At 64.1% G+C, this 113,982-nt stretch carries 104 protein-coding genes, 3 tRNA genes and 1 pseudogene (2 of these 108 only partly in view); 66 read left to right on the forward strand and 42 right to left on the reverse strand.

Annotation, left to right across the window (positions count from 1 at the left end):
• The 6 genes from BRA1417_RS0123525 to BRA1417_RS0123550 all read left to right on the forward strand — a co-directional run.
• Window positions 1-554, forward strand: the 3' portion of a protein-coding gene (locus tag BRA1417_RS0123525; RefSeq protein WP_027517914.1) for an amino acid ABC transporter substrate-binding protein. Its footprint begins 463 nt before the window's first position; 554 of the gene's 1,017 nt are visible here — the last part of the coding sequence; the start codon falls outside the window, past its left edge; its stop codon occupies window positions 552-554.
• 25 nt (window positions 555-579) lie between these two features.
• A complete protein-coding gene (locus tag BRA1417_RS0123530; protein ID WP_027517915.1) occupies window positions 580-1,785 on the forward strand; it encodes an amino acid ABC transporter permease in 1,206 nt (401 codons plus the stop codon).
• Window positions 1,782-3,302, forward strand: coding sequence for an amino acid ABC transporter permease (locus BRA1417_RS0123535; RefSeq protein ID WP_027517916.1), 1,521 nt, complete (start codon window positions 1,782-1,784; stop codon window positions 3,300-3,302). The genes BRA1417_RS0123530 and BRA1417_RS0123535 overlap by 4 nt, the downstream gene beginning before the upstream one ends.
• Window positions 3,303-3,313: 11 nt before the next feature.
• The gene (locus BRA1417_RS0123540; RefSeq protein ID WP_007591212.1) at window positions 3,314-4,051 is read left to right on the forward strand and encodes an amino acid ABC transporter ATP-binding protein; all 738 of its coding nucleotides are present in this window, start codon (window positions 3,314-3,316) and stop codon (window positions 4,049-4,051) included.
• A gap of 232 nt (window positions 4,052-4,283) precedes the next feature.
• Window positions 4,284-6,524, forward strand: a complete 2,241-nt coding sequence (locus BRA1417_RS0123545) for a glycosyltransferase family 41 protein (RefSeq protein ID WP_027517917.1) — start codon at window positions 4,284-4,286, stop codon at window positions 6,522-6,524.
• Between the two features lie 135 nt (window positions 6,525-6,659).
• Window positions 6,660-7,193: a DUF805 domain-containing protein gene (locus tag BRA1417_RS0123550; protein WP_027517918.1), complete on the forward strand. Its 534-nt coding sequence runs from the start codon at window positions 6,660-6,662 to the stop codon at window positions 7,191-7,193.
• Between the two features lie 21 nt (window positions 7,194-7,214).
• Here BRA1417_RS0123550 and BRA1417_RS0123555 read toward each other — a convergent pair whose 3' ends face one another.
• Window positions 7,215-8,249 carry a cysteine synthase A gene (locus BRA1417_RS0123555; RefSeq protein WP_027517919.1) on the reverse strand — a complete coding sequence of 345 codons (1,035 nt, stop codon included), beginning with the start codon at window positions 8,247-8,249 and terminating at the stop codon, window positions 7,215-7,217.
• 722 nt (window positions 8,250-8,971) lie between these two features.
• Between BRA1417_RS0123555 and BRA1417_RS0123560 the strand changes: the two genes are divergently transcribed.
• From BRA1417_RS0123560 to BRA1417_RS44935, 9 genes are all read left to right on the forward strand, one after another.
• Window positions 8,972-10,456, forward strand: coding sequence for an efflux transporter outer membrane subunit (locus tag BRA1417_RS0123560; protein WP_027517920.1), 1,485 nt, complete (start codon window positions 8,972-8,974; stop codon window positions 10,454-10,456).
• Entirely contained in the window at window positions 10,446-11,843 is a 1,398-nt protein-coding gene (locus BRA1417_RS0123565) for an efflux RND transporter periplasmic adaptor subunit (RefSeq protein WP_027517921.1), read from the forward strand. Before BRA1417_RS0123560 ends, BRA1417_RS0123565 begins: the two co-directional genes overlap by 11 nt.
• 36 nt (window positions 11,844-11,879) lie before the next feature.
• The gene (locus BRA1417_RS0123570; RefSeq protein WP_027517922.1) at window positions 11,880-15,029 is read left to right on the forward strand and encodes an efflux RND transporter permease subunit; all 3,150 of its coding nucleotides are present in this window, start codon (window positions 11,880-11,882) and stop codon (window positions 15,027-15,029) included.
• On the forward strand, window positions 15,029-18,133 hold the full coding sequence (locus BRA1417_RS0123575) for an efflux RND transporter permease subunit (RefSeq protein WP_027517923.1): 3,105 nt from the start codon (window positions 15,029-15,031) through the stop codon (window positions 18,131-18,133). Before BRA1417_RS0123570 ends, BRA1417_RS0123575 begins: the two co-directional genes overlap by 1 nt.
• Before the next feature lie 41 nt (window positions 18,134-18,174).
• Window positions 18,175-18,909, forward strand: a complete 735-nt coding sequence (locus BRA1417_RS0123580) for a tRNA-uridine aminocarboxypropyltransferase (protein ID WP_027517924.1) — start codon at window positions 18,175-18,177, stop codon at window positions 18,907-18,909.
• A 197-nt stretch (window positions 18,910-19,106) separates the two neighbouring features.
• Window positions 19,107-19,823: an ABC transporter permease gene (locus BRA1417_RS0123585; protein WP_027517925.1), complete on the forward strand. Its 717-nt coding sequence runs from the start codon at window positions 19,107-19,109 to the stop codon at window positions 19,821-19,823.
• A 10-nt stretch (window positions 19,824-19,833) separates the two neighbouring features.
• Entirely contained in the window at window positions 19,834-20,586 is a 753-nt protein-coding gene (locus BRA1417_RS0123590) for an ABC transporter ATP-binding protein (RefSeq protein ID WP_027517926.1), read from the forward strand.
• A 57-nt stretch (window positions 20,587-20,643) separates the two neighbouring features.
• A tRNA-Cys gene (locus tag BRA1417_RS0123595) sits at window positions 20,644-20,717 on the forward strand.
• Between the two features lie 188 nt (window positions 20,718-20,905).
• Window positions 20,906-21,052, forward strand: a complete 147-nt coding sequence (locus BRA1417_RS44935) for a hypothetical protein (RefSeq protein ID WP_198034854.1) — start codon at window positions 20,906-20,908, stop codon at window positions 21,050-21,052.
• Between the two features lie 86 nt (window positions 21,053-21,138).
• On the opposite strand, the gene BRA1417_RS0123605 is transcribed toward BRA1417_RS44935, so the two are convergent.
• Window positions 21,139-21,351 (reverse strand): hypothetical protein, encoded by a 213-nt coding sequence (locus tag BRA1417_RS0123605; RefSeq protein WP_007610233.1) that lies wholly within the window; start codon window positions 21,349-21,351, stop codon window positions 21,139-21,141.
• 253 nt (window positions 21,352-21,604) lie between these two features.
• Here BRA1417_RS0123605 and BRA1417_RS0123610 point away from each other — a divergent pair, with 253 nt between their 5' ends.
• The 8 genes from BRA1417_RS0123610 (at window position 21,605) to BRA1417_RS0123645 (ending at window position 30,556) form a co-directional block, all read left to right on the forward strand.
• Window positions 21,605-21,868, forward strand: a complete 264-nt coding sequence (locus tag BRA1417_RS0123610; protein WP_027517927.1) for a hypothetical protein — start codon at window positions 21,605-21,607, stop codon at window positions 21,866-21,868.
• 1,239 nt (window positions 21,869-23,107) lie between these two features.
• Window positions 23,108-23,476, forward strand: coding sequence for a hypothetical protein (locus BRA1417_RS0123615; RefSeq protein ID WP_027517928.1), 369 nt, complete (start codon window positions 23,108-23,110; stop codon window positions 23,474-23,476).
• A gap of 134 nt (window positions 23,477-23,610) precedes the next feature.
• A tRNA-Asn gene (locus BRA1417_RS0123620) sits at window positions 23,611-23,685 on the forward strand.
• Window positions 23,686-23,861: 176 nt separating this feature from the next.
• A complete protein-coding gene (locus tag BRA1417_RS0123625; protein ID WP_007591158.1) occupies window positions 23,862-24,041 on the forward strand; it encodes a hypothetical protein in 180 nt (59 codons plus the stop codon).
• 137 nt (window positions 24,042-24,178) lie between these two features.
• Entirely contained in the window at window positions 24,179-24,841 is a 663-nt protein-coding gene (locus BRA1417_RS0123630) for a protein-L-isoaspartate O-methyltransferase (RefSeq protein WP_027517929.1), read from the forward strand.
• A 213-nt stretch (window positions 24,842-25,054) separates the two neighbouring features.
• A complete protein-coding gene (locus tag BRA1417_RS0123635) occupies window positions 25,055-26,446 on the forward strand; it encodes a TolC family outer membrane protein (RefSeq protein WP_027517930.1) in 1,392 nt (463 codons plus the stop codon).
• Between the two features lie 306 nt (window positions 26,447-26,752).
• A complete protein-coding gene (locus tag BRA1417_RS0123640) occupies window positions 26,753-27,526 on the forward strand; it encodes a PopZ family protein (RefSeq protein ID WP_027517931.1) in 774 nt (257 codons plus the stop codon).
• Window positions 27,527-27,679: 153 nt separating this feature from the next.
• Entirely contained in the window at window positions 27,680-30,556 is a 2,877-nt protein-coding gene (locus tag BRA1417_RS0123645) for a valine--tRNA ligase (protein WP_027517932.1), read from the forward strand.
• A gap of 2 nt (window positions 30,557-30,558) precedes the next feature.
• Here BRA1417_RS0123645 and BRA1417_RS0123650 read toward each other — a convergent pair whose 3' ends face one another.
• Window positions 30,559-31,161, reverse strand: a complete 603-nt coding sequence (locus BRA1417_RS0123650; RefSeq protein WP_027517933.1) for a DNA-3-methyladenine glycosylase — start codon at window positions 31,159-31,161, stop codon at window positions 30,559-30,561.
• Between the two features lie 130 nt (window positions 31,162-31,291).
• On the opposite strand from BRA1417_RS0123650, the gene lipA reads away from it, so the two are divergent.
• Together lipA and BRA1417_RS0123660 are read left to right on the forward strand one after the other, a co-directional pair.
• Window positions 31,292-32,248, forward strand: coding sequence for a lipoyl synthase (gene lipA, locus BRA1417_RS0123655; protein ID WP_027517934.1), 957 nt, complete (start codon window positions 31,292-31,294; stop codon window positions 32,246-32,248).
• Between the two features lie 6 nt (window positions 32,249-32,254).
• Entirely contained in the window at window positions 32,255-32,725 is a 471-nt protein-coding gene (locus BRA1417_RS0123660) for a type II toxin-antitoxin system RatA family toxin (protein WP_027517935.1), read from the forward strand.
• Between the two features lie 847 nt (window positions 32,726-33,572).
• On the opposite strand, the gene BRA1417_RS0123665 is transcribed toward BRA1417_RS0123660, so the two are convergent.
• Both BRA1417_RS0123665 and BRA1417_RS0123670 read right to left on the reverse strand, forming a co-directional pair.
• Window positions 33,573-34,181 (reverse strand): CinA family protein, encoded by a 609-nt coding sequence (locus BRA1417_RS0123665; protein WP_027517936.1) that lies wholly within the window; start codon window positions 34,179-34,181, stop codon window positions 33,573-33,575.
• A 3-nt stretch (window positions 34,182-34,184) separates the two neighbouring features.
• The gene (locus BRA1417_RS0123670; RefSeq protein WP_027517937.1) at window positions 34,185-35,366 is read right to left on the reverse strand and encodes a bifunctional 2-C-methyl-D-erythritol 4-phosphate cytidylyltransferase/2-C-methyl-D-erythritol 2,4-cyclodiphosphate synthase; all 1,182 of its coding nucleotides are present in this window, start codon (window positions 35,364-35,366) and stop codon (window positions 34,185-34,187) included.
• A gap of 282 nt (window positions 35,367-35,648) precedes the next feature.
• Here BRA1417_RS0123670 and dusB point away from each other — a divergent pair, with 282 nt between their 5' ends.
• From dusB to ntrC, 3 genes are read left to right on the forward strand one after another with little or no spacing between them, the layout of a single operon-like run.
• Window positions 35,649-36,650 (forward strand): tRNA dihydrouridine synthase DusB, encoded by a 1,002-nt coding sequence (gene dusB / locus BRA1417_RS0123675; RefSeq protein WP_027517938.1) that lies wholly within the window; start codon window positions 35,649-35,651, stop codon window positions 36,648-36,650.
• Window positions 36,647-37,822 carry a nitrogen regulation protein NR(II) gene (locus BRA1417_RS0123680; RefSeq protein ID WP_027517939.1) on the forward strand — a complete coding sequence of 392 codons (1,176 nt, stop codon included), beginning with the start codon at window positions 36,647-36,649 and terminating at the stop codon, window positions 37,820-37,822. Before dusB ends, BRA1417_RS0123680 begins: the two co-directional genes overlap by 4 nt.
• Window positions 37,823-37,831: 9 nt before the next feature.
• Window positions 37,832-39,274 (forward strand): nitrogen regulation protein NR(I), encoded by a 1,443-nt coding sequence (gene ntrC / locus BRA1417_RS0123685; RefSeq protein WP_007610301.1) that lies wholly within the window; start codon window positions 37,832-37,834, stop codon window positions 39,272-39,274.
• A gap of 166 nt (window positions 39,275-39,440) precedes the next feature.
• Here ntrC and BRA1417_RS40795 read toward each other — a convergent pair whose 3' ends face one another.
• Window positions 39,441-39,713: a hypothetical protein gene (locus BRA1417_RS40795; RefSeq protein WP_035969497.1), complete on the reverse strand. Its 273-nt coding sequence runs from the start codon at window positions 39,711-39,713 to the stop codon at window positions 39,441-39,443.
• A gap of 47 nt (window positions 39,714-39,760) precedes the next feature.
• On the opposite strand from BRA1417_RS40795, the gene BRA1417_RS0123695 reads away from it, so the two are divergent.
• From BRA1417_RS0123695 to hflX, 4 genes are all read left to right on the forward strand, one after another.
• Window positions 39,761-42,154 carry a PAS domain-containing sensor histidine kinase gene (locus BRA1417_RS0123695; RefSeq protein WP_027517940.1) on the forward strand — a complete coding sequence of 798 codons (2,394 nt, stop codon included), beginning with the start codon at window positions 39,761-39,763 and terminating at the stop codon, window positions 42,152-42,154.
• 15 nt (window positions 42,155-42,169) lie between these two features.
• Window positions 42,170-43,540, forward strand: a complete 1,371-nt coding sequence (locus BRA1417_RS0123700) for a sigma-54 dependent transcriptional regulator (protein ID WP_007591127.1) — start codon at window positions 42,170-42,172, stop codon at window positions 43,538-43,540.
• A gap of 237 nt (window positions 43,541-43,777) precedes the next feature.
• Entirely contained in the window at window positions 43,778-44,026 is a 249-nt protein-coding gene (gene hfq, locus BRA1417_RS0123705) for an RNA chaperone Hfq (RefSeq protein WP_007591126.1), read from the forward strand.
• 11 nt (window positions 44,027-44,037) lie between these two features.
• A complete protein-coding gene (gene hflX / locus BRA1417_RS0123710) occupies window positions 44,038-45,420 on the forward strand; it encodes a GTPase HflX (RefSeq protein WP_027517941.1) in 1,383 nt (460 codons plus the stop codon).
• A gap of 150 nt (window positions 45,421-45,570) precedes the next feature.
• On the opposite strand, the gene mazG is transcribed toward hflX, so the two are convergent.
• Entirely contained in the window at window positions 45,571-46,431 is an 861-nt protein-coding gene (gene mazG, locus BRA1417_RS0123715; RefSeq protein ID WP_027517942.1) for a nucleoside triphosphate pyrophosphohydrolase, read from the reverse strand.
• A gap of 139 nt (window positions 46,432-46,570) precedes the next feature.
• On the opposite strand from mazG, the gene queC reads away from it, so the two are divergent.
• Window positions 46,571-47,284 (forward strand): 7-cyano-7-deazaguanine synthase QueC, encoded by a 714-nt coding sequence (queC, locus tag BRA1417_RS0123720; RefSeq protein ID WP_027517943.1) that lies wholly within the window; start codon window positions 46,571-46,573, stop codon window positions 47,282-47,284.
• Between the two features lie 119 nt (window positions 47,285-47,403).
• Here queC and BRA1417_RS0123725 read toward each other — a convergent pair whose 3' ends face one another.
• The 3 genes from BRA1417_RS0123725 to nthA are packed head-to-tail and all read right to left on the reverse strand — an operon-like array spanning window position 47,404 to window position 49,063.
• Complete coding sequence (locus BRA1417_RS0123725; protein WP_027517944.1) at window positions 47,404-47,781, reverse strand: nitrile hydratase accessory protein; 378 nt, start codon at window positions 47,779-47,781, stop codon at window positions 47,404-47,406.
• Window positions 47,778-48,440: a nitrile hydratase subunit beta gene (nthB, locus tag BRA1417_RS0123730; RefSeq protein ID WP_027517945.1), complete on the reverse strand. Its 663-nt coding sequence runs from the start codon at window positions 48,438-48,440 to the stop codon at window positions 47,778-47,780. Before nthB ends, BRA1417_RS0123725 begins: the two co-directional genes overlap by 4 nt.
• Window positions 48,437-49,063: a nitrile hydratase subunit alpha gene (nthA, locus tag BRA1417_RS0123735; RefSeq protein WP_027517946.1), complete on the reverse strand. Its 627-nt coding sequence runs from the start codon at window positions 49,061-49,063 to the stop codon at window positions 48,437-48,439. Before nthA ends, nthB begins: the two co-directional genes overlap by 4 nt.
• Before the next feature lie 62 nt (window positions 49,064-49,125).
• On the opposite strand from nthA, the gene BRA1417_RS0123740 reads away from it, so the two are divergent.
• From BRA1417_RS0123740 to BRA1417_RS0123780, 9 genes are all read left to right on the forward strand, one after another.
• A complete protein-coding gene (locus BRA1417_RS0123740; protein WP_027517947.1) occupies window positions 49,126-49,884 on the forward strand; it encodes a hypothetical protein in 759 nt (252 codons plus the stop codon).
• A gap of 33 nt (window positions 49,885-49,917) precedes the next feature.
• Window positions 49,918-50,724 carry an enoyl-CoA hydratase/isomerase family protein gene (locus BRA1417_RS0123745; protein ID WP_027517948.1) on the forward strand — a complete coding sequence of 269 codons (807 nt, stop codon included), beginning with the start codon at window positions 49,918-49,920 and terminating at the stop codon, window positions 50,722-50,724.
• A gap of 113 nt (window positions 50,725-50,837) precedes the next feature.
• Window positions 50,838-52,310, forward strand: coding sequence for a DASS family sodium-coupled anion symporter (locus BRA1417_RS0123750; RefSeq protein WP_027517949.1), 1,473 nt, complete (start codon window positions 50,838-50,840; stop codon window positions 52,308-52,310).
• A 231-nt stretch (window positions 52,311-52,541) separates the two neighbouring features.
• Entirely contained in the window at window positions 52,542-53,723 is a 1,182-nt protein-coding gene (locus tag BRA1417_RS0123755) for a methionine ABC transporter ATP-binding protein (protein ID WP_027517950.1), read from the forward strand.
• The gene (locus BRA1417_RS0123760; protein WP_027517951.1) at window positions 53,713-54,378 is read left to right on the forward strand and encodes a methionine ABC transporter permease; all 666 of its coding nucleotides are present in this window, start codon (window positions 53,713-53,715) and stop codon (window positions 54,376-54,378) included. The genes BRA1417_RS0123755 and BRA1417_RS0123760 overlap by 11 nt, the downstream gene beginning before the upstream one ends.
• A gap of 514 nt (window positions 54,379-54,892) precedes the next feature.
• Window positions 54,893-56,881 carry a TonB-dependent siderophore receptor gene (locus BRA1417_RS0123765; RefSeq protein ID WP_027517952.1) on the forward strand — a complete coding sequence of 663 codons (1,989 nt, stop codon included), beginning with the start codon at window positions 54,893-54,895 and terminating at the stop codon, window positions 56,879-56,881.
• Between the two features lie 19 nt (window positions 56,882-56,900).
• Window positions 56,901-58,190, forward strand: coding sequence for a siderophore utilization protein FsrB (fsrB, locus tag BRA1417_RS0123770; RefSeq protein ID WP_027517953.1), 1,290 nt, complete (start codon window positions 56,901-56,903; stop codon window positions 58,188-58,190).
• Between the two features lie 261 nt (window positions 58,191-58,451).
• Window positions 58,452-58,670: a hypothetical protein gene (locus BRA1417_RS42960; protein WP_084462505.1), complete on the forward strand. Its 219-nt coding sequence runs from the start codon at window positions 58,452-58,454 to the stop codon at window positions 58,668-58,670.
• Window positions 58,671-58,794: 124 nt separating this feature from the next.
• Complete coding sequence (locus BRA1417_RS0123780; RefSeq protein ID WP_027517954.1) at window positions 58,795-59,622, forward strand: hypothetical protein; 828 nt, start codon at window positions 58,795-58,797, stop codon at window positions 59,620-59,622.
• 5 nt (window positions 59,623-59,627) lie between these two features.
• Here the strand turns inward: BRA1417_RS0123780 and BRA1417_RS44220 are convergent, their stop codons facing one another.
• Window positions 59,628-59,801, reverse strand: a complete 174-nt coding sequence (locus BRA1417_RS44220; protein WP_156948888.1) for a hypothetical protein — start codon at window positions 59,799-59,801, stop codon at window positions 59,628-59,630.
• Between the two features lie 99 nt (window positions 59,802-59,900).
• On the opposite strand from BRA1417_RS44220, the gene BRA1417_RS0123790 reads away from it, so the two are divergent.
• Both BRA1417_RS0123790 and mdoH read left to right on the forward strand, forming a co-directional pair.
• Complete coding sequence (locus BRA1417_RS0123790; RefSeq protein ID WP_371260024.1) at window positions 59,901-61,367, forward strand: glucan biosynthesis protein G; 1,467 nt, start codon at window positions 59,901-59,903, stop codon at window positions 61,365-61,367.
• Window positions 61,355-63,499 (forward strand): glucans biosynthesis glucosyltransferase MdoH, encoded by a 2,145-nt coding sequence (gene mdoH, locus BRA1417_RS0123795; protein WP_027517956.1) that lies wholly within the window; start codon window positions 61,355-61,357, stop codon window positions 63,497-63,499. The genes BRA1417_RS0123790 and mdoH overlap by 13 nt, the downstream gene beginning before the upstream one ends.
• 82 nt (window positions 63,500-63,581) lie before the next feature.
• Here the strand turns inward: mdoH and BRA1417_RS0123800 are convergent, their stop codons facing one another.
• Entirely contained in the window at window positions 63,582-64,778 is a 1,197-nt protein-coding gene (locus BRA1417_RS0123800; RefSeq protein WP_027517957.1) for a Xaa-Pro peptidase family protein, read from the reverse strand.
• Window positions 64,779-65,232: 454 nt separating this feature from the next.
• On the opposite strand from BRA1417_RS0123800, the gene BRA1417_RS0123805 reads away from it, so the two are divergent.
• From BRA1417_RS0123805 to BRA1417_RS0123815, 3 genes are read left to right on the forward strand one after another with little or no spacing between them, the layout of a single operon-like run.
• Window positions 65,233-66,252 (forward strand): TRAP transporter substrate-binding protein, encoded by a 1,020-nt coding sequence (locus tag BRA1417_RS0123805; RefSeq protein WP_027517958.1) that lies wholly within the window; start codon window positions 65,233-65,235, stop codon window positions 66,250-66,252.
• A 15-nt stretch (window positions 66,253-66,267) separates the two neighbouring features.
• Entirely contained in the window at window positions 66,268-68,157 is a 1,890-nt protein-coding gene (locus tag BRA1417_RS0123810) for a TRAP transporter large permease subunit (RefSeq protein WP_027517959.1), read from the forward strand.
• Between the two features lie 23 nt (window positions 68,158-68,180).
• Window positions 68,181-69,830, forward strand: coding sequence for an acyl-CoA synthetase (locus BRA1417_RS0123815; RefSeq protein WP_027517960.1), 1,650 nt, complete (start codon window positions 68,181-68,183; stop codon window positions 69,828-69,830).
• An 84-nt stretch (window positions 69,831-69,914) separates the two neighbouring features.
• Here the strand turns inward: BRA1417_RS0123815 and BRA1417_RS0123820 are convergent, their stop codons facing one another.
• The 9 genes from BRA1417_RS0123820 to BRA1417_RS0123860 form a co-directional block, all read right to left on the reverse strand.
• On the reverse strand, window positions 69,915-70,892 hold the full coding sequence (locus BRA1417_RS0123820; RefSeq protein WP_027517961.1) for a TRAP transporter substrate-binding protein: 978 nt from the start codon (window positions 70,890-70,892) through the stop codon (window positions 69,915-69,917).
• 36 nt (window positions 70,893-70,928) lie between these two features.
• Window positions 70,929-72,242, reverse strand: a complete 1,314-nt coding sequence (locus tag BRA1417_RS0123825) for a TRAP transporter large permease (RefSeq protein WP_027517962.1) — start codon at window positions 72,240-72,242, stop codon at window positions 70,929-70,931.
• 2 nt (window positions 72,243-72,244) lie between these two features.
• Window positions 72,245-72,838: a TRAP transporter small permease gene (locus tag BRA1417_RS0123830; RefSeq protein ID WP_027517963.1), complete on the reverse strand. Its 594-nt coding sequence runs from the start codon at window positions 72,836-72,838 to the stop codon at window positions 72,245-72,247.
• Window positions 72,839-73,003: 165 nt separating this feature from the next.
• A complete protein-coding gene (locus tag BRA1417_RS0123835; RefSeq protein ID WP_027517964.1) occupies window positions 73,004-73,801 on the reverse strand; it encodes an MBL fold metallo-hydrolase in 798 nt (265 codons plus the stop codon).
• 13 nt (window positions 73,802-73,814) lie between these two features.
• A complete protein-coding gene (locus BRA1417_RS0123840; protein WP_027517965.1) occupies window positions 73,815-74,591 on the reverse strand; it encodes a TatD family hydrolase in 777 nt (258 codons plus the stop codon).
• Between the two features lie 13 nt (window positions 74,592-74,604).
• Window positions 74,605-76,629, reverse strand: a complete 2,025-nt coding sequence (metG, locus tag BRA1417_RS0123845) for a methionine--tRNA ligase (protein WP_084462284.1) — start codon at window positions 76,627-76,629, stop codon at window positions 74,605-74,607.
• Between the two features lie 109 nt (window positions 76,630-76,738).
• Window positions 76,739-77,785, reverse strand: coding sequence for a DNA polymerase III subunit delta' (locus BRA1417_RS0123850; protein ID WP_027517967.1), 1,047 nt, complete (start codon window positions 77,783-77,785; stop codon window positions 76,739-76,741).
• On the reverse strand, window positions 77,782-78,468 hold the full coding sequence (gene tmk / locus BRA1417_RS0123855) for a dTMP kinase (protein ID WP_027517968.1): 687 nt from the start codon (window positions 78,466-78,468) through the stop codon (window positions 77,782-77,784). The genes BRA1417_RS0123850 and tmk overlap by 4 nt, the downstream gene beginning before the upstream one ends.
• Window positions 78,469-78,470: 2 nt before the next feature.
• The gene (locus BRA1417_RS0123860) at window positions 78,471-79,733 is read right to left on the reverse strand and encodes a D-alanyl-D-alanine carboxypeptidase family protein (RefSeq protein ID WP_027517969.1); all 1,263 of its coding nucleotides are present in this window, start codon (window positions 79,731-79,733) and stop codon (window positions 78,471-78,473) included.
• Window positions 79,734-79,884: 151 nt separating this feature from the next.
• Between BRA1417_RS0123860 and BRA1417_RS0123865 the strand changes: the two genes are divergently transcribed.
• The gene (locus BRA1417_RS0123865; protein ID WP_027517970.1) at window positions 79,885-80,838 is read left to right on the forward strand and encodes an alpha/beta fold hydrolase; all 954 of its coding nucleotides are present in this window, start codon (window positions 79,885-79,887) and stop codon (window positions 80,836-80,838) included.
• Here the strand turns inward: BRA1417_RS0123865 and BRA1417_RS0123870 are convergent.
• The 3 genes from BRA1417_RS0123870 to BRA1417_RS0123890 all read right to left on the reverse strand — a co-directional run bounded on the left by BRA1417_RS0123870 (window position 80,835) and on the right by BRA1417_RS0123890 (window position 83,099).
• Window positions 80,835-81,770: a septal ring lytic transglycosylase RlpA family protein gene (locus tag BRA1417_RS0123870; RefSeq protein ID WP_051448375.1), complete on the reverse strand. Its 936-nt coding sequence runs from the start codon at window positions 81,768-81,770 to the stop codon at window positions 80,835-80,837. The genes BRA1417_RS0123865 and BRA1417_RS0123870 overlap by 4 nt on opposite strands.
• A 673-nt stretch (window positions 81,771-82,443) precedes the next feature.
• Window positions 82,444-82,692 carry a hypothetical protein gene (locus BRA1417_RS0123885; protein WP_156948889.1) on the reverse strand — a complete coding sequence of 83 codons (249 nt, stop codon included), beginning with the start codon at window positions 82,690-82,692 and terminating at the stop codon, window positions 82,444-82,446.
• A gap of 89 nt (window positions 82,693-82,781) precedes the next feature.
• The gene (locus BRA1417_RS0123890; protein WP_027517973.1) at window positions 82,782-83,099 is read right to left on the reverse strand and encodes a DUF1476 domain-containing protein; all 318 of its coding nucleotides are present in this window, start codon (window positions 83,097-83,099) and stop codon (window positions 82,782-82,784) included.
• Window positions 83,100-83,331: 232 nt separating this feature from the next.
• On the opposite strand from BRA1417_RS0123890, the gene BRA1417_RS0123895 reads away from it, so the two are divergent.
• Window positions 83,332-83,556 carry a hypothetical protein gene (locus BRA1417_RS0123895; protein ID WP_027517974.1) on the forward strand — a complete coding sequence of 75 codons (225 nt, stop codon included), beginning with the start codon at window positions 83,332-83,334 and terminating at the stop codon, window positions 83,554-83,556.
• A gap of 49 nt (window positions 83,557-83,605) precedes the next feature.
• Here the strand turns inward: BRA1417_RS0123895 and BRA1417_RS0123900 are convergent, their stop codons facing one another.
• The 4 genes from BRA1417_RS0123900 to BRA1417_RS0123915 form a co-directional block, all read right to left on the reverse strand.
• The gene (locus BRA1417_RS0123900; RefSeq protein WP_007591059.1) at window positions 83,606-83,797 is read right to left on the reverse strand and encodes a hypothetical protein; all 192 of its coding nucleotides are present in this window, start codon (window positions 83,795-83,797) and stop codon (window positions 83,606-83,608) included.
• Window positions 83,798-83,927: 130 nt separating this feature from the next.
• Window positions 83,928-84,623: an endonuclease/exonuclease/phosphatase family protein gene (locus BRA1417_RS0123905; protein WP_035969504.1), complete on the reverse strand. Its 696-nt coding sequence runs from the start codon at window positions 84,621-84,623 to the stop codon at window positions 83,928-83,930.
• Window positions 84,623-86,758, reverse strand: coding sequence for a VTT domain-containing protein (locus BRA1417_RS0123910; protein WP_245286265.1), 2,136 nt, complete (start codon window positions 86,756-86,758; stop codon window positions 84,623-84,625). Before BRA1417_RS0123910 ends, BRA1417_RS0123905 begins: the two co-directional genes overlap by 1 nt.
• Before the next feature lie 86 nt (window positions 86,759-86,844).
• Entirely contained in the window at window positions 86,845-87,141 is a 297-nt protein-coding gene (locus tag BRA1417_RS0123915; protein ID WP_027517977.1) for a hypothetical protein, read from the reverse strand.
• 307 nt (window positions 87,142-87,448) lie between these two features.
• Here BRA1417_RS0123915 and BRA1417_RS0123925 point away from each other — a divergent pair, with 307 nt between their 5' ends.
• A complete protein-coding gene (locus BRA1417_RS0123925) occupies window positions 87,449-87,655 on the forward strand; it encodes a hypothetical protein (protein ID WP_007591053.1) in 207 nt (68 codons plus the stop codon).
• 41 nt (window positions 87,656-87,696) lie between these two features.
• Here the strand turns inward: BRA1417_RS0123925 and BRA1417_RS0123930 are convergent, their stop codons facing one another.
• Window positions 87,697-88,452, reverse strand: coding sequence for a DUF2786 domain-containing protein (locus tag BRA1417_RS0123930; protein ID WP_027517978.1), 756 nt, complete (start codon window positions 88,450-88,452; stop codon window positions 87,697-87,699).
• A 383-nt stretch (window positions 88,453-88,835) separates the two neighbouring features.
• Between BRA1417_RS0123930 and BRA1417_RS0123935 the strand changes: the two genes are divergently transcribed.
• The 3 genes from BRA1417_RS0123935 to BRA1417_RS0123945 all read left to right on the forward strand — a co-directional run bounded on the left by BRA1417_RS0123935 (window position 88,836) and on the right by BRA1417_RS0123945 (window position 90,837).
• Entirely contained in the window at window positions 88,836-89,357 is a 522-nt protein-coding gene (locus BRA1417_RS0123935) for a DUF4145 domain-containing protein (protein WP_084462507.1), read from the forward strand.
• Window positions 89,358-89,510: 153 nt separating this feature from the next.
• Window positions 89,511-89,954: a hypothetical protein gene (locus BRA1417_RS0123940; RefSeq protein ID WP_027517980.1), complete on the forward strand. Its 444-nt coding sequence runs from the start codon at window positions 89,511-89,513 to the stop codon at window positions 89,952-89,954.
• A gap of 139 nt (window positions 89,955-90,093) precedes the next feature.
• Complete coding sequence (locus BRA1417_RS0123945) at window positions 90,094-90,837, forward strand: DUF4145 domain-containing protein (RefSeq protein ID WP_027517981.1); 744 nt, start codon at window positions 90,094-90,096, stop codon at window positions 90,835-90,837.
• A 212-nt stretch (window positions 90,838-91,049) separates the two neighbouring features.
• Here the strand turns inward: BRA1417_RS0123945 and BRA1417_RS0123950 are convergent.
• The 8 genes and pseudogenes from BRA1417_RS0123950 to BRA1417_RS0123990 all read right to left on the reverse strand — a co-directional run.
• Window positions 91,050-91,139 (reverse strand) — tRNA-Ser (locus BRA1417_RS0123950).
• A gap of 286 nt (window positions 91,140-91,425) precedes the next feature.
• Window positions 91,426-91,752, reverse strand: coding sequence for a hypothetical protein (locus BRA1417_RS0123955; protein ID WP_035969507.1), 327 nt, complete (start codon window positions 91,750-91,752; stop codon window positions 91,426-91,428).
• Between the two features lie 239 nt (window positions 91,753-91,991).
• Window positions 91,992-93,842, reverse strand: a complete 1,851-nt coding sequence (gene ilvD / locus BRA1417_RS0123960; protein WP_027517983.1) for a dihydroxy-acid dehydratase — start codon at window positions 93,840-93,842, stop codon at window positions 91,992-91,994.
• A 532-nt stretch (window positions 93,843-94,374) separates the two neighbouring features.
• Window positions 94,375-95,643: a DUF1236 domain-containing protein gene (locus BRA1417_RS0123970; protein ID WP_027517984.1), complete on the reverse strand. Its 1,269-nt coding sequence runs from the start codon at window positions 95,641-95,643 to the stop codon at window positions 94,375-94,377.
• Between the two features lie 110 nt (window positions 95,644-95,753).
• Complete coding sequence (locus BRA1417_RS0123975; protein WP_027517985.1) at window positions 95,754-96,140, reverse strand: GrlR family regulatory protein; 387 nt, start codon at window positions 96,138-96,140, stop codon at window positions 95,754-95,756.
• Window positions 96,141-96,154: 14 nt separating this feature from the next.
• Window positions 96,155-98,188 carry an NAD(+) synthase gene (locus BRA1417_RS0123980; protein ID WP_027517986.1) on the reverse strand — a complete coding sequence of 678 codons (2,034 nt, stop codon included), beginning with the start codon at window positions 98,186-98,188 and terminating at the stop codon, window positions 96,155-96,157.
• A gap of 154 nt (window positions 98,189-98,342) precedes the next feature.
• Window positions 98,343-99,455, reverse strand: coding sequence for an alpha/beta fold hydrolase (locus BRA1417_RS0123985; protein ID WP_027517987.1), 1,113 nt, complete (start codon window positions 99,453-99,455; stop codon window positions 98,343-98,345).
• An 11-nt stretch (window positions 99,456-99,466) separates the two neighbouring features.
• Window positions 99,467-99,661, reverse strand: a pseudogene (locus tag BRA1417_RS0123990) (nicotinamidase); the annotation flags it as partial.
• A gap of 252 nt (window positions 99,662-99,913) precedes the next feature.
• Between BRA1417_RS0123990 and glk the strand changes: the two are divergent.
• From glk to BRA1417_RS44940, 3 genes are all read left to right on the forward strand, one after another.
• Window positions 99,914-100,885 (forward strand): glucokinase, encoded by a 972-nt coding sequence (glk, locus tag BRA1417_RS0123995; protein ID WP_027517989.1) that lies wholly within the window; start codon window positions 99,914-99,916, stop codon window positions 100,883-100,885.
• Between the two features lie 142 nt (window positions 100,886-101,027).
• Window positions 101,028-101,231, forward strand: coding sequence for a hypothetical protein (locus BRA1417_RS0124000; protein ID WP_007590943.1), 204 nt, complete (start codon window positions 101,028-101,030; stop codon window positions 101,229-101,231).
• Window positions 101,232-101,374: 143 nt separating this feature from the next.
• Window positions 101,375-101,539, forward strand: coding sequence for a hypothetical protein (locus tag BRA1417_RS44940; RefSeq protein WP_198034855.1), 165 nt, complete (start codon window positions 101,375-101,377; stop codon window positions 101,537-101,539).
• Window positions 101,540-101,600: 61 nt separating this feature from the next.
• On the opposite strand, the gene BRA1417_RS0124010 is transcribed toward BRA1417_RS44940, so the two are convergent.
• Entirely contained in the window at window positions 101,601-101,978 is a 378-nt protein-coding gene (locus BRA1417_RS0124010) for a response regulator (protein WP_027517990.1), read from the reverse strand.
• Between the two features lie 111 nt (window positions 101,979-102,089).
• Window positions 102,090-102,881 (reverse strand): Spy/CpxP family protein refolding chaperone, encoded by a 792-nt coding sequence (locus BRA1417_RS0124015; RefSeq protein WP_027517991.1) that lies wholly within the window; start codon window positions 102,879-102,881, stop codon window positions 102,090-102,092.
• A gap of 483 nt (window positions 102,882-103,364) precedes the next feature.
• On the opposite strand from BRA1417_RS0124015, the gene BRA1417_RS0124020 reads away from it, so the two are divergent.
• From BRA1417_RS0124020 to BRA1417_RS44945, 6 genes are all read left to right on the forward strand, one after another.
• A complete protein-coding gene (locus BRA1417_RS0124020; protein WP_027517992.1) occupies window positions 103,365-104,705 on the forward strand; it encodes an ABC transporter substrate-binding protein in 1,341 nt (446 codons plus the stop codon).
• Between the two features lie 136 nt (window positions 104,706-104,841).
• Complete coding sequence (locus BRA1417_RS0124025) at window positions 104,842-105,780, forward strand: carbohydrate ABC transporter permease (protein WP_027517993.1); 939 nt, start codon at window positions 104,842-104,844, stop codon at window positions 105,778-105,780.
• The gene (locus BRA1417_RS0124030) at window positions 105,780-106,691 is read left to right on the forward strand and encodes a carbohydrate ABC transporter permease (protein WP_027517994.1); all 912 of its coding nucleotides are present in this window, start codon (window positions 105,780-105,782) and stop codon (window positions 106,689-106,691) included. The genes BRA1417_RS0124025 and BRA1417_RS0124030 overlap by 1 nt, the downstream gene beginning before the upstream one ends.
• A 6-nt stretch (window positions 106,692-106,697) precedes the next feature.
• Window positions 106,698-107,798, forward strand: a complete 1,101-nt coding sequence (locus BRA1417_RS0124035; RefSeq protein ID WP_027517995.1) for an ABC transporter ATP-binding protein — start codon at window positions 106,698-106,700, stop codon at window positions 107,796-107,798.
• A gap of 33 nt (window positions 107,799-107,831) precedes the next feature.
• Entirely contained in the window at window positions 107,832-108,821 is a 990-nt protein-coding gene (locus tag BRA1417_RS0124040) for a hydroxyacid dehydrogenase (RefSeq protein ID WP_027517996.1), read from the forward strand.
• A 166-nt stretch (window positions 108,822-108,987) separates the two neighbouring features.
• Window positions 108,988-109,485, forward strand: coding sequence for a hypothetical protein (locus BRA1417_RS44945; RefSeq protein ID WP_027517997.1), 498 nt, complete (start codon window positions 108,988-108,990; stop codon window positions 109,483-109,485).
• 33 nt (window positions 109,486-109,518) lie between these two features.
• Here the strand turns inward: BRA1417_RS44945 and BRA1417_RS0124050 are convergent, their stop codons facing one another.
• A complete protein-coding gene (locus BRA1417_RS0124050) occupies window positions 109,519-110,016 on the reverse strand; it encodes a DUF1993 family protein (protein WP_027517998.1) in 498 nt (165 codons plus the stop codon).
• Between the two features lie 126 nt (window positions 110,017-110,142).
• Between BRA1417_RS0124050 and BRA1417_RS0124055 the strand changes: the two genes are divergently transcribed.
• The 3 genes from BRA1417_RS0124055 to BRA1417_RS0124065 all read left to right on the forward strand — a co-directional run bounded on the left by BRA1417_RS0124055 (window position 110,143) and on the right by BRA1417_RS0124065 (window position 112,530).
• Complete coding sequence (locus BRA1417_RS0124055; protein WP_027517999.1) at window positions 110,143-110,925, forward strand: transporter substrate-binding domain-containing protein; 783 nt, start codon at window positions 110,143-110,145, stop codon at window positions 110,923-110,925.
• A 172-nt stretch (window positions 110,926-111,097) separates the two neighbouring features.
• A complete protein-coding gene (locus BRA1417_RS0124060; RefSeq protein ID WP_027518000.1) occupies window positions 111,098-112,000 on the forward strand; it encodes a DUF2147 domain-containing protein in 903 nt (300 codons plus the stop codon).
• Between the two features lie 179 nt (window positions 112,001-112,179).
• Window positions 112,180-112,530: a hypothetical protein gene (locus BRA1417_RS0124065; RefSeq protein ID WP_007590916.1), complete on the forward strand. Its 351-nt coding sequence runs from the start codon at window positions 112,180-112,182 to the stop codon at window positions 112,528-112,530.
• Window positions 112,531-112,592: 62 nt separating this feature from the next.
• Here the strand turns inward: BRA1417_RS0124065 and BRA1417_RS0124070 are convergent, their stop codons facing one another.
• Window positions 112,593-112,997 (reverse strand): cupin domain-containing protein, encoded by a 405-nt coding sequence (locus BRA1417_RS0124070; protein WP_027518001.1) that lies wholly within the window; start codon window positions 112,995-112,997, stop codon window positions 112,593-112,595.
• A gap of 25 nt (window positions 112,998-113,022) precedes the next feature.
• The gene (locus tag BRA1417_RS0124075; RefSeq protein WP_007590912.1) at window positions 113,023-113,721 is read right to left on the reverse strand and encodes a ribonuclease activity regulator RraA; all 699 of its coding nucleotides are present in this window, start codon (window positions 113,719-113,721) and stop codon (window positions 113,023-113,025) included.
• Between the two features lie 247 nt (window positions 113,722-113,968).
• Here BRA1417_RS0124075 and pxpB point away from each other — a divergent pair, with 247 nt between their 5' ends.
• On the forward strand, window positions 113,969-113,982 hold the 5' portion of the coding sequence (pxpB, locus tag BRA1417_RS0124080) for a 5-oxoprolinase subunit PxpB (protein WP_027518002.1). Its footprint extends 718 nt past the window's final position; only the first 14 of its 732 coding nucleotides appear in the window; the start codon lies at window positions 113,969-113,971; its stop codon lies off the right edge, out of view.

Below are 113,982 nucleotides of genomic sequence, written 5' to 3' on the forward strand. Positions count from 1 at the left end.
CCGAGCAGAATCTCGCCGACTACTTCAAGGCCAACAACATGAAGTACGAGGTGATCGCGTTCGGCACCAACGACGAAACGGTCAAGGCCTACGAGGCCGGGCGCTGCGACGTCTTCACCACCGACCAGTCGGGGCTGTACGCCAACCGCCTGAAGCTTGCCAATCCCGGTGATCACATGGTGCTGCCGGAAATCATCTCGAAGGAGCCGCTCGGACCAATGGTCCGCCACGGCGACGACCAATGGTTCGACATCGTGAAATGGACGCTGTTTGCCATGATCACCGCCGAAGAGCTCGGCGTGACCGCGAAGAACGTCGACGAGAAGACGAAACAGGAAAATCCGGAGTTGAAGCGCGTCCTCGGTACCGACGGCAATTTCGGTGAACAGCTCGGCCTGAGCAAGGACTGGGTGGTGCGCATCGTGAAGGCCGTCGGCAATTACGGCGAGGTGTTCGACCGCAACGTCGGCGCAGGCTCGCCGCTCGGTATCAATCGGGGGCTCAACAATCTCTGGAACAAGGGTGGTCTCCAGTACGCGCCGCCGATCCGCTGACCCCGCCTGACCCGCGCTCGCGGCGATGAGCATCGAGGCCCGCAAACCCCCGCCCCAGATCGCGCTGAAGATCAGGCGCGTGCTGGGGGGCAAGACAGGCTGGAACGGCATCGCCGTCCAGTTTGCCTTCGCTGCGATTCTGGGCTGGATCGCCTATGAAATCGTGTCCAACGCCCGCGCCAACCTCGAGAACCAGCACATTGCCGCCGGCTTCGGCTTCCTCGCGAACAATGCCGGTTTCGACGTCAATCAGACGCTGATCTCATATACCGGCTCGGACACGTTCCTGCGCGTGTTCCTGGTCGGACTCCTCAACACGCTCGTGGTCTCGGTGGTGGGCATCGTCTTTGCCACCGTGATCGGCTTCATCGTTGCGCTGTGCCGGCTGTCGCCCAACTGGCTGCTCGCACGCATTGGCGAAATCTACGTCGAGGTCATCCGCAACTTGCCGGTGCTGTTCCAGATCCTGTTCTGGTACCTGGCGGTGCTCGCGGCGTTGCCCAATCCACGACAGAGCATTTCGCTGCTCGGAATCGCCTTCGTCAGCAATCGCGGTCTCGTCATTCCCCGTCCAATCGGCGAGAGCGGCTTCGAGGCGTTTCTTGCGGTGCTGGCGCTCGGCATCGTGGCTTCGGTGGCGCTGCGCATCCATGCGCGCCGGGCGCTGTTCCAGCGGGGGCAGATGATCCGGATCTGGCCCTATGTGCTAGGCCTGCTGTTCGGACTGCCGCTCGTCACCATACTGGTAGCGGGTCTGCCCTTCAGCTTCGAGCTGCCGCAGCTCAAGGGCTTCAATTTCGCCGGCGGCTCGCGGATCATCCCGGAGTTCGTGGCGCTGACGTTGGCCTTGTCGACCTATACGGCTGCCTTCATCGCCGAGATCGTGCGCGCGGGCATCCTCTCCGTCCATAGCGGGCAGATGGAGGCGGGATCGTCGCTAGGCCTGAGCCGCGGCACCACGCTGCGCCTGGTGGTCGTGCCGCAGGCGATGCGCGTCATCGTTCCGCCGCTGACCAACCAATATCTCAACCTCACCAAGAATTCGTCGCTGGCCGTCGCGATCGGCTATCCTGACCTCGTCTCGGTGTTCGCCGGCACGTCGCTGAGCCAGACCGGGCAGGCCATCGAGATCATCGCCATGACGATGGGCGTCTATCTCCTGATCTCGCTGATCACCAGCGCCGTCATGAGCGTCTACGGCTGGCGCATCAGCCGGAGTCTCGGCGCATGAGCGATATCACCTCGTCCAGCTTCGTCCGCCAGGATCTTCTCGATGAGCGTCCCGCGCCGGTGAAGACCACGGGCTTCGTCGGCTTGGTGCGGACGCGCCTGTTCAACTCGCCGACCAATATCCTGCTCACGATCGTCGGCGCCTTGCTGCTGTGGTTCACCATCATTCCTTCCGTCAGATTCCTGATGGTCGATGCAGTCTGGACGGGCAAGGATCGCACGGCCTGCCTCGCCGAGAACGCCGGATTTGCGGTCGGCGCCTGCTGGCCCTACATCCAGGCCAAGCTGCCGCAACTGATCTACGGCTTCTACCCCGAGGCCGAACGCTGGCGGGTCAACCTCACGCTGGTCCTGTCAGTGGTCCTGTTGGTGCCGTTGCTCATTCCGCGGCTGCCGTCGAAAGGATTGAACGCAGGCCTGTTCTTCTTTGCGTTTCCAGTGGTCGCATTCTTTCTACTGCATGGCGGCGGCATCAAGGGATTTGGCCTGAGCTGGACCGCTGACCTGCTGCAATTGTTCGACGACAGCATCCTCGGCGCCGGGCAGGCTCTGCTCGGTCTCGGCAAGACGTCCACTGCCGCACCGCTGCTGTGGGTCGTCGGCAATGTCATCGTGCTCGTGGGGACCGTGATCTACTGGCTGATCTTTCCGCTGACCTGGCTGCGTGACCAGCTGCAGGGGACGGGCCAGTCGGTCTGGACCGATTTCGCCGTCACCGCCGCGGTCGTCTCGCTGATCGCCTTCGTTCTCGGCGGCGGGCTCCGCACCGGGGGGCGGGCCCTGACATCCAGCATCGCCACCTTCGTCGCCATCGCAATCGTGATCAAGCTGATGGGGCTCGATCACGGCGGACTGCCGATCGTGCAGACGAACCTGTGGGGCGGACTTCTGGTGACGCTGGTGGTCTCCGTCACGGGCATCGTCACCTCCCTGCCGATCGGCATTGCGCTGGCGCTTGGCCGCCGCTCCAGCATTCCGCTGATCCGGATCTTCGCGATCGCCTTCATCGAGTTCTGGCGCGGCGTGCCGCTGATCACCGTCCTGTTCTTCGCCACCTACATGCTGCCGCTGTTTCTGCCGGGCAATTTCACGGTCGACGGGTTGGTGCGTGCGCTGATTGGCATTTCGCTGTTCACGGGCGCCTATCAGGCCGAGAACGTCCGCGGCGGGCTGGCTGCGATCCCGCGCGGGCAGGGCGAGGCGGCCGCGGCTTTGGGGCTGTCCTGGTGGAAGACGACCTCGCTGATCGTGCTGCCGCAGGCGCTGCGCCACGTCATTCCGAACCTCGTCAACAGCTTCATCTCGCTGTTCAAGGACACGTCGCTGGTCTCGATCGTGGCGCTGTTCGATCTGCTGGGCTCGCTTCGGGCGTCGTTCTCGGACCCAAAATGGTCGTCGCCGTCGACCGCTTTCACCGGGTTCGCCTTCGCCGGGATCATCTACTTCATCTTCTGCTTTGGAATGTCGCGCTACTCGCTCTTCGTCGAGCACCGCCTCAACGCTCACCGCCGCAACTGATCGAGGTCACCATGTCCGACCCCATCGTCAAGATTTCCGGCCTGAACAAATGGTACGGCGAGTTTCACGTGCTGCGCGACATCGACCTTGCGGTCGAGAAGGGCGAGCGCATCGTGATCTGCGGCCCCTCCGGCTCGGGCAAGTCGACGCTGATCCGCTGTATCAACGCGCTCGAGGAATTTCAGGAAGGCGAGATCGTCGTTGACGGCATCGAGCTCGGGCCGAACCTGAAGCACGTCGATGCGGTGCGGCGCGAAGTCGGCATGGTGTTCCAGAGCTTCAACCTGTTTCCGCACCTGTCCGTGCTGGACAATTGCACGCTGGCGCCGATCTGGGTGCGCAACATCCCCAAGAAGGACGCCGAAGCGGCGGCGATGAAGTTTCTGGAGCGGGTCAAGATTCCGCACCAGGCCAACAAGTTTCCGGGACAGATGTCCGGCGGTCAGCAGCAGCGCGTCGCGATTGCCCGCGCACTGACGATGAACCCGAAGGTGATGCTGTTCGACGAGCCGACCTCGGCGCTCGACCCCGAGATGGTCAAGGAGGTGCTGGACACCATGGTTGACCTCGCCGAGGAGGGCATGACCATGCTGGTCGTCACCCATGAAATGGGCTTTGCCCGCGAGGTCGCCAACCGCGTGGTGTTCATGGACGCGGGCCAGATCATCGAAGCCAACACGCCCAACGAGTTCTTCGCGGCCCCGCAGCACGCCCGCACAAAACTGTTCCTGAGCCAGATCCTGCGCTGAGTACCTGCAATCCGCTGGCGTCGCCGGTCTAACCGACCCGCCAGCTTGGCACGAGGCCGGTTACCGAAAGTTCTGGCGCGACTATTGTGCCGCCGCCTCGAATGACGCCGACGCCGCGTAGGCGAGGCCTAGTTGGGCACCAGCATCTTCCGGAAATCGCGGGGCCGCCTAAACCGGCGGCCCTGGCCGCGAATCAGCTAGAATCGTCCCGGGTATCCTCCGGAGAGAATCCTTGCAGAGCAGCGGCGCCGGGGCGCGCGCGTTCCAGAACGCGCGATTGCAGAAGAAATTGAAGAAGCAGGCGGACGCGATCATTTCGAGCGCGAATGCGGCCTATGGCCAGGGGCGGTATGCGGAGACCGAGGCGCTCTGCCGCCAGATCCTGAATGAACTTCCGGAGCATTTCGGCGCCTTGCACCTGCTTGGCTTGGGCGCATTCGCAAGCCGACATTTCGAGGCAGCGAAACAGGCACTCAAATATGCCGTGACGGTCGACCCACGCTCCGCACAAGCTTTTTCCGATTTGGGAGCCACGCATTTCGCACTTGGGGAATATGAGGACGCGCGTACGTCCCTGGAGCGGGCCATCGCGTTGAAGCCCAGCTTCCCGCTGGCCTTGGCCAACCTCGGCAATACCTTGTTGCACCTAAACCGCGTCGAGCAGGCTATCGAAATGTACGATCGCGCAATCGGGCTGAAGCCCGATCATGCCGATGCGCTCTGCAATCGCGGACTGGCAGAGCTCGCGCTGCGCCAGCTTGATCGCGCCAAACGGAGCTTCGAGCGCGCACTGTTGTTTCAGCCGCGAAACGTGGAAGCGCTCGTCGGCAAAGGTCTGGTCAATATCGAACTCAGAAACTTCGAAGAGGCCAAAGGTGCGCTGGAGGCGGCGCTCGCGATCAGGCCGGGTTCGGCGAAGATCCTGGCGAACCGTGGACGGCTCAATCTTGAGACGTCGAGGTTGGATCAGGCGGCGGCAGATTTTGACGCGGCCCTTGCGCTTGCGCCCAAGCTCGAGGTGGCCTTGCAGGGGAAGGCACAAGTCGCGCTCGCCATGGGAAATACGGCGCAAGCTATTCTGGCCTGCACCACGCTGCTGGAGGAATATCCGCGCTCCGCGGTCGCTATGGCGCTCTTGAGCGCTTGCTTTGCAAACCAGGGAGAGATCGCATCAGCGATCGAGCTACTCGATGCGGCGCTGGCCATTGTACCGGATGCCTCCTTGATCGGGCGGAAGATCTTCTTTCTCGACTATCTCTCCGACGCCGATTTCACGGTCCAGCAGGCCGCACGAAAGCAGTGGTGGGACGCGATCGGCTCGAAGTTGCCGCGAAGGACTCTTGCCCCCCGGCAGCTCGATCCCGACAGGCGGATCGTGGTTGGCTATGTTGCTGCCGAGTTTTGGCACCATTCGGCGGCGTTCACCCTGTTGCCGGTGCTCAGTCGTCACGATCACGCCAAATTCGAGATCATCTGCTATTCGTGCTCGCCGGTAAGAGATGAGATGACCGCCGCATTCAGGTCCTCGGCGGATCTCTGGGTCGACGCCTGGCAGCTTTCGGACGACGAACTGGCCGATCGCATTCAGACCGACAAGGTCGATATCCTGATCGACGTGTCCGGGCACACGACCGGCAACAGGCTCCACGTCTTCGCCCGCAAGCCAGCTCCCATCCAAGTCTCGGGGTTTGGTCACGCCACGGGCACGGGCCTTCAGACCATGGACTACGTGCTCGCGGATCCCGTCTTCATTCCGGAATCGGCGCGCCATCTGCTGGCTGAAAAGGTCTACGACCTGCCGTGCCTGATCACGATCGATCCCATTTTGGATGTACCTGCATCGGAGCCTCCCATGCTCCGCAACGGCCATGTCACCTTCGGCGTGTTCAACCGCATCTACAAGATCTCGGACGAGGCCATCCGCGTGTGGTCGAACGTGATGCGCGAGGTGACCGGATCGAAGATCGTCATCAAGCATACCCTGCTCGACGATCCCATGCTGCGCGATAGTCTGATGGCGCGGTTCGTGGCACAGGGCGTTGCCGAGGAGAATGTCATCTGCCTGGGCTCGTCACTACGCCACGAGCACCTGCGGGCGTTTGCGAACGTCGACATATCGCTCGACACGTTCCCGCAAAACGGCGGCGTCAGCACCTGGGAATCGCTCTATGCAGGCGTTCCGGTCGTGGCCAAGCTCGGCAACGGCGCCTCATCGCGTGCCGGCGGTTCGATCGTGGCTGCGGTCGGTCTCGACGACTGGGTCGTCGAGCATGACGAGGGCTATGCGGCGATCGCCTGCAAATATGCGGCGCAGCCGGCGCATCTGGCGAAGTTGCGCAGCGAGTTGCCGGCTCGGATCGCAGCGTCCCCCGCCGGCAACGTCGAGACCTACACGCGCAGCGTCGAGGCGGGTTACCGCCAGTTCTGGCGCGACTATTGTGCCGCGGCTGCCGATGCCAACGAGGGCGCCTGACGCTGCCGGGTGGGGCGAAGCCTCGAATTTCGCCGGCCAGCTTAGTCGTCCGGAAACCATGCGCCGGTGCGCGACCGTGCCGGTTCATGGCTCCGAAAGCTATTTCTGGGCATATGGCGCCAAAAGGGTGCGCCAATGCTCGGTTTCCTCTTCGGCTTGAACGCACGGCTCGGGCGATTGCATTTCTTCCTCGCCACGGTCGCGCTTGCGATCGTGATGACGGCGATCTGCTTTGCAATCGCAATGGCCGTGCTGCGCAACACCTCGCCCGGCGCGATCCGGCCTGAGGACCTCACCAGCAGCTGCGCGATGATCGCTTCGATCGTCTTCTTCGGAGTTGCGACCTTCACGCTGCAATCGATGCGCATCCGCGACATAGGCTGGGATCCGGTCTGCGTGGTGCCTGCCTGGTTTGCGCTCATGATCGTCGACCATGTGGTCGCGGGCCGGTTTCCGGCCTGGGCGATCGGGCAGGAACACCAGGCAACGACGGTCGGCGCGCTCGTCAACCTCGCGCTGATGCTTGCGCTCGTGTTCTGGCCGAGCGGCGACGGCGAAGGCTCCTACGGCGCTCCCCTCCCGCCGCGCACACGCGCGAACAAGCCCTCGCTATCGAACGAGCGCCTCGCGCGGGTGTCGCAGGGATCGTCGCGGCCGACCTGGAGTTAGACGGCCGGCTTCCGGAACGTCCTAGACGAAGGGCAGCTTGATGTTGCTGCGCTTCTCCAGCCATTCCGGCACAGGAAGGCTCTTGGCGCGCATGAAGTCGGCGTTGAACAGCTTCGACTGGTAACGGCTGCCGGAATCGCAGAGCACGGTGACGATCGTCTTGCCGGGCCCGAGCTGTTTCGCGAGACGCATCGCGCCGGCAACGTTGATGCCGGTCGAGCCGCCGAGGCACAGGCCCTCGTGCTGAAGCAATTCGTAGATCACCGTCACCGCTTCGGCATCGGGAATGAGATAGGCGTCATCGACCTTCGCGCTCTCGACGATTGCGGTAGCCCGATTGAGGCCGATCCCCTCGGTGATCGAGCCGCCCGGCGTTGCCTTGGCATCGCCCGTTCTGAAATATTCGTACATGCCCGCGCCGTGCGGGTCGGCGCAGGCGATCCTGACGTCCTTGCTCTTCTCTTTCAGGAAGCGGCTAGTGCCGGCGAGCGTGCCGCCGCTGCCGACCGAGCAGACGAAACCGTCGATCTTGCCGCCGGTCTGCTCCCAGATCTCGGGACCTGTGGACTCGTAATGCGCCTTCGCATTGTCGAGGTTGTTCCACTGGTCGGCGAACAGCACGCCGTTCGGCTCCGTCTTGCGCAACTCGTCGGCGAGGCGGCGGCCGACATGCTGGTAGTTGTTCGGATTGGAATAGGGCAGGGCCGGCGATTCCAGCAGCTCGGCGCCGCACAGCTTCAGAAAATCCTTCTTCTCCTGGCTCTGCGTCTCCGGGATCACGATCAGGGTGCGGTAGCCGCGCGCGCTGGCCACGACCGCAAGGCCGATGCCGGTATTGCCGGCGGTCGATTCCACCACGAGACCGCCGGGCTTGAGCTCGCCGCGCTTCTCGGCCTCGAGGATCATCCATTTGCCGGCGCGATCCTTCACTGACTGGCCGGGATTCATGAACTCGGCCTTGCCCAGGATGGTGCAGCCGGTCAGTTCGGAAGCGCGCTTGAGCTGGATCAGCGGAGTGTTGCCGATGGCTTCGACAACGTCGTTTTTGATGGTCATGTCAGGGGAAATCACTGGCAAAGGGGTTGATCAGGTTGGCCAGAACCTAGTGCTTGGGCGGTCAAAGGGGAAGGCTTTTGCGCTGCGGCGAAACCGGCGAAATTGCCCGTAGGCAGAGAAAATTTGGAAGGAGAGAACGCCCATGCTGCTGCTGTGCTACGCCGCGGGATTTCAGTAGGAGGATGTGGCCGGCCTCTGCCAAAACATGGAAGATAAGGATCGTCACCAGCGCATTTTCGCCGTGAGGCGTCGCCGTCGAAGAGTGCGGATGGTGCGCGGGAGGCGGTCGCCATATCGGCATGACGAACGCCTGTTCGTTTCGGACAATGGACGACCTCGCGAGAGTGGCCGGGCCCGGTTTCGAGACCGGACTGAAGCCGCAGCGCGGGCGTGCAGGCGGATTGAAGGGGATTGGCGTCGGTGTGGCGGCAATATCACATGAAATCTTGGTAAGCTCGAACACACTCGGGGACGGCCCTGAAATTCAAAAACCGCCTGCAGGACAGCATCCTTTTGTATTTTCCTAGTTCTAAGATCGTCGTGCTTTGGCGGGCATCTCGCAACTGCGGGACTGTCGCGCAGTTGCGCGCCCGGCTAGTATGGGCGACAGGTTCCGCAGAAAGCATCACCTCCGTGAAAGAGTTGTCCAAAGCCCCCCGACTGTGCCGCCGCGAATCGGTTACTGCGGCGGCGCCGTGGCGGCTCGATCTGCCCGGCGGGGGGTGTGTGTGACACAGGATGTTCCTGCGACCGCCGTGCGGCGGTCTTCAGGCGCCACGTCCCGGACGCGACGTGCGGCGCGCTGGCTTGCGGTCGCTTGCCTCGCCGCCGGCTCGGGCGCGTGCGTGCTGACACAGGATCTTCCTGATCCCGCGCTCGACGTTCCCACGCAGTACAAATACGCCGGCAAGGCGGATGCGCCGCCATCGCTGGATTGGTGGCGCAGCTTCCGCTCCGCGGAGCTGACACAGCTGATGGAAGAGGCGCAGACCGTCAATCTCGACATCGCCGCCGCCGTCTCGCGCATCGTCGAGGCCGACGCGCAGGCGCGGCAGGCGGGTGCGGCGCTGCTGCCGAGCCTTTCCGGCACCGGGCAGGAGGCCTATTCACGCACCTCCGGCTCCTCCGCCTCCGGGCTCACCAATGGCGGCCGTGAGGTCGTCAACTACCAGGCTTCGCTGAGCGCAAGCTACCAGCTCGATTTCTGGGGTCAAAATCGGGACGCCCTGCAAACGGCGGAAGAGACGGCAAACGCCAACCGCTTCGATCGCGACGTGGTTGCGCTGACGACGCTTGCAGGCGTCGCCAACGCCTATTTCCAGGTGCTGGCCTCGCAGGATCGCATCCGGACCTCACAGCGCAACATCGCGAGCGCACAGCGCATCCTCGATGCCGTCAGGGAACGGCGTAAGGCCGGCACCGGCACCGACCTCGACGTCGCCCAGCAGGAGAGCGTGCTCGCAAACCAGAAAGCACTGGTGCCGCCGCTGCGTCAGACGCTCGACCAGAACGTCAATGCGCTTGCAGTCCTGGTGTCGCGGCCGCCGGAGAGCGTGCGCGTGCTCGGCGGCTCGCTGAACCGGATCGCAATTCCCCGCGTGACGCCCGGCCTGCCGTCGGAGCTCCTGACGCAGCGGCCCGACATTCGCCGGCAGGAGGCCCAGCTCGCCTCCGCGACAGCGAACGTCGGCAATGCCCGCGCGCAATTCTTTCCGACCATCCAGCTCACCGGCAATGGCGGCTATCAGAGCTCGGCCCTGGTCTCGCTGTTCCAGCCGCATGCGGCGTTCTTCCAGCTGGTTGGCAGCGCGACGCAGCCGATCTTCGACGGCGGCAAGATCCTCGGCAATTTCGAGTTTGCCAAGGCGCGGCAGGACGAATTGCTGCAGACCTACCGCAAGACCATCATCCAGTCCTTTGCCGATGTCGACAATGCGCTGTTCTCGATCAAGCAAACCACGATCAGGCTGCAATTGCAGCGTGACGTCCTCAACGCCTCCCGCCGCGCCTTCGATCTCTCCGAGCAGCAGTTGCGCGCGGGCACCGCCGACATCGTCACCGTGCTCAATACGCAACTGACTCTGTTCCAGGCGGAGGACGCGCTGTCGCAGGCGCAACTTGCCCGCCTTCTTGCTATCGTCAGCCTGTATCAGGCGCTCGGCGGCGGCTGGGAGCCGAGGATGGAGAAACCGGTCAATGCTCTTTAAGCCGGATACGAAGCAGGGCGCGAAGGAGGGAACGGCGAAGACGTCGCGCGGGCGCGGCTTCGTCATGACCCTGATCACGCTGGCGATCCTCGGCGGGCTCGGCTACTACGGCTGGACCACCTGGCACCAGCAGCCGCAGCAGGCGAACGGCCGCAATCAACGGCCGGATCTGCCGGTACCGGTGCTGGCGGCGACGCCCCGCATCCAGGACGTTCCCGTCTATCTCGACGGCGTCGGCGCGATCCGCGCACTCAACACCGTGACCGTCCGCTCGCAGGTCGACGGCAAGCTGATCGCGGTCAATTTCACCGAGGGACAGGACGTCAAGAAGGGCGACGTGGTCGGCGAGATCGACCCGGCGCTCTACCAGGCGACGTACGATCAGGCTGTCGCCAAGAAGGCGCAGGACCAGGCCCAGCTCGCCAACCAGCGTATCGACCTCACGCGCTACGAGCAGCTCGCCGCATCCAATGCCGGATCCAAGCAGCAGGCCGACACCCAGCGCGCGCTGGTCGCTCAGACCGAGGCCCTTGTGAAGGCCGATCAGGCCGCGATCGACAATGCGGCGGCGACGCTAAGCTACACCAAGATCGTGGCGCCGATCTCGGGCCGCGCCGGCCTGCGCCAGGTCGACCAGGGCAACATCATCCACGCCTCCGACACCACCGGTCTCGTCGTGATCACGCAATTGCAGCCGATCGCGGTGTGGTTTAGCCTGCCGCAGCAGCAGATCATGCGGATCAACGCCGCGGCGGCGAAGGGCACGCTCGCGGTCGACGTGTTCGGCAATGACGGCCTCACCGTGATCGACACCGGCAAGCTCACCGGCATCGACAACCAGGTCGACCAGACCACGGGAACGCTCAGGCTCAAGGCCGAATTCCCCAACGCCAATTACCAGCTCTGGCCTGGCCAGTTCGTCAATGTCCGCCTCAAGGTCGAGACCTTGACACAGGCGCTGGTGGTGCCGACCTCGGCCGTGCAGCGCGGACCGATCGGCACGTTCAGCTATGTCATCGGCGAGGACAACGTGGTTGCGGCCAAGCCGGTGACGGTGACGCAGCAGAACGAGCATGACGCCGTGATCGCCAGCGGCCTCTCGGCGACGGACAAGGTCGTGACGACGGGCTTTGCCAATCTGTCCGATGGCTCCAAGGTGGTCATCGGCCGCGACGACCAGACGCCGTCGGCCGATCTCGCGCCACGCAAGCGCTCGCGCGGCCCGGATGGTCAGAAGAAGGATGGCGCCAAAGACGGCCAGAAGGACGGGCAAGATAAGGACGGCGAGTTCCGCGCGAAGCGCAAGAGCAGCGAAGGCGACCAGAAGGGCCAGACCGGACCGGCACCAGGGCCGGGTGCATCGGGAAGTGGAGCCAAGCAGCCATGATCCCGACAACAGCCGCCTGAGCGGCAGGCGCATCCCATGGGCGTCTCCGAACCCTTCATCCGCCGTCCCATCGCGACCTCGTTGCTCGGCATCGCGCTTCTGATCGGCGGGCTGCTCGGCTATTTCGCGCTGCCGGTGTCCGCGCTGCCGCAGGTCGATTTCCCGACCGTGCAGGTGACGACGCAATTGCCGGGCGCGAGCCCCGACGTGATCGCCTCGCTGATCACCGCGCCGTTGGAGCGGCAGCTCGGCCAGATCCCGTCGCTGTCGGCGATGAACTCGACGAGCTCGTTCGGCGTCAGCCAGATTTCGCTCCAATTCGATCTCAACCGCGACATCGACGGCGCGACCCAGGACGTCCAGGCCGCGATCAATGCCGCGGCCGGCGTGCTGCCCAAGACGCTGCCTTATCCGCCGACCTACGCCAAGGTGAACCCGGCCGATGCGCCGGTGATGACGTTGGCGCTGCGCTCCGACACGATCTCGTTGCGGGCGATGAGCGACATCGCCGACACGCTTCTGGCGCAGCGGCTGAGCCAGGTTTCCGGCGTCGGACGCGTCTCTGTGCTCGGCGGACTGAAGCCGGCCGTCCGCATCCAGGCGGATCTCGCGCGGCTGGCCGCCTATGGCATCGCCATGGAAGACCTGCGCACCGCGATCGCCAGTGCCAACGTCTCCGGGCCGAAAGGCTCGCTCGACGGCGCGCAGCAATCCTACATCATCGCCGCCAACGACCAGATCGCCGCCGCCGACGCCTACAAGCCTGTCATCATCGCCTACCGCAACGGTTCCCCCGTCACCATCGCCGACGTCGCGCAGATCGTCGATGGCCTCGAGAACGACCGCACCGGCGGCTGGTACCAGGGCTCGCCGGCCGTCATCATCGACATCCAGCGTCAGCCCGGCGCCAATGTGATCGACGTTGTCAGCCAGATCCGCGCGGAAATCCCAAAGGTCCAGCGCGCTATTCCGGCCGGCGTGAACCTCACCATCGTCTCCGACCGCACCGTCACCATCCGCGCCTCGGTCCGCGACGTGCAGTTCACGCTGATCCTGAGCGTCGTGCTCGTGACGCTTGTGGTGCTGCTGTTCCTGCGTTCGCTGCGCGCCACGCTGATTGCCGGCGTGGCGCTGCCGCTGTCGCTGATCACGAGCTTCGGCATCATGTATTTCGCCGGCTTCAGCCTCGACAATCTGTCGCTGATGGCGCTCACCATCGGCACCGGCTTCGTCGTCGACGATGCCATCGTGATGATCGAGAACATCGTCCGCCACATGGAGAACGGCGACAGCGCGATGGAGGCGTCGCTCAAGGGCGCCAGCGAGATCGGCTTCACCGTGATCTCACTGACGGTGTCGCTGATCGCGGTGTTTATCCCGCTGCTGTTCATGTCGGGCCTTGTCGGCCGCATGTTCCGCGAATTCGCGCTGACGCTGACGATCGCGGTCGTGACCTCCGCCGTGGTCTCGCTGACGCTGACGCCGATGATGTGCTCGCGCCTGCTGAAGCATGCCCATGAAGAGCTGGCAGTGCCGGGTCTTGCCGCGGTCAGCCACTTCATCGATCGCACCGTCGGGTTCTATCACCGCACGCTGCTCTGGGTGCTGGAGCGCCAGCGCGCGACGCTGGTCGTGACCTTCGCCACGCTGATCGCGACCCTGGCGCTCTATGTCGTCGCGCCAAAGGGCTTCCTGCCGCTGCAGGACACCGCCTCGATCACCGCGGTGACGGAAGCCGGTCCGGACGTGTCGTTTGCGGAGATGCAGAAGCGGCAGGCCGACGCGGCCGACGCCATCAAGGCCGACCCCGATGTAACAGGCGTGGTCTCGGTGATCGGAGCAGGCTCGGTCAATCCGACCACCAATGTCGGCCGTCTGGTCATGACGTTGAAACCTCGCGGTGAGCGGCGCGACGACGTCAGCATCGTCATCACCCGGCTGAAGGAGCGAGTGGCCGCCATCCCCGGCATGACCGTCTATTTCCAGCCGGTGCAGGACGTGCAGATCTCGACCCAGTCGAGCCGCTCGCAATACCAATACACGCTGACCGGCACCGACGCCGCTTTGGTGTCGGAATGGGCGCGCAAGCTGGTTGCCGAGATGCGGCGCGATCCGCTGTTCCGCGACGTCTCCTCGGAGGCGCAGGAAGGCGGCCTGCGGGCGCAGCTCACGGTCGACCGCACCCGCGCCGGCCAGCTCGGCGTCAGCCTCCAGGGCATCACCGACACGCTCAACGACGCCTTCGCGCAGCGCCAGATCTCGACGATCTACGGCCAGGCCAACCAGTACCGCGTGGTGCTGGAAGCGCTGCCGATGTACCAGCGCGATCCCTCGATCCTGTCGAAGCTTTATCTGCCGGGCGCGGCGAGCGCGACCGCCGGCGCGCCCAACGCACAGGTGCCGCTCTCCGCCGTGGCGACGCTGACCCGCACCACCGCGCCGCTCGCGATTTCGCACCAGGCGCAATTCCCGTCGATCTCGCTCAGCTTCAATCTCGCCCCGGGCGCGGCGCTCGGCGACGCTGTCGAGGCCGTGAAGACCATCGAGACGCGGATCGAGATGCCCAACAGCATCGTCGGCGTCTATGCCGGCGATGCCGCCGAATTCGCCAAGGCACTCGCCGGCCAACCCTGGCTACTGCTGGCCGCGGTGATCACGATCTATATCGTGCTCGGCGTGCTCTACGAGAGCTACATCCATCCGATCACGATCCTCTCGACGCTGCCTTCGGCCGGCGTCGGCGCGATCCTGGCGCTGATGCTGTGTGGGCAGGACCTCTCGGTGATCGGGCTGATCGGCATCATCCTGCTCATGGGCATCGTCAAGAAGAACGCGATCATGATGATCGATTTCGCGCTCGAGGCCGAGCGCGGGCAGGGGATGTCGCCGAACGAGGCGATCGTGCAGGCTTGTCTGCTGCGCTTCCGTCCGATCATGATGACGACGCTGGCCGCGCTGTTCGGCGCGCTGCCGCTGGCGATCGAGAGCGGCACCGGCGCCGAGCTGCGCTTTCCACTCGGCATCTCCATCATCGGCGGCTTGTTGCTCAGCCAATTGCTCACGCTCTACACCACGCCGGTGATCTATCTCGCCCTCGACCGCATCAACCGCCGCCTCGAGCAGGCGCTGCCGCCGGTCGAACCCGGCGGTCCGCCGGTCGCGGGCGCGACCGAGGGGATGCAGTGATGGCATCGATCTCGGAGCCCTTTATCCGCCGCCCGGTCGCGACGACGCTACTGTCGATCGGGTTGTTCCTGCTCGGTGTCGTGGCCTACGAGTTCCTCCCCGTCGCCTCGGTTCCGAACATCGATTTCCCCGCAATCTTCGTCTCGGCCAGCCGTCCCGGTGCCGACCCGTCCGTGATGGCCGCGACGGTTGCCTCGCCATTGGAGCGTCGGCTCGGCGAGATTGCGGGCATCAACCAGATCACCTCGACCTCGTCGCTCGGCACGACCAACATCCAGCTCCAGTTCGACATCGGCCGCAACATCGACAAGGCCGCGCGCGACGTGCAGGCGGCGATCAACGCCTCGCTGGTCGATCTGCCCAGCGATTTGCCGACGCTGCCGCGCTTCCGTAAGGCCAACACCGCCGGCGCTCCTGTGTTCGTTCTGGCGCTGACCTCGAAGACGCTGTCGGCCAGTGCGATCTATGACGTCGCCGATACGGTGCTCGCGCAGCGCATCTCGCAGGTGCCGGGGGTGGGCAATGTGACGATCTCGGGCGCCGACCAGCCGGCCGTGAGGATTCAGCTGAACCCCGTCGCGCTGTCGAACGCCGGCATCGCCACGGATGACGTGCGAACCGCGATCATCAATGCCAACCCGCTCGGTCCGGTCGGCATCTTCAACGGCGAGCGGCAGAGCGAGACGCTGTCGCTCAACAGGCAGATGCGCACAGCGAAGGAATTCCGCGATATCGTCATCAAGAGCGCGAAGGGCAATTTCGTCCGGCTCTCCGATGTTGGCGACATCCAGGACTCCGTCCGTAACGCCCGTTCCATCGCCTGGTTCAACAAGCAGCCGGCGGTGCTGATCCAGATCACCAAGCAGGGCGATGCCAACGTCATCGACACCGTCGACCGGGTAAAGGCGCTGATCCCCGCGTTGAAGCAATGGATTCCGGCCGGTGTCGATATCTCCACCTTGGTGGACCGCACCAGCACGATCCGCGCCAGCGTGCTCGACATGCAGTGGACCTTGCTCGCGACCGCCATCCTCGTGATGGTGGTGGTGTTCGTATTCCTGCGGCGGATCACGCCGACGATCGCGGCCGGAATCTCGGTGCCGCTGGCGCTGGCCGGGACCTGCGCCGGCATGTGGGTCGCGGGCTTCTCGATCGACAATCTGTCGCTGATGGCGCTGGCGATCTCCGTCGGCTTCGTGGTCGACGACGCCATCGTCATGATCGAGAACATGTACCGCAATCTCGAGCACGGCATGCGGCCGCTCCAGGCGGCATTGGACGGCGCCCGGCAGATCGGCTTCACCGTCGTATCGATCAGCCTGTCGCTGATCGCGGCCTTCACGCCGCTGATCTTCATGGACGGCATCGTGGGCCGGTTGCTGCGCGAGTTCTCGCTGACGCTGACCTTCGCGATCCTGGTCTCGACCCTGGTGTCGCTCACGGTGACGCCGATGATCTGCGCCCATTACATCCGGCAGACCACGTCCGGCACGGCGACCCTGTTCGACCGGATCATCGAAGGCTCGCTGTCGCGGATCGTCGCTTTCTACACCCGCACCTTGCGTACCGTGCTGGAATATCCGCTGCTGACGCTGCTGGTCTTCTTCGCCACCATTGCGTTGACGGTGACGCTCTACATTAAGATCCCCAAGGGATATTTCCCAACCGACGATTCCGGCTTCGTCATCGGGGCGACGCGTGCCTCGGCCGACATCTCATTCCAGTCCATGCTGAGCCTGCAGCAGCGGCTCGCCGACATCGTGATGCAGGATCCGGCCGTGGCCGGCATCGGCTCCACCGTCGGCAGCGGCGGCGGTCCGGGCGGCGCGACCTCCAATCGCGGCACCATGTTCATCAGCCTGAAGCCGCCGGAGGAGCGCGATCACGTCTCGACCCAGGTGGTGATCGACCGTCTCAGGCGGGCGTTATACCCGGTGCCCGGCATCCGCCTGTTCATGTTCGCCGCCCAGGACGTGCGCGCCGGCGGACGGCAGAGCGATTCCGACTACCAGTACACGCTGACCAGCACCGATCTCAGTTTGCTCCAAAAGTGGGCGCCGATCGTGGCCAAGCGCATGGAGAGCGTCGAGGGCATCACCGACATCTCCAGCGACCGCGATCCCGGCGGGCTTCAACTGACCTTGTCGATCGACCGCCAGAAGGCCTCGGCGCTCGGCGTCCGCGTCCAGGATATCGACAACGCGCTCAACAACGCCTTCTCGCAGCGGCAGATCGGGATCATCTACACCCAACGCAACCAGTACATGACCGTGCTGGAGATCGACCCGAAATTCCAGGTCGATCCCTCCAACCTCGAACGGATCTATGTCGCCGGCGCGGGCGACGCGCAGGTGCCGCTGTCGGCCGTGGTGCATGCGACGCGCGGGCTCGCCGCGCTCGCGGTCTATCATTCGCAATCGTTCCCATCGACCACCGTGTCATTCAATCTGTTGCCGGACGTGCAGATCCAGGCTGCAACGCAGAACATCCAGCGCGCGGTCGAGGAATTGCACATGCCGGAAGGCATCCGCGGCAGTTTTGACGGCAATGCCGGCGATTTCGCCAAGACCAGCGGCCGCCAGCCGCTCCTGATCCTCGGCGCGCTGGTGGCGATGTATATCGTGCTCGGCGTGCTCTATGAGAGCCTCGCCCATCCGCTCACGATCATCTCGACGCTGCCCTCGGCGGGCCTCGGCGCGCTGCTGGCCTTGCAGCTCACCAATACGCCGCTGACGGTGATCGCCTTCGTCGGCATCATCCTGTTGATCGGCATCGTCAAGAAGAACGGCATCATGATGGTGGATTTCGCGCTCGATGCCGAACGCCAGCGTGGCCTGTCGTCGGCGGAAGCGATCTTCGAGGCCTGCCAGGCGCGCTTCCGGCCGATCCTGATGACGACGATGGCGGCATTGTTCGCCGGCATTCCGCTGGTGGTCGCGACCGGGCCCGGCACGGAACTGCGCCGCCCGCTCGGCATCACCATCATCGGTGGGCTGTTCGTCTCGCAAATCCTGACGCTCTACACCACGCCCGTGATCTACCTGCTGATCGACCGTCTGCGCCGCCGCCGCGAGCCGCGCCCGCTGGCCGCGCCGGCGGAATAGGCGGGTTGTTGAACCGCCTTGCAAAGCGTATAGCGGCGACCATGTCGAACCCCACCGCCGCCGCGCCGGCCGATCCGATCCCCGAATGCCCGCACTGCCAGAAGCCGATGCCGCTGTGCATCTGCGACAGCGTCACGCCGCTCAAGAACCGCCTTAGACTCCTGATCCTTCAACATCCGCAGGAGCAGGACAGGGCGCTCGGCACTGCCCGGCTGCTTGCGAAGCATTTCGCCGGTGCCACCTTGCGGGTCGGCTTGTCCTGGCCGAGCCTATCCAAGGCGCTGGGGCAACCGATCGAGAACGCCTCGCACTGGGCCGTGCTCTATCTCGGCTCGGCGCACGCCGCCGATCTCGAGGCTGAGGGCGAAATCCTGGCACTCAACCGCAAGGGCGAGATCGCGGACAACCAGCGCGCGCGCCTTGGCAAGCTCGAAGGTGTGGTGCTGCTCGACGGCACCTGGAGCCAGGCCAAGGCGCTGTGGTGGCGTAACCCGTGGATGCTGAAATGCCAGCGCGTCATCCTCAACCCGGCCGCCCCATCGCGCTACGGGCGCCTGCGCAAGGAGCCTCGGAAGGACGGACTATCGACCATCGAAGCCGCAGCGACCATCCTCTCCGCTCTGGAGAAACGCCCGGACATCGCCGAGACGCTGAATGCCTGTTTCGAACGGATGTTAACCCGCTATCGCGAGGTTCAGACCGAGATGCCCGAATTGGCGCCAAAGCCGCCGGTGAAGGACCGCCGGCGCGGTGTTCGGCGGGGCAAGCGAGCCTGACTCCAGTCGGATCATCCGTACGGCCGATTGTCCCGCGAGAGGCGGGCGGATAGAGACCATCGGCCAACAGGCCGCGATCTGCTATCCTGTCGCACCATCGGAACGCCGGAAGCGGAAAGGGCCGTCGCATTCAGCTTGCAGCCAAGGAGATCCTTGCCCAGGCGGCGCGGTTCGATCGTTGGGGCACGCTTGCCCTGATGGACATTTCGCTGCGCTACCGGCGCACAGTGATCGGCCCGCTCTGGATCACGCTGACGCTCGCTGCGACCATTGCCAGCGTCGGCACGGTCTATGCGGCACTGTTCAGGCAGGACATCGCGAGCTTTCTGCCGACCTTCGCCGTCGGCCTGATCGTCTGGACGCTGATCGCGACCACGCTCCAGGAAGGTTCCAACATCTTCGTGGCTTCAGGCCATTTGATCAAGGCGGTGCCGGCGCCGCTGATCGTGCATGTGCTCCAGATGATCGCGCGCAACGTCCTCATCTTTGCGCATCATCTGGTGATCGTCGTCCTGCTCTATCTCGTGATGCCATGGCCGCTGCATGCGAGCATGCTGCTCGCGGTGCCGGGCATTGCGATCCTGCTCGTCGTGCTGCTCGGCGGCTCGGTTGCGCTCGGCATGCTCTGCGCGCGGTTTCGTGACATCGGCTCGGCGATCGTCAGCGGCCTGCAATTCGTATTCTTCCTGACGCCGATCATCTGGACCGAGGACACCATGCGCGGCACCGCATTTTATTGGCTGATCCGCGCCAATCCGTTTGCAACGCTGCTCGATCTGGTGCGCAGGCCGCTGTTGTCGCAGCCGACCGATGCGGAGCAGTGGCTGCTCGGGATCATCTATGCGGCCCTCGTGGCCGTCATCAGCCTTGGCTGCTACGCAAGATACCGCCGTCGCGTGGCGTATTGGCTGTGAGGCGCGAGCTATGACCCCCGCAGCTCATATCGCGCTTCGCAACGTCTCGGTGAGGTTTCCGGTGCTGTCGTTCCGAGACCGCTCGCTGCGCAGCCGGTTCGTTAGCGCGGTGACGCTGCGGCGGACCACAGCGACCCCGCACATCGTCTCCGCGTTGAATGACGTCAGCCTCGACATCCGTGCCGGCGACCGCGTCGCTATCATCGGCGCCAATGGCGCCGGCAAGACCACGCTGCTGCGGGTCCTCGCCGGCATCTACCATCCGACGTCGGGCAGCGTGGACGTGCTGGGCCGCTGCCTGCCGCTGTTCGATCTCTCGGCCGGATTCGACGAGGAAGCGACCGGCTATGAGAACATCATGCGGCGGGGCCTCGTGATCGGCGCGCGGCGCTCCGAGATCGACGCCAAGCGCGCGGAGATCGCCGCATTCACCGAGCTCGGCGACCGGCTCGACCTGCCGCTGCGCACCTATTCCAGCGGCATGATGCTGCGCCTGATCTTTGCGGTCGCAACCGCCGTCGAGGGCGAGATCGTGCTGCTCGACGAATGGATCGGCGTCGGCGACCAGCAGTTCCGCAAGAAGGCGCGGCAGCGGCTCGACGAGATCGTCGTGCGCGCCGGCATTCTGGTGCTCGCCTCGCACGACATCGAGCTGATCAAGAGCACCTGCAACCGCGCGATTCTGCTGGGGGAGGGGCGGATCGTGGCAGCCGGCGCAACCGACGAGATTCTCGGCCAATATCTCGGCGGCAGGAAGGCGTAGCTGCCCGGTCGGGGTTGCCTAAACCCGTGATCCCCTATATTGCTCCGCCCTCGTTGGGGCCACGTGGCGGAGTGGTTACGCGCCGGTCTGCAAAACCGTTTACTCGGGTTCGAGTCCCGACGTGGCCTCCATCACAACCTCCTGATATCTCAGCAATATTTGATTGCACCGCGGCTGCTATCGGCCCGCGCGGGCGATGCATGCTGACCGCGCACACCGGGTTTGCCCGGGGCCCGGCGGAAACCCGCCATTCAGCCCGCTGGCATAGTCTTCGCATCTGCGAAGTGATGCATCCCAACGATCGAGCGCTGGAGAGCACGTGAGCGAAATCGTCCGATTTGTCCCGAAATCCGAGCTGGAGCGGGCTCGCCTCATTCGCGAGGCCCGCGCGATCTATGACAGCATCTTTCCGGCGGCCGCACCCGACCAGGCGCCGCAGGACGGCGGAGAGCGCGTCAAGACCTGATCGCGGGCACGCCGAATCTCGCGGCCTAGGGCCCATAGCAAAACGCCCGCAGAGCGCGGGCGCATCGGCCCACGGTGAAATTGGCCTTAGCAGGCCGCGTACCAGCCGTCCGGAAACGGCAGCAGGGGCCAGGCGCCCTCGTTGTCATTGGCGGCCTTCGGCTTCGCGGAGGCGTTGGGCTTCGCGTAATAGGTCCACGAGCGCGGCACGAAATCCTCCCCCGGCACGAACGCCAGATCGTCATGGACCATGGCGTCCTGGACGGCATCCAGCAGCAAGTTGAATTCGGCTTCGCTCATCACACCCTCCGGACCGCGGATGGCGCAATGTCGCAAAGCCGGCTTGTTACCCGATTGAGCCGATCGTTCGCATTTTAACGATCGGCCAATCGGGTCCCGATTGGTTAGCGATGATGAAATCCCGTTGGGAAACTTAGGTTCCTGCCGGGTGCCCCCAGTGTGAAGGAGGTCACATCTTCGGCTGTTTTTTTCTCCTACCCCTTTGCACACCGGCCAAGACAGGCCGGCGGGCAAGGCAGACGGGAGACTGGTCATGAAGGCGAGGTTCTTGCGGTTTGCGGGTGTGAAAAGCCGGGCGCGTCGCGCCTCGACGGTCGGGCTGTTCCTGACGCTGTTTGCCTCCGCCGCCCATGCGCAGCAGGGAACGCCCGAGCAGCGCCGGGCCTGTACCCCCGACGTCTACCGGCTCTGCGCCGGCGAAATCCCCAACGTTCGCGCCATCACAGCGTGCCTGCGCCGCAACAGGCCAAGCTTGAGTGAGGCTTGCCGCACCGTGTTCGATCAGGCCGGCAGCTGACATACCGGCCCTGTGGGTTTGTGCGCAGCAAGTGGCTCGCGCGGGCTCGCGAATCCGGCATTGTCGGCCTGTGGATAGGCCTGTGGGTATGCTGCGGACAGGCTTTGGGCAGCGGTGATGCGCTTCGGATATCGGCCGCATGCGTCCGTCGATCGTCCTATCTCTGTCAAATGACCTCACCGAATGATTCCCTGATCGGGCGGACCGCTGCGTCACGTAAGATCATTTGGTTCTCCCGAATTCGGAAATAGATGCCGCGAGGGTTCCTCACGAGCAGGTCTTAGGACGCACTGATCGAGATCGGACCGGTGTGTCGGAGGCCGTGAGGCGACAGCCGATAGCCCGCGAAGCAATGCGGGCTACAAGACCCTGCGTTGCCCGACGGGCAAAACACACAAACCTCAGGTCAATCTGACCTCACAAAAACATTCCACTTTACCGAAATTCGGCTTTGGCGTATTCCTTCGCCACCTCATCCCGGTCAGAGGGGCGTATCGCGATCGTCACGAAACGTGGGATGAGCTGCGGTGGACGCTAGTCACATCGGCGCGAAGGACTTCGCAGGGCGGGAAACCGTGAGCGAAGGCATCGCGCACACGACCGATGCGACAACGTACGGCAAAACCGTGTCGTCCTGACGCCCGGGGTCTGTGCGTCAAGTCTTGTGGTGATGTGGGCTGCCCGACCGGGCAGGCGCATCAGCCATCCGCAAGGCGACGGGGCAATAGTGCATCGCTCCCCGGGGAGAGCTCGGCATAAGCCGTCAAACCACTGCGCAGGGAAGGCCGTGTGTTGGGCTTCACCTGTATGCCGCTGTGCAGCCTCTTGGAGCGCAACTTTCGCACAGTGGACCGTGGGTGCCAGCCGGCACCCGGTCTTCCCTGCGCCCTCTGACGAAGAGGGTGGACGAAACAAAGCAAAACTCGGGCGAGCCTCGCCGCGAGGACGCGAAGTTGTGCCTGCGACAAAAATCACATTCCGCGGGCCAGCGCCCACCCCGGACAACAAACCCCGCCGATCTATGAATGCCGGTTCATTGCTGCGGAGAATTCGAATCGATAAGAATTGGCTCGTTGCGCGGCTCGCGTCGTGCAACGCGCCGGAGCGCGGATCGATCGCGCCTTGAACCTTTCGATTGCGCCTCCGACGAATCCTTCAAGGCAACGCCATTGGTTGCCGCGGCGCCTGCGCCGATCGACGTCAGGCACCGAAAGCCCGTTTCGATCGGGGGAATTTCATATGAAGTATTTTTTGTCTGCACTGATCGCGATCGGTCTATCGATCGCCGCCGCGCCGTCGTTCGCGGCTGACGCGCGCAACGTCACCGTCGTCAACGAGACCGGCTATGCCATCAAATTCCTGGGCTTCAACGCCCCGAACGATGGCATGGACGAATGGGACAACGAGTTGGAGAAGGTTTTGCAGAACCAGGCGAGCACCTATGTCGAGTTCGATGATGACGACGATGGCTGTGTCTGGAACATCCGCGTCGACTGGCAGAACTATGACGAGACTGTGCTCTGGAAGAACGTCAACCTCTGCAAGTTCACCGCGCTGCGGCTGCGCTACGATTCCGGCACCAAGACCACTTCATTCGTTGCCGAGTAATTCGACCTGAGGCCAGGCGGAGGAGGGGCCACGCGCCCTTACTCGCAGCAATGTGCGAGATGGCGAATTCGTCCTTTGCAAGCGCAAGCGGCTTTGTTATACGCAGCCGCGCGCGAACGACGGGTTCGCCCTTTTCCTCGGTAGCTCAGCGGTAGAGCATCCGACTGTTAATCGGATGGTCGCTGGTTCGAATCCAGCCCGGGGAGCCAAATTCCGCTTCATCTTCAACGGCTTGCGGCCAGACGCTGATCTGGCGCGTGATCCCGTTGCGCCAAATCTTCAAATAGATGTGTACCGTCGCGAGCTCGCATCCTCCGCCGCGACGCCAAAACGACTCAATTGAAATCGAGCTTCCATAGGCCGGTCCTTTACGGAGCTGATTCCCATGCGAGACATCCAGGTCGACCGTTCCCCGCTGGCTCCCTCCATTCTGCCGGCGGATATCCCCGAACTCAGCGACGACGAATGCCTCGCCTGTCTGGCGCGCGCGGTCGAGACCCACGATTCGGCACGGCTGGATGAAGTCGCCGCATTGATCGGCCGCCTCGCCGTCACGATCGAATAGGCCGGCTCACCCTCGACGTTGCGAGTTGCGGAAGGGCCCGGCTCGCGGGCCAAAGCCATGTTGCGTTTTCGCAGGGCCTGTTCCAAAGATGCCGCCAACTTTCGTCCGCGGCATCGTCCGCCTTGCAGGGTCCGCAAATGTCCGTTTTCTCGACGGCGCGCCTAAAAATGGTCGATGGCCAGGTGCGCACCAGTGATGTCACCGATCGTCGTGTTCTCGACGCCATGCTCACGGTTCCGCGCGAGGCCTTCGTGCCGGCCAGCCGACAGGCATTGGCGTATCTCGATCTCGATCTCGACGTCAGCGAGGGCGGCGCCAAGCGGTACCTGATCAAGCCGCAGCTGACCGGCAAGCTGCTCCAGGCTGCCGAGATCGGCGAGGATGACAACGTGCTGGTCGTCGGCTGCGCCACGGGCTATCTCGCTGCGCTGACCGCCAAGCTCGCACGCCAGGTCACCGCGACGGAATGCGATTCGGCGCTGGCCAAGAAGGCCAATGACGCCTTCGCCGCCCTCGGGCTTGCCAACGTGGCCTGCAAGGCCGCGGCCTGCGCCGAGGGTGATGTCGCTGCCGGCCCCTATGATGTGATCGTCCTCAACGGCGCCACCGAGGTGATGCCGGCAGGGCTGCTCGGGCAGCTCAAGCAGGGTGGGCGCCTGGTGGGGGTTTCGGCCGAATCCAGGCCGCCGCGAGCCATGATCGTGACCCATACCCACGGTGAATTCGGCCATCGGGCGCTGTTCGATGCCGCGGCCCCGGTCCTTCCGGGGCTGGAACGGGCCGCCGCCTTCGTCTTCTGACGGCCCGATAGCGGCTTTAGCCCGTTAAATCCCGTTCTGAATCAGAAGTGTGGCCGGGATGCTGCACGTGAAGAGTTTCCACTGAGAACCACCCTCAGGTAGTTCCGTCGCGCTTGACCGCGTCCTATGTTGCGGCGGGGCAACGACTCCACTCGTAGACGGTAACCCAGCTCGCGGGCACGAGCCGGGCGTTAGAATGAACGGAATTTTTGGATGCATGGGGTGAAGCTCTTCACCGGAGCAGCGGTTTCGGTCCTGCTGCTGGCGCTTGTCGCGCCGACGCCTGCCTTGGCGGATACGATCGAGGCCGCGCTGGTGCGCGCCTATCAGAACAATCCGCAGCTCAACGCGCAGCGCGCTCAGGTGCGCTCGACTGACGAGAACGTGCCGCAGGCGCTGTCGGGGTATCGCCCGAAGGTCGGGATCAACCTCAGCACCGGCTATCAATATCAGGATATTCAGCAGCAGCAGAAGGGGCCGTCGATCCACAGCTCCGAACCCCTTCAGCCCAACAGCGCCAGCCTGACTGTCAATCAGACGCTCTACAACGGCAACATCACAGCTAACAGGACGCGCGTGGCGGAGAGCCAGGTCTCGGGATCCCGCGAGGCGTTGCGTGTGCTCGAACAGACGGTCCTGTTGCAGGCTGCCACCAGCTACATGGATTATCTGCGTGACTCCGCCACCCTCGAAGTTCAGCGCAGCAACGTGCGCGTGCTCGAACAGACGCTCAAGCAGACCCGCGATCGCTTCAATGTCGGCGAGGTGACGCGCACGGACGTGGCGCAATCCGAAGCGCAGCTCGCGGCCGGCAGGACCCAAGCCCTGACTGCCGAATCGAATCTCACGACGACGCGCGCCAATTTCCGCAGGATCATCGGCAACGAGCCGACGAACCTTGCGCCGGGCTCGCCGGTCGATCGTTTCCTGCCCGGGACGCTCGCCTCCGCCGTCGGTCTGAGCCTGGTGGAGAACCCCAACGTCACGGCCTCGATGTTCGGCATCGACGTCAATTATCTCCAGGTCAAGATCAACGAAGGCGCGCTGCTGCCGACCGTCTCGCTCCAGGCCGGCATTACCCAGTCGTACCAGCAGACCCTGACCGTCTTCCGGACGACGACCGCTTCCGCCATCGCGACCGCCTCGGTGCCGATCTATCAGGGCGGCGTTGAATATGCGCTCATCCGCCAATCGAAAGAGAACCTGGCGCAGCAACGCTTGAATCTCGAAACCACCCGCGATCAGACCCGCGCCAACGTCGTGCAGGCCTGGGGCCAGTTGGAAGCCGGCAAGGCGCAGGTGCAATCTGCGCAGGCGCAGGTCACGGCCTCCGAGATCGCGCTGAATGGTGTGCGCGAGGAAGCCAAGGCCGGCCAACGCACCACGCTCGACGTGCTCAACGCGCAGCAGGCGCTGGTCAACGCGCGGGTGGCGCTCGTCACTGCCCAGCATGACCGCGTGGTGGCGTCCTATTCGGTGCTCAATGCGGTCGGTCGTCTCGCGCCGCAAGTCCTCGGCCTCAACACCACGGTCTACGATCCCAGCGTTCACTACCAGCAGGTTCGCGACAGCTGGGCCGGCGTGCGCACGCCTGACGGACGCTAGAGTCCCGTAGTCATCCGGTCGGCCTCGCAAATTGCCGAGGCCGACCGGTGCTTTGCTTGCAATCAGCAAAATCCCTGACATAGCCTTGCCAAGAAGATGCGGGCCGATTCGCTCTGCATCCGATGCCGTGTGCGTAAAGCATGAGTGCCGAGGGCAGGGGCGCACCGCTGCACGTTGAGCCGTCATCTGGGGACAAGTCGGGCTGCCGCGACGAAAATGTCGGGGCCACCCATCCGGAACCGGCCAATCCTGTCGTGCTTGGTGTAAAACAGCGCATGCGAGGGCGTTGATGATGTGGAGTCGGAGATGACGCAGCCTGCAAAGGTCACAGAACCCTCGATGGAGGAGATTCTGGCCTCGATCCGGCGCATCATTGCCGACGATGAGGCCAAGCCGCCGCCGGCGGATGCTGCCAAGCCGGAGAAAGCTGCCGCCCCCGCCGCGCCACCGAAGCCTCAGGCGATCAACGATATTCCGCCATCCAAGGTCGCGCCGCCCAAACCGGCCGCCGAGAAGCCCGCACCGGCTCCGGCCGCAAAGCCGGCAGCGCCGCCGGCGCCGGCACCCGAGGCTGATGCATCCAACAATCAGGATGACATCGACGCGCTGCTAGCGGGCCTCGACACGGCCACCGCTGCGCCGGAAATCCGTGCTCCCGAGCCGGAGCCCGAACCTGAGCCCGACGTGCTGGAATTGACCGACGATATGGCGCTGGCGATGGAGCCAACGCCGTCTCCGCCGCCGCCGAGCTTCCGCAAGGTCGAGCCGCGCGACGATCTCGAATTCGCCGAATCGCCGCCGCCGCGTCCGACGCCGGCATCCTATGCGCCGGTGGACTTCGATGCGCCGCCACTGCCGCCCCAACAGCCGATCCTGGCGCAATCGACGGTCTCCGCGGTCGAATCCGCCTTCAATTCCCTGGCCCACACGGTGCTCAGCAGCAATGCGCGAACCCTGGAGGATCTGGTCAAGGAGATGCTGCGTCCGATGCTGAAATCCTGGCTGGACGACAATTTGCCCGGCCTCGTCGAACGCATCGTGAAGGCCGAAATCGAGCGGGTATCGCGCGGCGGCAGGTAGATCGGGCCGCAGAGCCCTCATAAAGCCCTGCTTGTCCGTCATATTCGGCCTCCCGACCGGACCGGAAAGCTTTGTTGCCGCCTGGCTTTCCTTTGACCCTTCCGTTGACTTGTCCGTTGACTTGGACCCCGTGCGCGGCTTTCTAACAGCGCCATGATCGAGAAAAATTACCAGCCCGCCGATATCGAAGCCCGCATGTCCGTCGTGTGGGAGGACAGCCTTGCCTTCAAGGCCGGCCGCCCGGACCGCCGTGACGCAGTGCCCTTTACCATCGTGATCCCGCCGCCGAACGTGACGGGCTCGCTCCACATGGGCCACGCCCTCAACAACACGCTCCAGGACATCCTGTGCCGGTTCGAGCGCATGCGCGGCCGCGACGTGCTGTGGCAGCCCGGCACCGACCATGCCGGCATCGCCACCCAGATGGTGGTGGAGCGGCAGCTGATGGAGCGCCAGCAGCCCAGCCGTCGCGAGATGGGCCGCGAGAAGTTTCTGGAACGGATCTGGCAGTGGAAGGCCGAGAGCGGCGACACCATCATCAACCAGCTCAAGCGGCTCGGCGCCTCCTGCGACTGGTCGCGCGAACGCTTCACCATGGACGAGGGCCTGTCCAAGGCCGTGGTCAAGGTGTTCGTCGAGCTGCACCGCGACGGCCTGATCTACAAGGACAAGCGGCTGGTGAACTGGGACACCAAGCTGCTCACCGCGATCTCCGATCTCGAAGTGCAGCAGACCGAGATCAAGGGCAGCCTCTGGTACCTGCGCTATCCGATCGAGGGCAAGACTTTCAGCCCCGAGGATCCCTCGAGCTTCATCGTCGTTGCCACCACGCGCCCGGAGACCATGCTCGGCGATACCGGCGTTGCCGTGCATCCCGACGACGAGCGCTATCAGAAGCTGGTCGGTAAGAACGTGATCCTGCCGCTGGTCGGCCGCAAGATCCAGATCGTCGCCGACGACTATTCGGATCCGGAGAAGGGCTCGGGCGCGGTCAAGGTGACGCCGGCGCACGACTTCAACGATTTCGAGGTCGGCAATCGCCACGGCCTCGCCCGGATCAGTGTCATCGACGAGGAAGGTTGCCTCGATCTCCTCGACAACGAAGATTATCTGCGCGACCTGCCGGCAGGTGCCGCGCAGTTCGCCGAGGAGTTCAACAAGCTCGATCGCTTTGCAGCGCGCAAGCGCATCGTCGAGCGGCTGGAATCGTTCGGGTTTGTCGAGCGGATCGAGCCCCATACCCACATGGTGCCGCATGGCGACCGCTCCGGCACGGTGATCGAGCCCTATCTCACCGACCAATGGTATGTCGACGCCAAGACGCTGGCGAAGCCGGCGATGGCCGCCGTGCGTTCGGGCGAAACCACTTTCGTGCCGAAGAACTGGGAAAAAACCTATTTCGAGTGGATGGAGAACATCCAGCCCTGGTGCATCTCGCGCCAGCTCTGGTGGGGCCACCAGATCCCGGCCTGGTACGGTCCTGATGGCAAGGTGTTCGTCGCCGAGACCGAGGAGGAGGCCGTCAGCCACGCCCTCGGCTATTACGTCGAGCAGGAAGTCATCACGGTCGAGCAAGGGCGCGAGATGGCGCTCGACCGCAACAAGCGTGACGGCTTCATCACGCGCGACGAAGACGTGCTCGACACCTGGTTCTCCTCGGCGCTGTGGCCGTTCTCGACCCTCGGCTGGCCCGCGGACGCGCCGGAAGTGCAGCGCTACTATCCGACCAACGCGCTGGTGACCGGCTTCGACATCATCTTCTTCTGGGTCGCCCGCATGATGATGATGGGCCTTCACTTCATGAAGGAGGTGCCGTTCTCGACGATCTACATCCACGCCCTCGTCCGTGACGAGAAGGGCGCCAAGATGTCGAAGTCGAAGGGCAACGTCATCGATCCGCTCAGCCTGATCGACCAATATGGCGCCGACGCGCTACGCTTCACGCTGGCCGCGATGGCCGCGCAGGGGCGCGACATCAAGCTCGCCACCAGCCGCGTCGAGGGCTATCGCAATTTCGCGACCAAGCTCTGGAATGCGTCGCGCTTTGCGGAGATGAACCACTGCGCCGTGCCCGAGGGTTTCGAGCCGGCGAAGGTCAAGGAGACGCTGAACCGCTGGATCGCGCATGAGAGCGCGCACACGACGCGCGAGATGACCGAGGCGATCGAGGCCTATCGCTTCAATGACGCCGCCGGCAGCATCTACCGCTTCGTCTGGAACGTCTATTGCGACTGGTATCTCGAGCTCGCAAAACCCGTGCTGCTCGGCCCCGACAGCCCTGCCAAGGCCGAGACCCGCGCCATGGTGGCATGGGCGCGCGACGAGATCCTGAAACTGCTGCACCCCTTCATGCCCTTCATCACCGAGGAGCTGTGGGAGGTCACGGCCAAACGCGACGGTCTGCTCGCGCTGGCACCGTGGCCGCTGAAGCCGGCGGGGCCGACGCCGGAGCAGCTTGCGATGCTCGCGGCGACGACGGGGCCGACTGACGCGCTCGTCTCGCCGGTTTGGGTGCTGCCGATCTTCGACCATGCCGACTTCACCGATCCCGCGGCCGAGGCCGAGATCGGCTGGGTGATCGATCTCGTCACGCAGATCCGTTCGGTGCGCGCCGAGATGAACATTCCGCCGGCGACCCTGACCGCGCTGGTGCTTGCAGGCGCCTCGGCCGAGACGAAGGAACGGGCGCCGCGCTGGAGCGACGTCATCAAGCGCATGGCGCGGCTGTCGGATATCTCTTTCGCCGACAGTGCACCCGACGGCGCGGTCCAGCTCCTGGTGCGCGGCGAGGTCGCCGCGCTGCCGCTGAAGGGCGTGATCGACGTCGCCGCCGAGCGCACACGTCTCGACAAGGAGATCGGGAAGGCCGATTCCGACATCAAGCGCGCGGAGTCCAAGCTGGCGAACGAGAAATTCGTCGCCAACGCGGCCGAGGAGGTCGTCGAGGAGGAGCGTGAGAAGCGCGAGGCTGCGCTGGCCCGCAAGGCCAAGCTGCTCGAGGCGCTGGAGCGGCTCAAGCAGGCGTCGTAACCTTATTTCGGAAACGGCTTGCTCAAAAACTTCGAACCCCTGACGCCATAGCGCCAGGGCAGTTCGATGGCCTTGGTGATGCCGATCCGGATTCCGGCCACGACCTCCAGATCCTCCGTCCGCGCATGCAGCGCGATCGGCGGACGGTCCAGCGGCAGGGCATTGTGCGCGATGGTGATGCCGAGCGCTTCGGTCAGCTTGCCCGGGCCCGAGCACAACGCGTGCAAATCCTGGAGATGGCGCCGCCGACGCATCGCGGCGATGCCGTGGGTCGGCTCCAGCGCGCGGATCAGCACGGCGCTGGCCGAGCCTTCTTCCTCGCAGACGAAGTTCACGCACCAATGGATGCCGTAGGAGCGGTAGACATAGGCAAAGCCGGGCGGGCCGAACATCACCTGGTTCCGCGGCGTGGGGCCATTGTAGGAGTGCGCCGCCGGCTCGGTATGATGATAGGCCTCGACCTCGACGATGATCCCGCCGACGCCGTCGACAAGCATGGTCGCACCGATCAAGTCGGGCGCGACCTCGTGGACGCTGCGCGCGAAAAAGGCACGCTTCAGGGCTTTGCCGAGCCGGGGTGTGGAAGGTTTCGAAACTGGAGCCATTCGAGGTGAGAATCGCCAGAGAACAGAGCAGGATATTGCCCATATCTGCCATGTTCCCTGAAGCGGGGCGAGCCGGGTTGCGATGCCCGGCCAGACCGACTAGGTAGGACTTGGTCAGACCGGACACCCCATGGTCGTTATTGTCGATACCATCTCGAACCCGCTGCGCCCACGTCACCCTGAAAAGGTGAACCGGCCCGATTCCGCTTCGCCGCCGAAGCCGGACTGGATCCGCGTACGCGCCCCCAACACCCGCGGCTATGCCGACACCCGCAACATCGTGCGCGCCAACGGCCTGCATACGGTGTGCGAGGAGGCGGGCTGCCCGAATATCGGCGAGTGCTGGGACAAGAAGCACGCGACCTTCATGATCATGGGCGACACCTGCACCCGCGCCTGTGCGTTCTGCAACGTCAAGACCGGCATGCCGAACGCGCTCGACGCGGCCGAGCCGCACAACGTCGGCGAGGCTGTGGCCAAGCTCGGACTTGCCCATGTCGTCATCACCTCCGTCGACCGCGACGATCTCACGGACGGCGGCGCCGAGCATTTCGCCCAGACCATCCGCGCGATCCGCGCTGCGTGCCCCTCGACCACGATCGAGATCCTGACGCCCGATTTCCTGCGCAAGGAGGGGGCGCTCGAGGTCGTCGTCGCGGCGAAGCCCGACGTGTTCAACCACAATCTCGAGACCGTACCGTCGTGCTATCTCACGGTGCGGCCGGGCGCGCGCTATTTCCATTCGATCCGGCTGTTGCAGCGGGTCAAGGAGCTAGATCCCACCATCTTCACCAAGTCCGGCATCATGGTCGGCCTCGGCGAGGAGCGCCACGAGGTGCAGCAGGTGATGGACGATCTGCGTTCCGCCGACGTCGATTTCCTGACCATCGGGCAATACCTCCAGCCGACCCGCAAGCATCACGCCGTGATGCGCTACGTGCCGCCGGACGAGTTTTCGTCCTACGAGAAGGTCGCCTACACCAAGGGCTTCCTGATGGTGTCGGCGAGCCCGCTCACCCGTTCGTCGCATCATGCCGGCGAGGATTTTGCGAAACTGAAGGCCGCGCGGGCCGCACACGCCCGCTGAATCGCCATGCCCAAATTTTCGAGCAAGCGCCGTGTCGATCACAGCGCGTCCGAGATGTTTGATCTGGTCGCCGACGTCGAGCGCTACCCGGAATTCGTGCCGCTGTGCAGCGCGCTGAAGGTCCGACAGCGCATGGCGAAACCCGACGGCACCGAGGTGCTGGTCGCGGACATGACGGTGTCGTTCAAACTGGTCAGGGAATCCTTCACCAGCCGCGTGACGCTCGACCGCGCCAATTTGAAGATCCTGGTCGAATATCTGCAAGGTCCCTTCAGCAATCTGGAAAACCGCTGGACGTTCGAGCCCAAAGGCGAGAGCGTTTGCGATGTCGGTTTCTTCCTCGCCTATGAGTTCAAGAGCCGCATGCTGGCGCTCCTGATGGGCTCGATGTTCGACGCCGCGTTCGCGCGATTTTCCATCGCGTTCGAGAAGCGGGCGGATGCGATCTACGGACGGCGGAAGCTGGCGTCGTCGTAGTGGTTGCGGACGGGCACGCTCTCTCCTTCGTCATTGCGAGGAGCCCTTGCGACGAAGCAATCCAGTATCCCTCCGCGGAGAGACTCTGGATTGCTTCGCTGCGCTCGCAATGACTGAGGAGGCGGCGTCGACGCTCTCCAACAACTCTCGTCCTCCGTCGCAGACACGGGTGTGCAGCCCCGCGGCGTGTCTCGCCCGAGCTTGGCTTTTGGCGTGGCCCCCAATTGTCAGAGGGCGCAGGGAAGACCGGGTGCCGGCTGGCACCCACGGTCCACTGTGCGAAAGTTGCACTACAAGAGGCTGCACAGCGGCATACAGGTGAAGCCCAACACACGGCCTTCCCTGCGCGGTGGTTTGACGGCTTATGCCGAGCTCTCCCCGGGGAGCGATGCACTATTGCCCCCGTCGCCTTGCGGATGGCTGATGCGAATGCCCGGTCGGGCAGCCCACATCACCACAAGACTTGACGCACAGACCCCGGGCGTCAGGACGACACGGTTTTGCCGTACGCTGTCAGCACCGGTCGTGTGCGCGACGCCCTCGCTCACGGTTTCCCGCCCTGCGAAGCCTTCGCGCCGATGCTGCCAGCGTCCACCGCAGCTCACCCCGCGTTTCGTGACGATCGCGATACGCCCCTCTGACCGGGATGAGGTGGCGAAGGAATACGCCAAAGCCGAATTTCGGTAAAGCGGAATCTTTTTGCGAAGTCAGCTTGACCTGAGGTTCGTGTGTTTTGCCCGTCCGGCAGCGCAAGGCCTTGTAGCCCGGACGGAGCGAAGCGTCATCCGGGCCCTGTATGCGCGGAACGAATCCCGGATTGCGCTTCGCTCCATTCAGGCTACGGGAGTCAGCTCCGCGGCGACCGCGGCGGCCTGCGCTTCGCCACATGTCGGCGCGGGGAGCGTGTCACGCGGGGACGCAGGCGGGTGACCGCGGCTTCACGGCGCGGCTTGGCCTGGGCTGGACCGCGGGCGAGATCCATCAGCATGCGCAGCGCCTCGACCACGGAGCGCTGGCGCACGGCGGTGCGGCCGATGGCGCCAAAACGATGCTCGCGGTGCACGATGCGGCCGTCGCGCGCGGCGGCGGCGAAATGCACGAGGCCAACCGGCTTGCCGGGCGTGGCGCCGCCGGGGCCGGCAATGCCGGTGATAGCGACCGCAAGATCGACGCCGGCACGCTCCAGCGCGCCGACCGCCATGGCCGTTGCGGTCTCCCTGCTGACGGCGCCGAAATTGGTGAGCGTGCTTGCCTCGACCCCGAGCATCGCGCGCTTGGCGCCGTTGGAATAGGTGACGAAGCCCCGATCGATGACGTCGGAGGAGCCGGGAATGTCGGTCAGCGCGCCCGCAACCAGGCCGCCGGTGCAAGATTCAGCGGTCGCAATCGTCAGCTTGCGCATCCGGCACAGGTCGAGCAGCGAGCGGGAGAGGGCGCGTGCGTCGCTGCCGGCCATGGCCTAGCCGCTCCAGGGCAGACGGATGGTAGCGCTCGCGGTGGCCGCGATGCCTTCCTCGCGGCCGGTGAAGCCGAGCCGCTCGCTGGTGGTCGCCTTGACCGCGATCCGGGAGATGTCGACGCCGGAGATCTCGGCGATGCGCGCGCGCATGGTGTCGCGCAAGGGACCGATCTTCGGCCGTTCGCAGATCATGGTGACCTCGAGATTGGCGATGCGGCCGCCGCGCTGGGTGACGCGCTCGATGGCGTATTTCAAAAACTGGTCGGAGGAGGCGCCCTTCCACTTCGCGTCGCTGGGCGGGAAGTGCGAGCCGATATCGCCATCGGCGAGCGCGCCGAGGATGGCGTCGACCAGCGCATGCAGGCCGACATCGCCGTCGGAATGGGCCAGGAAGCCCTTGGTGTGGGGCACGCGCACGCCGCAGAGCATGAGATGGTCGCCCTCGCCGAAGGCGTGGACGTCATAGCCCGTACCGGTCCTGATATCGCCGAGCAGGCTGGCCAGCCGCGCTTCCTCGCGCACGAAATCCTCGGGAGTGGTGAGCTTCATATTGGCAACATCGCCTTCAAAGGTTGCAACCGTCAATCCCGCCCATTCGGCAATCGCGGCATCATCGGTGAAATCGCTTCGCCCGTCCTTGGCCGCGCGACGATGCGCCTCAAGGATGACGTCGAAGCGAAAGGATTGCGGTGTCTGTGCGATCCGCAACCGCGCCCGGTCCGGCGTGTCCTCGACATTGCCGTTCTCGCCGGTGACCTTGATGGTGTCGGTGACGGGAACGACGGGGATCGCGGCGCCGGTGCGGCTGGCCGCATCGATCGCGCGGGTGATCACGCCCTCCGAAACGAAAGGGCGCGCGGCGTCGTGGATCAGCACGATGTCGGGCTTGTGCCTGGCGAGCGCTTCGAGACCGGCGAGCACCGAGGCCTGCCGGGTTGCGCCGCCATTGACCGGAGCCTCGTGGCTGAGCCCTGCGACCGCTGCCGTGAACATGGCGCCGTCGTCGGGGTTCACGACCGGCTGAACCGCGAACACGTCCGCATGACGGCTGAAGGCCTCCATGGCGCGATAGATCACCGGCACGCCGCCGATCTCGCGATATTGCTTGGGGCCACCGGCGCCTGCGCGCAGGCCGCGTCCGGCCGCGACGAGAACGACTGCGGTGCGCTGTGATTTCGCCATAGGACTCAAATACTCATTTGATGATGAAGAGAGTCGGGGGTGGGGGTGATTGCCGCATGCCTCTAGCACGGCAGGCCCGCAAAAAAAGGGGGTTTCCCCGGATTGTGGGAAACAGCATTTTGCTGCACTGCACTTGAAGGATTGCCAGAACTGTCTAAACTGTAGGCATGACGCTTGACTGCACAAGAATTGTGCGCAAGATAGGTCATGGCAGGCGCGATGAGGCGCTGCCAACTTAACGAGACCCCTGTGACCGGCTCGGCAGTATCAGGCTCTAAGCCATTGAAGATAGGCGATATTGATGTCGCCACCCCGGTCTTCCTGGCGCCGATGTCGGGGGTGACTGACTCGCCCGTCCGCCGGCTGGCCGCGGAGTTGGGGGCGGGTCTGGTGGTCTCCGAAATGACGGCCAGCGACGAGCTCGCCAATGGTCATCATATGTCCCGGTTGCGCTGCGAAGCCACGGGTATCGGTCCACACGTGGTCCAGCTCGCCGGTTGCGAGACGCATTGGATGGCGGAGGGCGCCCGGATTGCCGAAGCCGACGGCGCCGACATCATCGACATCAACATGGGCTGTCCGGCCCGTCACGTCACCGGCGGCCAGTCCGGTTCCGCCTTGATGCGCGACCTCGACCACGCCGTCAGTCTGATCGAAGCCACGATCGCGGCGGTGAAGGTACCGGTGACGCTGAAGATGCGGCTCGGCTGGGACGACCGCACCCGCAACGCGCCGGAACTGGCGCGTCGCGCGCAGGCGTCAGGCATCAAGCTCGTCACCGTGCACGGCCGCACCCGCTGCCAGTTCTACAAGGGCGAGGCCGATTGGGACGCGATCCGCGCCGTGCGCGAGGCCATCTCCATTCCGCTCGTCGTCAATGGCGACATCACCACTTTCGAGAAGGCGCTCGCGGCGTTAGAGGCCTCCGGCGCCGACGCCGTGATGATCGGCCGCGGCGCGCAGGGCCAGCCCTGGCTGCCCGGCCAGATCGGCCGGCGCTTGAGGGGCGGGGCGGCGGAAGCCACGCCGTCGCTCGAGACGCAGCTGCATTACGTCCGCACGCTTTACGAGGGCGTCTGCGCGCTCTACGGCCTGCGCATCGGTCTGCGGCATGCGCGAAAACATCTGGGCTGGGCCCTCGACGTCGCGGCTGATGTGAGCCGTGCGCCGGCCGAGAAGCTGAAATCCTGGCGCCAGAAAATCCTCACCTCGGAGGATCCGCGCCTCGTCCACCGGTCACTGCAAGATGCCTTCGACGACTTCGCATGGAGCGCCGCTGCATGAGCTCAGTTGCTGAACATCGTCGGCCGTTTCCGTCCGACAGCGATGCCATCCTGGATGCACTGCCCAATCCCGTGCTCATGATCGGGCCGGACGGCAAGATCGTCGCCGCCAACATCGCAACCGAAGCCTTCTTCGATATCTCGACGCAGTTTTTGAAGCGGCAGTCGCTGAAAGAGCTGGTGCCGTTCGGAAGCCCCTTGCTGGCGCTGATCGACCAAGTGCGTTCGTCGAACGCACCGGTCAACGAATACAAGGTCGATCTGGGCACGCCACGCATGGGCGGAGACCGCCAAGTCGATCTGCACGTTGCCCCCGTCACGGAACGGCCTGGCCATATCGTGGTGATGCTCCAGGAGCGCTCCATCGCCGACAAGATGGACCGCCAGCTCACCCATCGCAGCGCCGCGCGCTCGGTGATCGCGCTCGCCGCGATGCTGGCGCATGAAATCAAGAACCCGCTCTCCGGCATCCGTGGCGCCGCGCAGCTCCTGGAGCAGCAGGCCTCCTCGGAAGACCGCATGCTGACGCGGCTGATCTGCGACGAGGCCGATCGTATCGTGACGCTGGTCGACCGCATGGAGGTGTTCGGCGACGAGCGCCCCGTGGTGCGCGGCCCCGTCAACATCCATTCGGTGCTCGATCACGTCAAACGGCTGGCGCAGTCCGGCTTTGCCCGCAACATCCGCTTCGTTGAGGACTACGATCCCTCGCTGCCGCCGGTGCTGGCGAACCAGGACCAGCTCATCCAGGTGTTCCTCAACCTCGTCAAGAACGCCGCCGAAGCACTGATCGACGTTCCCGACGGCGAAATCCAGCTCACCACCGCGTTTCGCCCCGGCGTGCGCCTGTCAGTCCCCGGTCAAAAATCCCGTGTATCCCTGCCGCTCGAATTCTGCGTGAAGGACAACGGACCAGGCGTGCCGGACGATCTTCTGCCAAATCTGTTCGATCCCTTCGTCACCACCAAGCAGACCGGCTCGGGTCTGGGCCTCGCGCTGGTCGCAAAGATCATCGGGGACCACGGGGGCATCATCGAATGCGAATCTCAGCCGCGGAAGACCACCTTCCGCGTGCTGATGCCGATGTATTCCACATCGGTGAAACATGCCGATCAAAGCAGTCGCGACGGCTCTGCCGGGAAGTCGTCGTCTGCGTCACAGGGGGCAAAATGAGGATTAACGATGCCCGCAGGTAGCATTCTCGTTGCTGATGACGACACCGCCATCCGCACGGTTCTCAATCAGGCACTATCCCGCGCCGGCTACGAAGTGCGGCTGACCGGCAATGCCGCGACGCTGTGGCGATGGGTCAGCCAGGGGGAGGGCGATCTCGTCATCACCGACGTGGTGATGCCCGACGAGAACGCGTTCGACCTGCTGCCGCGGATCAAGAAGATGCGGCCGAATTTGCCGGTCATCGTCATGAGCGCGCAAAACACCTTCATGACGGCGATTCGCGCCTCCGAGCGCGGCGCCTATGAATATCTGCCGAAGCCCTTCGACCTGAAGGAGCTGATCGCCATCGTCGGCCGCGCGCTGGCCGAGCCGAAGGAGCGGGTCTCGACGCCGAACGAGGACGCCGAGATGGAGGCGATCCCGCTGGTCGGCCGCTCGCCGGCGATGCAGGAAATCTATCGCGTGCTGGCGCGGTTGATGCAGACCGACCTCACGGTGATGATCACGGGCGAGTCCGGTACCGGCAAGGAGCTGGTGGCGCGCGCATTGCACGATTACGGCAAGCGCCGCAACGGCCCGTTCGTCGCGGTCAACATGGCGGCGATCCCGCGTGACCTGATCGAGTCCGAACTGTTCGGCCACGAGCGCGGCGCCTTCACCGGCGCCAACACCCGCGCCTCCGGCCGCTTCGAGCAGGCCGAGGGCGGCACGCTGTTCCTGGACGAAATCGGCGACATGCCGATGGAGGCGCAGACCCGCCTGCTGCGCGTGCTTCAGCAGGGCGAATACACCACGGTCGGCGGCCGCACCCCGATCAAGACCGACGTGCGCATCGTCGCGGCCTCCAACAAGGATCTGCGCGTCCTGATCCAGCAGGGCCTGTTCCGCGAAGATCTGTTCTTCCGCCTCAACGTCGTGCCGCTGCGGCTGCCGCCGCTGCGCGAGCGCATCGAGGATCTGCCCGATCTCATCCGGCATTTCTTCGCGCTCGCCGAGAAGGACGGACTGCCGCCGAAGAAGCTCGACACGCTGGCGCTGGAGCGGATGAAGCAGCACCGCTGGCCGGGCAACGTGCGCGAGCTCGAGAACCTCGCCCGTCGCCTCGCGGCGCTCTATCCGCAGGACGTGATCACGGGCTCCGTCATCGACGGCGAGTTGGCGCCACCCACGGTCAGCCCGGGTGCCGCAGTCCAGCATGGCGTCGACAATCTCGGCGGCGCTGTGGAAGCGTATCTCTCCTCGCATTTCCAGGGCTTCCCGAACGGCGTGCCGCCGCCGGGCCTGTATCACCGCATCTTGAAAGAAATCGAGGTGCCGCTGCTCACGGCCGCGCTCGCCGCCACCCGCGGCAACCAGATCCGCGCGGCCGATCTGCTCGGCCTCAACCGCAACACGCTACGGAAGAAGATCCGGGATCTCGATATCCAGGTGTATCGGAGCGGGGGCTAGCATCCGCGCAGCGGACGCTGGCTCAGCTCCCCCTACCAAGCGGAGCTGAGCCTGTCCGGATCGCGCTGGCCGTTGTGGCTGACGCGGTGAGCAGAAGTCCGGACCGGACTGAAATGTTCCGCAGGAACATTCAGATGATGATTTCAGCCGCGGAGCGGCCTCACACCTATCTGACAAACCGGCCTGCTACCTGTATCGCGCTGGCGACGTTCGCATTGGGCTCCTGCACCCCGAGACCATTGACCAGCAGGTCCGCCGCCACGATCAGCAGCAGCACGGCCGACACCATCATTGCGAGAAAGAACCTGTGCATGCTGGTCAAGCCGTGAGGGCCGGAATGCGTTCCCGGCTCCGGCATGTCGCTGTGGATGCGCGGGTCGGTCGCGGCGGGGGCGCCGCGGAATTGTCGCAATTCGGCAACAATGTGGTACGAATACATCAGTATCCGCCCGCCGCGGACCCCGTTTTTCAGCACCCATTGCCGGAATGACCAGCGCAGACACCTCGGCCGCATCCTTTGACACGGCCCCAGCAGAAGAGCCCCGGCGTTGGTCGGCGCGACGCTGGCTGGCGCCCTTTGCCGTGGCGCTGGCGCTGCTGTCGGCCTTGCTCACCTTCCTGGTCCTGACCGGCCTCACCAGCATCGAACTGACGCCGCAAGTTGTCCGTTCGTTCTACCTGAGCAACGCAGCCACCATCCTGCTGCTGGTCGGCATCATCATCCGCGAGCTCTGGCAGTTGATCCTGGCGCGACGGCGGGGCAGGGCGGCGGCGCGCCTCCATGTCCAGATCGTCAGCCTGTTCTCGATCGTGGCGGTGCTGCCGGCGGTGCTGGTCGCCGTCGTCGCCAACGTCACCATCGAGCGCGGCCTCGACCGCCTGTTCTCCGGCCCGACCAAGGAGGTGATCCAGAATTCTCTGACGATCGCGCGGGCTTACATGCAGGACCACGCGCAGCTGATCCGGGGCGACATTCTCGGCATGGCCAACGACATCGCCCACGCGCGGCCGCTCTACGACCAGGATCGCCGCTCTTTTCGCGAATTGCTGACGTCCAGCGCCGCCTCGCGCAATTTGCCGGGCGCGATGATCATCGACAAGAACACCAACATTCTCGAATCCGCCGACACCGGCATGCGGCTGGCCTATTCGCCGCCGGCGCCGGACTTCCTCAGCAACGTCAACGAATCCGAGCCCGAGATCGCGGTGCTGCCGGATGCGAGCTTCGTCGCTGCTGTGATCCGCTTGCGCGCCTTCAGCGACACCTTCCTGTATGTCGCACGGCCGCTCGATCCGAATGTCGTTCAGCAGCTCAAGCAGACCGAGGTCAGCGTTGCCGAATACGCCCAGATCGAGTCGCGCCGGCTCGGCATCCAGGTCGCGTTCGCGCTGATGTTCGCGGTGATCGCGCTGACCATCCTGATGGCCTCGGTGCTGATCGGCCTCAACTTCGCCAACTCGCTGGTCTCGCCGATCCGGCGGCTGATGAACGCGGCCCAGACGGTCTCGACCGGCGATCTCCATGTGAAAGTGCCGGTGCACCAGTCGGAAGGCGACCTCGCCCAGCTGGGTGAGACCTTCAACAAGATGACGGAGGAGTTGCGCAGCCAGCGCGACGAGCTCGTCAACGCCAGCGACCTCATCGACAGCCGCCGCCGCTTCATCGAGGCGGTGCTGTCGTCCGCGAGCGCCGGCATCATCGGCGTGGATAATTCAGGCAACGTCGGCATTCTCAACCGTTCCGCCGAAAAGCTGATCGGGCACTCCGAAGCCGAGACGCTCGGCCACCCGCTTGCCGACGTGCTGCCCGAGCTCGAGGAGATGATGAAGACGGCGCGGGAAGGGACCCAGCGCCTGGTGCAGGGACAAATCACGATCACGCGGGACGGACAGGAACGCAATCTGTCGGTCCGCGTCAGCGCCGAGAAGACCAGCCAGCCGCACGACAGCTACATCATCACCCTCGACGACATCACCGAACTGGTCTCGGCGCAGCGCACCTCGGCCTGGGGCGACGTCGCGCGCCGCATCGCGCATGAGATCAAGAACCCGCTGACCCCGATCCAGCTCTCCGCCGAGCGCATTCGCCGCAAATTCGGCAAGGACATCGCCGAGGGCAAGGACAAGCAGATCTTCGAACAGTGCACCGACACCATCGTGCGTCAGGTCGACGATATCCGCCGCATGGTCGACGAGTTCTCGCGCTTTGCGCGGATGCCGAAGCCGGTGATGGAGGGGGAGGACGTCGCCGACGCAGTGCGACAGGCGGTGTTCCTGATGAAGGTCGCCCATCCCGAGATCGATATCGAGGCCGAGTTCAGGGAAGACCCGCTGCGCGCCCAGTTCGACCGGCGGCTGATCTCGCAGGCGGTCACCAACATCGTCAAGAACGCCACCGAGGCGATCGAGCAGGTCCCCCTGGAGGAGCTCGGCAAGGGCCGGATCGACGTCGTGGTCTCGCGCGAGGGCGAGGACGTGCTGATCGACGTCGTCGACAACGGCATCGGCTTGCCCAAGGTGGCGCGCTCGCGTCTGCTCGAGCCCTATGTGACGACACGCGCCAAGGGCACCGGCCTTGGGCTCGCGATCGTCGGTCGCGTGCTGGAAGACCATGGCGGGCGCATCGAACTGAAGGATGCCTCGGACTTCCGCGAGGGCCAACGCGGCGCCTGGATGCGGATGCGTTTTGCGATCGCCGGCGCTCCCGCGAAAACGGAGGGGGCCGAACCGTCGGCCGCGGCGACGACCAAGCCGGAAAGCGGCGAAACGGCCACGCAATCCGTCAAGGATCCGGAAACAAAGCAGGCGGCCGTCGAAACCAAAGAGCCGGCTGAAAAGACCAATGATTCAACGAAGATCGAAGCCTCAACAGGCAGCTGAGAAAACAGGCGACCCATGGCAAGTGAAATTCTGATTGTCGATGATGAGGCCGATATTCGGGATCTCGTTGCGGGCATCCTCGAAGACGAGGGCTTCGTGACCCGGACCGCACGCGACAGCGATACGGCGCTCGCCGAGATCGCCAACCGCAGGCCGCATCTGGTGTTCCTCGACATCTGGCTGCAGGGCTCCAAGCTCGACGGCTTGCAGCTCCTGGAGCAGGTCAAGAAGGACAACCCCGATCTGCCGGTCGTGATGATCTCCGGCCACGGCAACATCGAGACTGCGGTCGCCGCGATCAAGCGTGGCGCCTACGACTTCATCGAGAAGCCGTTCAAGACCGACCGGCTGATCCTGGTCGCGAACCGTGCACTGGAGAACTCGCGGCTCAAGCGCGAGGTCAAGGAGCTGAAGCAGCTCGCGCCGAGCGCAAGCTCGCTGGTAGGCCGCTCGCCCAGCATGAACCAGCTGCGCCAGACCATCGAGCGTGCGGCCAAGGCCAACAGCCGCATCCTGATCGTTGGTCCCGCCGGTGCCGGCAAGGAACTGACCGCTCGCACGTTGCACACGGCCTCGGGCCGCGCCGACGGCCCCTTCGTCGTCATCAACGCCGCTGCGATCACGCCCGAGCGGATGGAGCACGAGCTGTTCGGCATCGAGCAGTCCAACGGCGAGCACGCGCGCAAGCCCGGCGCGCTCGAAGAGGCCCATGGCGGCACGCTGTTCATCGACGAGATCGCGGACATGCCGCGCGAGACCCAGAACAAGATCTTGCGCGTGCTGGTCGAGCAGTCGTTTCAGCGCGTCGGCGGCAACGGCAAGGTGCAGGTCGACGTCCGCATCATCTCCTCGACCGCGCGCAACCTCGAAGAGGAGATCGCGGCCGGTCATTTCCGCGAGGACCTCTATCACCGGCTCTCGGTGGTGCCGATCCGCGTGCCCGCGCTATCGGAGCGGCGTGAGGACATTCCGGAATTGATCGACTACTTCATGGAGCAGATTTCCGCGGGCAGCGGCCTGCCCAAGCGCCAGATCGGCCAGGACGCGATGGCGGTGCTGCAGTCGCATGTCTGGCCGGGCAATGTGCGCCAGCTCCGCAACAACGTTGAGAGAGTCATGATTCTGGCTGCGGGCGGGCCTGAGGTCATCATCACTGCCGACATGCTGCCGCAGGATGTCGGCTCCATGGTGCCGGCGATGCCGACCAGCAACAATGGCGAGCACATCATGGGCCTGCCGCTGCGCGAAGCGCGCGAAGTGTTCGAGCGCGACTATTTGATTGCACAGATCAGCCGTTTTTCAGGAAATATTTCTCGCACGGCCGAGTTTGTTGGCATGGAACGCTCGGCACTGCACCGGAAGTTGAAGGCGCTCGGCGTCGGCTAACGCTGCGACGTCGTTGGAATAGGCGAGGAAAATCATCGATTTCCGTAGTTTTTCGGGGCAATACGGCGTGGCCTGCCGCGTGAAGCGGCTTGCCTAATAAGCCTACCTGTCCTCTAATTGAACCGCTGTCCCTCCGAGGGGGATCTCATGAGGGACGGCAACCGGACGAGGACCCCGAATTTCAAAAGAGGGCCGCAACCGGCGCAATAAAAAGAAACTCAAAGCGAGAAAAAAACAATGGCGGCAGACCGCGCACAAAACCTGCAGGACACCTTCCTTAATCACGTTCGCAAAACCAAAACGCCACTGACGATCTTTCTGGTCAACGGAGTGAAGCTCCAGGGCATCGTGACCTGGTTCGACAATTTCTGTTTGCTGCTTCGGCGCGACGGTCACTCGCAGCTCGTCTACAAGCATGCGATCTCGACCATCATGCCGGGCGCTCCGATCCAGTTGTTCGAAGGCGGCGAGGACCAGCCGGCTTGAGAGTGATCTGATTGGAACCCCGGAATTTCGACGGGGATGCCGACCGTCCGCGGTCGGCAGGGGAAAAGCAGACGGGGCGGGTGCTTGTCATCGGTCCCTATTTGCGGGTGCGCGCGGGCAATGCCGACGCGCAATCGGAAGCTCATGTCCTGCGTGACGCGGAAGCCCGGCTCGACGAAGCTGCCGGCCTCGCGCGCGCGATCGATCTCGTCGTTGCCGATGCCATCATCGCGCCGATCAACCAGATCCGCCCTGCGACCTATATCGGCAAGGGCAAGGTCGAGGAGATCGCCGCGCTCGCCAAGAGCCTCGACGTCGAGCTCGTGGTGATGGATTGCGCGCTTGCGCCGATCCAGCAGCGCAATCTCGAGAAGGAGCTGCAGGCAAAGGTGCTCGACCGCACCGGGCTCATCCTGGAAATCTTCGGCCGCCGCGCCAAGACCAAGGAAGGCTCGCTCCAGGTCGAGCTCGCGCATCTCAACTATCAACGTTCGCGCCTGGTGCGCTCATGGACCCATCTCGAACGCCAGCGCGGCGGCTTTGGATTCATGGGCGGTCCCGGCGAGACGCAGATCGAAGCCGACCGCCGCCTGATCCAGGAGCGCATCTCCAAGCTCGAGGGCGAGCTGAAGAAGGTGCAGGCCACGCGCCGCCTGCATCGCGCAGGCCGCCAGCGCGTGCCGTACCGCGTCGTGGCGCTGGTCGGCTACACCAATGCCGGCAAGTCGACGCTGTTCAACCGCCTGACGCGCGCCGACGTGCAGGCCGCCGACATGCTGTTCGCGACGCTGGATCCGACCCTCCGCGCGCTCACCCTGCCGCATGGCGGCAAGGCGATGCTGTCGGACACCGTCGGTTTCATCTCCAATTTGCCGACGCAGCTCGTCGCCGCCTTCCGCGCCACGCTGGAGGAGGTGCTGGAAGCCGACGTCATCCTGCATGTGCGCGACATCTCGCACGACGACGCCGAGGCGCAGCAGAGCGACGTCGACGCCGTGCTGCGCCAGCTCGGCATCAATCCCGATGATTCAGGCCGCATCATCGAGGTCTGGAACAAGGTCGACCGTTATGGTCCCGAACAGCGCGAAGAGCTTTTGAACATCGCGGCGCGCAGGCCGGAGGATCATCCGGCGCTGCTGGTGTCGGCCGTGTCGGGCGAGGGGGTCGACGCACTGCTCGCCGCGATCGAGGAGCGCTTGGCTGCCAAGCGCATCACGCTCGACCTCTCCATCGATGCCTCCGACGGCGCCGGCATCAGCTGGCTGCATCGGAATTCCGAGGTGCTGGCCAAAGAGCTGCACGACGGCCGCTTCGACATGACGGTACGGGTGGACGAGACCAAGCGGGATATCGTGGTGAACCGGTTCGACGCCGTGCCGCGCGCGACTGCATAACAGATGTCGTCCCGGCAAAGGCCGGGACCCATACCGCGTGATCTATCGAGTCAGAGCGGTCTTTATACCGACAAGCATTTTCACTCAAAGTGTTCGCCAAACTCCTCCCTGTGGTTATGGGTCCCGGCCTTCGCCGGGACGACGAGGGAGTTAGCCGCGCACCTGGTTGCTTTTCTCCGCCGGCGCAGCGCTTTTCGCCTCACCTTTCGCCTCATTCCACAGCGCGTCCATCTCCGCGAGCGAGGCCTGCTCCAGCGTGCGGCCCTGCGCCTCCAGCGCCCGCTCGATGAACGCAAAGCGCCGCTCGAACTTCACGTTGGTCGCACGCAGCGCGGCTTCCGGATCGGCATCGACATGGCGGGCGAGGTTGACCAGCGCGAACATCAGGTCGCCGGTCTCCTCCGCCAATCCCTTGCTGTCGTTGCGGTCGAGCGCGGCCTCGATCTCGTCGGCTTCCTCGCGGATTTTTGCCAGCACCGCGCGCGGATCGTTCCAGTCGAAGCCGACAGTAGAGGCCTTGCGCTGCAGCTCCATGGCGCGCGTCAGCGCGGGCTGGCCGGCCTTCACGCCTGACAGCAGCGACTTGTGCGACGGCACTTCCTGCGGCGCCCGGCGCGCGGCGCGCTCGGCCTTCTCCTCCGCCTTGATGCGATCCCAGACTTCCCTCACGTGGGAGGAGGCGAGGTTGCCGTCCTTGTCGGCGAAAACGTGAGGATGGCGCCGGATCATTTTTCGCGTGATGACCTCGACGACATCTCCAAACGCGAACGCGTTCTGCTCCGACGCCATCTGGGCGTGGAAGACGACCTGGAGCAGGAGGTCGCCGAGCTCCTCGCAGAGATCGTCGAGGTCGCCGCGGCTGATGGCCTCGACCACCTCATAGGCTTCCTCGATCGTATACGGCGCGATGGTCGCAAAATTCTGCTCCAGGTCCCAGGGGCAGCCGGTCACCGGCGTGCGTAGCGCCGCCATGATCTCGATCAGGCGGGAAATGTCGCGGGAAGGGGTCATTGCGGGGCAGTCTCCTGGCTCTCAAGCCTTATGCCAAAAGCGAGCGCCCGTTCCCAGCGTAGCGCGGCGGAACAGGGTGATTTCCACCGGTTGGCGGGCCGGATTGGCGAGCCGCGTGCGCAATGCTAAAGCGCGAGCCATGAGCGACGTATTTTCATCCGAAACCGCATTGGTGCTGTTCTCCGGCGGCCAGGATTCCACCACCTGCCTTGCCTGGGCGCTGAACCGGTTTGCGCGCGTGGAGACGCTGGGGTTCGATTACGGCCAGCGCCACGCCATCGAGCTTGCCTGCCGTGACCGGCTGTTCGACGGCATCAAGGATCTGCGCGCGGATTGGGCTTCCAGGCTTGGCGAGAGCCACACGCTGTCGATCCCGACGCTGGCAGCCGTATCCGAGACGGCGCTGACGCGCGACGTCGCGATCGCGGTGGGCGCCGACGGCCTGCCGAACACGTTCGTGCCCGGCCGCAACCTGGTGTTTTTGACCTTCGCCGCGGCACTGGCCTACCGGCGCGGCATCAGTCACATCGTTGGCGGCATGTGCGAGACCGACTATTCCGGCTATCCCGATTGCCGCGACGACACCATCCGAGCCATGCAGGCGGCGTTGTCGCTCGGTATGGCCCGCAAGTTCGAACTGCATACGCCGCTGATGTGGATCGACAAGGCCGCGACGTGGAAGCTCGCCCACGACCTCGGCGGCGACGGGCTGGTCGATCTCATCCGCGAGCAGTCGCACACCTGCTATCTCGGCGAACGCGGCGCGCAGCATGATTGGGGATACGGCTGCGGAGAATGCCCAGCGTGCAGCCTGCGGGCGAAGGGGTGGCGGGAGTATGTGGCGGGGCGGTGAGGCGCCTCACTCCGCCGTCATTGCGAGGAGCTCTTGCGACGAAGCAATCCAGACTGCCTCTGGGGAGGGATTCTGGATTGCTTCGCTTCGCTCGCAATGACGGAATATGTGGAAGCAGCTTACCGAAAATCCTCCGCCTTCAGCTCGATCGGCTTGCCGTGCGGGGTGCGATCTGCCGCGTGATCCCAGGCGTCGCGGTAGCGATGCAGCGTCTCCGCAGACGCAACGCCCTTGCGTGCGACGAAGCCCTCCAGCGTGGCGAGCCAATGGAGATAGTAGGTCTCGCCAGTATCGGGATCGCCGGCCGCCTGCGCGCGCTTGATCTCGGAGGCCAGGGCTGCCGCCCATTCGGGCCAGGTGAACACGCCGCGCTCGTGCAGCGTCAGCGCCATCGCAAACGCGTGCGCCTCCCAGGGCGCGCGGAACACCGGGCCGTCATCGTCGCGTGGAATGCTCGGGATCGCTGCCGTCGGGGCCGCAGCAGCCGTGCTGCTCATGACGCCGGGTCCAGATACGGCTCGAACGCGTCGATCGAGACTTTCGAGGTCGGATCGCCGTCCGTGCCCCAGAGATCGCGGCCCTCGAATACGACCGTGTAGAGCCATTGCGGATTCTCGCCAAGCTCCATCGCCGCCGTATCCGGAAACACGTGACAGCCATGGTTCAGCTCGACGACGCCGACATGGCCGCGCACGTAGCGCGGCAGGCGGGTGTGGGTGGCCGGATGAATGTTCTTCGCACGGACCTTGTCGCCGATCTTGTATTTCGCCGGTGCAGGGGCAGGCCGGGCGAACTTGCCGCGCACCATGATGCGCTCGACCTGGCCGAGATCGAACTTGCCGTGCTTGAGCGCCTTGGACGGCTGCATCGCGTGGCCGGCGGCGACTTCCGCCCGGGTGAGATAACCTTTCTCGATCAGCATCTCCTCGAGCCCGAGAAACCATTTCTTGTAATAGGAGCTCGAGAGATAGACGTGCGGCGGGATCGTCTCGCGATAGAAGCGCGAGGTGTCGATGTTGAAGGCGCCGGCCGCGCCCATCGCGCGCACCATGGCGAGAACACGCGACTCCCATTCCTCGTGGAACACCGGCTCGTTCGGCTCGGGCTCGACCTTGCCGAACCCATCCATGCCGCCCATGTCGTGCACGCCGTTCATGATGGCGCTCCGGGCGCTTTGGGAAAGCCGGTGCCGATCATGGAATCGCGCGTGACCAGCTCGGCGAGCTGCTCCTCGCTCCAGCCGTCGGTCCCCCCGGGGCGCATCGGCAGCACAAGAAAGCGCGTTTCGGCGGTGGAATCCCATACCCGGATTTCAACGTCCTTGGCGACCTGCACGCCGAAATCGGCGAGCACGCTGCGCGGGTCCTTCACCGCGCGGGAGCGATAGGGCGCGGCCTTGTACCAGACCGGCGGCAGCCCCAGCATTTCCCAGGGATAGCAGGAGCACAGTGTGCACACGACCATGTTGTGACGCTGCGGCGTGTTCTCGACCACGACGAGGTGGTCGCCGACGCGGCTGACATGGCCGAGCGTGCCGATCGCCTTCGAGCCGTCCTCCAGCAGTGCCGTCTTGAAAGCCGGATCGCTCCAGGCCTTGGCGACGACGCGCGCGCCGTTATGGGGACCGATCCGGGTCTCATAGGCCTGGATGATGGCGTCGAGCGCGGCCGGCTCGACATAGCCTTTTTCGGTCAGGATCATCTCGAGCGCGCGCACGCGCAGCTCGGTCTCCGACAGATCGGAATGGTCGTGATCGTGGTGATGATGATGGTCGCTCATAGGGCGAAGATAGTCCCAGAATCCGGGCGTTGTCGAGGCGAAGACTCTGCTAACATCGCACCATGGGCTGGGCTGCAAGAACCGGAATAACCGCCGCAATCGCCGCTTTTGGCGCAGTCGCAGCGCAGGATGCGCGCGCCGCGAATGGCGCCTATGCGGTCGATGCCGCCGACATTTCCGAGGTCGGCTCCTGCAAGGTGGAGAGCTGGCTGTCGACGGCTTCCAACACGGATTTCTCCGCGGTCGCCAATCCCTCCTGTGTCGTCGATCCCTTCAGGCCGATCGAGCTGAGCCTGCAGACCATCCGGGCCCGCAGCGATGGCGACTGGAGCACGACAATTGCTCCCAAAGCCAAGACGAACTTCGTCCCGACCGGGATCGGCCGGTGGGGATTGTCGGCCTATGGCGGCGGATCGTTCGACGCGGCGACCGGCGAGGCGCTATCCGCCTTTGCCGTCATCCCCGCGACCTTCCGCCTGTCTGACACCATGCGCATCAACGTCAACGGCGGCTGGCTCTGGGATCGCACGGTGGATCGCCATTACCTGACCTACGGCATCGGCTTCGATTGGAAATTCACCGACACTTTGCAATGGACGATCGAGGCTTACGGGCAAGCCGGCGCCTCCGAGATCGCAAGCGCCGTGCAGCCGCGCTTCCAGACCGGTGTCCGCTACCGGCCGAACGAGATATTCTCCGTCGACGTGATCTACGGCCGCAACATCACCGGCGAAAATGCCAACTGGATCACCATCGGGACCACGGTCCGGTTTCCGGTCGAGGGAAGCGAACCCGAACATCGGCGTACCGGGCATCTGTGAGCACCAGGAAGACCAAGATCAGGGGAGATTGCGTTGCCCGACTATGTGAAGATCGAGAAGGGCCTGGGGCCGGAGGGGCGGATTGCGGTGGTGCGGTTCGACCGCGGCGACGGCATCAATGCGCTGTCGCCAGAGGCGTTACGCCAGCTCACCGCGGCCGCGCGCAGTTTTGAGGATGACGCCGCAACCTCTGTCGTGGTGCTGACAGGCAGCGCGGCTGCGTTCAGCGCCGGCTTCGACCTCAAGGATTCCGAAGGCCGCGCGCGCAAGGACATGGACCTCGGCACGCTGCGGCGGCATCTCAAGCTCGGACCCCGCCTGACTCACGCCTGGCAGGAGATGGAGCAGATCACGATCGCCGCCATCGAGGGCTTTTGCGTCGGCGGCGGCGTGGCGCTCGCCGTCGCGCTCGACTTCCGCGTCATGGGACGCGATGCCCATCTGCGCGTGCCCGAGATCGGGCTCGGCATGAACATGAGCTGGCAGAGCATTCCGCGCATGCTGCATCTGATCGGCCCGGCGCGCACCAAGCAGGCGGTGATCCTGGCCGACCAGCGCGTCAGCGCGGATGAGGCCTATGAGTGGGGCCTGGTCGAGCAGGTGGTCGATCCCGGCCATGCGTTCGATGCCGCGATGGAGCTTGCGCGCAAGGTGGCAGCGCAGCCGCCGCTCTCCGTTGCCATGACGAAACTCACGGTCAACCGGCTGGCGCATGCGCTGGATAATCTCGCCAGCCACATGGACGTCGACCAGTTCGCCCTGGCAAGCCTTAGCGAGGACCACAAGGAGGGCGTCGAGGCGTTCCTGACGCGACGCAAACCGAAGTTCAGAGGGCGGTAGAAGCAGGCTTGGGCCATTGATTGCGCCGCGGACTATCCGTATACGCCGCGTTGGGACAAAATAGGCCTGATCAACGGGCCGGCAGACGACTATGACGATCGGGGGGAGGGCCCATGGCCGGTAGCTCGCAGGCGCCTGAGGCGAAAGGGTTTCGCTGGAAGCTGATCGCGCCGCTCGCGGTGTGGCTGGTGATCTATCTGTGGCCGGTGCCGGCGGGGCTCAACGTCAACCAGTGGCATTATTTTGCCGTCTTCGCGGCCGTCATCACCGGGCTCATCCTGGAATCGATGCCGGTCGGCGCGGTCGGCCTGATCGGGCTGACGGTTGCCGGCGTCGGCGGTTATATCGATCCCGATCCGACCAAGTCGCTGCGCTGGATGCTGGCGGGCTTTGCGGAGAGCACGGTGTGGCTGATCGTCGGCGCCTTCGTGTTCTCGATCGGCTACCGCAAGAGCCAGCTGGGCCGGCGTATTGCGCTCGTGCTGGTGCAAAAGCTCGGCACCAACACGCTCGGCCTCGGCTATGCGGTGGCGATGTCGGACTTCCTGCTGGCGCCGGCGACACCGTCCAACACTGCGCGCAGCGGCGGCATCGTCTATCCCATCATCAGCAACATCCCGCGCATCTACGGCTCCGAGCCTGGACCGACCGCCGGCAAGATCGGCACCTACGTGATGTGGACCGCGTTCGCGTCGACCGCCGTCACCAGCTCATTGTTTTTCACCGCACTCGCGCCCAATGCGGCGGCGCTGGCCATCGCCAAGAAGACCGTCGGAATCGACGTCAGCTGGGCGCAATGGTTCATCGGCTTTGCGCCGCTCGGCCTGCTCCTGATGGTGCTGGTCCCACTGCTCAGCTACGCGGTCTGCCGCCCCGAGGTGAAGAGCAGTCCGGAAATTTCCGAATGGGCATCGAAAGAGCTCGCGGAGATGGGCCCGATGTCGCGCAATGAGTGGATCATGCTGGCGCTGATCCTGCTCGCGATGTTCCTGTGGATCGCGGGCTCGAGCCCGGACATCCGCGTGCCGCTTCTGGGCTCGAATTTCGTCAACGCCACCACCGTCGTGTTCATCGTGATCTCGCTGATGCTGGTGACGGGCGTGATCGAGTTTGCCGACATCGTCGCCGAGAAGGGCGCTTGGGAGGTGTTCTTCTATTTTACCTCGCTGCTGACGCTGGCCTCGGGCCTCAACGAGATCGGCTTCATCAAATGGTTCGCCACCGAATATGCAAAGCCGCTCGCCGGGCTGTCGCCGTCGACCGCGATGCTCCTGCTGGTCGCGCTGTTCTTCTGGATCCATTATTTCTTCTCGAGCATCACCTCGCATGCCGCCGCCGTGCTGCCCGTGGTGCTCGCGGTCGGATCCGGCATCCCCGACCTGCCGGTCACGACGCTCGCCATGCTCTGCATGTATTCGCTCGGCCTGATGGGCGTGATCTCGCCTTACGCGACCGGGCCGGCGCCGATGTATTTCGGCAGTGGCTATATCGGCAAGGGTCAGTTCTGGGGTTTTGGGCTGATCTTCGGGGTGCTCTATTTCGCAGGGCTCCTGCTGATCGTATGGCCCTGGTTGCGGGTCACCTGAGCCGGGGCGAGGGCCAAGACGGCGGCAGATGAATTTTCTTCAGTGGGGAGAAATTTGGAAAACTTCGTCCAATTCCCCACAAATATCTGACATTGCCAGAGCGACTTGAAAGGGCGATGGTGCCTGCTGCGGTGCAGCGCGATCCAGCTGAGTCCTCATCGCGGTTTCACTCTCCGTCGCTTGATGCGACCGGTTCCCGGATGCCCCCAGAGGGCCAGCGGAACATTGTGCATGAAGGCCGTCTCCATGAACGTCCACCCGTCGCCGGCGATCGGACAACCGATCGAAAAGCTCGACGCGATCTCACGTCACGCGATCTCACGTCCCGCGATTTCACTTGCCGCGACTGCGCCTGACGCGATGGTCCGCTTCGAAGGCATCTCGAAAATCTATCCGGCCTATCGCGGCAAGCCCGGCGTCAAGGCCCTGCAAAACATCGACTTCGCAATCGCGCGCGGTTCGATCACCGGCGTCATCGGCCGCTCCGGCGCCGGCAAATCGAGCCTGGTCCGGCTCATCAACGGGCTGGAGAGGCCGACCACGGGCCGCATCGTCGTCGATGACAGAGATATCTCGGCGCTCTCGGGCCGCGACTTGCGGTTGGCGCAGCGCTCGATCGGCATGATCTTCCAGCACTTCAACCTGCTGTCCTCGCGCACCGCAGCCGCCAACATCGCGCTGCCGCTCGAGATTGCCGGCTGGGCCAAAGCGGACATCAAAACCCGGGTCGCCGAGCTGCTAGCGCTGGTGGGCATCGCCGACAAGCACGACCGCTATCCGTCCGAACTCTCCGGCGGCCAGAAGCAGCGCGTCGGCATTGCCCGCGCGCTCGCGACGCGGCCGAGCGTGCTGCTGTCGGACGAGGCGACCTCGGCGCTCGATCCGCAGACCACGCGGGCGATCCTCGATCTGCTCGCGAACATCAACCGCGAACTGGGCGTGACCATCGTGCTGATCACCCACGAGATGTCGGTGGTGCGCCAGCTCGCTGGGGACGTCGTGGTGCTCGACGCCGGCCACGTCGTCGAGAGCGGCCATGTCGCCGACATTTTCACCCACCCCAAGCATCCGATCACACAATCCTTCCTGGCCGAAGTGATCGGAGACAGCCTGCCGGTGTCGCTGGCGAGCCGGATCGTTTCGGAGCCGCCTGCGGGCGGACAGGCCGTGATCCGCGTCCAGGTTCGCGGGGCAGGGGCCGGCGACACGCTGGTGGCGCGGCTCGCGCGCGAGCTCGGCCTCGACGTGTCGCTGCTGTCGGCCCGCATCGACGAGATCGGCGGCCAGCATGTGGGCTCACTGACGCTTGGCATCCCTCTCGGCATGTCTGGCGGCGAGGACGCGACGACGCGCACGCTGGCTTGGCTGTCACAATATCAATTCCCCGCGGAGCGTCTCGGCTATGTCGCCTGAACTCATCAACCTGATCGTCCAGGCGACCGGCGAGAGCCTGTACATGGTCGGGCTCGCGGCGCTGATCGGCACCGCCTTCGGCCTGCCGCTCGGCGTCTTTCTCGCGACCAGCCGGAAAGGCGAGCTGTTCGCGGCGCCCGTCGTCAATCGCGTGCTCGGCATCGTCGTCAACGCGACACGGTCCACGCCTTTCATCATCCTGGTCGTCGCCATCATCCCGTTCACGCGGCTGGTGGCCGGCACCTCGATCGGATCGACGGCCGCAATCGTGCCTTTGACGATCGCATCGGCGCCGTTCATCGCGCGCCTGGTCGAGGCCGCGATCCGCGAGGTCGATGGTGGCCTGATCGAGACCGCGTCCTCGTTCGGGGCCTCGCCGATGCAGATCGTGCTCAAGGTGCTAATCCCCGAAGCGTTGCCGGGTCTTCTGCTGGCGTTGACGCTCGCGGTCGTCAGCCTGCTCGGCTACTCCGCCATGGTCGGTGCCGTCGGAGGCGGGGGCCTCGGCGATCTCGGCATCCGCTACGGTTATCAGCGCTTCATGCCGGAGATGATGTTGGCCGTCGTCGTCGTGCTGATCGCGCTGGTGCAGCTCGTCCAGAGCGCCGGCGATTATTTCGCGCGCCGGGTCAATCGCCGGCTGCGACATCGCTGACGTCGCTTTAGACATTTCGAACAAGCAGGTTCTTGTCGGTCTGGAAGCATTCCAAACTTCCAGACACGAGTGAGCGCATTCGTCGCACGCGTTGCACACGCGTCTGGAGAAATTCTAACGCAGTTCCTATCGCACTCCGAAATCGCCTGCGTTAGGGCGAGGCATCAAAAACGATACCGGTGAAGCCGGCAGTGCGTGGGGCCTCGACGTGACCGACTTCCAACCTCCTTCGCGTTCCGACACGCGTCGTCGACAGATACAGACTCTCTTCCTCGGAGCGGCCAGCACATTTGCTCTCGTCGTTCCCTTCGGTGCCGTGGAGGCGCAGACGCAGATTCCCGCCGTCACCGTCGAAGCCCCGGCCCAGCGCGCCCGGCCCGCGGCGGTCGCTTCGCCGCGACGCTCAGGGGCGACACGCGCTGCACGCGCCAATCGTCGCTCTCCGACGCAGCAAGCCGCGCCAACCCAGTCGGCATCATCGAACGGCGCCACGGGTGAACGCGCCAATGGTCCCGTGCGCGGTTTCGTTGCGACGCGCAGCGGCACCGCGACCAAGACGGATACGCCGCTGATCGAAACCCCGCAGTCCGTCTCCGTCGTCACCACCGACCAGGTCAGAAACCAGGGCGCGGTCTCGATCGGCGAAGCGCTGCGCTACACCGCGGGTGTCAGCGGCGACGTCAACGGCGGCTCCGATACCCGCTTCGGCGCTCTCCAGATCCGCGGCTTCGACACCACCATGTCGGGCCTCTACGTCGACGGATTGCGGATTCCCTCGAGCAATTACGTGCACTTCAACGGCCTCGATCCCTACGGCGCCGAGCGCCTCGAGGTCCTGAAGGGCCCATCCTCGGCGATGTATGGCGGCAGCGGCACCGGCGGCATCCTCAACTACGTGACCAAGCTGCCGACGGCGCAGCAATTCGGCGAGGCCTCGATCTCCGGCGGTAGCTTCAACCGTTATCAGGGCCAGTTCGACATGGGCGGTCCCGCCAACAAGGACGGCACCGTGCTGTGGCGCCTGACCGGCGTGGTGCGCGACGGCGAGACCCAGGTCGACTTCACCAAGGACAACCGCGTCTTCATCGCGCCCGCCGTCACGTTCAAGCCGAACGAGGACACCACCATCACGATCCTCGCGAACTATCAGCGCGACCGGGCAGGGTGGGGCCTCCAGTTCCTGCCGGCCTCGGGCACGGTGTGGCCGAACAACGGCCGCACCATCCCGGTCTCGTTCTTCGCGGGCGTGCCGAGCTTCAACGCGTTCAACACCGAGATCGCGACCGCCGGCTACCAGCTCTCGCACAATTTCACCGACAGCATCACGTTCCGGCAGAATTTGCGTTACGCCTATCAGCACAACGAGGAGAAGGTGTTTTTCGGCGGAGGCTATACCGACGAGGCCGCGGGACAGCTCGCGCGTTTCGGCAGCTACAGCAACTCCTACATCAACTCCTTCGCGGTGGACAATCAGCTCCAGGGCAAGTTCACCACGGGTTTCCTGAGCCACACCACGCTGGTCGGGATCGACTACCGCAACACCAGCTTCCGCGACACCGCCTTTGCCGTCACGACGTCCGCGCCCGAGATCAACGTCTTCAACCCGGTCTACAGCTACGACTGGACCATGGGCGCCATGAGCGACGACACCGGCGTCAAGCAGTCGCAAGTCGGCCTCTACGCGCAGGACCAGATCAAGCTCGGCCGGCTCTCGTTCCAGCTCGGTGGCCGCCAGGATTTCGTGACGACGCAGGTGGACAGCGGCATCTTTAATACGTCGGTCTCGAAGGATGCGTCGGCGTTCACCGGCCGTGCCGCATTGATGTACAATTTCGACAATGGCATCGCGCCCTATTTCAGCTACTCGGAATCCTTCCTGCCGGTGCTCGCGACCGGCCCGAGCGGACAGCTGCTCAATCCCGAGACCGGCGTGCAGTACGAAGTGGGCGTCAAGTACCAGCCGCTCGGTTGGAACGCGCTGTTCACCTTCGCCGCCTTCGACCTGACGCGCGACAACGTCGTCACCTTTGCGCCGCCGAGCTATCTCGCCGAACAGACCGGTCAGGTGAAATCGCGCGGCCTCGAGCTCGAAGGCACGATGTCGCTGGCCGACGGCTGGAACCTGCGGGCGGCCTATGCCTATGTCGATGCAACGGTGACGCAGGATCCGGTGAATGTCGGCAAGGCACCGGTCACGGTGCCGCTCAACCGCGCCTCGCTGTGGAACGACTACACGCTTCAGACCGGGCCGCTCGCGGGCCTGCAGTTCGGCGGCGGCGTCCGCTATGTCGGTGCGACCTGGGGCGATGACGCCAACACGTTCAAGGTTGGATCCGCGACCGTGCTGGACGCGCTGCTCGCCTACAGCAGGGACAATTGGCGCCTGTCGCTGAACGTCACCAACCTCGCCGACACCCGCTATGTCGCCGCCTGCTACAGCCTGTCGGGCTGCTTCTATGCGGAGGGACGCAAGGCCATCGGCAAGCTGACCTACCGCTGGTGAGTTGGAACGAGGGTGAACGATGAGAGCGATATTCGGCAAGCTGCATCGCTGGGCGGGACTGCTCACGGCCGGCTTCCTGTTCTTCTCCGGCATCACCGGGGCGATCATCTCCTGGGATCACGAGATCGACGAGGTCCTGAACAGCCATCTGTTCGACGTCAGCAGCAAGGGCCCGGCCATTCCCTCGATCGAGCTCGCGAAGACGATCGAGCAGCGCGATCCCCGTGCGCGCGTGGTCTACCTGTTCATGACGCCGGAGGAGGGCCACTCGCTGTGGTTCTTCGTCATGCCGCGGATCGATCCCGCGACCGGCAAGCGCTACGCGCTCGACTACAATCAGATCTTCCTCGATCCCAACACCGGCGCGGAGCTTGGCCGGCGCTATTGGGGCGCGGTGTGGCCAGTGACGCGCGAAAACTTCGTCTCGTTCCTCTACAAGCTGCACTACACGATGCACATCCCGGAATTCTGGGGCAGCGACCGCTGGGGCATGCGCCTGCTCGGCGTCATCGCCATCATCTGGACCATCGACTGCTTCGTCGGCTTCTACCTGACGCTGCCCTCGCGCCGGCGCGCCAGCGCGGCGCGGGCTCCGCAAGTCACGCGCCAGCTCGAACGCGGCTTCTGGGCGCGCTGGGCGCCAGCGTGGACCATCAAGACGTCAGGCAGCGCCTACCGGATTAATTTCGACATCCACCGCGCTTTCAGCCTGTGGACCTGGGGCCTCCTGTTCATCATCGCTTTTACGGCGTTCTCGCTGAACCTCTATTTCGAGTTGTTCTCGCCGCTGATGAAGATGGTGTCGAACTACACGCCGACGCCCTATGAGCAGCGGCCGTATCGCGATCTCGACGACCCCATCGAGCCCAAGGTCGGCTTCGCCGACATCGCCGCGCGCGCGGCGGCCGACGGCAAGGGGCGAGGGTGGACCGTCCCGGTCGGCTCGGTCAACTACGGCCCGGCCCATGGTGTCTATGCCGCCGCGTTCTTCCATCCCGGCGACGATCACGGCGCCGGCGGCGTCGGCCCGGCGCAGCTCTATTACGACAGCGAGGACGGCCGTCCCATCGGCGAACGGCTGCCCTGGGTCGGCACCGCCGCTGACATCTTCGTGCAGGCGCAATTCCCGCTGCATTCGGGCCGCATTGTCGGGCTGTTCGGCCGCGTCCTGATCTCGATCATGGGGCTGGTGGTGGCGGCGCTCTCGGTCACCGGAATCGTGATCTGGTGGCGCAAGCGCCGGGCCCGTGTCCGCGTGCGGGAAACTGCTGCGATGCGGCTGAACCGGCAGCTCACGCCGGCGGAGTAGGGACGCTCGCGCGGCTTTGCCCGAGCTCAATGGCCTCTTATCAGATGCGAGGCACGCTTCGTGTCGAGGCCGGGCCATGACAGAGGCTGAGCCATGACAGAAGAGTTTGATCGGAATCAAACCGCCCTTGAGCAACCTTCGCTAGCGTCGCTGCGTGTTTAACCCGATTTGCAGTTACGTCCCCCAGGGCTTTGTGCCCCTGTTTGCCCTTCCTCTTCGACAGGATCGCCAAGCACTCCAGGTGGACGTGAGAGGATGCTGATGCGCACGTACTATTTCGATGTGAGAGATGGCGTTCCGGCTCGGGACAAGTCAGGTCTGGAGTTTGGTAGCGATGGCGCCGCCATTGCCCACAGCAAGAACCTGGCGGAAGACGTTCGCACGACAAGGCCGGGAGGACATCCAGATCTCCGAATCGTCGTCATCGACGAGAACGGACGGGAAGTTCATCGTGAACCGGTCTATTCAAAGGACAGTTGACCATCGCGGTCCATTTGCGCTGGCGGAGCAGGACCCACGACGGCGTGCCGGCTCGCCGGGAATGAACCTTCCGGTGAAACGGAGGCACAAAGGCAGAAGGCAGCTCGTGCCTCCCGGGATCGCTATGAAGTGCGTTGCCTTGCTCTGCCTGCTCGTTTTCGCCGCGCCCGCCCATGCGGCCGGGGCCGAGCAGCACTATCTCGACCTGCGCGATCGCTACATCGCAAAGTTCTCGAAAGCCACGGAGAACGACGAGACCTATAAGCAGCACGACGCGGCGCTCAAGGAGTTGACGGGCGTCCTGCGCGGTTTGGTGGGACCGGTCGCGATCAAGGGGCTGCCGGCGGACGGCAAGACCAACGCGGACACGCTCTTCAAGGGCGACTCCGGTTTCGGCCATCTCGACGGTCTCGGCTTCGCCTCCGAAGGCGACAAGATGCAGGCCGTGGTGACCACCACCGCGCTGCTCAAGCACTGGCTGCGCGAGCACCGCGAGGACGGCATGCCGCAGGAGGTTGGCGCCGCGTTCAAGTCGGACCGCTTCTACTATCAGGCGGTCCAGGACTCCGCCTTCGCCAAATATGCCGAGCTGCCGATCACGACGCCTGCGGGAGCCAGCGCCGCGGTCGCCGTGCTCGGCGTGCGCGGCAATGGCGATTTGAAGGGACCGCCGCATGAAATCGACGTCGTCGCGATCCAGGGCGACAAGGTCTTCTTTCTCGCCGCAAGCGAAGCGGTGAAGACGGCTGAGATCCCGGCCTGCGAAAAGGTCTGGAAGCAGATGATGGCGAGGCCCATCGACAAGAAGGACCCCCGCGGCGACATCACCCGCGAAGACAATGCGATGACCGCCTACACGGCGTGCTTCTCCAAGGAAGCACCAAGCCAAAGCTGGTATGCGACGGCGGTCAAGAACGCGCAGAGCCAGCTGGAGTTGCTGCCGCTGCGCTAAGGCGATCATCCAGTTACCTTCGGGGGCTGCAGCGTTGCGTGGCGCCATGGCTCGAGAATGCTCAATCGGAAATTGCAGCTCGTCCTGCAGGCGCAACCGAGGCGGATCAGCGCGATGTTGCCCAAGTCCGCATCGATGACCTCGTCGGCAACACCGTGCTCGGATTCGGCGGCGCTCATGGAACTCGTTCGCCATGAGGGGGTTGCATTGCGGTTGGAACCGAACGGGTAGCACAGTTGAATCGCCGGCAATTCCTGGAAGCCTCGGCATTGACGCCATTGGCGACATTACTACCTGGCGCAGTCTCGGCGGCATCGGCGGCAGAGTTGCCGTTTGGCCCCTCTTATGTCCGCGACCTTGCGCGCAATTTGGCGAGTAAGCCCTTTGCGCCACCAGAGGAAAAGGTCCCGGATGCGCTCAAGGATCTCACCTACGATCAGTACCGGTCAATTCGCTTTCTGCCGGAGCGCGCGGCTTGGCGCAGCGAGAAGCTGCCCTTCGAGGTTCAGTTTTTCCACCGCGGCTTTTTCTACAAGAACAGGGTCGACATTTACGAGGTCGCCGGCGGACGAGCCGTACCGATCAGGTACCGGCGCGACGATTTCGCATTCGGCGACAATATCGGCCAGGTACCGGACGCCGATCTCGGATTTGCCGGCTTTCGCATTCACGCCCCGATCAATCGGCCCGACTATTACGACGAGGTTTGCGCGTTTCTCGGCGCCAGCTACTTCCGTGCCGTTGCCAAAGGCGAGACCTACGGCCTGTCCGCGCGCGGTCTGTCGATCGATACCGGCGAGAGCAAGGGAGAGGAATTTCCCCTCTTCAAGGCCTTTTGGCTGGAGAAGCCCGCGCCGGGTGCCACATCCGTCGTGGTCCATGCACTGCTCGACAGCAAGAGCGCTACGGCAAGCTATCGCTTCACGATCAGGCCAGGCGCTCCGACGGTCTTCGACGTGGAGATGTCGCTCTATCCGCGGATCGAGCTGCAGCATGCCGGCCTGGCGCCGATGACGAGCATGTTCTTTTTCGGTCCGAACGACCGACACGATGTCGACGATTTCCGCCCTGCCGTGCACGATTCCGATGGGCTCGCAATGTTCAATGGAAAGGGCGAGCAACTCTGGCGTCCTCTCAACAACCCACGCGATCTGCAGGCCAGCACGTTTAATGACCTCAATCCTCGCGGCTTCGGCCTGATGCAGCGGGAGAGAAATTTCTTTGCCTACGAGGACATCGAATCGCGCTTTGAGCGTCGCCCGAGCCTCTGGGTCGAACCGATCGGAGATTGGGGAGAGGGCAGTGTGGTCCTCTTTGAGATCCCGACCAAGGAGGAAGTTCACGACAACATCGCCGCCTTCTGGCGCCCGAAGACGGCCCTCCAGGCCAAGAGCGAAAACAACTACACCTACCGCCTGCACTGGGGTCCGGACGCGCCGAAGCCAAATTCCCTGGCCCGGTTCACCCGCACAGGCGTTGGCGCGCGGGGCGACGACAGCAAATTGTTCGTGCTCGAACTCCTTGGTGACAAGCTGAAAGAGGTCGATCCTGGCAAGGTGAGGGGTGCCGTCAGCGCCGACAAATCCGAGATCAAGAACGTCGTCACACAGCCAAACCCGGAAACCGGCGGCTGGCGCCTGAGTTTTCAATGCGCCGTGAAGGACGCGCCTGTCGAGTTGAGGGCGGTCTTGATGCAAGGCGATCAAGCCATCTCTGAAGTCTGGGTTTACCGATGGGCGCCCTGACGTCGTCGCCCGCGCATTCGCCTGAGCTTGGCATTCGATATCTTCCCGACGAAACGCCTCTCCCGATGCTGCCCTGCCGTTTGGACAGGACAAGTCGTGCCGATCCGGCGCGACTACGGACCATCCCTGCCGTTGCAGCGCGGCGCCTGTTCATTCTTGGCGGAACGGTCGCGATTACCGCTGCGGGCGCTGTTGAGATGTACGACGTTCTCAAGGTTGGTGGCGTCACGGTCCTCGAAGGCATGGTGTTCGGGCTGTTTCTCGTGCTGCTCGCCTGGATCGCGTTTTCGTTCGTGTCTTCAGTCGCCGGTTTTTTTGTGCTCCTGCGGGGCCGACCGGATGTGCTGCCAATTGACAGCCACGGTCCGCTGCCCGGGATCACCGGCCGAACGGCGATGCTGTTGCCGACCTATAACGAGGATCAGCACCATCTCATGGCGCGACTCCGCGCCATGTACGAATCGGTCGGCGAAATCGGACAGGCCCCGTTGTTCGATTGGTTTCTGCTCAGTGACACCACAGATCCGGACATCTGGATTGCCGAGGAGCTTGCGTTTCTGGAACTGCAGCGCAACTGCGGTTCGGGCCATCTCTACTACCGTCACCGATCTGACAACACCGCCCGAAAGTCCGGCAACATCGCCGAATGGGTGAGGCGGTTCGGTGGCGCCTACGACTACATGATCATTCTCGACGCGGACAGTCTGATGAGCGGAGAGACCATCGTTCGGCTGGTGGGCGCGATGGAAGCGAACCCGCAGGCCGCGCTGATTCAAACGCTTCCGATCGTCGTCAATGCGCGAACCCTGATTAGCCGGCTTCAGCAGTTCTCGGGTCGTTTGTACGGTCCGCTGATCGCGGCCGGAAACGCCTGGTGGCACGCCTCCGAGGGCAATTATTGGGGACATAATGCCATCATCCGGGTGCAGGCTTTTGCGCAAGAGGCGGGCTTGCCCGAATTGCGCGGGAGGAAGCCTTTCGGCGGCCACATCCTCAGCCACGATTTTGTCGAAGCCGCGCTGATGCGGCGGGCGGGGTGGGGGATTTTCATGGCTCCAGGACTCGGCGGGAGTTTCGAGGAGGTGCCACCGTCGCTACTGGATTTCGCCGCGCGGGACCGCCGCTGGTGTCAGGGCAATCTCCAGCATCTTTCCGTTCTGCCGGCTAGAGGCCTGCACTGGGTCTCCAGGCTTCACCTGTTGACCGGCATCGGCTCCTATCTCACCGCGCCCCTGTGGCTGCTGTTTCTATTGCTCGGAATCCTGATCTCGTTGCAGGCCTATTTCGTCAAGCCGGAGTACTTTCCCAAGGGCTTTTCGTTGTTTCCAACCTGGCCCGCACAGGATCCCGTGCTCGCCGCCTGGGTCTTTGCCGCGACGATGGGGCTGCTCATCCTGCCCAAATTGCTGGCCTACCTCGTTTTGCTCACCAGACGTGCGGAACGGCAGGCATTCGGCGGCGGATTTCGCGTGCTGCTGGCGGTGATCGCCGAGAGCCTGCTTGCCGCCTTGATCGCCCCATCCATGATGATCTTTCAATCCACCGCCGTGGCGGAGATCCTGCTGGGCCGTGACGCGGGTTGGCAAGTTCAACGGCGAAGCGATGGCAGGATCACGCGCGATGAAGTCTATCGCAAGTTCACGGTGCCGACCCTATGCGGTCTGGCCATGGCGGCAAGCGCCTACGCCGTGTCGCTTCCGCTGCTGCTCTGGATGTCGCCGGTGATCATCGGCCTGGTTTGCGCCATACCGATCGGTCTCATCACGTCGACCGCGCCGCGAATGGCGCACCTGTTTGCGACGCCGGAGGACAATCGCGCGCCGGCACTGCTGCAGAGGGCGAGAGAGCTCGCCAACCTGGATCGGATCGAGGCACGCGGGGCTCTGATCGAACTTAGACAGAACCCCGCGTTGCTTGGACCGCACATGCAGTCCCTCGAAACGCCGCCTCGCAAATCGCGCCAAATCGACATAGATCTCGCGATAGGCCGGGCCAAGATTGAGCAGAGCGACGATTTCGAGGAGGTCGTCAGCAGCCTCAGCGCACGCGAGACCCTTGCCGTGCTGAAGCACCGAAATGCCCTCGAGCAAGTCATGCGAATGCCGAGAGCGACCGCTTCCGCGGAAGTCTAGGTCATGGGCGATGTAGGTCAGGGCGTTGATGGCCCGGTGGTGCTCAGGCAGAGGGCGAATGTCTGCGCCGTGGGCGGTGCCGCTACAGCGAACTGCCCCCCAGATTCCACCCACGACCACCCTCGCCAAAGATCTCGTAGCCCGTCGCCGTCACCGCGACCGTGTCCTCGAGCTTGATGAACCCGCGCTTGGGATGCTTCATTGTGGTCTCGATCGACACCACCATGCCTGTTTCGAGCGGCAACCGGGCGTCGGTGTCGTCGTAGGGAATCGGGCCCTTGGCAGTCAGGTGAGGGGCCTCGTGGCTGACGAGGCCCATGCCGTGGGCCAAAAACTCCGTGCAGTCACGCTGGCTGATCTTCGCGAGCTGCCGCTCCGCCGCGACGTAGATGTCGCCGCCCAGGGCGCCGGGCCGGACCGCGGCGAAGGCCGCGCGCTGGACCGCCTCGATCTCGGCCAGGCAGGCCTTCAACTCGGCATCGGGATCACCGAGCACCGCCATGCGCGCGAGGTCGCCGATATAGCCGTGATAATTGCCGCCGGAATCGAGCGACAGCACGTCACCTTGCTCCCAGCGCTGCGCTGACGGCGCCCGGTTGTGGCTGTTGCCGCAGGCGAGCAGGCAGTATTCGAAGGTCAGTCCGCGATTGGCTTCGGCGATCCGCAAGGCGTCCGACAATTGCTGCTTGGTCGTGCCCGGCCCGTGCCCGGCGATCACCGCCAGCATCGAGGCGATCACCAGTTCGGACGCCGTCTTGAGTTTCGCGAGCTCGTCGGCCGACTTGACCGCGCGCAGCCGCTCCAGCACCAGCAGCGCGTCCTTGAGCTCGGCGCCGGGCAGGGCGTCGGCAAGCGCCCGGCCCGCATCCATCGGCAGGAACGCCATCTCCACCCCGACCCGCTTCAGGGGCACGCCGGCGTCGCGGATCAAGCTTACGGCCCGCGTGATCGCATCGACCGAGCCGTTGGACTCGGTCCGGACCTGCGCCACCCATGGGGGCGCGACGGCGCGCTGGTGGGTCTCCAGCCGATGCCCGACATAGACCGCGTGCTCCGGTGCGCCCTTGGGATAGACCAGGACCGGCAGATAGCGGCTGACGCCCAGCGCATCCATGTAGTCGAAGAAGATCGCGCGCTCGGCACCGAGCATGTACTGCACATTGTGCTTGGAGGTCGCGACCAGGACGTCGAGGCCGGCGGCCTCCATCAGGCGGTCGAGCTTGGCCGCATCGAATGGAATGGCGCGCGAGCGATCTGCGCGGGCGACGTTCTCCTGCATGACGAGCCTCCAATGCTGCCGTGGCCTCAACCGCTGCGTCGGTTTGCCGGGGCTTGCTTGGCCCCAAGTGTGAGCCGAGAGAGGGCTTCTGGGTAGGTGCGGAATGATCGGGCCTGATCTGCACGTCCATATCCATGATTCGCATAAGGTATATTATGGAATATATTTATGCACAATCAGATCAGTTATTTAGCTGGAATTCCTCTCATGGGACCTTCGTTCCTCGTCCTTTTCCACGCCGGCCGTCGCACGTCGCCCCGACTTTCTACGGCTACTGTGCATGGGGTTGTTTTTCGGTTTTTGAATCCGGCCCATGCCTCCGAAAGCCGATATTGCCGTGACGATGTCCGGCTGCAATAAGCGAAGCTTCGCGAGATCGCAGATGACCTTCTGACCTTCCGTCCGTATAGGTTTGCATCTCAGAACAACAACAAACTTTCGAGGAAGCAGACCCATGAGCTTTTCCCGCCGCACGCTTCTCAAGGCCTCCGCCGCGACCGCGGTCCTGGGCGGCCTCAGTGCGCCCCATGTGGCCCGCGCCCAGAGCGCCGAGTTCACCTACAAATACGCCAACAACCTGCCGGACACCCATCCGCTGAACGTGCGCGCCAAGGAGATGGCGGCGGCGATCAAGGCCGAGACAGGCGGCAAGTTCGACCTCCAGATCTTCCCGAACAACCAGCTCGGGTCCGACACCGACATGCTGAGCCAGATTCGGTCCGGCGGCGTCGAGTTCTTCACGCTGTCGGGACTGATCCTGTCGACCCTGGTGCCGGCGGCCTCCATCAACGGCATCGGCTTCGCGTTCCCGGACTACGGCACGGTCTGGAAGGCCATGGACGGCGATCTCGGCGCCTTCGTCCGCGGCGAGATCAAGAAGGCCGGTCTCGAGGTCATGGACAAGATCTGGGACAACGGCTTCCGCCAGACCACGTCGTCAAGCAAGCCGATCACCGGTCCGGACGACCTCAAGGGCTTCAAGATCCGCGTGCCGGTGTCGCCGCTGTGGACCTCGATGTTCAAGGCGTTCGATGCGGCGCCCGCCTCGATCAACTTCGCCGAGGTCTATTCCGCGCTGCAGACCAGGATCGTCGAGGGCCAGGAGAACCCGCTGGCGATCATCTCGACCGCCAAGCTCTACGAGGTGCAGAAATACTGCTCGCTGACCAACCACATGTGGGACGGCTTCTGGTTCCTGGCCAATCGCAAGGCATGGAGCAGCCTGCCCGAGGATGTGCGTACCATCGTTGCCAAGAACATCAATGCTGCAGCGCTCAAAGAACGTGAGGACACCGCCAAGCTCAATGCCAATCTGCAGCAGGAGCTCGCGGGCAAGGGCCTGACCTTCAACCAGCCCGCGGTCGCGCCGTTCCGCGACAAGCTGCGGTCCGCCGGCTTCTATGCCGAGTGGAAGGGTAAATATGGCGATCAGGCCTGGGACCTGCTGGAAAAGGCGGTCGGCAAGCTGTCGTAACGCGTTGGAGCCGTCATGGCTCATATCGAGGTCGAAGTGAACGGAGTGGCGGGCGAGGCGACTGTTCGGTCCCCTCGCCGACCTTCGTTGCTGGCCTCGACGGAGCGCGCACTCGGCCTCCTCGTCGAAATCCCGGCGGCGATTTTGGTGGTCGCCGAGATCGCGATCCTGTTTGCCGGCGTGGTCGCGCGCTACGGCCTGCACCGGCCGCTGATCTGGTCGGACGAGCTCGCCTCGATCCTGTTCCTGTGGCTCGCCATGCTGGGCGCGGCGGTCGCGTTCCGCCGCTCCGAGCACATGCGCATGACCGCGGTCGTCGCCAGCACCAGGCCGGCCACGCGGGCCTGGCTCGACCTCGTGGCGACCTGCGCGGCGCTGGCCTTCCTGGCGCTGATCGTGTGGCCGTCCTGGGACTACGCCTACGAGGAAAGCTTCATCACCACGCCGGCGCTGCAGATCTCCAATATGTGGCGCGCCGCGGCGCTGCCGGCCGGCATCTGCCTGATGGCGGTGTTCGCGCTGTTGCGGCTGCTGCGCGCAGCCGATTACCGCATGGTGCTGACGGCCGCGGTCGCCGTTGCTGTCGTTGTCGGCCTGTTCTGGCTGGCGCAGCCCTATCTGCGGCCGCTCGGCAACCTCAACCTCGTCATCTTCTTCGTCGGCGTCGCCGGCTTCTGCGTCTTTGCCGGTGTTCCCATCGCGTTCGGCTTCGGGCTCGCCATCTTCGGCTATCTGGCACTGACCACGCGCACGCCGGTCATGGTGCTGGTCGGCCGGATGGACGAGGGCATGAGCCACCTCATTTTGCTCTCGGTGCCGCTGTTCGTATTTTTGGGGCTGCTGATTGAAATGACCGGCATGGCACGGGCCATGGTCGCCTTCCTGGCGAGCCTGCTCGGCCACGTCCGCGGCGGGCTGCACTACGTCCTTGTCGGCGCCATGTACCTGGTCTCCGGCATCTCAGGCGCCAAGGCGGCCGACATGGCGGCGGTCGCGCCCGTGCTGTTCCCGGAGATGAAGCAGCGCGGCGCCAAGCCCGGCGATCTCGTCGCGCTCCTTGCGGCCACCGGCGCGCAGACCGAAACCATTCCGCCGAGTCTCGTGCTGATCACGATCGGATCGGTCACGGGCGTCTCGATCGCCGCGCTGTTCACCGGCGGCCTGCTGCCCGGGGTCGTGCTGGCGATCACGCTGTGCATGCTGGTTTGGTGGCGCTACCGCCACGAGGATATGAGCCATGTCCGACGCGCCACAGGTGGCGAGATCGGCAAGACCTTCGTCATTGCCCTGCCCGCGCTCGCGCTGCCCTTCGTGATCCGCTATGCCGTGGTCGAAGGCATCGCGACCGCCACCGAAGTCTCCACCATCGGCATCGTCTATGGCGCCCTGGTCGGCCTCCTCGTCTACCGCCGCTTCGACTGGCGGCGGCTGTTTCCGATGCTGGTCGAAACCGCTGCGCTGTCGGGCGCGATCCTGCTGATCATCGGAACGGCCACAGGCATGGCCTGGGGCCTGACGCAATCGGGGTTCTCGCGCTCGCTGGCGTCGGCCATGACCGGACTGCCGGGCGGCGCGGGGACCTTCATCGCCGTCTCGATCCTGGCCTTCACCATCCTCGGCAGCGTGCTGGAGGGCATCCCGGCGATCGTACTGTTCGGGCCGCTGTTGTTTCCGATTGCGCGTGCGGTCGGCGTGCACGAGGTGCACTATGCCATGGTGATCATTCTCGCCATGGGTATCGGGCTATTCGCCCCGCCCTTCGGGGTCGGCTATTATGCCGCCTGCGCCATCGGACGCGTCGATCCGGCCGAAGGCATCAGGCCGATCTGGGGTTATCTGCTGGCGCTGCTGGTAGGATTGATCGTCGTCGCCGTGTTTCCGTGGATCTCCATCGGATTCCTGTAAGCCGGCGCGTGAGGGAGGTGTCGATGAGCGAGCGGCAGAACCAGTACAATATCGGTCTCGACAAGACGCCCGCCAACTACGTGCCGCTGAGCCCGTTGAGCTTCCTTGCGCGCAGCGCCTTAGTCTATCCCGATCACGTTAGCACGGTCTACGAAGGGCGCAGCTTCACCTGGCGCGAGACCCATGAGCGCTGCAAGCGCTTTGCTTCGTACCTTGCCGGCAAGGGCATCGGCGTCGGCGACACCGTCGCGGCGATGCTGCCGAACATTCCGGCGATGAACGAGGTGCATTTCGCCGTCCCCATGACGGGTGCCGTGCTCAACGCCCTGAACATCCGGCTCGATGCGCCTTCGATCGCATTTCAGCTCGACCATGGCGGCGCAAAGATCATTCTGGTCGACCCGGAATTCTCGGGCGTGATCACCGATGCGCTGTCGCAGATGAGTGGCCCAAAACCGTTCGTGATCGACGTCGACGACGCCGCCTTTAAGGGCGGCAGGCGCATCGGCGAGATCGAGTACGAAACCGCCGTCGCGCAAGGCGATCCTGACTTCACGGCGATCCTGCCGGGGGACGAATGGGACGCGATCGCGCTGAGCTACACCTCGGGCACGACGGGAAATCCCAAGGGCGTCGTCACCCATCATCGCGGCGCCTATCTGAATGCCGTCAGCAACATTCTCGCAGGCCAACTCGGCCAGCACCCGGTGTACCTCTGGACGCTGCCGATGTTCCACTGCAACGGCTGGTGCTTCCCCTGGACCATTGCGGCCGCCGCCGGCATCAATGTCTGCCTGCGCAAGGTCGAGCCGACCAAGATCTTCGAGCTGATCAAGCAGCACGGCGTCACCCACATGTGCGGTGCGCCGATCGTCTACAACACGCTGATCAACGCGCCCGATGCACCGAAGGGTGGTGCCGCGCGCCGCGTCGTCGGCCTGATCGCCGGTGCCGCGCCCCCGGTCGCGGTGCTCGAAGGCGCCGAGAGCATCGGGATCAAGCTGACGCACGTCTACGGCCTGACCGAGGTCTACGGCCCCGCCTCCGTCTGCGCCGAGCAGCCAGGCTGGGATGATCTGCCCGCGGCCGAGCGCGCCAGCTTGAAGCGGCGGCAGGGCGTGCCCTACCCGCTCGAGGAAGCCGTCACCGTCATCGATCCGCAGACCATGAGGCAGGTGCCGCGCGACGGCGAGACCATCGGTGAAGTCATGTTCCGCGGCAACATCGTGATGAAGGGCTACCTCAAGAACGACAAGGCGACGAAGGAAGCCTTCGAAGGCGGCTGGTTTCACACCGGAGACCTCGGCGTGCTCGACGCGCACGGCTACGTCATCATCAAGGATCGCTCCAAGGACATCATCATCTCCGGCGGCGAGAACATTTCCTCGGTCGAGGTCGAGGACATTCTCTACAAGCACCCGGCGGTGCTGTTCGCCGCCGTGGTCGCAAAGCCCGATCCGAAATGGGGCGAAGTGCCCTGCGCCTTCGTCGAGCTGAAGGACGGCGCGAGTGCAAGCGAAGCGGACATCATCGCCTTCTGCCGCTCGCATATGAGCGGCTTCAAGACGCCGAAGGCCGTGGTGTTCGGGCCGATCCCGAAAACGTCGACGGGAAAGATCCAGAAATTCCTGCTGCGTAACGAAGCGGGATCGGCGAAGGCGATCTCGGCCTGAGCTTGTCTCGACCTCCGCGGCGGTTGGGTGTCGCCGCGAAGTCGTTGCGCAGTTTCGACTGGGGTCCGCCGAGCCCCGTCGTCCTCACATCTTCTTGTAGGCGTCAACCAGGGCCTGGCCGTCGGCTCCCGCCTTCTTGAGCCAGTCGGCGGTGAGCTGTTCGCCGATCTTCTGGAATCCGGCCTTCAGGGCTGGGCTCGGCGGCTCGACCGTCATGCCCTTGGCCTTGAGCTGATCGATGTACCAGGTGCTCTTGTCCTGCCAGGCCTTCCAGCCGCGGGTTTCCGCGGTTGCGGCGGCCTTGAGGATGGCCTCCTGGGTCGGCTTGTCGAGCGCCTCGAACGCAGCCTTGTTGACGAAGGTGTAGTCCTTCGGGATCCAGGCTTGCACATCATAGAAGTACTTCAGCGACTCCCATGCCTTCGCATCGTAGCCCGTGCCCCCTGACGACATGAAGGAGTTCACGACGCCGGTCGCAAGTGCCTGCGGCAGCTCGGCGGCCTGAATGGTGACCGATTGCGCGCCGACGAGCTCGCCAATACGCGCGGTCCCAACGTTGTAAGCCCGCCATTTCAGGCCCTTCATGTCTTCGATGGTCGCAAGCGGCTTACTGACATAGACGCCCTGCGGCGCCCACGGCACCACGAACAGCAGCTTGAGCCCCTGCGCATCGAGCTTCTTGGTAATCAGCGGCTTCGACGCCTGGTACAGCTTCATGGCGTCCGGAAAGCTGGTCGCCAGAAACGGCACGACGTCGACCCCGTACACCGGATCCTCGTTCTCGTGGATCGACAGCAAGACTTCGCCCATCTGCGCCTGCCCGGTCATCACCGCGCGCTTGATGTCGGGCGCCTTGAACAGTGAGGCGCCGGGATGAACCGTAATCTGGAGCTTGCCGGATGTCGCGGCCTCGACGTCCTTGGCGAAGGCAACGAGGTTCTCGGAGTGCGGATTGTCGGCGGGATACGCTGCCGGCAGATTCCATTTGGTTTGAGCCAATGCGGGCGTCGCGGCCAGCACGGCGCCGGCGATCAGGGATGCGCGGAATAAACGAGAGATCATCGGGCTTCTCCTCACAGTCAATTTCAAACGGTACGCTCAGTCTGGGAAAGCGAGCTTGGGCAAGAACATCACGATCTGCGGATACTCCGTGATGATGAACACGGCCGCGAGCAGCAGGACGAAGAATGGGAACGCCGCTCGCGCGACGGTCAAGGTATCACGCCCGCTCATGTTCTGGAGCACGAACAGATTGAAACCGACCGGCGGCGTGATCTGCGCCATCTCGACGTGGATGATGAGATAGACGCCGAACCAGACCAGGTCGAGACCGGCCTGCTTGACCATCGGCAGCACGATCACGGCGGTGAGGACGATCATCGAGATGCCGTCGATCAGGCATCCCAGGATGATGTACATGATGCTCAGATACAGCGCGAGCATGCCCGGCGTGAGCTGCTGGCCCTGGACCCAGGTGGCGAGCGCTGCCGGAATTCCCGTATACGCCATCGCTGCGGTCGTGTAGGCCGCGCCTGCCAGGATCAGCATGATCATGCAGGTCAGGCGTGTCGCGCTCATGATGCTTTCGAGGAAGTTCTTGCGTGTGAGCGTGCGACTCCACCACGCCAGCAGCAGCGCGCCGGAGACGCCCCAGGCGGCACACTCCGTCGCGGTCGCAAACCCCAAGACGAGCGACAGGAAGACGGCCAGGATCAGCAGCAGGCACGGCGCGAGCTTGGCGGACTCTTGCAGCTTCCGGCGGAACGACATCGGCGGGTCCCGCGGCGGGACCTTTTTTGGATTGAGCAGCGACCAGATGATGATGTAGCCGGAATAGAGCACCATCACGAGCACGCCCGGCAGGAAGCCGCCGAGGAAGACCTGAAGCACGGAGACATTCGCCGTGACCGCATAGACCACCATCGGGATCGACGGCGGGATCAGCAGGCCGAGCGTACCCGAGCCCGCGAGCGAGCCGAGGCTAAGGCTCTTGTCGTAACCACGCTTGTCCAGTTCGGGCAGCGCGATCTTGCCGATGGTCGCGCAGGTCGCCGCCGACGAGCCCGACACCGCTGCGAAGATGCCGCAGCCGATCACGTTGACATGAGTGAGGCGCCCGGGCAGCCATTGAACCCAGGGTGACAGGCCTCGAAACATCTCCTCGGACAATTTGGTGCGGAAGAGGATCTCGCCCATCCAGATGAACAGCGGCAGCGCGGCGAGCGTCCATGACGAGCTTGCGCTCCATGTCGTGGTCGCAAGCACCGAGCCGAGCGGCAGGCTCGTGGTCAGCGCCATCGCCACGAAGCCGACGAGCCCGAGCGAAACCGCGATCCAGATGCCGCTTCCCAGCAGCAGGATCATCACGCCGAGCAGAATGAACGACAGTTCGATCATGCCGAGATTGGCCATCGTCAACCTCCGCCGCCCTGCGAGATCCGTTCGATGAATTCGTCCGGGGTCTCGTCCGGCGAGCCCTTTTCGTAGCTCGGCCGGTTGCCGCCGACGACACTGATCATTTCATCAATGAGCGCGATCGACAGGATCACGAGTCCGCCGGAAAACCCGAGCTGCGGAATCCAGAGCGGAAGCGCGACGACGCCCTGCGCCACGTCGTTGAAGCGCCAGGAATCGTAGGTCATCTGCACGGCATGCCGAGTGAAATAGAGGATGAAAGCGGCGGCAATACCGAGCGCCACGACCTCCGCAACCTGCTTGGTGCGCCCATGCAGACGCTCCAGCAACAGGCCGACGCGGATCATCTCTCCGCGCTTGAAGGTGTGAGCGAGGCCGAGGAATGCCATCGCGGCCATGCACCAGGAGGCGAAATCATCGCCGGCGGGAATGTTGACCGCAAACTGGCGCCCGATCGACATGATCATCATGATTGCAAAGATCGCAACCATGAACGCGCCGGCGGCGTAGCCCGCACCGAGATAAAGGAGATCCAGCGCGCGTCGCACCGGTCCCCGGCTCGTGACATCGTCCCCTGCCAACGCGATCCCCATCCTCACACGAGGCGATTCAGACGGTCCCGGCGATCGCACGTCGCGCGCCGGTCCTGCATGAATATCGCCCCTGCCCAGCGCCTGTCTTTCAGACGTTAGATCAACATGATGGGCCCAGCGCAAGCAAGGAGTATGCCGGCTCTCGCCGGAATTTCCACCGCAGGTTCAGCGGGTCTCCAGCCGAAGCCCGTCATACGCGGGCACCACTCCCGCCGGCAGCGACTGCCGGATCACCTCATAATCCACATCGGCTGTCATGTTGGTGATGACAGCGCGCTTCGGCTTGAAGCGCTCGATCCAGGACAACGCGTCGTTGATGCTGAAATGGCTGACATGGCTGGTGTAGCGCAGGCCATCGACGATCCAGAGATCCAGATTTTCCAGTGCGCCCCAGCTCTCGCGCGGGATGTCGTTGAGGTCGGGTGTGTAGGCGGCATCGCCGATGCGATAGCCCAGCGCGGGAATGTTGCCGTGCTGCACCAGGAAGGCCGTCATCGTCACCGCGCCGCCCTTCCCCTGGATGGTCTGGCTTTCACCGGCCTCGATCGACTGCGCCGTCAGGATCGGCGGATAGTCGCTGCCCGCCGGCGAGACGAAGCAATAGGAGAACCGCGACATGATGTCGTTCGCAGTCGACTGATTGAGGTAGGTCGGAATCCGCCGGCGCATGTGCATCACGACCGAACGCAGATCGTCCATGCCGTGGGTCTGATCGGCGTGCTCGTGGGTCAGGAACACTGCATCGATGTGGTCGACATTGGTCGAGAGCAATTGCTCGCGCAGGTCCGGCGAGGTGTCGATCACGATACGCGTGGTGCCCTCGCCCGATGTCTGCTCAACCAGCAGCGAACAGCGGCGACGGCGGTTCTTGGGATTGTTGGGATCGCAGGCACCCCAGCCGAGTGCCGGGCGCGGCACGCCGGCGGAGGAGCCGCAGCCCAGGATCGTCAGCGTCAGCGTCATGCGGCTCCCAGTTCTAAGCTTTCACCCTGGAGAACAGGCGAAAGAAGTTTTCGCTTGTCTGGCGCGAGATCTCGTCAAACGACACGCCGCGTGTTTCGGCGAGCACTTTTGCGACCTCGACCACATAGGCCGGTTCGTTGCGCTTGCCCCGGAACTTGCCCGGCGCAAGGTAGGGCGAGTCTGTTTCAACCAAAATACGGTCGGACGGCAGTTCGGCCGCAAGCGCGCGCAGGGCCTCGGACTTCTTGAAGGTCAGGATGCCCGTGAAGCCGATATAGAGCCCGAGCGAGACCGCCTTCAGCGCCAGCTCGCGCCCGCCGGTGTAACAATGCAACACCGCGCGAAACGATCCCTTTGCCGTCTCCTCTTCAAGGATGCGGCCGCAATCCTCGTCCGCCTCACGGGTGTGGATTACCAGCGGCAAGCCAGTGGCGCGGGCGGCGGCGATGTGCGCACGAAAGCCCCTCGCCTGCGCCTCCGGCGAGCCGTTGTCGTAGAAATAGTCGAGCCCGGCTTCGCCGAGCGCGACGACCTTCGGATGCTGCGTCAGCGCGATCAGCTCGTCCGGAGCGATGCCGTCCTCCTCATCCGCATTATGCGGGTGGGTGCCGACCGAGCAATAGACGTCGTCATAGCGCTCGGCGATAGCCAAAAGCTGGTTCAGCTTTTTCACCCGCGTCGAAATGGTGACCATGCGGCCGATGCCGGCCGCTCGCGCCCGCGACACGATCCCGTCGAGATCCTCCGCAAAATCCGGAAAATCCAAATGGCAGTGGCTGTCGACCAGCATGGTGCGAACGCCCTTAGGCTGCCGGCTCGATGTAGCGCGGGAAGGCCGGCGTCGGCGCGGGCAGCGTCGTACCGGGCGCGATGCGCGTCGCGCCGCCGAGCGCGGCGAAGTTGCGCTCCCCTTCGGGGATACCGAGGCTGTTCAGCAGCAATCCCGACGCGGTCGGCATCGCCGGCTGGGTCAGGATCGCGATCTGGCGCACGACTTCGGCGGTGACGTAGAGCACCGTCTTCTGCCTGACAGGATCGGTCTTTGCGAGCGCCCACGGCGCTTCGCCCGCGAAATAGCGGTTGGCTTCCGCGACCACGGCCCACACGGCGTTGAGCCAGTGATGGATTTGCTGCGTCGCCATCGCATCGCGGGACGCCGCTAGCATGCCGTCAGCTTGTGACAGGATCGCCTTGTCGTTGTCGCTGAATTCGCCGGGCTCCGGGAGCACGCCGCCGAGCTGCTTGGCGATCATCGACAGCGAGCGCTGCGCGAGGTTGCCGAGATCGTTGGCGAGATCGGCATTGATGCGCGCGACGATGGCCTCGTGATTGTAGTTGCCGTCCTGGCCGAACGGTACCTCGCGCAGAAAGAAATAGCGCATCTGGTCGACGCCGTACTGGTCGGCGAGGTTGAAGGGATCGACCACGTTGCCGACCGACTTCGACATCTTCTCGCCCCTGCTGAACAAGAAGCCGTGGGCATAGACCCGCTTCGGTAGTGGGATCCCGGCCGACAGCAAAAAAGCCGGCCAGTACACCGCATGGAAGCGGATAATATCCTTGCCGATGATGTGCACATCGGCGGGCCAATAACGCCAATTCTTGTCGCTCTCGTCGGGGAAGCCGACGCCGGTGATGTAGTTGGTGAGCGCGTCGACCCAGACATACATCACGTGCTCTTCGTCGCCGGGCACCTTGACGCCCCAGTCGAACGTCGTGCGCGAGATCGAGAGATCGCGCAAGCCGCCCTTCACGAAGCTCACCACCTCGTTCTTGCGGGAGTCAGGCCCAATGAAATTGGGCTGCGTCTCGTACAGCTTGAGCAGCCTGTCCTGATAGGCCGACAGGCGGAAAAAGTAGCTCTTCTCCTCGACCCATTCGACCGGCGTGCCCTGCGGTCCGAGCCGCACGCCGTCGTCGTTCAGGCGCGTCTCATCCTCGGCGTAATAGGCTTCGTCGCGCACGGAATACCAGCCGGCATAAATGTCGGCATAGATGTCCCCGTTCGCTTCCATGCGCCGCCAGATCTCCTGGCTGGAGCGATGATGCTGCTCCTCGGTGGTGCGGATGAAGCGGTCGAACGACACGTTGAGGCGCTCGTCCATCTGCTTGAAACGGCCAGCATTGCGGGCCGCGAGCTCCGAGACGGACATTTTTTCGCTGGCCGCGGTCTGAACCATCTTCTGGCCGTGCTCGTCGGTGCCGGTCAGGAAGAACACGTCCTTGCCGTCGAGTCGTGCGAAGCGCGCCAACGTATCGGTCGCGATCGCCTCATAGGCGTGGCCGATGTGCGGGCTGCCATTGGGATAGGCGATCGCGGTCGTGATGTAGAAGACGTTGTCGCGCGCGGGCACGGCCACGGGCGTGGTGGTCTGCGGCGCTGCGCGAGGGGCTTTGGGCTTCGATGCATTGGGCTTCACAGCCTTCGGCGGCGTGGCGACAGGAGCTAGTGTGGTGGAAACGGCAGGCGCAGCCACCCTCGCCGTCTTGGCTATCTTCTTCGCCGGGGCCTCGTTTTTCGCCGCAGCCTTGTTCTTCGCCGAAGTCTTGCTTATTGCCGAAGTCTTGGCTGGCTTTTTGGTCGCTGTCTTCACCGTTTTCTTGGCAACGACCTGCTTCTTCGCTGCCTTCTTTGCCGTCTTCGCGGCGCTCTTCTTCCCGGTTTTTTTGGCGGCCGTCTTTTTGGTCTTCGTGGCTTTCTTGACCTTCTTGGCAGCTTTGCGCGCGAGCGCCTTCACGGCCTTCTTCGCGGCTTTCTTGACGGCCTTCGTGGCAGCCTTCTTCTTGCTGCTCTTGCCCTTGGCGGTTTTCTTAGCTCGCGCTGCCACGACGAATTCCTTTACCGGCTTCTCGAAATTTGGAAACGAACCTGCGTTAGTTTATTGTCTTGAGCGTGAACCCATCGGAAAACCGCTGCACACTTGTCCGGATCATGCTCTAGCGCGTTGCGTCCGCCAGCCAGCCGAACACCGAGAAAACCAAGGGCTTTCGCTCCAGATTGTAGGTTTCGGTGTCGCGCGCGGCGCGGACGATCTTTTCCCATACCTCAGCTAGACGCGCAAGGCGCGGCAGATTCTGGTTGGCATTGGCCTCGTCGGCGTGCAGGCGTTCCGCGATCCAGCGATCGATGCCGTCGATGAAGGCGGCAAGCGCAACGCGGTCGCTGGTGCCGAGCGATTCGCCGAGCGTGTGCAATTCGCGCGGATCGACCTGCGGCAGTCGCGCCAGCAGCGCGGCCGTGCGCTGCTGCAGCTTCAGGGCGTCACCGCCGAGTAGCGTCAGCGCTCGCGCGACGCTGCCCTCTGAGGCCTCCGCCGCCTCGCGCAACGCCGGATCGTTCCGGTCGAGATCGGCGGCGGCGGCGGCAGCGGCAATCACGTCGTCGGTTGCGAGCGCGCGCAGGCGCAGTTTGCGGCAGCGCGACTGGATCGTGGCGAGGACGCGCGCCGGCGCGTGGCTCACCAGCAGGAACAGCGATTGCTGCGGCGGCTCCTCGAGAATTTTCAGCAGCGCGTTGGCAGCATTCGGATTGAGCTCGTCGACGGTATCGACGATGCAGACGCGCCAGCCTTCGGCCGCCGCGGTCGAGCCGAAGAAACCGATCGTCTCGCGCGTCTCGTCCACGGTGATCACGGTGCGCATCACGCCGCGGTCGTTGGCGGTGCGCTCCAGCGTCAGCAGGCCACCATGCGAGCTTGCCGCAACCTGCCGCGCCACGGCGTGATCGGGATTGATGGCGAGGTCTTCGGCGCGCTGCACGGAAGGTGCCAGCGGCTGGCCGTGAGCGAGCACGAAGCGCGCCATCCGGTACGCCAGCGTCGCCTTGCCGATGCCTTGCGGCCCGCCAATCAGCCAGGCATGCGGGATGCGCCCGCTGCGATAGGCGGCGAGCAGCGCGGTCTCGGCCTCGCGATGGCCGAACAGAACGCTCGTCTCGCGCGGATGAGACATGGCGGTTTCGCGCTCGGTCTGACGCGGGCTCATATGGACACCACCGATGCCGGCGTCGGGAGCAGGCGATCACGCAGCACAGTCCAAATGCGTCCGGCAACCGTGTCGGGATCGGAATTGGCGTCGATCAGCACGCAACGCGCGGGCTCGTCCGCTGCGATCTTGCAATAGGCCTCGCGCAGGCCCTGATGGAAACTGAGCTTCTCGGCCTCGAACCTGTCCGGCGTACCGCTGCCGCGGCGTGCGGCCGCGCGCTGCAAGCCGATCTCGACCGGCAGGTCGAGGATGATGGTGAGATCCGGCTTGAGATCGCCGATCGTGACCCGCTCCATCGCGTTGATCAGCGCCGCCGGTACCCGGCCGAGGCTGCCCTGATAGGCCCGCGTCGAGTCGGCGAAGCGGTCGCACAGCACCCATGTGCCCTGGTTGAGTGCGGGCTGAATCACGGTGCGGACATGGTCGTCGCGGGCGGCCGCGAACAGCAACGTCTCGGCCTCGGGTCCGAGCAGCTTGCCCATGCCTGACAGCACCAGATGCCGCATGATCTCGGCGCCCGGCGAGCCGCCCGGTTCGCGCGTGACGAGAATGCGCATCCTGGCCGCCTTGAGACGATCGGCGAGCTTCTTGATCTGGGTCGACTTGCCTGTGCCCTCGCCGCCTTCAAAGGTGACGAAACGCCCGCGTCCGGACGGCCACTTTACCGCGCTTTCACTCATGATCAGAGCTTCTCGGCGCCCGCACGGAACATGCCGATCACAAGCTCGCTGGCGCCGTCGATCGCGCGACGCACGGTTGAGCCGGTGCCGATCGCGTCAGCGGCATAGACCGGCGTCTCCACCGCGATGTTGCCGCTGCGCCAGACCCTAACCAGCCCAACCTTCTGGCCGGCCTCGACCGGCGCGCGCACCGGGCCGCTATAGACGACGCGCGCGATCAGCTTGTCGCTGCCGTTCTTGTGCACCATCACTTTCACGGGCGTCTTGGCGACCAGTTTCACCGAACGGCTCTCGCCGCCGAACACCTTGGCGTAGCCGACGGGCTGATCGGCTGCGATCAGGGTGCGGGTCTCGAAATTGCGAAAACCCCATTCCAGCATCTTCTTGGCTTCGGTGGCGCGATCGTCGGGGTCTTCCAGCCCGTTGACGACGACGATCAGCCGCGTGCCGTTCTGCACCGCCGAGCCGACCATGCCGTAGCCGCCTTCCTTGGTGTAGCCGGTCTTGAGACCGTCGGCGCCTTCCATGGAATTGAGCAGCGGATTGCGGTTGGGCTGGCGGATCTTGTTCCAGGTGTATTCCTTCTCGCCGAACAGTTTGTAGAATTCGGGGAAATCGAGAATGATGTGCCGGGCGAGAATGCCGAGCTCGCGCACCGTCATCTTGTTGGCGGGGTCGGGCAAGCCGTTGGAATTACCGAAGGTCGACTTCGTCAGGCCAAGCTCGCGGGCGCGCTTGGTCATGAAGTCGGCGGCGAAAATCCGCTCGTTGCCCGCCATGGCTTCGGCCAGCGCAATGCAGGCGTCGTTGCCGCTCTGGATGATCGCCCCGTGCAGGAGGTCGTCGACCGTGACCTTGCTGTTGATCGCGGCGAACATGGTCGAGCCGCCGGAGGGGGCGCCGCCCCTGCGCCAGGCGTTCTCGCTGATCCGGTATTCGTCGGTCAGCTTGATGTCGCCTTTCTTGATGGCGTTGAAGACGACCTCCGCGGTCATCAGCTTCATCATGCTGGAGGGCGCGCGCAGTTCGTCGGCGTTCTTCTCGAACAGCACGCTCCCACTGGAGGCTTCGATCAGGATCGCGGTCGGGGCGTCGCCGTCGAAGCCGGCATCATCTGTTTTCTTGGCGCCCTGGACGCTCTGGTTGGCCGCGTAGAGCGCCCCGCCCCAGCCGATGGCCACCACCACAGCCGTCGCGATCAACCCGCGCGCCAGCGCTCCGGCGGTGAACCGGGTGCGCCCAAACGAGGAAAGATGAAATTCCATGGCCAAGCCCTGAGAGCGGCGTTCTAACAGTTGGGACCGGTGCGAACAACAAGGGCTGGCCGCTTGTCCCGAGATTGCACGATTCTCGTCCCGCCCCTATCGTGGCACCTCAGATTTTCTGACCAAACCCCTGAAACAAGGCGGAAAAGCGATGTCCTCCACCCGCGCGATCAAGGCCAACGGCATCGACCTGTTCATCCGCGAAGCCGGTCAGGGGCCGCTGGTGGTGCTGTGCCACGGCTGGCCGGAACTCTCCTACTCCTGGCGCCACCAGCTCCCGGCGCTGGCGCAGGCCGGATTTCGCGTCGTCGCCCCCGACATGCGCGGCTATGGCCAGAGCGCAGCGCCGCCCGAGGCGACGGCCTATTCGATCTTCGATACGGTCGGCGACGTCGTCGGCCTCGTGCAGGCGCTCGGCGAGAGCAAAGCGATGGTAGTCGGTCACGACTGGGGTGCTCCGGTGGCCTGGCACGCGGCGCTGTTCCGGCCCGACATCTTCACGGCGGTCGCCGGCCTGAGCGTGCCGCCGCCGTTCCGCGGCCGCGGCAAGCCGCTCGACCTCCTGCGCCAGGGCGGCATCAGCAATTTCTATTGGCAGTATTTCCAGGCGCCCGGCGTTGCCGAGGCCGAGTTCGAGCACGACGTCGCGCGCACCATGCGCATCGTGCTCGGCGGGCGCGGCCTTGCCGATCCCTCCGCCGCCATGTTCGTGCAGGAGGGCAAGGGCTTTCTCGGCCACGGCAATCCGGAGGAGCCTCTGCCGGCCTGGCTCAGCGAGACTGACCTTGCTTATTTCACCGAAGCCTTCCGCAAATCCGGTTTTCGTGGCGGGCTGAACTGGTATCGCAACCTCGACCGCAATTGGGAGCTGACGGCGCCCTGGCAGGATGCGCAGATCCACCAGCCCTCGCTCTTCATTGCCGGTTCGAAAGACGCCGTCATCACCGGTCTGATCGGAGCCAAGCGCGTCAACGAGCTCGAGCGCGTGCTGCCCAATCTGAAGCGAAAGCTGATCATCGAAGGCGCCGGGCATTGGGTCCAGCAGGAGCGGCCCGACGAGGTGAATGCGGCGCTGGTGAAGTTCTTGAAGGAAAGCGCGGCCTAGTAGAGGCCGCGGCCGCTCAGGATGCCCCGGGCCTCGGCAGCGCCGTCCGAGGCGTAGGCGCCGGACGGTGTGCTGTCGGTCGCATAGCGGCCGTCCCCGTCATAGGACACGGCGCGGGCGTTCTGGAGCGCCCGGCCCCGGTTGCGGCTCGAGGCCGACATTTCCGAGGTCGCACTGAGTGAAGCCATGTCGGCGGAGGTGTTGCCGAGATTGTAGGGCCGTCCCTCCGGCGTCGGAACTTCTCCGCGCATGGCGCCGCGGTTCGAGGACGGCAGCTCCGGCACGAACGGCCTCGCCGAGGCGACCCGGACCATCGAGGGCGAAGGCGCCGGGGTCCCGGTGCGCAAGGTGGCCATCAGCTGGCGGTCGTCAGAGCCTTCCAGCGGCGCCCGGCCGACATATTCGACACGGACCTTGGCGATGCCATTGCCTTTGAATTCAAGCAGTTCGGCGGCCTTGTTCGAGACGTCGATGAGCCGGTTGCCGTGATAGGGCCCGCGGTCATTGACGCGGACGATCAGCGACTTGCCGTTCGAGACGTTGGTCACCCGCGCATAGGACGGCATCGGCAGGGTCGGATGCGCCGCGGTCAGCGAGCCCATGTCGAACACTTCGCCATTGGCGGTCAGGCGGCCGTGGAAATCGTCGCCGTACCAGGACGCCATGCCCTCGGCGCGGTAGTTGACGTCCTCTTCGGGCACATAGGTCCGGCCGCCCACCACGTAGGGCTTGCCGACGCGGTAGGCGCCGCCGCCCTTCGGGACCGGATCGCCCAAAGCCACGACCCGGGGGCTCGAGGACACGCCGTATTTCGGATCGACCCGGCTGGCGAATTTGTTGGAGGAGGCGCAATTGGCGAGCGCAAGGCAGGTCGCGGCCGCCGCAGCAACGCGCGCGGCCCGCAAAACCGAATCTGACCGTCGGATCCCCATTCGCCCCAAATACCACTTTGCCGGAAGCGTACCTAACCCGCTTTGGCTACGGGGCAGCGCTGTCCGGTCCTTTGCTCCGAGGCGGCCCACCACCGCGTCGGAAGTGGTAACGATAACGCAACCCGAACACGGCGGAAATGGGGAGCGCACAGCGTTCACGCCGGGATGGTAAACGGGGCGTATGCGTTCGCCCCGTTGAACTACGGGGCGCGGGCGCCCTGCTCTGTGCCGCGCCTGGACATTCTGTTGCGCCAAATCCTCACTCCACCCCCATTGTCGCGCGGCTCACTGGAATTCTTTTGACTGTGCAAGGCCGCCCGCGTTTTCTCGCGTGCAGGGCGGAATGGAATGAGACGATGATCGAGACGGTTTCGGCACTGATGGGTTTGGTAAGCGCGGGGATCTTCCTGGCCCATGCGTTTGAAGGTTACCGCACGAGGGCCTGAGGCACTCGCGCGGGCGGCAAGCATCACCCTTTCAAGACGGCGCGTTCGGACATTTTTAATCGATCCGATCGAGCATCGCAGACGAGAGCGGCAGGTGTCCCATGCGCAACCATGACCTCGTATCCGATGGCTTCCTGGCATTGACCGCCGGTGGTTTGGTCCTGCTGTGCTCCAGCCTCATGGCATTGGCCTTCGCCTGAGCACCCAGCACTTCCCGAAAAATACGCTTAGCGCAGTCCAAGCAGCGAACGCCGATAGAGGCTGTCACGGGCTTCGCTCAGGCAGACGAAGCTGCCGTCAAATCCCTGGGCGTACCGCTTCTGGCCTTTGCCGTAGTAGACGCCTTTGCTGAAATCGAGCCAGACGACCCGGTCGTGCGGGCAATGACGTTGCGCCTGCGCCTCGTAGCGAAATGGCGTCAGCGGCGTGGCCGATACTTCAGCGCCGCTGCAGCCAATCAAGATCGCAGCAATCATCGCGCCGGCCCATTTGCCGAAGCTGCTCCAAGATACTCCGCAAGACACCACCCGCCTCCCCATCCCAGCCGTCGACGGCCGCCTTGCTTTCACTTGTCCGCTTCGAGTTGCTGCAACGCCTGGTGCATGCATTCCTGAAGCTTGGCTGCGACCTCTTCGCGCGCGACGCCTTTGGCGGCAAGATCGCCTGCCACCTTGTCGAGGATCTCGTCCATCGTCTGCTTCTCCAGATGGTCCGTCACCAACGCCGTGGCGTAGCTGGCCGCGGCATCGCCGCCGAGGCCGAGCTGGGTTGCGGCCCAGAGCCCGAGCAGCTTGTTGGATCTCGCCGTGGCCTTGAACATGAGCTCCTCGTCGTGGACGAATTTGGCCTCGAAGCCCTGCTCGCGCTTGTCGAACGTGGTCATGGTCAGCTCCCTTGTCGTTTTCGCTGATCGGGATCGGACTGGCTGGAAGCGAACGTCTCCGTGGTTCAGGATCATTTCAAGCTTCCGGCGGAAGCCAAACGCCGTCAAGCCCGCTGGGCGTGTCCAAGGCACCCCACCAGCTCCACGCCAGACAGCTCTGCTAGGCTAAGATGTTTACCGTTCGTTAAGCAGACTCAGCGCCGCATGGCCCGGGGATATCGAGAGCTGACGCATGAACAAAGAATTGCGGGAGTTTCGACGGCTTGAACGGGTCTGCCTGGAGCAGGCAGCCCTCTCCACCATGGACCTCGCGCGAGGCGGGTTGCTCAAGGTCGCCGAGGATTGTCGCGTCGCAGCTGAAGCGATCGAGGCGCAATCGCCGCGCAGACCTTTCGCAAGTGCCGTACAGGCGCTGAAGCAGGCGTTGAGCGTGACGCGCGTCCCGCACCGGCATTGAGGCAAGCGCTCGCGAGCAAGGATATCTTTGACGGGGCGACCAGGTTCGGTCAGCCTTTCGCCTCCGTCTGTTCACGTGCCAACCGTTCGGCCCTCAGCCGTTCCTTGTTGGCATAGAACGCCTTCTGCGCCGCTTCGTGATCGCGCATGGCTTTTTCGGCTTCGATACGGCGTGTCGCATCGCGCGCCTGCCGCTGTTCGGGGGTCAAGGGCTTGCGCCGGTAGGAAATGTCTTCCGTCATGGCCAGACAACGCGGAGGTCAGGAAACGGTTCCCCTCGGGTCCCGCCGCGCGGCAGTGTGGGCCCGACTGCATAATGTGCGAAAACAACCCCATGCACAGTAGCCAAGTCCTTCTGCAGACAGCACTTTTTTATCGCACTTTTGATGCGTTTGACCCCGCAGGGATCTCGATGTCTGCAATGACAGGCAAGTGGTCTGAATAGGCCCTCGCCCCTTGGTCGGTCCAAACCTTACCGATCGGGCTGTCGGAGGTCGCATAGATCCGGTCGAGCCGCAGAAGCGGCAGATGCGACGGGAAAGTTCGCAGCCGCGTCCGGTTCGGGCAGACCTGCGCGAGCACGCGCCGCACCGATTTGATCCAGAACCAGTCGTTGAAATCCCCGAGGACGACGGTTCTTCCAGGTTTCACCAGCCTCACCAGCGCCTGAGCCTGCGCATGGCGCTCGTGGATGCTCAAGCCGAGATGCGTGGCCACCACGCGGACATCGCCGACCGGCGTCAGCAGTCCCGCGGCGATCGCTCGGCGCGGCTCGCGCTCACGATAGGACACGTCGACGATCTCGGGCGGGCCGGAGAATGGGAAGCGGCTCAGGAGCGTCTGGCCGTATTCGCCATCGGCCGTGACGATCGACTTGGCGTGAACACGGTGATCGCCGACGACACTCGCCAGCTTCGCAAACGGATCGTCCGATCGCGATCGCGAATCCACCTCCTGAAGCGCAACGACATCGGGAGCCCATTTGCGAATGATGGAACAGATACCCTCGAGATCGAACTTCGGATTGAGATTGAAGGAGCCATGCACATTCCACGTCATGAAGCGCATCAGCGCCTCCCGGCGAGCCACGTCGCGACGAATTGCGCGCCTGCGCAGATCGCGAGCCAGCCCAGGAACGCCAGTACCAGGAGCAATATGTTGAGCCAGGACGCATTCCTGGCGAGATCAGCGATCTGAGCTCCCAAAACTGCCATGGCGAGAATGCCGGGCGTCATGCCGAGCAGCGTTCCGACCAGGAAGTCACGCAGGGGCAGCGTGCTCGCGCCAGCCACGACATTCACCACCGAGAACGGCGCGATCGGAATCATCCGGATGACGACGACAGCCAGAATGCCCTTGCCGACAACACGTTCCTGGATACGCGCGGTACGTCGCCCCAGCAAACGCTGCAGGCGTTCGCGGCCGAGTGCCCGTCCGATCGCAAACAGCACGAAGGCGCTGAGCAAGACTCCCGTGATCGCGGTGACAAAGCCTAGCCACGGCCCTAGTGCGGCAGCAGTTGCCGCAATGAGCACGAGAACCGGAAACACCACCAACCCGCCGACGACGAAAGCCGCAATCGCGAACGGCGGCCCCCAGAGGGATTGCGAATAGGCAGACAGAAGCGTCGACATCCGGCCCGTGTCGGCGAAATCGCTCAACGACGTGTATGACCAGGCCATCGCCAATCCCAAGAGCGCCACGGCTATCGAGACCATCCCGATGATCGTCTTCGTGCTCCACATGCGCGATGCCGCTCGCTCCAGATGCAGAGGCCGCTCGGGGTCCGCCACCGGCTGAACCATCGTGGCCAGAGTGCTGGTCAGCACCGAGGATTCCACGTCCCGCAGCGCCTTCGTCCCACCTTGTCTTGAGACGTCGTCCAGGAGCGCAAAAAGACGATCGTCGTTTTGCGCTATGGCCTGTTCGTCGAGGCCGCAGAAATGGCCGATCAGGCGACGGCGGACCGAGGCGATGAAATTCCGATGCTCGTCTGATGCGGCTTCAAAGATCAGGTCACATTCGCTGTCGGCGCCCATCGATCGATTGTTTAGATTGGCCGAACCGATCCTCAAGATCCGATCGTCGACGATCATGAGCTTGCTGTGCACCATCACGGCCGCTTCCGTATCCCCGTTCCCCGACACCGGGTAGACGAAGCGGATGCGATCGGCGATGCCGGCCGAACTGAAGCAGTCGATGAAGGCGCCCCGGCCGTTCTGCATGGCCTGGGATTCCAGCCACGAGGAATGCAGTTTCGGCGTGACGATCAGAACCCGAAGCGAAGGCACGCGCTGCATCTGCTCCGCCAATTCGCGCGCGATCTTGGTGGCGCTGGTGAACTGGTTCTCGACGTACACGAAGCTCGTCGCGGACCGGATCGCTGCGATCAGCGAGCGTTCGACCTCCCTGAGCGTCGAACCCGCCGGACAGACCACCTCGGTCCTGGCGATCCCCACCGGCATATGCTCAGCCTCGACCGGAACATTCGCCGGCCAGCGCAAGCTTTTCAGCGGGCGCCGATCGTCAATCTGTTGGCCTGCCGCGCGCCAGCGTTGCTCTACTAGGTCGAACAACCGCGCCGCCGCGTGCCCGTCGACCATGCATTGAACATCATGAAATGGCAGGTATGGCTTGCCCTGGGGATCACGGCGCGATGCGTGGTCGGCGCGATGATCACTGGTGTCCCAACGCCTGATCGTCAGATCGAGCCCGCCGACGAACGCCAGTGAACCGTCGACACAGACGATCTTCTGGTGTTGGGCCGACCCAAATGGAAGCGTGGAATCCAGGTGAAACCGGACGCGGCCATCTGTGTCGGCGGTAAATTTGGCCGCGGAATTCCATTCCCTCTCGGAAGCGTAGAACGAGACGAAGTCCCAGATGAGAATGTTGATCCGCAAGGTGGGACGTCGCTGGACCAGCGCGCGCAGGAATGGGCCGAGCTGTTCCGGCAAGCCGTCATCCGCTCGCCCGGATTCTCCCACCAGCCTTGTTTCGCTATGGATATCCCAACCGACGATATAGACGAGATCCTGCGCCTGCAGCAGTGCCTCGCGCAGCGCCGCGAAATAAGCGGCAGCATCATTCAGAACCGCCACACGACGCGCCTCGCACCGCCGCCAGACGGTGTCGCCGGGGATCAGGGTCGATGAGCTCTGAAGCAGGGAGACCTCGCCATTTGCGTTCGCGTTGAAACGCACTGAACGCGCAAGGGGTTCCCCAACTTAGAAACCAGGGTTCACTGTTCAGCGTGTGCGGATTCCGGCGCCACAGTCTCCCCTCGCCGCTACTTGGTTCGGACCGCCCTTGCACCAGCGCCTTTCAAGGCGTCTGCGATCTTCTCGGGCGCATCGCCATGAAAATCCACGGAGACCTCGATCGGACCTTCCAGCTTCTGATGCCCCTCCGGCGCAGGCGCGGCCTTGGCGTCAGGACCGGCGGTGCGTGTCCCCGACGTGTTCGCACCACCGGCGGCCTGGACGAAGACGTCGCTTCGCGGCACGCCGCATTCCTGCACGACATGCTCAACCGCAAGCTCGGCGCCACGGCGCGTGTCGAATTCTCCGATGATCGTGCTTTCCAAGGGCGCCCTCCGTAGTTGGACCAGCATGCGAACAACAGGTCAGCGAGGGTCAGGTTCCTGAACGCGCGGGCGTTTAGAACCGGACGATCCCGAACACGACAAGCAGCGCGAGAGTGATCAATCCGGAGACCAGCAGCGAGCCGAGGCATCCCAGCCGGTTCGAGAAAAAGAAGAACATGCGTCGCCCATCCTGTAGTTTCGTGCCGGGCTAAGTTCTCCCATTCGACAGCGTTCCTGGCGGCGTTTTGGGACGCGCGAATAAGAACCAATCCAAGAACTAATCATGGAGCGGGACGTTGAGTCCGCGATGTCAGACGCTTTTGATTATTTCCGGGCGCATGCGGTCCGAGCCCTTTGCAAGGCCCGGGCGATGCCGCGCGGACGCATGAAACATCTGCAAACCGTCGTGGCCCGGATCTACCACCTGCTGACCAAGGAGGCTGCGTACGGGCCGAACCTGCAGCATATGGACGACTTCCGCGCAGCCCAGAAGTTGGAGAAGTCGATCGACTGAACTGCAAGGACGGTGACGCTGCACGCCCTCCCCCGACGCGTTCAGCTGCCTTTGGGAGCGGTCCTTGACTGCGACTCGCCAGGGGACTCGCCAAGCCCGGGATTGATGGCGAGCGACGCGCCGGCGGCGCCGCCGGCTTCATAGGCCGTCATCGACACCATCCGGCTGGCGCTGCGCTGGGTCCGCATCTTCAGGTCCAGCTTGTCGAACTCCGCATCGACCACCGAGGTCTTGAGGACCACCAGCCCGCGGCCGGTGCTTTCGTTGACCTGATCGCGACCAGCCTTGATTGCCACCAGCCTGTCCGCGATGGACGCCACCATCCCGAGCGCGAAGGAGGCATTGGCCAGATGCCGCTCCTGGTGCCGGAACCCGCTGTAGTCGATCGAGGTCTTGAAGCGGCCAAGTTCGGCGCGCACGGCGCCGTCGATCAACTCGGCCAGATAATGCGCGACCTCGACATCCGCGCCGAGACCGAAGAACACATAGCGGTTCTCGCCGGCCGGGCTCTTCTCGCGCCAGACCCGACAATCGCAAAAACGAGCGATCGCGCCGATGCAGTCGTCGAGCGGAATCCGCTTCTTGCGAAAAGTCTCGTAGACCCTCCGCTCGCACTGCGACGCCCGCAGTTCGACGTCGGACAGCGACAGATCGTGGCGATCCAGCAGCTCGGCCACCTTGGCAGCCGCAGACAGCGCCTCGTCCTCAGTACAGCCATTGGCGATGGTCTTGGCGCGCAACGCGTGAATGCGGAGCTTCAGCTTGTCGAGCGCGGGTGGAGTGGAGGTTTGATGCAGGGATCACCTACCCCGGAAAGCCTGACCGACACACCGGTCGAAAAAAAACTGGCGGAAGGGGTGTCAACCGAAGGGCGCTGATTTCCTTCACTAATCTGATTATCTACGGTCCAACCCACGCCCTGCCCCACGCGACGCGTACCACTTGGACGAAGCCTTGTGAATACTGCGGACAGACGAGAAAACTTCTCGATGCGTGCGAAAAGCCCGTGTCACTATCGGATGTTGATTCGCAGAAGGCGCCGATAATGAAATGCCCGCATTGCACGATAGCAATTCACGAGGATTGGTCGATTACAGCGATCACTACCGACGATCACAAGGACACAAACTGGCGCATCCAATATATGAAGTGTCCCGCGTGCAGGAAGCCCATCCTCCGCATGGGCGGCCTCGAAGTCAGAAACAACACCCTGGCGGTGCATGAATGGCGTCAGATTTTTCCCGTGGGATCGAACCGCGGACCCGTGCCCACGGAGGTGCCGAAAGACATTGCAGCTGACTACAACGAAGCCGCCCTCGTTCTACCACTTAGCTCAAAGGCCTCGGCCGCCTTATCGCGTCGATGCCTTCAATCCGTACTAGACACCGCTGGCTACAAGCAAAAGGATTTGTCACAGCAAATCGATGCTGTGCTTGCGCAAACTGACACGACCAAGGCTCTGCCTACCGGAGTTCATATGATCGTGGATGCGATCAGGAACTTTGGCAATTTTTCCGCGCACAGGATTACCGACAAGACCTCCTTGCAGGTGATTGAAGTTGAACCGCACGAGGCTGAGTTTTGCCTAGACACGCTGGATGCGGTGTTTGACCATTATTACGTCAAACCTGCGCAGGCCAAGGCCATGAAAGACGCTCTTAACGCCAAGCTAGCGGCGGCCAAGAAGCCGGCAGCCAAATAGTAAAGGACCGTTGTGCGAATATCGCCGAACGAAGAGGGGCTTTGGTTCTATTACAAGCTTGGCCGTGCCATTACGTCTTGGGCGCATGTCGAGCAGGCGCTGTGTTGGGTTGGGTGTTGCTCTTTCTCAAAGGCCGATCAGACGCAATTCATCGTGACCTTCTTCTCAATCGATAATTTCCGCAGCAAGCTACAAGTCGTTGACCGCCTCGTTGAGCAAAAATTCCCGCAGCATGTAAAAACCTGGGAACCACTGAAGATCGATACTGAGCGACTTTCGAGGATCAGAAATCAACTCGCGCATTATCCAGTGATGAACTACGTCAACGATGCGCCAGGCAGTAGAATTGCCTTGCTACCCAGGTTCAGCGCGAGGTCGAAGTTCAAGCAAAAGCTTCCTAAACCACCATCGGGCTCGCTCGGACTTCGGGATATCGTGCACGCGGAGGCGCGTTTCAACGCGCTGATGTTCGGGCTTGAGGGCTTCCAGCATACGTTGCTCGGGGACCAATCGATCTTTCCAGCATCTGCCGCAAACGCACCCGCTATTCCGAGTTTGGCAGACATATCGCGCCAAATGCGAACGATGCAGACATGAACCGGGCGGAGCAACTCCACAGCCAGTGGCGATCGTCTGGGCCCGCAAGGAATCGCCCCGAATGACGGAGCGGTTATCAAGACGCAATTGTAAGTTGTCGTCGCGCTGTGTTAGATCGCTGAAAATCAAGGAGTAGGTTATGGCCTTCGATCGAGAACTTTGGGACGATAGATTTTCCGTCAGTGCCGTCCCTGCCTTCACATGTCCGCGGTGCAGCAAAGGAACGTTGCAGTTTGACAAGAAGCAGTTTTGGAAGGTTGAGCCTAAATTCTCGGTGGATGCACACGGGCATGAAGATTGGGACCCTGAATGGGTCGATGAGCGATTCGCCATGTTCCTGAAGTGCAGCGCAGAAAAATGCGGAGAAATCGTCGTGGTGTCCGGCTCTGCATCAGTAGAGCAAGTCTACGATGAGGAATATGGTCCTAGCATGGAGAGCCTATTGGTGCCCGCGATGATGGTCCCAGCTCCTCCCATTATTCGCGTTCCAGAGAGAACACCTCAGGAAGTTCAAGCTGAGCTTCAACTTGCGTTTCAGCTCTTCTGGTCCGACCTAGGGGCTTCCGCCACAAAAATTCGTACGAGCGTCGAACGGTTAATGGACCATTTTAAGGTCGCCAAGTTCAAGAGAACGGGAGGCAAGCTTAAGCCAATTCCGCTGTTCACCCGTATTGAGACGTTCATCGCCAAAAATGGGAAGGTGGTTCATAAGGACCATTTGCATGCTTTGAGAGTGGTCGGAAATCTGGGCACACATAGCAATGCCGCAACGCGCTCGGACGTTCTCGAGGCATTTCAGATATACGAGCACGCCCTAGATGAGTTGATCGGCAAAAAATCGACTGTCATCGCAAAACTGGCTAAGAAGTTGAAGCAGAAGTAGTCAGTTGTCGATCTCATTTTGATTTCTGCTTGTGGGCCCGACACCCGCGGGCGCGTCGGATCTCCGCTACGCTGGCGAAGCCCAAGACCGTCGAATTGTCGTGCAAGCGCCCGACCCGCCGTTGCTCAAACCACAGAATTAGGGCAACTGCTAGGGCACTTGCCGGGCAAGATGCGGCCAGTGGATTGAATATCTAGCGATTCCGTTGAAACTGGCGGAAGGGGTGGGATTCGAACCCACGGTACCCTTGCGGGCACGCCGGTTTTCAAGACCGGTGCCTTAAACCACTCGGCCACCCTTCCAAACCCGGAATGGCTGTCGCTTAACGCAGTCGACGGCCCAAGGCAACGCGAAGTTCGCGCGGGCCCCGAAACGCCTCCGCCGCACACGATCTGTCAGGCGAGCGTCAGCCTGTTCCCTTGGCCTGTACGCCTCAGCCATCCGGACACCGGCGACATCTCCCAGGCCGTCGCGAGTTGCGAGGCCCAGTTTGGATTGACCTCCGTTTCCGGGCCTCGTTTGCTGCGCTCAAAAGCAAAACGGCGCCCGGTTGGGAGCGCCGCTTGAATTCTGCTTTGTTGCTCTAGCTCAGTAGCCGCCGCAGGACGCGCAGCCCATCTGCACCGGCGCATAATAAGAATACCCCGGCTGGACCATCTCGACGCGCTGGCGCGTGGCGTATTGCGGCGGGATGCGCTCGTACTGGACGCTTGGGGGCGCCACCATCACGGTCTGCGGCACCATCACGGTACGGTACTGCGCCGGCGCGCGGTGCGCCACGACGGCGCCCGGCGACACCATCACGGTCTCGTCGACGGTGCGGTATTGCGGCTGCACGTATTGCTGCTGGTAGCAGGTCGTGCACGGCGGCGGCGTGTAGCAATTGTAGCAGCCGGCGGAAGCAGCGCTCGTCATGGAGATCGCAGCGACGACGGTCGAGAAAACGGCAGCGAGAGTGCGAGACATTAGTGTGGTGCCCCAATTGCCCGAAATGGATTTGCGTAAGGTCGCATCAGTATACGCCGCAAAACCTTGCTTTGCCGAAGTTCGTCGGGGCATCCTTAATGCAAACGGCCGGCTTGCGCCGGCCGTTCAGAACTTATTGACCATGCGCGGTGCGTGACGCTTGCGATCACGCCCGCACGTGACGCTGTTTACTTCGAGCGCCGCTTCACCTCGCGCACCGCGCCGCGCGCGGCGCTGGTGGTGAGCGCGGCGTAGGCCTGAAGCGCGGTCGAGACATTGCGCTTGCGGCCGATCGCCTGCCAGGCGGCATCGCCCTTTGCCTCTTCCGCGGCGCGGCGCTTGGCCAGCTCCTCGTCGGAGACCTCCAGCGTGATGCTGCGGTTCGGGATGTCGATGGCGATGCGATCGCCGGTCCGCACCAGACCGATGGTGCCGCCTTCGGCCGCTTCCGGCGACAGATGGCCGATCGACAGGCCGGACGAGCCGCCCGAGAAGCGTCCGTCGGTGACGAGCGCGCAGGCTTTGCCGAGGCCCATCGATTTTAGATAGCTGGTCGGATACAGCATCTCCTGCATGCCGGGGCCGCCGCGCGGGCCTTCATAGATGATGACCACGACCTCGCCGGCGACGACCTTGCCGCCCAGAATGCCTTCCACGGCAGCGTCCTGGCTCTCGAACACGCGGGCGGGGCCGGAGAATTTCAGGATCGAGGCATCGACGCCGGCGGTCTTCACGATGCAGCCGTCCTGCGCGAGATTGCCGTAGAGCACCGCAAGACCGCCGTCCTTGCTGAAGGCGTGGTCGAGGTTGCGGACCACGCCCTTCTCGCGGTCGGTATCGAGCTCGTCGTAGCGGCGCTCCTGGCTGAACGCGACCTGGGTCGGGATGCCGCCGGGCGAGGCGCGGAAGAAGGTACGGACCGACTCGCTCTTCGAGCGCTTGATGTCCCAGCGTTCCAGCGCGTCGCTCATGGTCGGCGCGTGCACGGTCGAGACCGAGGTGTCGATCAGGCCGGCGCGGTCGAGCTCGCCCAGGATGCCCATGATGCCGCCGGCGCGATGCACGTCCTCGACATGCACGTCGGCGACCGATGGCGCGACCTTGCAAAGGACAGGCACGCGCCGCGACATGCGGTCGATGTCCTGCATGGTGAACTTCACCTCGCCTTCATGGGCGGCGGCGAGCAGATGCAGCACGGTGTTGGTCGAGCCGCCCATCGCAATGTCCAGCGTCATCGCGTTCTCGAACGCCTTGAAGTTCGCGACATTGCGCGGCAGCACGCTAGCGTCGTCCTGCTCATAGTGGCGACGCACGATATCGACGATGGTGTGGCCGGCCTCGACGAACAGGCGTTTGCGGTCGGCGTGGGTCGCGACCACCGTGCCGTTGCCGGGCAGCGCAAGGCCAAGCGCTTCCGTGAGGCAGTTCATCGAATTGGCGGTGAACATGCCCGAGCACGAGCCGCAGGTCGGGCACGCCGAGCGCTCGATCACCTTGACGTCCTCGTCGCTGACCTTGGAATCGGCGGCTGCGACCATGGCATCGATCAGGTCGACCGCCTTGGTCTTGCCCTGCAGCGTGACCTTGCCGGCCTCCATCGGTCCGCCCGAGACGAACACGGCGGGGATGTTGAGCCGCAGCGCGGCCATCAGCATGCCGGGGGTGATCTTGTCGCAATTCGAGATGCAGACCATGCCGTCGGCGCAATGGGCATTGACCATGTACTCGACGCTGTCGGCGATCAGCTCGCGCGACGGCAGGCTGTAGAGCATGCCGTCATGGCCCATGGCGATGCCGTCGTCGACCGCGATGGTGTTGAACTCTTTCGCCACGCCGCCGGCCTGCTCGATCTCGCGGGCGACGAGCTGGCCGAGGTCCTTGAGATGGACATGGCCGGGCACGAACTGGGTGAAGGAGTTGACCACCGCGATGATCGGCTTGCCGAAATCGCCATCCTTCATGCCCGTCGCGCGCCAGAGGCCGCGGGCGCCCGCCATGTTACGGCCGTGGGTGGTGGTGCGGGAGCGATAGGCTGGCATGGCGGTTTCCGTCCTCGGGTTTGGCTGGCCGGGCGGGGCAAATTTTCGAAGCCGCCTCAGGCCTTTCCGGCCGGATAGCGCACGGGGGGAACGCGCGCAACGGGAACTTGGGCCCGGCAGGTCTCCCCTGCTCCCGGCGCGGGCTACAAGTCGGCGCTTCGGGCTCACCTTCCCGATGGTGGCCGTCGCGCGCTTGCATTGGTTCGGGCAATCGCGCGTGCAGGCGCATGCGCCGCGAAAATTCAAGCGCGATGAAATCCGTAGTCGTCCGGAATGGAATCCTATTCCGATGTCGCGTACATCGCGGGACATCGATCGGCGGCCTTCCAAGGGCATCACCCTCTGATCGCGCACCACGGGGTTGGGGGACTACGTGGGGCGGGGGGATCAAAGGCTGGGGCAAGGTTACGAGGTCCGGACTCCTAGGCACTCCGGACCTCGGGACTTTCTAGATTGAACGTGATTTCGCGCCGCCGGCTTGATCAGCCGTGCGGCGCGAAGTCGTTTTGGCGTTGTTATGCCGACACGGGCGCTAGCGCGTCTGCGGCTCGATCGTCACCGTGCAGTCGCCCTGCCCTTGGGTCGCCACCACGATGTTGCCCGCGGGGGCACCGAGGGCGATCGGCGCGGACGAGCCGCCGCCGGGCATCTGGACGGTTACGCTCAGGGAGTCCGTTCGCGCGGTCGAGCCTACGGTCGAGGGCTCTGCCTGGGCCACATTGCCCGAGGCGTCACGCCGCATGATCTGGCAGTTCACATTGCTGCCCCCGGCCGCGCTCCCGCCTGCCGCGGCCATGCCCGACGAGGTGCCGCCGCTCATTTGCGCACGTGCTCGCGACGGATCGCGGGGCACCTGGCTGACGATGCGATGCGTCCGCGGCTCCACAATGACGACGTCGTCACCCGTCGTAAAATATTCGTAGTCTCGATACTCGGGCTCGATCGAGACGATCTCGGGCGGAAGCCTGTGGAGGCGCACGCGCGAGGGAATGGTCTCGCCGACCCGGATCGAGATGTTCAGATTGCGCTCCGGCTCCGCCAGGCGTGCACGGCTCACCGTTTCGGAGATCCGCACCTGCTTCTCGGACGTCACCTGCGTCTGCTGATTGGCCTGGGTGTTGGTCTGGGTCGTCTGATTGGCTTGATTGGTCTGCGTGCCTGAAGTTGCAGGCGCAGTCTGGGCGTTGTTGGTCGGGGCCGTGCGGTTCGTGTCGGTCGCCGTGGCTGGCCGGTTGTTCTGCTGCGCCGGCTGCTGCTGCTCGGCCGCGTTGCGCGGCGGCTGGGTCTGGTTGCGCTCGTTCTGGTTGGCCGCGGTGCCAGCGCGCTCGTTCTGCTGGCTAGACGTGCCGGACTTGGACTTCTCGGACTCCGCCGTTGATTTCTGCGGCGCGGACTTGTCCGGCTTCGTCTCGGCGCTATTCTTGCCGTCGCGTCCCGGTTTCGTGCTCTCCGCGTCGCGGTTGCGATCGCGCGAAGGCTCGCGAGATTCTTGGGCCTGATCCTTCGACTTCGGCGGGTTGCGCTCGGCCGAACCGGTCGGCTGGCGCTTGTCGTCACTCGCGTCCTGCCTGGCAGCGCCGCCCTTTTCCTCGCGGCCAGCGCCCTGCAATCGCTCCTGGGCGCCCTGCGCGCGCTCTTGAACACGCTCTTGCGCGCCGCCGCGCTGCGGCGCAGCGCCTTTCGCCGGCTCCTCGGTCCGTTTCGGCTCATCCTTTCGCTCACTGGGCGCCTGGGCGTAGGCGAAGCCGGAAGCAAGCATCAGTCCGATAGCTGCGGTCGATAACATCAAGTGCTTGCGCATGGTCCCTCTCCTCGGAAATTCGCAACAACAGACGCGAACGTTCTGTGGGTGCGAAGGTTCCTGATCAGGAACGAGGGCCGATCACGCGGGTCTCACATTTCGCGGCGGTCTTACATCGGGTCCTTCAGCGTGAGCCGCGCCGTGAATGTCACGCTGGTCTTGCCGACCAGCGCCATGCCTTCGACCTCGGCGCCGTCGGCGGAGTAGTCGCCCGAAAAGCCGCAAGTCACTTCCCTGCCGCCGAAGGCGAGCGGCTTGCCGACGGCCTCGGTGTGCTGATTGACGGTCATATCGCCGCGCCATTTCCCGTTCCGGAAGGTGTAGCTGCCGTTGTAGTAGAAATAGCTGTCGCCGCCCATGATGCGGCCATCGCAGAGCACGACGACGCCTTTGGCCTGGCCGCGCTTGCCGTCGCGCATCTCGATCTCAAAGATGTAGAGGCCGTTGAGGACCTTCTGTGGGTTGGCGCCCTGCTCGGGCCCATCGCCGGCCGACATCGCTCATCTCCCGTTCAAACCGGCACATTCCGTTCGAGATCTTCAAGCCACGCCGCCGCGCTCGAATCCGACGGCGCGCGCCAGTCGCCACGCGGCGACAATGAGCCGCCGGCCGAAACCTTGGGTCCGTTCGGCATCGCCGAGCGCTTGAACTGGCTGAAGGCGAAGAAGCGGCGCAGGAACACCTCCAGCCAGCGGCGGATTTCCTTGAGATCGTAGGCCTTGCGCTTGTCGGTCGGAAACGCCGGCGGCCATTCACCCTCGGCGACGTCCTTCCACGCCTGCAGCGCCATGAAGGCGATCTTGGACGGGCGCATGCCGAACCGCAGCGTGTAGAACAGGTTGAAATCCTGGAGCTCGTAGGGACCGACGGAAGCTTCCGTGCTCTGCGGCTTCTCGCCCGGCTCGGCGGGAACCAGCTCCGGCGAGATTTCGGCCGACAGGATCGATCCAAGCGTTTGGTTCACATCGTCGCTGAACTGCCTGGACGCAATCACCCAGCGGATCAGATGCTGGACCAGCGTCTTCGGCACCCCGGCATTGACGTTATAGTGCGCCATCTGATCGCCGACGCCGTAGGTGCACCAGCCCAGCGCGAGCTCGGAGAGATCGCCGGTACCAATCACGATGCCGCCATTGTGGTTGGCGAGCCGGAACAGATAGTCCGTTCGCAGGCCCGCCTGCACGTTCTCGAACGTGACGTCGTAGACCTTCTCGCCCTTGCCGAAGGGATGGCCGATGTCCTTCAGCATCTGCGTCGCCGTGGTGCGAATGTCGAGCTCCTGCCAACTCGTCTGCAACGCCTTCATCAGCGCCAGCGCATTGGTCTTGCTCTCGCTGCCGGTGGCAAAGCCGGGCATGGTGTAGGCGAGAATGTTTTCGCGCGGCAGGCCAAGAAGGTCGACGGCCTTCGCGGCGACGATCAAGGCGTGGGTGGAATCGAGCCCACCCGAGACGCCGATGACGACGCGCTTGGTGCCGGTCGCGCGCATGCGCTGGACGAGGCCCGCGACCTGAATGTTGTAGGCCTCATAGCAGTCGTGCTCGAGCAGGCTCTCGTCGCTCGGCACGAACGGAAAGCGTTCGACCTTGCGCAGGAAGCCGATATCGGCGGCCGGCGCCTTCAAGGCGAAGCTGACTTTCCGGAAGAAGGCCTCGCGCTGCCGGCGGTTGTCGTCGAAGGTTCCCATCAGCGCGCGTTCCTGCCTGAGCAGGTCCAGATCAACGTCGGCATATGTGATCTGGCCGCCCTGGCGGAACCGCTCGCCTTCGGCCAATAGCACGCCGTTCTCGTAGATCGAGGTCTGGCCGTCCCAGGCCAAATCGGTGGTCGATTCCCCTGCCCCGGCCGCGGAATAGACGTAGGCCGCCAGGCAGCGCGCCGAAGTCGATTGGCACAAGAGCGCGCGCGAGCGGGCGCGGCCGATCGTGATCGGGCTGCCCGAGAGATTGATCAGCACGCTCGCGCCCGCAAGTGCGAGCTCGGAGGCCGGCGTCACCGGGATCCACATGTCCTCGCAGATCTCGACGCCAACGGTCAGGCCCGGAACGTCCTCGGCCGCGAACAGGAGGTCGACGCCGAACGGAGCATGCACTCCGCCAAAGGCGACCATCTCTCCGACGATGCCGGCGCCGGAGGCGAAATGCCGTCCCTCGTAGAACTCGCGATAGGTCGGCAGGTAGCTCTTGGGCACGACGCCGAGGACTTTGCCGCGATGGATGACGACCGCGCAATTGTAGATGCGATTGCCAAAGCGCAGCGGCGCGCCGACGATCAGGACGGTCATCAGGGACGAGGATGCCTCGACGATGGCCACGAGCCCGCGCTCGACCGCATCGAGCAGCGGATCCTGCTTCACGAGATCTTCGATCGCATAGCCGGACAGGCACAGCTCGGGAAACACGGCAACCGCCACCGACTGCGCGTGGCAGTCCTTCGCCGCCGCCAGAACCGCAGTCGCGTTGGCCGTGGGATCAGCCACATGAGAGGTGGTGACGCAGGCCGCCACGCGCGCAAATCCGTGGGCATAGATCGAGTGGAAACTCATCGAGCACAGTCCCTTTGTCTCGTCGCGACCGGCCTCCGCCAGCTCTGGACTCCATTTAACCCATCGACATGGCCCCGTGCAGGCCATTCGACGGAATGCATAACGGATTTGCAGCTTCGCTGCCCGGCGCCCGGCCCTTCTCTTGGGAACAGTCTCAGGCTCTGCGCACCAGCATGCCGGACAGATCGGCGCGCAGCCACTCGGCGATCCGGGGCCAGGCATGGGCGTGGGTCCGCGCGCCCATGAACAGACCGAGATGGTTGCAGGCCTCGGAGGCCGCCGCGATGAAGGCCGGTGGGGTGCCGAGCAAACCGGCGGTGGCGAGCGCCTGCGCAGCCGGCACGACGTCGTCGTCGAGCCCGGCCAAAAGGAAGACCGGCGCCTTGACGTCCTTCAGATCAATCACCCGGCCGAGTGCCGTGAATTCGCCGCGCGCGATCCGGTTCTCCCGGAATATCCAGTTGACGATCTCGAGATAATAGGTGCCGGGCAGATTGAGAGGCTCGGCATTCCAGCGCTCGAAGCGTGCCAGCAGCTCCGCATCTTCCTCGCCGGAGAGGTCGCTCTGCAGCGCCGTCGCGATGTCGTCGCGGCTCGGCGCCTTCGACCAGACGCGCAGCATCTCCTCGCCGCTGACATTGCCGCCGCCGCGCGCGACGAGCTGGTCATAGACCATCTCCGGCGCGTTGCGGGCGAGCTGCGACAGCCTGGAGTCGATCGAGAGGTCGACGGGCGCGCCTGCCAGCACCAGCCGCCGCACCTTGGCGGGAAAGCGCGCCGCATAGAGCAGCGACAGCCAGCCGCCCTGGCACAGGCCGACGAGATCGACCGGCGCGCCGATTTCGTCGACGGCGACGTTGAGATCGCCGAGATAGCTGTCGATCGAGAGATAGCGCATGTCGGGTGCGGCCGAGCGCCAGTCGGTGAGATAGATCCGGTCGATGCCGCCATTTTGCAGGGACTGCACCACGCTGTGGCCGGGCGCGAAGTCGGCGATCAGGGCCCGGTGCAGCGCATAGGGCGCGCAGACCAGGGCCGGCTGACCGGACCTCGTCCGCGCGCAATTGCGCAGGCGCATGGTCGCGAGCTCCAGTGCGACCGAGTTGGGCGTGGTCCACGGCAGGCTGCTGTCGGCTTGCTCCGGCGGACGCTCGAGCCATCCGAAGCAGGCATCCATCGCAAGCCGAGCCGCAGCGAACGGCCACAGCAGCGGGTCATCCGGGACCGGGCCCGGTGCGCGCTGCTGTTTGCCGGTCTTCTCCGCCATGGCTATCTCGGCGCAAAGGAGGCATGACCGCGGGGATGCCAGTCCTGGGTCAGCACCACATTGGCGAATTTTTGGGCGATCCGATTGATGGCGGGGACGACCTTCTCGCCGCCGGTCACGGCGAGCGCCCCGCCCGTGCAAAAATCGTTCTGCACGTCGATGGCCAGCAGCACGTCGCGGTCGGAAATCCTCATCGCATCGTCCATTCCAGGCCATCCCGCGCGGCCGGCGCCGAAGTCACATCCAGTGTCGATCTTCCCGCGCTGCTTCGCAACCACCGAGAAGGTGCGGCGGTCTGCGCGAATGCACCCCGTCGATGCCGGATGCAACGGTTTGGGCGGATGCGTGTTGACTAGATCCACCCGGGGACGGATTCTGACAGCCGTTCGCGTCTTGCGATCGGATAGAGCGGAGGAAGCGGTTCCCGCAGCCGGAAAGGCTGCGGCAGCCATACGCACATGACCATCGGCAAGACAGAACAGATTCTTCTCGCCGATATCGGCGGCACCAATGCGCGCTTTGCGCTCAGTCAGGGCGACCAAACCGGACCGATCGACTACGTCAAAGTGGCAGACTTCCCGACCGTCCGGGAAGCCATTGCCGATGTTCTCGCACGCCGCGCCGACGGCAAACCGCCCCCGAGGGCCGTGCTGGCCGTCGCGGGTCCGGTGACCAACAACCGCTGCGTCATGACCAACAGCCCGTGGGTCATCGACGGCAACGAGCTTCAGCCGGCCCTCGGCTTCGACAGCGTCCATGTTCTCAACGATTTCGAGGTGGTGGCCTGGTCCCTGCCCGCCCTGCAGCCCGCCGACCTGATCCCGCTCGGCGGAGGGGATGGCCTTTCCGGAGAGCCGCTGCTGGTGGTCGGCCCCGGAACCGGCTTTGGCGTTTCCTGCCTGGTCGAGCGCCACGGCTCACGGCTGGCCGTCGTCACCGAGGCGGGCCACGCGACCTTGCCGGCGGAGGACGAGCGCGAGGAACGCGTGATCGCGTGCCTGCGCCGACGCCTCGGCCATGTCTCCATCGAGCGTGGCGCATTGTCCGGTTCCGGCCTGCAAAGCCTCTACGAGGCGCTGGCCGAGGTGGAAGGCGTTCAGGTGCCGCATCGCGATGCGGCCGCCATCACGAAGGCGGCCCTGGAAGGCAGTTGCGAGCTCAGCCGCAAAACGCTGGAGATGTTTTGCGCCATTCTCGGCTCGGTCGCGGGCAATCTCGCGGTGACCTTCGGCGCACGCGGCGGCGTCTATATCGCCGGCGGAATCGTGCCGCGCTTTCCCGAGTTTCTTGCAGCCTCTGCATTCCGGGCGCGCTTCGAAGCCAAGGGACGCTTCCAGGACTATCTGCGCGACATCCCGACCAGGCTGGTCACGAAACCTGATGCGAGTTTCGTCGGCCTGACGATGTTCGCCGAGCACAACCAGCCTTAACGGCGCGCGCCTCCGCCCGGGGGTTCCAGTCATGCACAGCTGATTGCACAGCACGCCCGCGCGACGCGGGATCGTGCTTGCGCGCACGTCGCGGATGAGAAACAATCCTGGCTTGTGTGTGGCGTAGTTGCGGGGGCGTGACATGCGTAAGCAGGATCTGGGTTTCGACTATCACCGCTATCACCGCCTGCTGCTCGAGGCGGACGACGATGGCAAGCGGCTGGCCCTGATCGAGCTCTTGATCGAGGAAAAGGCGCGTGACCGCCTCGCCGCCCAGCGCGCTTCGGACCGCGCCGCCATGACGGCCCACACTATCGCTACCGTGCTGAAGAACGGGCGCCAGTAAACCGAGTAATTGCGCTACGGTGCCCGAAAACGCGACATCAATTGCCATTTCGTTAACGATCCCTCGAAAGCTCGCGTCAAACTTTTTGCTCTAGAAGTTCCCTCACCTGATGCAATTCAGGGGCAACAAAGGGGGGAATGAACATGAGCATGATTTCGATCGGCACAATGCCGGCCACCATCGAAACGCGTTTGGCCGATTCTTCGCTTTCTTCATTCAAGACCATCTTACTGTTTTGCTGCACGGGCCTGGTCGCCTCGTTCGGCCTGATGGCGCGCGGCATCGATCTCGGCGCCGGCCTGATGTGAGACCGCGACGCATTCCGTCGCGAATGGCCGCCCCTGACGGGCGGCCATTTTGTTTTTGGTCTCAGTGCGGCGTCTTCGCCAGCGATTCCGGAAACATCGAATCGATCATCGCCTTGAGCTGATCGATCGAAATCGGCTTGCGCAGGATCGGCCGGCGCCGGAGCAAGGACGGCAGCAGCTCCGGACCGTAGCCCGTCGCGAACAGAAACGGCTTGCCGCGGCGCTCGATCAGATCGGCAACCGGATCGACGTAGAGGCCCTTGAGATTGATATCGAGGATCGCAAGATCGTACTGCGCGGTCATGGCGAAAGCGCTGGCGTCCCGAACATTATCCGCTTCCGCGATGACGTGGTGGCCGAGTTCCTCCACCATGTCCGTCATCATCATCCGGATCAAAGTCTCGTCTTCGACCAGGAAAACGGAGAGTCCGTCCGCCATATCAACCCCGCCATCAGCTTCCGAAGCTAATCATAACCGAATCGCGAAGAGGATTCACGAATTCGTGGCGGGGGCCCTTAACGTAGGCGCGCCCGATCCGATTCAACTTGATCAATCCAGTCCTCGTTCGTGGCTGAGCCGCACCATCTCCTGTACGAACACCTGCTTCTGCTTGTCGTCGAGGCTCGAATAGAGGGGCTCGGCGGCGTCGGCGACATTGCGCTGGTCAGCAGCGCGGTCGATCAGGAATTGGGCCTCGTTGCGCATCTGCTCGACGATGTCGTCGGGCGGATCCCGCTTGGCGCGCGCAACCCGCAGGTTGAGCCGCTCGGCACCGTTATGCCCGAGGTAGTGCATGGCGCTCGAGAAGCCGTACCAGTGCTTCTCCTGGTCGGGCGTAAGATTCAGTTCGGTCTTGATCCGCTCGATATAGGAGTCGCTGTTGGTGACGATCTGGTCGGCGGTCAATTGCGGTGCGCCGGTCTGGGTCAGGACCGTGACATCCTTGTCCTGCGGCGCGTTCTTCGCCTCCTTGCTGGCCTTGGCGCCCTTGCCCGACTTGGCGCTCTTGGCATCCTTGTCCTTGCCGGCGCCCTGCTTGGCGTCCTTGGCGGCGTCCTTACTCGAGTCCTTGCTCGGATCTTTGGCGGCAGGCGCCTGATTGCCATTATTGCCAACGCCGAGCACGCCGGTGAAGACACCGACCACGCCGCCGATCGCGCCGCCGAGCACGCCGCCGACCGGACCTGCCGCCTTGTTCCCGGCCGCCGCTCCTTCCTGAACGCCTTTGACCAGGCCTTGAGCGTTCGCCACCGCGGCTGCGCCGAGCAGCAATACGAAAACGGACCCCAGCGCGAACCATCGTCGCAGGTAAAGCCGCGCGGGCGGCGCCGGGTTGATCATTCTGGTCTCCATCTCGATCTGATTAGGCTGTTGGGGGTGAGAACCACCCGCCAGTTGCAACTCTATCGTTTTCACCGCTTCGAGGTCTAGCCACCGACAATTGCTATCCACGCCCGAAAAGTGTTTGCCGCGAGGCGCTTATGCAGGCTCCTTGGAAACTGCGGCGTAATTGCGCACACTCGGCCCGGCGCGCCCGCACCAAGTGTGCGTCGCAAAATGACTGATCGTGGTTCATGGCCCGCGCATGACGTCGAGCGCACTGCCGCGTTCCAGCACACAACGTTAGTTCTAGGCGCAAGCCGTTCGGTTTTCTCGACAGACGCAATCAATCATGATCTGATCGCGCTACCAATTTGCCATCGAAGCCGACGGCATCAATAAGAAACGTCGAACAAGAAACTTTAGAAAAGAAAATCAAAAGTAGAACTCGGAAGAGTTCAGAGGAAACGCCAGAACAATAAAACACCCAAGCGAGGAAACGAGATGTCACGCAAGACACTGACGCGACGTCAATTTGTGGCTGCCACTGCAATGTCCTCCGCGGCGCTGATCACGGCGCCCTATGTCCGGGGCGCTTACGCCGCCGGCAAGCTCTCGATCGGCTTCTGGGACCATTGGGTCCCCGGCGCCAACGCTGCCTCCACTGCGCTCGTCAATGAATGGGCTGCAAAGGAGAAGGTCGAGGTCTCCATCGACTACATCACCAGCAACAACAAGAAGCTCGAACTGACCGTCGCCGCCGAGGCGCAGGCAAAATCCGGTCACGACATTCTCCAGATGCCGACGTGGTGGCCGCACGCCTATGCGGACCAGCTCGAGTCGGTCAGCGACATCATGGAGCCGATCATCAAGCAGAATGGCGAGGTGAACGGCACGACCAAATATCTCGGCCAGGCCGGCGGCAAATGGCTTGCCGTCCCTGCCACCGTGGGCAGCCAGATCAAGGGCCCCTGCTCGCGCATCGATCTGATGAAGAAGCATGCCGGCATCGACGTCCAGGAGATGTATCCGGCCGGTGGCGTGCCCAAGGACGAGAACTGGACGATGGACGTCTTTCTCAAGGCCGCCGAAGCCTGCAACAAGGCCGGCGTCCCGTTCGGGATCGGCCTCGGCGAGACCACCGACAGCGTCGATACCGCCGGCGCGATCTTCCAGTCGTTCGGCGCCGAGCTCGTCAACGCCAAGGGCGACATTACCGTGAAGACGGACGCCGTGCGTCAGGCTCTCGAATTCTACAAGAAATTGATCGCGGTGCTTCCGGCGGATGCGGCCTCCTGGGATGACGCGTCCAATAACAAGTGGCTGATCTCGGGCCGCGGTGCGCTGATCCTGAATCCGCCGAGCTCGTGGGCCGTTGCCAAACGCGACGCACCACAAGTCGCCGAGCAATGCTGGACGCACGGCATGCCCGCCGGTCCGAAGGGCCGTTTCGCACCCTTCCTGCCCTATTTCTGGGGCGTCTGGGCCTTCGGCAAGAACAAGGAAGCCGCCAAGAGCCTGCTGACCCATCTGTCGCAACCGTCGTCGATCGAAAAGTTCGTCGCGGCGAGCGGAGGCTACGATCTCCCGGCTTTCGCGAACATGACGAAGCTGAAGACGTGGGCCGAGGAAGGGCCGCCGAAGGGTACGCTCTATAGCTATCCCGACCCACATGGCCGCCAGACGATGTCGATCGCGGCCTCACCGGCGCCGCCGAAGATCGCACAGCAGATCTACTCCCAGGCGACGCTGACCAAATTGGTGCTGCGTTACGCACGGGGCGAGACCATAGAGCAGGCGCTCGCCTGGGCCGAGGGCGAGTGCGAAGGCTTCATGCGGAGCTGATGCCGGGTATGTGCCATGGCGGTTCACGCATTGCCGCGTGAGCCGCCGAAGGTTCCACCCCTTTCCATCGCCTTCCGAGGGATGCCGACCGATGCGGGCGGCTTCCCTGTTGAACGTACCGCAAGAAAGTCTGACCATGGCCGATGTCGTCGTTGAGCAAGCTCGCTCCGTCCGTGCCGCGAGCCCGCGCAAAAGGGCGAGCCTCCAAAATGCACTCAGGCGGAAGTCGACGATGGCGTTCTTCCTGACGCTGCCGCTGATTCTCCTGATCGCGCTGTTCGTGCTCTATCCTGCCTTCTACTCGATGCATCTCGCCACGCTGAACAAGTCGATGCAGAAGTTCGTCGGCCTGAGCAACTTCACCTTCCTGTTCAAACGCGACACGTTCTGGATGGTGGTGAGGCAATCTTGCATCTTCGCTCTCACCGCGGTGTTCTTCAAAGCGTTGATGGGCTTCATTGTCGCCCATTTCGTCCACAACCTGCCGGCCAAGGGCCAGCGCAAGTGGCGCGGCATGCTGCTGGTCCCCTGGGTCATCCCGCCGGCGATGAGCACCCTGGCCTGGCTGTGGCTGTTCGATCCCTCCTACAGCGCCTTCAACTACACGCTCTCGTTCTTCGGTGTCGGCCCGATCCCCTGGCTTGGCGACACCTTCTGGGCCCGTTTCTCCGTCATTCTCGTCAACATCTGGTACGGCGCACCCTTCTTCATGATCATGTATCTGGCTGCGCTCAAATCGGTACCGGACCAGCTCTACGAGGCGGCCGCGATTGACGGCGCTAATTGGTGGCAGAAGATCTGGCACATCACCCTGCCGATGATGCGCAACATCATCGCCATTACGACGCTGTTCTCGTTGATCGTCACCTTCGCCAATTTCGACATCGTGCGCATCCTGACCTCGGGCGGCCCGTTGGATTCGACGCATCTGTTCGCCACCTGGGCCTTCCAGGTCGGAATCCAGAGCAGCGACATTCCGCTCGGCGCATGCGTCTCGCTGTTCATGGTACCGATCCTCGCAGTCGCGGCGATCTTCATCCTGCGCGATGTCAACAAACGTGGGAACGCAGCCTGATGAGCACGCTTGCAATCGACAAGGGCGGTCCCACGCGCAAGGTCAAGTACCGAAGCATGAGCCGGGATCGGACATGGGCGCTGCGCTGGTCCTACTTCTTCCTGGTGCTGTTCGCGATTTTTTCGCTCGTCCCGCCGATCTACATGCTGATCACCTCCCTCAAGAGCAGCGCGGAGATTTCGGCGGCCACCAATCCCTGGTGGGTGTTCCATCCCACCTTGGCGAACTACGTCGAGCTGTTGACGTCGAACCAGTTTTTGCGCTTCTTCTGGAATTCGGCGGTCGTATCCATCGTCGTTGTGTGCGTCACCATGCTGATCAGCATTCCTGCGGCGTTCGCGCTGGCAAGGATGAAGTTCTGGGGCTCGACGACGCTCGCGACTGGTGTTTTTCTGACCTACCTGGTCCCGGACAGCCTGTTGTTCATTCCACTGTTCAAGATGCTCGCAGCGGTCCAGGACATCACCGGCATCACGCTCCTCAACCGATGGTACGTGCTGCTGTTCATCTATCCGACGCTGACGGTGCCGTTCTGCACCTGGATCATGATCGGTTATTTCGCCTCGATCCCGAAGGAGCTGGACGAGGCGGCGCTCATCGACGGCGCCTCCTGGCTCCAGACCCTGACGCGGATTTTCATTCCCGTCGCGCTGCCCGGCCTGATTGCAGCGACCATCTTCGCCTTCACCGTGTCCTGGGCGCAGTTCCTCTATCCCCTGGTGTTCACGACATCCATCGACCAGCTCGTGCTGCCGGTCGGCATCACCACCACGCTGATCAAGGGCGACGTCTTCAACTGGGGTCAGATCATGACCGGCGCGCTACTGGGCGCGGCCCCGCCGCTGATCATCTACGCCTTCCTGATGGACTATTACATTGCCGGCCTGACCGCCGGCGCGACAAAGGGTTGATGTCTTATGGCTGAAGTTGCGTTGCGGAAGGTGGTCAAGCGTTACGATGAGGTCGAGGCGGTGCGCGGCATCGATCTCGACATCTCCGACCATGAGTTCATCGTGCTCGTCGGCCCCTCCGGCTGTGGCAAGTCGACGACGTTGCGGATGATCGCGGGACTCGAGGATATCACCGACGGCGACATCATGATCGGCGGGGACGTCGTCAACGACGTGCCGCCAAAGGACCGCGACATCGCGATGGTGTTCCAGAACTACGCGCTTTACCCGCACATGACGGTCGCGGAGAACATGTCGTTCGGGCTGCGGCTCAAGCATTATCCCAAGGCCGAGATCAAGGCGCGGGTGACCGAGGCCGCCCGCCTGCTCGACATCACCGACCTGATCGACCGCAAGCCGAAGCAGCTCTCCGGCGGCCAGCGCCAGCGCGTCGCCATGGGGCGGGCCATCGTCCGCAACCCAAAAGTCTTCCTGTTCGACGAGCCGCTGTCCAATCTCGACGCCAAGCTGCGCGTGCAGATGCGGATCGAGATCAAGAAGGTGCACCAGAAGGTTCGCACCACGACGGTCTACGTCACCCACGATCAGGTCGAGGCGATGACGCTGGCGGACCGCGTGGTGGTGATGAACAAGGGGCGGATCGAGCAGATCGGCACCCCGAACGAGCTCTACCACAAGCCGGCGACGCGCTTCGTCGCGGGCTTCATCGGCTCGCCGGCGATGAACTTCATTCCGTGCCGGCTCGAGGAGGTCAGCGGCAAGCTCAACGTCCGCCTGACGGACCGCATCTCATTCCCGTTGCCGCCGGCCCGTGCCGCCCGTTACAGCGCGCTGCCCCGAACTGAAAACCTGTTGCTCGGCATCCGTCCCGAACATCTCACGGAATCGCATGCGCATCTGGAGCCGGGTGTCGAGACTTTCGACACCGTGCTTGATGTCACCGAGCCGATGGGAATGGAGACGCTGGTCTATTTCGGCCTGGAGGGCACGCCGATCTGCGGCCGTGTCGATCCCAATGCGGGCGCCAAAGACGGCGGCCCCATGCGTTTGGCGATGGACCTCAACAATATGCACCTGCTAAACGAGGCGACCGGCGCCGTCTTGTGACGGCCGGCCAAGAAGCTCGCGCAGGTAGGGACGATGTCGACCAACAAGAAGAAAATCTTTGTCACGCAAACTTTGTCGCAAGGGGCACGCGCCCTCCTCACCCAGCGAGATGACATCGAGCTCATCGAGTTTCCGAACCTGATCTCCGCCAAGGACTTCGAAGCCCTGCTGAAGAGCCACGCGCCGGTCCATGGCGTGGCGCTCGGCGCCACCGCTTTCGGCGAGACCGAGCTCGAAGCCTCAAAGGACATGAAGGTGGTGACGCGCATCGGAGTCGGCTACGACGCCGTCGACGTCCCCGCCCTCTCCCGCCGCAAGGTGCCGCTGATGGTCGCGGGCAGCGCGAACTCGCCCTCGGTCGCCGAGCAGGCACTGTTCATGATGCTAACACTGGCAAAACGCGCGCAGGAGATGCATTCCTGCGTCAAGGACGGCAAATGGGCCGACCGTCTCGGCATGCTGCCGTTCGATCTCTACGGCAAGACCGTTCTCATCATCGGCTTCGGCCGCATCGGCACCCGCACCGCCAAGCGCTGCCTGGCGATGGACATGAATGTGCAGGTCTATGATCCCTACAAGGCAGCCGCAGAGATCAAGGCGGCAGGCTGCGAGCCGGTCGCCGATCTTGATGCCGCACTGGCGCACGCCGATTTCGTCACCATCCACTGCCCGAAGACGCCGGAGACCGTCGGTCTGTTCGATGCTGACAGGATCGGCCGGATGAAGCCGAAATCCTATCTCATCAACACCGCACGCGGCGGCATCGTGAAGGAGACGGCGCTGTACGACGCGCTGGTCTCGGGCAAGCTCGCCGGTGCCGGCATCGACGTGTTCGAGATCGAGCCGCCGCCGGTCAGCAACGCGCTGTTCGCGCTGCCCAACGTCATCATGGCCCCGCATGTCGCAGGCGTCACGGTCGAGGCGGTGAGCCGGATGAGCGAGCAGACCGCGCGCAACATCCTGAGTGTGCTGGACGGCGATCCCATCCGGCAGAACATCATCAATCAGGATGTCCTGGGCTGAGCTATCTCCAGGGCGGGCGGCCGACCCCCGCCTTCGGAACGCCAGAATGAGTCCCATTTTGGTGCAGATCGAGCCCTCACTCAGCCTTAATCAAACCCGCGTAATAGGTCCGGCGCGGCGGCAGTGGGACAGACTTGCCGGCCGCGTCGAGCTGGAGGATGGACCCTTGTCAGAGATCGACCCGACCGACCATGCGTTGGCGACCATCGCCAGCATCCTGGAGCACCCTGAACCCGTCCTCGTCGTGCGCGAGACCGAGACCGTGCGCGAGACCGAGACGGTCACCGTGACCGAAATGGTGGTTGCCGGTGAGCATGGGGTCACCGACGAGCACCCTGTGGTCGACGAGCATCCGGTGGTCGAGGAGCAGCCGCTGGTGCCGGAGCACACCGACGCCGACGGCTACAGCAAGGTCGGCCCCGGGCCGATGGTGGCGATCCGTCTGAAATGGACGGTCCATCGCGGCGACGACGGCCAGTTCTACGTCCACGAGACCATCGGCGAGCAGTCGGTGCCCGTGGTCAGCGGCCCGATGACCGGCGAGGCCGCGGTGCATTTCGTCGACGCGCACGAGGACGAGGCCCATCGGCGCTTCGAAGAGCTGCGCAGCGAGATCGCCGGCCGCAGCTCGCTCGCCGATTACGAGCGCAAGGGCGAAGCCTAGCGCGTTTTCGCGCGAAGTGGCTGCCGGTTCGGCTTATCGCCGTCCGAGATAATCCTTCTTCACGAGTTCGACGCCTGCGTGCCGCAACAGGTCGTAGGCTGTCGTGACGTGAAAGAAGAACTGCGGGACGCTGAAACTCAGCAGCAGCGTCCGCCCGGTGAAGGGCAACTCGGTCCCGTTCTTCAGCCTGAAGAAGACATTCCGGTCCGCCGCAGCATTGATCTCCGCGCGCGGCAGGCTTTCGATGAACTCGATCGACGTCGCGATGCGGGCCTGCAGTCCGGCCATGTCGTGCTCCAGCACCGGCAGCGTCACCGGCTCGCGGTCGGCCAGCAAGGCCGCGGCGACCGTGGCATGGCGGCAGGCCTCGCCGATCTGTTGCGCCAGATCGTACATGTCGGGCGCGATGCGCATGCCGAGCAGGACGGCCGGATTGAACTTCCGGGCTTCGGCATAGGCAACGCCCTTGTCGAGCAGTGCGGACAGGTTGCGCAAGTAAGGCACGAAGACGCCGACCGAGGCGTCATACATCGAGATCGTCACTTCAAAATTCCCTTCACTTCCGCCTCGCCAGCCACGGGCATCTGATCTAAATCCAACCCTCGAGAGCTGCACAATGACAGCTTGGGCATGGGTGGAAAAGAGATGATCGTTCGAATGACCAGTCGAATTCTGGCGACCTTGGCCGTGGTCCTGCTGGCAAACCTTTCGGCGCAGGCACAGCAGGCGGCGCCGTCCCGCCTCGACGAGATCGTCAAGCGCGGCACTTTGCGCGTCGGCATGACCGGCGACTACAAGCCCTTCACCTATCTCGACAAGACGACGCAGCAGTTCAACGGCTTCGATGTCGACATGGCGGAGGCGCTCGGCAAGGCGCTCGGCGTCAAGGTCGAATTCGTACCGACGGCCTGGCCGAAGCTGATGAAGGATTTCGAGGCCGATCAGTTCGACATCGCGATGGGCGGCGTCTCGGTCACGCTGGACCGGCAGAAGAAGGGCTTCTTCTCCACGCCGATCATGCGCGAGGGCAAGACGCCAATCGCGCGCTGTGCCGACGTCGGCAAATACCAGAGCATCACCGACATCGACAAGAAGGGCACCCGCGTGATCGTCAATCCCGGCGGCACCAACGAGCGCTTCGCACGTGCCAACATCAAGGACGCCGAGATCACCGTCTTCCCGGACAATACCGTGATCTTCGACGAGATCGCCAAGGGCAATGCAGACCTGATGATGACGGATGCCTCCGAGACGCGCTACCAGCAGAAGCAGCATCAAGGCGTGCTCTGCGCAGTGCATCCCGACAAGCCGTTCGACTTCTCCGAGAAGGCCTATTGGCTCCAGCGCGACGTGGCGCTGAAGGCGTTCGTCGACCAATGGCTGCACATTTCCATGCAGGACGGCAGCTACAAGAAGATCTACGCCGCCTGGTTCGACTAGGACCGCGTCCTCCTGTCGCTTGTCCCGGCCAAACTTTGGACCGGCTCCGGTGTTATTGAACCCGCAACCGCCGGAGCACGACTCATACGGTGACAGTGATCTAGATCACTTTTTGCGATCGAACCGGGGCGTAAGCGTCGGTGCGGGGACCACCTGTTTCAGGAGATGCGAAATGAGGAAGCTGTTGGCCACGGCCGCATTCCTTTTGGCGAGCACCGCTGCGCAGGCGCAGTACACCTTCGACTATGGCGGGCGGACCATCCGCATCGATCCCGACCGCGGTACGGTGCAAATCCCCGGCGTCTACGACAACACCGGCCAGGGCAAGGCGAAGAAGACCAAGAACGATGCCAAGGGGGCTCCCAAAGCGGACCCGCAGGCACCGCAACAAGCCAAAGCTGACCCGCAGCCGCCGGCCAATGCGGCCCCCGCACCTGTCTCGGCGCCTCCGGCGGCGGAGCAGGCCCCTGCCCAAGCTCCCGTCCAAGCCCCCGTGGCCGTCGCGCCTCCTGCCCCGCCGGCGCCTCCGCCCACCACGGCCAACAACGCTCCGGCCGAAGACGCGCTTGTGCCGCCGCCTCAGCCGGCCCCGAGTGCTGCCCCGACGGCAGCCGCAGTACCGCCCGCACCACCGCCGCCGCCCGCCCCGACCGTCGCAGCCGCGCCTCCGGCGCCGTCTCCGGCTCCCGTCCCGGCGCCTGCTCCCGTTCAGTCGGCTGCCGTCGCGCCGCCGGCTCCCGCAACCGCGCCCACGCGCGACCTCAATTCGCCGCTCGGCGTCTGGCTCACCGAGGAGAAGGAAGGCAAGGTCCGGATCGAGCAATGCGGCAGCAATCTCTGCGGCTACTCGGTCGATTCGAAATCGAACCAGAATGGCGAGCAGGTCCTGATCAACATGAAGCCCGGCAAGGACCAGAACAAGGACCCAAAATGGTCCGGTCGCATCCTCGATCCGAACTCCGGCTCGACCTACGATTCAACCATCGCGCTGAAGGGCACCGATCGCCTGCGCGTGCAGGGCTGCGCCTTCGGCGGCATGTTCTGCGGCGGCCAGACCTGGACGCGGGTGAACTGACTTCGGGGCGACACTCTGACCGAGACAAAGGGCCCGCAATGCGGGCCCTTTTGCTTTTGCCGCCAAATCGATTGCGACGTGCGCGACATCACAGAGCCCGTCGCGCGCGTGACAGCCCTCACATCGCCGGTTCCGACGCCGTGACACGATGCCCGCATGATCAACCCCAGGGGCGTGTCATGAACGGATTTCGCAAGGCTCTCTTCGCCACCATCATTGTCATCGCGTTGCCGGCCGCGCAGGCCAGCGCCAGCACTTTTGACGGCGCATGGAATGTCCGTATCTCGTCGTCGAGCGAGACCTGCGGTAACGGCTCGACCGTCGCGATCGGCATCAACAACGGTCAGATCGCCTCGAGCAGCGCCATGGTGACGGCGTCAGGCCGCGTCGCGGACGCGGGCAGCATCAACGTCACCTTGAGCACCGGAATCAAACGCGCCGTCGGCTTCGGCCGGCTCAGCGGCACTTCGGGCTCCGGCACCTGGCGCGGCAGCATGTGCACGGGCACCTGGACGGCGGAGCGGATGTAGGGTGCTGTGTCCCGGACGAACAGCGACGCAAAGCGTCGCTGCGCAAAGCCGGGTCACGCAAATTAGCCGACCGCCGCGCCGTACTCCGCGTCGGTCACCGGCTCCAACCAGGTCGAGAACACGCCGTCGAGCGCTTCCTGCATCGCGATGTGGGTCATGCCGTTGGTTGGCGACCCGCCGTGCCAGTGCAGCTCGCCCGGCGGAATCCAGACGGTGTCGCCGGGGCGGATCTCCCTGACAGGGCCGCCCTTGGACTGGACCCGGCCAACCCCCGAAATCACATAGAGCGTCTGCCCGAGCGGATGGTGATGCCAGTTGGTGCGCGCGCCCGGCTCGAACGAGACGCGCGAGCAGTTCAGCCGCGCCGGCGCGGGCGCCATGATGACGGGGTCCTGCCACACGGTGCCGGTGAAGTGTTCCCCGGGCGCACGGCGTGTCGGCCGCGTGCCTGCTACAGTGATCTCCATTGGATTTACCTCGTTTCCTTCCCGATTACTTCTTGCTTGCGGCGTAGCGCGCCTTGGTCTCGGCGTTCATGGGATAGAGGCCCGGGAGCACCGCGCCGTTGTTCACCTCGTTGACGATCCAGGCTTCCATCCGCTCCTGCTCAACGCCCTCATTGAGCACGTGTTCGAGCATCGCCTGCGGGATCAGCACGCAGCCGTCCTGGTCGGCGACCACGATGTCGTTCGGGAACACCGCAACGCCGCCGCAGCCGATCGGCTCGCCCCAGCCGACGAAGGTCAGACCGGCAACCGACGGCGGCGCGGCATAGCCGTCGCACCAGACCGGCAGGTTGGTGCCGAGCACGCCCTCGACGTCGCGCACGACACCGTCGGTGACGAGTGCGGTGACGCCGCGCTTCATCATGCGCGCGCACAGGATGTCGCCGAAGATGCCGGCGTCGGTGATGCCCATGGCGTCGACCACGGCGATGCAGCCCTCCGGCATCGCCTCGATCGCGGTGCGGGTCGAGATCGGCGACGACCAGGATTCCGGCGTCGCCAGATCCTCGCGCGCCGGCACGAAGCGCAGCGTGAAGGCCGGTCCCACCAGGCGCGGCAGACCCGGGCGCAGCGGACGCGCGCCGCGCATCCAGATGTTGCGCAGGCCCTTCTTCAGCAGGACCGTGGTGATGGTGGCAGTGGTGATGCCGGCGAGGGTCTTGCGGGCTTCGGGGGACAGCGACATGGAAACAGACGAGCTCCGGATGGGCGGGAAAGAACGCGCGCATCTTGCGGGGTGCGAGCCTTGCGTCAAGGGCCAACAAGCTACCAATCATGCAGGGCCGCAGCGCAGTTATGCGTCGCGATAACAAGGCTTTATCGCCTCCCCCTGCATTAATTTATTGGACTTGCGGGCGCATTTACGCGAAGCAGGAATAAGCGGAGCTCAAGGCCGAGCCCGCATATCTCCAGAAGCCCGATTTCGACAGCCCATGTCCGCGACGCT

Origin of the sequence: Bradyrhizobium sp. WSM1417, assembly GCF_000515415.1 — a bacterium.
GTDB lineage: Bacteria > Pseudomonadota > Alphaproteobacteria > Rhizobiales > Xanthobacteraceae > Bradyrhizobium.

Coding starts and splice junctions, on each gene's coding strand:
- BRA1417_RS0123670 (WP_027517937.1), bottom strand. CDS start 35,366: ATGGCGAAATCACAGCGCACCGCAGTCGTTCTCGTCGCGGCCGGACGC.
- BRA1417_RS0123985 (WP_027517987.1), bottom strand. CDS start 99,455: ATGGCGGAGAAGACCGGCAAACAGCAGCGCGCACCGGGCCCGGTCCCG.
- BRA1417_RS0123535 (WP_027517916.1), top strand. CDS start 1,782: ATGAGCGATATCACCTCGTCCAGCTTCGTCCGCCAGGATCTTCTCGAT.
- BRA1417_RS0123935 (WP_084462507.1), top strand. CDS start 88,836: ATGGGCGGCCTCGAAGTCAGAAACAACACCCTGGCGGTGCATGAATGG.
- tmk (WP_027517968.1), bottom strand. CDS start 78,468: ATGAGTGAAAGCGCGGTAAAGTGGCCGTCCGGACGCGGGCGTTTCGTC.
- BRA1417_RS0124060 (WP_027518000.1), top strand. CDS start 111,098: ATGAGGAAGCTGTTGGCCACGGCCGCATTCCTTTTGGCGAGCACCGCT.
- BRA1417_RS0123590 (WP_027517926.1), top strand. CDS start 19,834: ATGACCCCCGCAGCTCATATCGCGCTTCGCAACGTCTCGGTGAGGTTT.
- nthA (WP_027517946.1), bottom strand. CDS start 49,063: ATGAGCGACCATCATCATCACCACGATCACGACCATTCCGATCTGTCG.
- BRA1417_RS0124015 (WP_027517991.1), bottom strand. CDS start 102,881: ATGATCAACCCGGCGCCGCCCGCGCGGCTTTACCTGCGACGATGGTTC.
- BRA1417_RS0124040 (WP_027517996.1), top strand. CDS start 107,832: ATGTCGACCAACAAGAAGAAAATCTTTGTCACGCAAACTTTGTCGCAA.
- ntrC (WP_007610301.1), top strand. CDS start 37,832: ATGCCCGCAGGTAGCATTCTCGTTGCTGATGACGACACCGCCATCCGC.
- BRA1417_RS0123885 (WP_156948889.1), bottom strand. CDS start 82,692: ATGATTGCTGCGATCTTGATTGGCTGCAGCGGCGCTGAAGTATCGGCC.
- BRA1417_RS0123530 (WP_027517915.1), top strand. CDS start 580: ATGAGCATCGAGGCCCGCAAACCCCCGCCCCAGATCGCGCTGAAGATC.
- BRA1417_RS0123580 (WP_027517924.1), top strand. CDS start 18,175: ATGTCGAACCCCACCGCCGCCGCGCCGGCCGATCCGATCCCCGAATGC.
- BRA1417_RS0123830 (WP_027517963.1), bottom strand. CDS start 72,838: ATGGGGATCGCGTTGGCAGGGGACGATGTCACGAGCCGGGGACCGGTG.
- BRA1417_RS0123800 (WP_027517957.1), bottom strand. CDS start 64,778: ATGCAGGAGAACGTCGCCCGCGCAGATCGCTCGCGCGCCATTCCATTC.
- BRA1417_RS0124030 (WP_027517994.1), top strand. CDS start 105,780: ATGAGCACGCTTGCAATCGACAAGGGCGGTCCCACGCGCAAGGTCAAG.
- BRA1417_RS0123835 (WP_027517964.1), bottom strand. CDS start 73,801: ATGACGCTGACGCTGACGATCCTGGGCTGCGGCTCCTCCGCCGGCGTG.
- BRA1417_RS0123660 (WP_027517935.1), top strand. CDS start 32,255: ATGCCCAAATTTTCGAGCAAGCGCCGTGTCGATCACAGCGCGTCCGAG.
- mdoH (WP_027517956.1), top strand. CDS start 61,355: ATGGGCGCCCTGACGTCGTCGCCCGCGCATTCGCCTGAGCTTGGCATT.
- BRA1417_RS0123625 (WP_007591158.1), top strand. CDS start 23,862: ATGCGAGACATCCAGGTCGACCGTTCCCCGCTGGCTCCCTCCATTCTG.
- BRA1417_RS0123570 (WP_027517922.1), top strand. CDS start 11,880: ATGGGCGTCTCCGAACCCTTCATCCGCCGTCCCATCGCGACCTCGTTG.
- BRA1417_RS0123700 (WP_007591127.1), top strand. CDS start 42,170: ATGGCAAGTGAAATTCTGATTGTCGATGATGAGGCCGATATTCGGGAT.
- mazG (WP_027517942.1), bottom strand. CDS start 46,431: ATGACCCCTTCCCGCGACATTTCCCGCCTGATCGAGATCATGGCGGCG.
- BRA1417_RS0124070 (WP_027518001.1), bottom strand. CDS start 112,997: ATGGAGATCACTGTAGCAGGCACGCGGCCGACACGCCGTGCGCCCGGG.
- BRA1417_RS0123895 (WP_027517974.1), top strand. CDS start 83,332: ATGAACAAAGAATTGCGGGAGTTTCGACGGCTTGAACGGGTCTGCCTG.
- BRA1417_RS0123540 (WP_007591212.1), top strand. CDS start 3,314: ATGTCCGACCCCATCGTCAAGATTTCCGGCCTGAACAAATGGTACGGC.
- BRA1417_RS0123610 (WP_027517927.1), top strand. CDS start 21,605: ATGAAGGCGAGGTTCTTGCGGTTTGCGGGTGTGAAAAGCCGGGCGCGT.
- BRA1417_RS0123605 (WP_007610233.1), bottom strand. CDS start 21,351: ATGAGCGAAGCCGAATTCAACTTGCTGCTGGATGCCGTCCAGGACGCC.
- hfq (WP_007591126.1), top strand. CDS start 43,778: ATGGCGGCAGACCGCGCACAAAACCTGCAGGACACCTTCCTTAATCAC.
- BRA1417_RS0123635 (WP_027517930.1), top strand. CDS start 25,055: ATGCATGGGGTGAAGCTCTTCACCGGAGCAGCGGTTTCGGTCCTGCTG.
- fsrB (WP_027517953.1), top strand. CDS start 56,901: ATGAGAGCGATATTCGGCAAGCTGCATCGCTGGGCGGGACTGCTCACG.
- BRA1417_RS0123645 (WP_027517932.1), top strand. CDS start 27,680: ATGATCGAGAAAAATTACCAGCCCGCCGATATCGAAGCCCGCATGTCC.
- BRA1417_RS0123840 (WP_027517965.1), bottom strand. CDS start 74,591: ATGCTGGTCGACAGCCACTGCCATTTGGATTTTCCGGATTTTGCGGAG.
- BRA1417_RS0123955 (WP_035969507.1), bottom strand. CDS start 91,752: ATGACGAGCGCTGCTTCCGCCGGCTGCTACAATTGCTACACGCCGCCG.
- BRA1417_RS0124010 (WP_027517990.1), bottom strand. CDS start 101,978: ATGGCGGACGGACTCTCCGTTTTCCTGGTCGAAGACGAGACTTTGATC.
- BRA1417_RS0123565 (WP_027517921.1), top strand. CDS start 10,446: ATGCTCTTTAAGCCGGATACGAAGCAGGGCGCGAAGGAGGGAACGGCG.
- BRA1417_RS0124050 (WP_027517998.1), bottom strand. CDS start 110,016: ATGTATGACGCCTCGGTCGGCGTCTTCGTGCCTTACTTGCGCAACCTG.
- ilvD (WP_027517983.1), bottom strand. CDS start 93,842: ATGCCAGCCTATCGCTCCCGCACCACCACCCACGGCCGTAACATGGCG.
- BRA1417_RS0123615 (WP_027517928.1), top strand. CDS start 23,108: ATGAAGTATTTTTTGTCTGCACTGATCGCGATCGGTCTATCGATCGCC.
- lipA (WP_027517934.1), top strand. CDS start 31,292: ATGGTCGTTATTGTCGATACCATCTCGAACCCGCTGCGCCCACGTCAC.
- BRA1417_RS0123630 (WP_027517929.1), top strand. CDS start 24,179: ATGTCCGTTTTCTCGACGGCGCGCCTAAAAATGGTCGATGGCCAGGTG.
- BRA1417_RS0123860 (WP_027517969.1), bottom strand. CDS start 79,733: ATGGAATTTCATCTTTCCTCGTTTGGGCGCACCCGGTTCACCGCCGGA.
- BRA1417_RS0123970 (WP_027517984.1), bottom strand. CDS start 95,643: ATGCGCAAGCACTTGATGTTATCGACCGCAGCTATCGGACTGATGCTT.
- BRA1417_RS0123555 (WP_027517919.1), bottom strand. CDS start 8,249: ATGACCATCAAAAACGACGTTGTCGAAGCCATCGGCAACACTCCGCTG.
- BRA1417_RS40795 (WP_035969497.1), bottom strand. CDS start 39,713: ATGTATTCGTACCACATTGTTGCCGAATTGCGACAATTCCGCGGCGCC.
- BRA1417_RS0124065 (WP_007590916.1), top strand. CDS start 112,180: ATGAACGGATTTCGCAAGGCTCTCTTCGCCACCATCATTGTCATCGCG.
- BRA1417_RS0123640 (WP_027517931.1), top strand. CDS start 26,753: ATGACGCAGCCTGCAAAGGTCACAGAACCCTCGATGGAGGAGATTCTG.
- BRA1417_RS0123945 (WP_027517981.1), top strand. CDS start 90,094: ATGGCCTTCGATCGAGAACTTTGGGACGATAGATTTTCCGTCAGTGCC.
- BRA1417_RS0123825 (WP_027517962.1), bottom strand. CDS start 72,242: ATGGCCAATCTCGGCATGATCGAACTGTCGTTCATTCTGCTCGGCGTG.
- BRA1417_RS0123900 (WP_007591059.1), bottom strand. CDS start 83,797: ATGACGGAAGACATTTCCTACCGGCGCAAGCCCTTGACCCCCGAACAG.
- BRA1417_RS0123695 (WP_027517940.1), top strand. CDS start 39,761: ATGACCAGCGCAGACACCTCGGCCGCATCCTTTGACACGGCCCCAGCA.
- BRA1417_RS0123585 (WP_027517925.1), top strand. CDS start 19,107: ATGGACATTTCGCTGCGCTACCGGCGCACAGTGATCGGCCCGCTCTGG.
- BRA1417_RS0123755 (WP_027517950.1), top strand. CDS start 52,542: ATGAAGGCCGTCTCCATGAACGTCCACCCGTCGCCGGCGATCGGACAA.
- BRA1417_RS0124025 (WP_027517993.1), top strand. CDS start 104,842: ATGGCCGATGTCGTCGTTGAGCAAGCTCGCTCCGTCCGTGCCGCGAGC.
- BRA1417_RS0123780 (WP_027517954.1), top strand. CDS start 58,795: ATGAAGTGCGTTGCCTTGCTCTGCCTGCTCGTTTTCGCCGCGCCCGCC.
- BRA1417_RS0123870 (WP_051448375.1), bottom strand. CDS start 81,770: ATGGGGATCCGACGGTCAGATTCGGTTTTGCGGGCCGCGCGCGTTGCT.
- BRA1417_RS0123665 (WP_027517936.1), bottom strand. CDS start 34,181: ATGGCCGGCAGCGACGCACGCGCCCTCTCCCGCTCGCTGCTCGACCTG.
- BRA1417_RS0123725 (WP_027517944.1), bottom strand. CDS start 47,781: ATGAGCAGCACGGCTGCTGCGGCCCCGACGGCAGCGATCCCGAGCATT.
- BRA1417_RS44940 (WP_198034855.1), top strand. CDS start 101,375: ATGAGCATGATTTCGATCGGCACAATGCCGGCCACCATCGAAACGCGT.
- BRA1417_RS44220 (WP_156948888.1), bottom strand. CDS start 59,801: ATGAGCGCCGCCGAATCCGAGCACGGTGTTGCCGACGAGGTCATCGAT.
- BRA1417_RS0124000 (WP_007590943.1), top strand. CDS start 101,028: ATGCGTAAGCAGGATCTGGGTTTCGACTATCACCGCTATCACCGCCTG.
- BRA1417_RS0123550 (WP_027517918.1), top strand. CDS start 6,660: ATGCTCGGTTTCCTCTTCGGCTTGAACGCACGGCTCGGGCGATTGCAT.
- BRA1417_RS0123975 (WP_027517985.1), bottom strand. CDS start 96,140: ATGTCGGCCGGCGATGGGCCCGAGCAGGGCGCCAACCCACAGAAGGTC.
- BRA1417_RS0123865 (WP_027517970.1), top strand. CDS start 79,885: ATGTCCTCCACCCGCGCGATCAAGGCCAACGGCATCGACCTGTTCATC.
- BRA1417_RS0123905 (WP_035969504.1), bottom strand. CDS start 84,623: ATGCGCTTCATGACGTGGAATGTGCATGGCTCCTTCAATCTCAATCCG.
- queC (WP_027517943.1), top strand. CDS start 46,571: ATGAGCGACGTATTTTCATCCGAAACCGCATTGGTGCTGTTCTCCGGC.
- BRA1417_RS0123760 (WP_027517951.1), top strand. CDS start 53,713: ATGTCGCCTGAACTCATCAACCTGATCGTCCAGGCGACCGGCGAGAGC.
- BRA1417_RS0123650 (WP_027517933.1), bottom strand. CDS start 31,161: ATGGCTCCAGTTTCGAAACCTTCCACACCCCGGCTCGGCAAAGCCCTG.
- BRA1417_RS0124035 (WP_027517995.1), top strand. CDS start 106,698: ATGGCTGAAGTTGCGTTGCGGAAGGTGGTCAAGCGTTACGATGAGGTC.
- BRA1417_RS42960 (WP_084462505.1), top strand. CDS start 58,452: ATGCGCACGTACTATTTCGATGTGAGAGATGGCGTTCCGGCTCGGGAC.
- BRA1417_RS0123980 (WP_027517986.1), bottom strand. CDS start 98,188: ATGAGTTTCCACTCGATCTATGCCCACGGATTTGCGCGCGTGGCGGCC.
- BRA1417_RS0123575 (WP_027517923.1), top strand. CDS start 15,029: ATGGCATCGATCTCGGAGCCCTTTATCCGCCGCCCGGTCGCGACGACG.
- BRA1417_RS0123750 (WP_027517949.1), top strand. CDS start 50,838: ATGGCCGGTAGCTCGCAGGCGCCTGAGGCGAAAGGGTTTCGCTGGAAG.
- BRA1417_RS0123890 (WP_027517973.1), bottom strand. CDS start 83,099: ATGACCACGTTCGACAAGCGCGAGCAGGGCTTCGAGGCCAAATTCGTC.
- BRA1417_RS0123925 (WP_007591053.1), top strand. CDS start 87,449: ATGTCAGACGCTTTTGATTATTTCCGGGCGCATGCGGTCCGAGCCCTT.
- BRA1417_RS0123810 (WP_027517959.1), top strand. CDS start 66,268: ATGGCTCATATCGAGGTCGAAGTGAACGGAGTGGCGGGCGAGGCGACT.
- BRA1417_RS0124075 (WP_007590912.1), bottom strand. CDS start 113,721: ATGTCGCTGTCCCCCGAAGCCCGCAAGACCCTCGCCGGCATCACCACT.
- BRA1417_RS0123820 (WP_027517961.1), bottom strand. CDS start 70,892: ATGATCTCTCGTTTATTCCGCGCATCCCTGATCGCCGGCGCCGTGCTG.
- BRA1417_RS0123815 (WP_027517960.1), top strand. CDS start 68,181: ATGAGCGAGCGGCAGAACCAGTACAATATCGGTCTCGACAAGACGCCC.
- BRA1417_RS0123680 (WP_027517939.1), top strand. CDS start 36,647: ATGAGCTCAGTTGCTGAACATCGTCGGCCGTTTCCGTCCGACAGCGAT.
- BRA1417_RS0124020 (WP_027517992.1), top strand. CDS start 103,365: ATGTCACGCAAGACACTGACGCGACGTCAATTTGTGGCTGCCACTGCA.
- nthB (WP_027517945.1), bottom strand. CDS start 48,440: ATGAACGGCGTGCACGACATGGGCGGCATGGATGGGTTCGGCAAGGTC.
- glk (WP_027517989.1), top strand. CDS start 99,914: ATGACCATCGGCAAGACAGAACAGATTCTTCTCGCCGATATCGGCGGC.
- BRA1417_RS0123850 (WP_027517967.1), bottom strand. CDS start 77,785: ATGAGCCCGCGTCAGACCGAGCGCGAAACCGCCATGTCTCATCCGCGC.
- BRA1417_RS0123805 (WP_027517958.1), top strand. CDS start 65,233: ATGAGCTTTTCCCGCCGCACGCTTCTCAAGGCCTCCGCCGCGACCGCG.
- BRA1417_RS0124055 (WP_027517999.1), top strand. CDS start 110,143: ATGACCAGTCGAATTCTGGCGACCTTGGCCGTGGTCCTGCTGGCAAAC.
- BRA1417_RS0123740 (WP_027517947.1), top strand. CDS start 49,126: ATGGGCTGGGCTGCAAGAACCGGAATAACCGCCGCAATCGCCGCTTTT.